Origin of the sequence: Hahella sp. CCB-MM4 (assembly GCF_002260525.1) — a bacterium.
In the GTDB taxonomy this organism is placed as follows: domain Bacteria; phylum Pseudomonadota; class Gammaproteobacteria; order Pseudomonadales; family Oleiphilaceae; genus Hahella.
This window is the reverse complement of record NZ_MRYI01000003.1, coordinates 115,343-230,685: the sequence shown is the minus strand read 5'-3', so window position 1 is coordinate 230,685 and position 115,343 is coordinate 115,343. Positions and strand designations below refer to the sequence as shown.

The following is a 115,343-nucleotide window of genomic DNA, read 5'->3' as shown; positions in this document are numbered from 1 at the left end:
ACCTTTAATCATCCCTGCATGCGATATTTTCTGGGAGATGTGCGCGATAAGGAACGCCTGAGGCAGGCTTTCCGAGGGGTGGACTTCGTTGTTCATGCGGCTGCATTGAAACAGGTGCCGGCTGCCGAATACAACCCCATGGAGTGTATCAAGACCAATATTCATGGTGCTGAGAATGTAATCAGCGCAGCACTGGAAAGCAATGTCCAGAAAGTGATGGCCCTGTCCACGGACAAGGCGGCGAACCCAACCAACCTCTACGGTGCAACCAAACTGGCCTCTGACAAGCTTTTTGTTGCCGCGAATAACATGGCCGGAGGGCATAAAGTCCGGTTTTCCGTGGTGCGATATGGCAATGTTGTCGGTTCCCGTGGATCGGTGGTGCCTTACTTCAAAAAGCTTTTGGACGAGGGGGCCAAGGAACTGCCGGTTACCCATCCTGAAATGACCCGTTTCTGGATTACCCTTCAGCAAGGGGTTGATTTTACTTTGCGCAATTTTCTGCGCATGTACGGAGGGGAAATTTTTGTTCCCAAGATTCCTTCCATGCGTATTCTGGATTTGGTGAAATCCCTGGATTCAAAGGCAAAGACCAGCATTGTCGGTATTCGCCCGGGCGAGAAGCTTCACGAGGTGATGTGTCCCAAAGACAGTTTTCACCACACCTATGAATATGAGGATCACTATGTTATCGCCCCGACAATCAAGTTTGCCGGCGGCAATAACGACTTTACACATAATGCGCTTGGGGAGACGGCCGTTGAAGTGCCTGAGGGGTTTGAATATGACTCGGGAACCAATCCACACTTCCTGTCCGTAGAAGAGCTCAAAGTTCTTAACGATCAAGTGGCCTGATTATTTATGTCATTTATTCCATACGGCAGGCAGCTCATTTCACAGGATGATATTGATGCTGTCGCTGAGGTATTACGTGGAGATTTTCTGACCCAGGGACCGAAAGTCGGAGAGTTTGAACGAGGTGTATCTGACGCAGTGGGCGCAAGCCATGCGGTCGCTTGTAATAGCGGCACCTCCGCACTCCATATTGCCTGCCTTGCACTTGGACTGGGAGAAGGCGATTACTTGTGGACCAGTCCTAACTCCTTCGTGGCTTCTGCCAATTGTGCACGGTATTGTGGTGCCTCTGTGGACTTTGTGGATATTGATCTGCATACGGGCAATATGGACGTTAACAGGTTGCAGGAAAAGCTGATTCATGCCCGGCAACACGGAAAACTACCCAAAGTGGTGGTGCCGGTTCACTTTGCCGGACAACCGTGTGAAATGGCGGAAATTGGTCGGTTGGCACAGGAATATGGTTTCTATGTCATTGAAGACGCTTCCCATGCGTTGGGGGCGCAGTACCACGGAGCTCCCGTAGGCAGCAGTCAGTATTCAGATATCACCGTATTCAGTTTTCATCCGGTAAAAATTATTACCTCAGGTGAAGGCGGTATGGCAGTGACCAATAACCCTGTGTTTGCGGAAAAGATGCGATTGTTTGTCAGTCATGGCATTACCAAGGATCCTGAGCATCTAAGCCAGAATGACGGCCCCTGGTATTATGAACAACAGGAGCTGGGATTTAATTACCGCATGACTGACATACATGCGGCGCTCGGTGTCAGCCAATTAACCCGGCTAGGGGAATGGGTTGCAAGACGCAATCAATTGGCAGAGCACTATCATGATCTTTTGCAGAGCTTGCCGGTGACACCCCTGGAAGTTATCAGCCAGGTTATTTCCAGCTATCACCTCTATGTCATCAGGCTAGATCTGAATGAGATCAAAATAGGCCGGAGACAATTGGTAGAGAGGCTCAGGGGGCAGGGAATTGGCGTACAGATTCACTATATTCCTATTCATACTCAACCTTATTACAGCAAGTTGGGATTCTCGAAAGGGGATTTTCCGGTCGCCGAGCAATATTACCAGGAAGCGCTGTCTTTGCCGCTGTTCCCGGCGATGTCCGAAGAAGATCTTGATCGAGTGGCAGTGGCACTAAAATCCTCAATTAACTAACCAATTTATCAGATACCGGAGTGGTTCAAATGTCCGTACAAATCAAGAATAAGATGATCGGTGACGGCAGTGCCTGTTATATCGTTTTCGAAGCCGGACCAACCCACGATAGTTTGGAAAGTGCGATAGAGTTGACCCGGGCTGCTGCTGAGGGCGGAGCAGATGCGATCAAGTTTCAGATTTTTGATCCTGACCGTTTGGTGGCGGATAAGAAACAGCTTTTCAGCTACGACGTCCTGGTTAATCGTGAAACAGGCGAAACAGAAACTGTTGAAGAACCGCTTTATGACATTCTGGCTCGTCGGTGCCTGACCCCTGATGAATGGAAGGCTGTCAAGAAAGTGGCGGATGACCATAATATGGCGTTCTTCTCCACCATCGGTTTTGAAGAGGATATCAGGCTTCTCGAATCATTTGGATGCGATTCAATCAAGATCGCCTCTGCCGATGTCAACCACTTTCCTTTGTTGCGACAGGCTGCCCGGACCGGTATGTGTATTCAGCTGGATACCGGCAATTCCTCTCTGGGCGATATAGAGCAGGCCGTGGACGTGATCCAGAGTGAAGGTAATGATCGCATCATCATCCACCAATGCCCCTCCGGATATCCGGCTCATCTGGACAGCATTAACCTGCGGATGATTACCACCTTAAAGCAGATGTTTCCATTTCCCGCAGCATTTTCCGATCACACACCGGGTTGGGATATGGACATTGCGGCGGTGGCAATCGGAGCAAATCTGGTTGAGAAGACCATTACCAAAGACAGAATGACCCGCAGTGTTGAACACGTCATGTCAATTGAACCTCATCAGTTCAAACCCTTTATTAAAGCCATCCGGGATTTGGAAACAGCCATGGGCGAGCCTCGTCGAAGTCTGCATCCGGAGCAAATCAAAAAACGTGATGCTGTTCGGCGAAGTGCCTTTCTACGAGTGGATAAGAAGGCAGGTCAGGCCCTTGTGGAAGACGATGTGGAATACCGGCGTCCGGGATATGGCATTCCGCCCACTGAGCATGAGCATCTGATTGGCCATATTCTGAATCAGGATATGAAAGCCGGTGATATGTTGCACTGGATTGATCTCACACGTTAACCCGCCGAAGGGAGCACGCTAGCTTGGAACGTACCCTGTAAAATGTCGGCGTGCGGAAGCGAAGAAGCAGATAGCGGAAGCGAAGAAGCAGATATTAGTGTCGGGACGGGCAAGTGCAACTGCCCTAGATTAAATGGGTCATAACGAAAGGCAAAAAGTGAAAATCGGCTGGTATGAAAGAAGCATCAGGTAATGCAAAAGGTAATAAAAATCAGGAATCCGTATTGGCATTGATCCCGGCCAAAGGGGCTTCCACCCGCCTGAAGCGTAAGAACGTGTTGAGCCTGGGTGGCAAAACCCTGCTGCAACGGGCGGTCGATTGCGCGATGGAATCGGGAATTTGCAGTGACATTGTTGTTTCTACCGAAGATGATGATATTGCCGGGCTGGCAAAGGGCTATGGTGCGGAAATTCCGTTTATTCGGCCGGAAAAGCTCTCTGTCGATCCCGCTGGTGTTGAAGCTGTGGCACTGCATGCATTGGACGAACTGGAAAAGGTGGGACGAAGCTACAAAACTCTGGCGATATTGCTGCCCACATGCCCATTGCGTACGGCGGAGGATTTACAGGAAGCATACCGGCTTTTCTCCGAGAACGACGGCAGATTCCTGATGAGTGTCAGTGAGTATGAACACTCACCATTTTCAGCCTGGGTGATTGATCAAAATCAGAATGCACTTCCGGTCTTTCCTCACTACCGGCGTCATAAATCCCAGGAATTGCCCAAAGCCTATCGGTGTAACGGCGCTATTCATATTCTTGATGTGGCTGCATTCAGGCAGACCCGTTCCTATACATCGCAGCCTTTACTGACTTATGTCATGCCGCGCAGTCGATCGTTCGACATTGATACGGAAGAAGACTTATTGCAGGTGAGGGCTTATCTCAGCGCTGCCCAATCAAATCCCAATTGAGCGCCGTGGCTGGTTTAATACTCAACTAAACCCCAATCAAGAGCCGTATCTGCCTCAATGCTCAATCAAATCCCAATTGAGTGCCGTGCCTGCCTCAATATCGTGAGCGGCAGATTTTCCAAGAATTTCTTCTCTGTGTTTCGGAGCCAGACCGAATCCTGGCCGAATGCTTCTGACATTTTCAAGAGTGAACGGCTCGCCCTTACGGATGTTCTTTACCGCATAAAGTGAGCGGCGGAACTTGGCATTGCCAACCTCACTGGCTTTGCGACTGTAGTCAACACTGCCTAGAGCCTGCCATGCGGTCCGGGAGCTTTCGCAAAGCATTTTCAGGTCATCCGGTTCAAGCGAAAAGCTGTCGTCCGGTCCACCACCTTTGCGGTCGAGGGTGACATGTTTTTCAATAAGGCAGGCCCCAAGGGCTACACTGGCGATAGCCGCGGCATTATCAATCGTGTGATCAGACAAGCCGACCAGACAGTTATATCGATCCATCATGTCAGTTAAAGTGCGCAGATTATAGTCTTCTGCCGGAGCAGGGTAGCCGCTGACGCAATGAAGCAGCACTAGCTCCTGGCAACCGGCATCTGCAGCGGCCGCAGCGGCTTCCTGAATTTCATCTTCTGTCGCCATACCGGTGGATATGATCAGGGGTTTTCCTGTTGATGCCGTGTAACGGATCAAAGGTAAGTCGATCGCTTCAAAAGAGGCAATCTTGTATGCCGGCGCTCCCAGGTCTTCCAATAGATCCACCGCCGTGTCATCAAACGGGGAGCTGAAAATAGTGATTCCCAGTTTGCGTGCGTGTTCGAAGAGCGGCTTGTGCCAATCCCAGGGCATATGAGCCCACTCATAGAGCTCATACAGGGTCTTGCCGTCCCACAGGCCACCGTGGATCTGAAAGTCTTCTTTGTCGCTGTCAAAGGTAATGGTGTCAGCCTTATAGGTTTGCAGTTTTATCGCGTCCGCACCACACCTGTGGGCCATGTCGATGATGCTGAGGGCGCGTTCAAGGCTGCCGTTATGATTAGCCGACAGTTCTGCAATGATGTAGGGAGGGTGCCCGTTACCGAGAGTTCTGCCGTTAATGGTGACGGTGTTTTTAAAGGCCATATTGGTTCATCCACTGGAAAACTTTTAGTACAGCATTTGAGAGGGGGACCCACTGCTCGGGTATCTGACTGGACATGATATTTACAGTCTCCAGGTGTTGATATTCTTCACGGGCTTTGAGCTTTGATAAGTCGTCCGTCTTTAACGTACAAACCACATCATAGACCCCATGGTGTTTATCCAGAAAGAGTCCGACAGCCTCTACTTGTTTGATGTTCTCTTCCTGAACCGTCGTTTCCTCTATCGCTTCCTGAATAATGGCAGCCTGCCAGTCCGGGCTATCGTAGGGTATCCCGCCAGCCGGGACGGTTTCCCAAGCGCCGGGATACTCGGTGCAGGTGACTGATCGCTTGCCGATAAGGATACTGTCAGGATGGGTATCTCTCATCACTCCATTGACTCCCAGCGCTGGAAATGGATTCCCCGCCTTTCTCGCAAGATAGAAGTCGCGGTATCTTCCAGGCTGAACGTTAATCACCAGTACATCTTCTTCCCAGAAGTGTGAATGGTAAACGCTGATAGTACTGTCAAAAAGGTTGGGGTTTTCCTGAAGGCTCTGTTGCCAGAGGTCCTCTGAATCTTTGATGACGAGTGTCGGGATATAAGGTTGCTCGATAGGTCTTATGCGAATTTGCTTGCTCAGTGCCACCAGCTCGATGGCGGTTACTTCGAGTCCCAGAATCCGCGGAGCTAGAGAGGGGAGTCTTTCAAGTGTTTCCTGCGCCAGTGTTTCTGCTTCACCGGATTCCCAGGGGTTTGACAACCAGAGACTCTTTGCCCCTGCCAGATTGGCTGAAATGATTCCCGCCCGGGCATCCTCAATTACCCAGTTATCTTCCGTCTGCAAACGGGATATCGCCAGTTGGTATATGTCAGGAGCAGGTTTGGCAACCTTGACGTCATCCCCTGAAATAATGGCGCTAAAATATTGCTCAATGCCGTTCCGGTGCAGGAAAGGCGAAAAATAATCTTTTGAAGATGCAGTCGCTAATGCGATTGGAATGTTCAAGAACCTTAGTGTATGAAGGGTATCCAAGGCGCCCTTTGTCATGGTCAGTTGCTGAGGCACTTTGGCAATAGCCTCTTTGAACCGTTCTGCGACATCTTCTGCCGAAACATTTAATTTGTGTGCAGCCACCAGTCTGGCGGCAATTTCAGATACTTTCGCGCCGTTAAGGCTGGAAAATTCAGCACGAGTTGCTGTTTTGTCATAGCCAGCCAACAACTCTTCATATTTTTGATATAGCAGCGGGAGGGAGTCTGCGATGACACCGTCGAAATCAAAAATAACACCAGGCCTGGGAGTCATTGCGTACCAAATATCATTGTTCCGTTCGCGAGAAAATGAACAGCGGGTTTTGTCCATAATCTCCAAAACCATGAGGAGTATCCTGCTGGGCTTTCAGGAGTAGTTCCGTCGCGGCATGAACGATTGGGGCGTCGTAATCCACCTGGCCGCCATTCATAAAGGGGACCAGTACATATAGCAGGATGTCGTGAAGGCTGGCGAAATGATCAATATCCTGGAGCTTGAAGCCTTGGCTTTCCACGGTTTTTATCAGCTTTGCCTGATCCATAAACAGGTTGAACTCGGCTGCCTTTCTGGCGTCCATGCCCAGAGCTTCACGCAATCTGTTCTGATTGCCATGGGTTTGGGTCTGGTTCTCAATTAACAGCAGGATGCCGTCCTGGTTGACCTTCCTGCACAGCTGGATGAGCCCTTGCTCCTGCATTTCCTGGGTTGGAAGGTTTATGAGGCATCTGTCGGTAAATACCACATCATAACTTGCGGCAAGTTCGGGGTGTTCATCTAACTGGAGTACATCGCCGACGAGAAATCTCAATTGGTTGCCGAGAGACTTGTCCTGTTGCGAAAGATTTTCCCGGGCGTGGTCGACCATTTCGGGGACAAAATCCACTCCGGTAATGTCCGCCCCGGGGAAACTTTGCAACAGGCTGAGGCAGTTGTAGCCATTGCCACAGCCGACTTCCAGAACTTTCAGGTTTTCGTTGTTATGCAGCGGGCTTCCCAGTATCGCCCGGCGCAAAGCATCAATCTCCAGTGCCTTGATCGAGCTGGTTTTTGTGGTTGCCCGCAATGAATCGCGGTAGGTTTCTGCCCAATTTTGCCAGTGGGATTGAATGGCCTTTCTATCCACAGTTCAGTCCTGTCTAAATAATTACTCTGAAGAGGTAAGGGTACTAAAACCCCAACAGTTTAAGTATGGCTGAAAATAGGTTGTTTGTTTAAGGGAAAGGTGAATATACCCGCTGGAGATTTCCTCCGGCGGGTAGCGAAAGGATAGGATGCCGGTACGGCAGATTATTGATTCTGCTTCAGGTAAATGGTGATGGCCTTCGGCATTTCCTTGCTTAAAGGCTGTGATGCTTCCCAGGTCACCAGATTTTTCAGATGGCTGATTGTACTGGATTGCCAGTCGATGATACCGACAATGGACAGACCGGCTGAACTGATCAATTCGTCCAGAGTTTTTGCTTCCTGTGCCTTGTATTCAGGTCCAAAAAACATCTCCATACAGCCACCGGCAAAGTAAAACTCAGGTCTCTGGAGAATTTGCTGCCATTGCGAGTCTGCATTGTCTTCAGCCATTGAGCGTCTAATTGCCCTGATGGTGGGCAGCTCGGGGGCAAGATTATTGCCGGACGTCAATGCTTTGAGAGTGTTCTCTTCCAGACGCTCCTGATTCAATTCTACCTGTACCTTGATGACGCCAATCCCGGATACCAGTTTTTTGAGGTAATTAAGAGTGTCGGCAATATCTTCAGAGTGATTCAGCAGGGAAGACCACTCTACAATATCAAAGCGTTGGTTCAGGCAGGTTAGTTTATTCTCGGAGCATTGAACCCATCTGACGTTATCGATGCCGAGGTTGCGGGCCTGATATTCCGCGAATGCGAGATGTGCCATTCTGGAGTCTGCACCGACCACGTTGATGTCGTGGTATTGGGCGGCCTGCTGCAATGCTCCCTGTCCGGTACCGCAAGCACTGATTAATACATTCAGCGGACGCATGCGGCTATTGTTCCAGGGGAGACTATCACCGAATGCGGCTGTCAGAGTCTGCATCGCGGAGCCCACGTCGCCACTGTGAATCTGTGACCACTTGGGATATACCTGCATGACGGAGCGAAAATAGGTGTCAGACTGACTGGAATTATGGATGACCTGTCTCAACTCCACCTCGGTGGCGTGCAACTGGCTGGGCTCATAGAGGGACTCTGCGAGCAGAGGTTGTATCCCGGCAGGCCAGTCTTCCAGATCGTGCTTGAGCAGCTGAAAACTCATAGGTGAGCTGTAGAGCTCTTCGTACATGCCGTATAGCATCAACGCCCCAATCAGATCGTCGAGGGTAGAGGCTCTATCTCTGGCCGTTGTCTGTATGGCGGAGGCAAGACTGCTGAGAATCATGTCTTCCTGATCATTGGTAGGCCAGCAGTACCCGTAGTGAGCCGCCGCTTCTCCAATGGTCAGAACCCAATCCTGTAGTGAGTCGGGAAGGTCACCTTCGGACGCTGCCTGAATCAGTAGGGTTTGCCGGAGCAGGGTGACCAGGTTTTCAACTTCAGGTGTGGAGATCAGCCGGAAACTGATGACCCTGAGTAGCAGCTCATCTTCTATGAGTTGTACAAAGTCCAGTTTGGACTCCTCATGATCCAGCGCATACTTCTGAATCAAAAGGGAGTTGGCAAACCCGGAGTAAGCCTGGGTGTCGACACTGTCACAGCGCAGAGCCGTCAATAGCGTCGTTTCGTATTCCTGATTCCACTGGTCCGCCACAATATGAGGGATGACGGCTGTCAGTCCTGTAAGAACGGTCGGGTTGAAGTAACCTTTGGTCATCAGGGAATGGTAGCGCAGGAACGCACCGGCCCAGTCTTTCCTTTTCTGATGCAGTATTGCAATGCCCAGGAAAGCCTCGGCGTTGTGTTTGTCTTCTGCCAGCACTTGCAGGAATTTGCTTTCCGCTTTGTTGTAATGCCTTGCCGCCAGGTCAATATGGGCTTGTTCAAGCAACAACGTATGACTTGGTTCAGACGTCTCCGATACCACTGCCATGTGTTTTTTGGCGCGGCCGGATTCTCCAAGCAGGGTATGGCTCAGTGCAAGCATGTGATGAGCTTCGGGATTCTGTTCGTCCATGGCCAGAACATCTTCGGCATAACGTTTGACGTTCTGCAGCAGATTGGCTTTTTCAGCAGGTGTTCTTGAGGATACTGTTGAATCAAGCAACGCCGCGTGAGCTTCACCCAGCAGGTTTTCGATAATCACATAGTCCGATGATGGAATAGTCGGAGCGGTTGATAGTTTTGACTGAATCATGCTGGCAACTCCTGGGCTGACAATCTGCTGCTGTTTATGAGTTGGTTGCGGGTAGGGGGGAGTCCTACTGAACTCCCCTGGATTCAATTACCCTTGCAGTAACTGCAGAACCTGTTGTGGCTGTGCATTTGCCTGCGAGAGGATCGACAAGCCGGCAGATTGCAGTACCTGTGCTTTGGACAGGTTGGCTGTTTCTTCGGCAAAGTCGGCATCCCTAATTCGGCTGTTGGCTGCACTCAGGTTTTCAATGGCAATCTGCTGGTTACTGATCGTCGATTCAAACCGGTTTTGGATAGCACCCAGATTGGCTCGCTGGAAGTTAATGGTATTCAACGCATTATCAACTGCACTTAGCGCCAGGATGGCCCCGTCTACGGTGGAGATATCAATATCCTGAATCAACTGTCCGGTTTCGTTGGAGCCGAAGGTCCCGATACCGAAGCCTGAATTACTGATGTTACCCGTCAAGGTGGACAGCTCTATTTCACCGGCTGAAATCAGCGCGATGGAGGCCTGGGCCAGAGTCTGAGTCGTCGCCAGCCCGATCTGGTTTGCGCCGAAAGTTGAAATATTGCTGATGCTGATATTTCGACCATCGTCAGCGATCAGTCTGAAGGTGTTACCAAACGCTTCCGCGGTGACACCGGACTGTCCGGATTTGTTGTTGATGGCTGTAACAATCGTACGCTGCTTGTCTGCTACAGAGTCATTCGACCCGTAGGAAATATTGATCTGCACCCCGTTAATAGTGATGCTGCCCGAGTTGGTACTACCGGTAGTAATGGTGCCGGCAGTGACCAGGGTAGAGTTTGCCGTCGCGGTAACGCCGGTTTGCTCACTCACGAGGTTAATCGCCGCCGCCTTGGCGATAGCGGATTCAGACCGGTTCGCAAAGGAAGACGTATCGTAATTGTCCAGCGATGGTCCCACAGGTACGCCGTTAATAACCAGATCACCTGCGACCATGTCGGTTGCTGGAACTTCATCGCCTATTGCGCCGCTGTTATTACCGCTATAGGTGCCTACTGACAGGCCTGCATTGCCAATGTCGCCGGTATTGGTATCAAGTTCGATATCAGTACCGTCACTGGAGATCAGGGTATAAGTCCCCACATAGGTAAAGGAGGCTGCCGCTGCAGTAGTGTCGGAGCCCGGCAAACCGAATACCGTGGTATTCAATGAAGTACTTTGGATGATGATGTTGCGACCATCCGCTGCAGCCAGGCTGACGCCGGTATCAGGGTTACCGCTGAAATCGGCGGTAATACCTGTTTGGCCGGAGACCTCGTTGATGGCCGTGACCACGTTTTCAAGGTTAACCTGGTCTGACAGCAGTGAAGATATGGAGAGGTTAATGGATACTCCATTCAACGTGATGCTGGCTGACTGGGTTGTCGTTGTGAAGCTGGTTGAACCGCCGACAAAGGTGCCGTTAACGACAGCGGTAACGCCGGTTTGATCAGACACATCGTTAATGGCTGCTGCCTTGGCAATGGCGCTTTGGTCCTGATCACCACTGGAGAATGCATCGTCAACGCCACTGGAAGCTCCGACGGCAAAACCGTTGATAACCAAGTCGCCCGCCTGCAGAGCAGCAGCGGTGCCTTCAGCTTCTGATTGACCGTCTGAGCTGATCCCGTCGGTATCAGCAGCCCCGAGTTTATCGACAGTTGCGCCTTCAATGCCGAAGGTAACGCTTTCCCCTTCGTTGGGACCTATCTGGAAGGTGACATCAGTGAAGGTGCCGTCCAGCAGTTTGGTGCCGTTGAAGTTGGTCTGATCGGATACCCGCTTGATCTCAGCCAGCAATTGGTCCACCTCTGAGTTCAGGGCTTCGCGGTCAATTGAGCTGTTGGTCGCGTTGGCTGACTGCAATGCCAGGTCGCGAATCCGCAGCAGGTTTTCCGTCATCGCTCCCAGCGCACCTTCAGCGGTTTGTGCCAGGGATACGCCGTCTCCGGCATTCCGAATGGCAACTGTCAGACCGCGAGTCTGCGAGGTGAAGCGTGTTGAGATGGCCAGACCGGCGGCATCGTCTTTAGCGGAATTGATGCGTAAACCGGACGATAGCCGTTGCAATGCAGTCTCATATGCTCCTTGGTTTGCGTTCAAATTTCTTTGCGCATTTATAGAAGCGAGATTGGTATTGATTACTTGAGGCATATCTTTCCCCTTGTGTTCCAGGACCGGCTTGGACGCAACGCTAGCCGAAGCTAAAGAACCGGTGACTTCTAAATGACAGATTTATCTAGTCCTGCCGACATCAGAGCAAAGTCAATGCCAAATAGATAAAATCTCAAGAAAACAGATAGATATGCAGTTGTGGTGGTTTTATGAATGACGGAGGCAAGACGTGGTATTGCCGCTTTTTTGGCGTTTGACCGGGAGCGGGGGCAGAGGTTTGCCGCATGGTGAGGAAAGAGGAAAATTCGCTGGTGTTATTTGAATTGTCAGCTTCGGCACCGCATCATGAGGGACTCTTGATGGGCTTGCGGATTTGGGGTTAGAAGTTGCAGAGGTCTTCATATGCATTAGACTTACCAAGACCGCAAGTTCTCGTATCTACATAAAAAAATGGCTGCCGGCCATGCTGAAACGAAGTGCGATTCCAAGGCTAAGGCTATATCAAATCCGGAAATCATTATGACCAATCCTCAACAGCTGTATGCGCCATTTCTCCAGCGTCGGGAAAAAAACCTGGCATTTTTCAAGAAGACCTTCCCTGGAATATACGAACACTTTGCCGTATATAAAATGCAGAAAAGGCAGGTCAACATCGATTCGGAATCCGGCAATATCGATCTGTTGAGTGATGGAAGGCTGGAATACGGCAATCAGGCAAAGGAATATGCCCGCAACGAGGTAAAGACATTTCAGGCTGCTTATTCTGAAGGGCGTCCTATCGCATCCATCAACCCGCCCATGCCCGGTGACTATGCTTATCCCAGGTATGCTCAGATGCACGTCGACAGTGTTGTTCGAAAGTCTCCGTTGGATCGGGCCAAGTACAGAAACTATCCATTGGAGAATTTTTATCCGCTGGTAGTTTTTTTGGGGAGTGGCCTCGGGTATCAAATCGAAGAAATGATCCTTGAGCATAATGTACAGATTGCGGTTGTGGTCGAACCGGATATGGACAAGTTTGCCGCCAGTCTCTACGCCGTGGATTGGGAAGTCATATGTAAAAAGATCAATGCCCGCCACAAGGGGATGATTCACTTTATTATCGGAGCGGAAGAAGATCCGGAGATTTTATGGGCTGCCACATGGAACAAATTGATCATGTGCTGCCCGCAATTCCCAATTACCACGTTGTTCTACAACCATCAGGGGCGCAAGCTGTTTGATGAGGTGTCGGACAGAATCAATCATGATTTGTTTGTCTTTCTATTGTCCTGGGGGCATTACGACGACGAAATCCGGCAGATGAATAATGCTCTTCATAACTTTCACCGGGGTATTAAGAAGCTTCCGAGGCCTTTTGCCAGTGATGTTGATTTTCCCGTCTGTATAGTCGGTGCGGGCCCTTCATTGAATGATCGTATTGAAGTGTTAAGGGAAATGAAGGACCGGGCTTTGATTATTTCCTGCGGTACTGCGCTCAAAAGTCTGCATGCTTTTGGCTTGACGCCGGATATCCATATCGAGCTGGAGTCAGATCTTAACGCTTATATCGCGTTGATGCAGATTGGAGATCCCGAATTTCTCAAATCGACACACCTGATCGGCCCGTCCCAGATCAGTCCACTGATTTATCAGGCTTTTGGTGAATCACGGATGTATTTCAAATCAGAAAGCGCGTTGGCGAATCTGTTTTCCGACGGCGGGGTGGTAATCAAGAATGCCACTCCAACCTGTACCAATGCCGGTGTAGCCATAGCCCTGCACATGGGATTCAGGAAGCTGTTCTTCTTTGGTTTGGACTATGGATTCAAGGATAAGGAAAACCATCATGCCAAAGGGTCTCTGTACTACGAAAACCTGATGAAGAAGAACTATCACCAGGAACACCTGACGCAGGTGGATACCGTGGATGGAGGCAAAGCCTGGTCAACTCCGAATTACTTTACCAGTAAGCGTAAGTTGGAGCAGTTGCTTAAGAATTATCCTCCGCATGAAATGGAGATATACAGCTGTTCTGATACAGCGGTGATTGAAGGCTCAAAATGGATTAACAATGATGAGTTTCGGGAACAGGTATCACAGGGAGCCGGCACTAAAGCTGACTATATGAATTACCTGTTCTCCGCAAAGGCAAAACCGGTCAATCTCAATATTATTCATGGCAAATTGAGATATCTGGAGAAAAGCCTGGAAGAGCTCCACCATGACCTGAAATTGCTTCTGGATAATCCGGTTCACGGGTTGGAAGACATGAGCCTGCTCTGTTTCAAGATCACAGGTTACCTGGAAAGTGTGCTGCAGAAGCGCACACCGGATTTCTACTATTTTACCCGTGGGGCGGTCAGGCATTTCCTGTATGCCGGATACACGCATTATTTTGCTTTGCAGGACCCGGATGAGAGGGCGCAATTCTATTCCGACTGGAAAAAAGGGCTATTGAAATGCTTTGCCGGAATGCCCGCACATTTTAGAAAAGTGGCATATAAAAAATTCGATATTGATGCAGACCCCTGGATTAAACAGGGATCCCGCGATGCGGAAGATGGCGTAAACCCTTATTTTGTTGAGAAAAAAGGGGAACAGGGTTAATTTTGCTCAATTACAAACTGTTACATATATTTGCACAGTTCATATAAAGATTTATTTGAGGCAGCCGCTAAGGATAGTAACGAAGTTAACGACGTTCGTCCGCAGACTGCTGGTCAAGTGAGACTCGTTAGCTCGTGCTCGACGTCAAATGACATAGCAGGAGAAGCAATATGCCTCAAATAATCAACACCAACATAGCTTCACTGAATGCGCAGCGAAACCTGAACAAGTCTCAAAGTGCCCAGGATACTGCGCTGCAAAGGCTGTCTTCTGGTCTGCGTATCAACAGTGCAAAAGACGACGCGGCGGGTCTTGCGATTTCAACCCGTTTCGATGCCCAGATTCGTGGTACCTCAGTAGCCATTCGGAACTCAGGTGACGCGATCTCACTGTCACAGACAGCTGAAGGTTCATTGAATTCCATTACTACCAGCTTACAGCGTATTCGTGAGCTGGCTTTGCAGTCCGCCAACGATACCAACACCGACGTTGACCGCGATGCATTGCAGCAGGAAGTTGACCAGCTGGTTGAAGAGATTCAGAACGTTGCAGAGAACTCCAACTTTAACGGTAAGAAACTGTTGGATGGCTCTTTCCAGAATGCGGTTTTCCAAACCGGTGCTAACGCTGGGGAAAACGTCACCGTATCCATCAGTAGACTGGATGCGGACACTTTGGGATCTGCTACCCAGGCAGGTATCTCTTCTACAGTGGATACTGCAGCCTTGACCGGATCCGCAACTAGTGGCGACGCTCTGGTAGCCGGGGATATCGTCATTAACGGAGTATCCATTGGTGGTTCGGTAGGTTCTGATGACAATTCTTCTGTTGCATTTGAGTCTTCAAGCTCAATCGCCAAGGCTGCAGCCATTAATGAAGTGTCTGATCAGACTGGTGTAGTGGCTGTTGTAGACGCGAATGTTCTTGCAGGTGTTACTACTGCTGATGCCGTCACAGAAGCTGTAACTATTTCAATAAACGACGTTCAAATTGATTTGAGTAAGTCTACTCAGTTTTCAGTTGAGCAGAATCTCCAGGCTAACGTTGATGCTATTAATGCCAAGAGCGGTTTGACAGGTGTTGTTGCCTCCACTGATGGTACGGTCGAAGGTGGTATCAAGCTGACGTCTGCGGATGGCCGTAATATCACTTTGGGTGGTACCGCCGCAGATTCCGCCGCATCATTCGGTCTGGCCGCAACTGGATCCAGTTTGTCCTCGGCCAGTCTGCAGAATACCTATGTCGGTACGTATACTCTGATCAGTGAAGATGGTAGTGACATTGCCGTAACCTCTGACACTGGTAATATCGACAATGCTGGATTCGAAGTGGGTACTTTCAGTGGTACTCAATCTGGTTCAGTGGGCGATAACGTGACCGCAGGTACTGCATTGACCACCGGTGACCTGGTGATAAATGGTGTGGCTATCGGGCCCAGCCTGACTAAGGACGATACCTATTCCAGCACTAATGAAGATTCCAGTGCTATTGCCAAGGCGGCAGCCATCAACAGGGTGTCCGATCAAACTGACGTTACTGCAGTCGTGAATGAGAACCGCATTAATTCAGGTGATCTGTCTGTAGGATCCAGTTATTCCCTCTCGATCAATGGTGTGACTGTTAACGTATCACTGAGCTCGTCCACGGATACTGTTGCTGATCAGTTGCAGTCAACGATCGATGCGGTTAACAGTGCTAGTGGTCAAACCGGGGTAACAGCGGTCGCTCTTGATTCCGATTCCTTTACCTTGGTTGCAGCTGATGGTCGCAACATTGACCTCTCAGGCGGCTCATCATTCACTGGTATTCTATCCACTACCTATGCTTCCAGTATCACTCTGTTGTCCGGTGGTAGTATCGAAGTCGGCTCGAATACTGGTAATGTAGACGTAGCGGGCTTCCGTATCGGATCGTTCGGTAACGGTGAAACCGGAACGGCACTGGGAGATCTCGATATTACGACTGCTGCAGGTGCTGAAGCTGCTGTGTTGGCTGTCGACAACGCATTGCAGACCATCACTTCCAAGCAGGCGGAACTGGGTGCCATCCAGAACCGGTTTGAGAACACTATCTCTAACCTGGAAGCAACCAATGAGAACCTGAGCTCTGCGAAGTCCCGGATCCTTGACGCAGACTTTGCGTCAGAGACCGCTTCTCTGTCACGAGCTCAAGTACTGCAACAGGCTGGTATCTCGATTTTGGCTCAGGCCAACGCGAGACCGCAACAGGTGTTGTCACTCCTTCAGTAATGGAGTGACCCGGCGTGATGTAGCCGGCCAGGGGAACTGACTCTGGCCGGCAAACGTTGGATCTAGCGGAGAGGTGAAAGATGAATGACCTGAAAGTAAATGACCTGAACACTGCTGGAGGATCAGCCAAGGCTGCTGCTCCTGTTGCTGTTCGGGCCGGGGCGTCATCACCTCTGACCGAGCCTGGCGCAAAGTCTGGAGGTGGTGCGGCTTCTCCCGCCGCAGTGTCACCCAAACAGGCTAGTTCGAGCGCCTCTTCTGTGTCTAAGTCTGATGCGGTCTCCAGGCAGGAGCCACAGAAGGGACAGACGCAGGGAAATCGAGAGCAGTTGAAGGAAGCTGTGTCCCGGTTGAATGACTACATTCAATCAGTGCAAAGGGACCTTCAATTTGAACTGGATGATGATACCGGTAGAACTGTTGTCAGGGTTTTGGATCGACAGACCCAGGAAGTTGTCAGGCAGATACCGGATGATGTGGCACTCAAGCTGGCTCGAAACTTGCAGTACGACGAACCAATAAGTCTCTTTGATGCCAAGGCGTAAGCCTTGGTGTCAGGAATCGAAGGTTCGGCAAGAATTTACGATCTGTAACAAAAAAAGGGGCAAAGTTTTGCCCCTTTTTGCCGATATAAAGGTTATGTGATCGTACAATGAAGTTGGCGTTTGTTTCTGAAGAGACGATCAAAATAGTCGGAAATAAACACTGCACGCGCTGCGAGGCGAATCAATATGGCATCAGTTTCATCTATAGGAGTAGGTTCAGGGGTATTGACCAGTGATCTTATTGATCAACTGGCGTCGGCCGAGCGTGAGCCCACGGAAAAGCGACTCGATGCCAAGCAGGAGACTGTTGAAGCCAAGCTGTCCGATATTTCCAGATTGAAAAATGCGGTAACAGATCTGCGGCTTTCCGCCCGTTTTCTCTCCAGTGCAAGCTTTCTTTCCGCCACATCGGCGACTTCGTCTTCCAGCGCCATTACTGCAACCGCAGACAGTGGTGCCAAGCTGGGGACTTACCAGATTGATGTTACCAATCTGGCGACAGCACAAACCTTAAACTCAACAACTTTTACTGATGATGATACGACCTCGGTAGGGACTGGAACTTTGTCCATTTCTGTTGCCGGCGTCACCAAAAATATCACCATTGATAGCAGTAACAGCACGCTTCAGGGCATTGCCGACGAGATCAACAGCCAAAGTGGCCTGGGGGCGACTGCCACTGTTATCTATACGGGAAGTGGGTATCAGCTGAGTATCAGCGCCGACGAAACCGGCACTGACAACAGCATCGAAATTAATGTTACTGACGACGATGGTAATGATACAGATACTTCAGGTCTGTCCCAGCTGGTATTCAACGGTACTACGCAAAACCTGAGCGAAGACATTGCCGCTGAGGATCTGACGTTTACCCTGAATGGTATCTCGATTACCCGCTCAAGCAATACGGTTGACGATGTTCTGAGCGGCATTACTTTCGATTTTACTGCTGAAACCAGTGGAAGCCTGGCGACAGTGAAAGTGCAGCAGGATTCTTCAGCTATTGCCGAGAAGATTCAGGGATTGGTGGATGACTATAATGCGCTGCAAGAAATCATCAGCGAAACAACCGATTATGATGTGGATTCCGGTGTTGCCGGAACACTGCTGGGAGAGGCCTCGGTAAGGAACGTTTCTTCCTTGCTGCGGAACATTATTTACTCTGTTGTTCCCGGTTTGGAAAGCGGCGGTGTTCGCAGTCTGGCCGAAATAGGGATCAGCACGGATAAAGATTCTGGGCAGCTCAGTTTTGATTCCTCAATCTTTTCGAAGAAGATGGCGGATTACCCTGATGACGTCGCTGCTCTCTTTGCCAATCAGGGGCGCACTTCAGATTCTCAGGTGGAGTTCCTGACCTCCAGTATCAACACAAAAGTTGGCACCTATGATATCAATATCACTCAGGCTGCAACTCAGGGTGAGCTGACGGGGTCTTTGGCGTTATCCGGCAGTACCGTGGTAGATGCGGACAATGATGAGTTCGCTATCAAGGTTGACGGAGTTCAGTCAGGAACCATCACATTAACGCAGAACACATATACGGATTCCGAGTTAGTCGACGAAATACAAAGCCAGCTGAATGCTGATTCAGCGCTCAGCGCTGCGGGCGTTTCGGTCGTGGTGTCTCTGGATGGCAGTAATCAGCTGGTTTTTACCTCCACCTCCTACGGAAGTTCTTCTACCGTTGAAGTGACCTCCAATGATACCAACAGCTCCAGCACCCTGGGGATAGATGTTGCCACTGGCACTGACGGCGTGGATGTTGCCGGTACTATCAATGGAGAAGCGGCGACCGGCTCTGGTCAAAAGCTGAGTGCCAATGAAGGAAGTGACGCCTACGGGATTGTTGTAAAAGTGGGTGGTAGTGCGACTGGTGATCGTGGAAGCGTGACCTATATTGAAGGTGTTGCACAGCAGTTGGTGGACACCGTAACCGGCTTTATCGGTGTGGATGGAATTTTGACCTCCACAGAAAGCCGCCTTAATTCAGAGCTGGAAAGTATTGGTGAAGAAAGGACCAAGCTGGAAGATCGAATCTCTGCTTTGGTCGACAGATTGGCAAGCCAGTTTACTGCCGCGGATATCCTTATTTCCCAGCTTGAGAGTACCAAGAGTTTTATTTCGGCTCAGCTGGAGGCATTAGCTTCCAGTAGTTCCAGTAAATCATAGGTGATACACCTGATTCGAAGTAGAGTATTACACGAGGTTTTAACATGAACGCATTAAATCAGTACCAAAGCGTCAATCGGCAAACCAGCATTGTAGATGCTGATGCACACAAGTTGATTCAGCTGTTGCTTGATGGCGCCTTGGAGCGAATCAGCATGGCTAAAGCCCAAATCCAGTTGAAGAACATCGAGGGCAAGAATCGTCTGATTAATAAGGCGGTAGAGATTATCGGTGGGCTTCGGGAATTTCTGGATAAAGAAAAAGGTGGTGAACTGGCAGAGCGTCTGGATGCATTGTACGAATACATGGAATACCGCCTGTTTCAAGCCAATCTGCGTAATGATCTGGAAGCCCTGGATGAAGTGGCAAGACTCCTGAAAGAAGTGAAGGGCGGATGGGACGGCATTCGTGAAGAAGTGCTGGAACAGGCTCTGGTATAACCTCTGACAAACCTCGTGCTACTGCCCGGAGTTCTCCGGGCAGAGTTTTCATAGCTTAAATTATTTCTCCAAAAACGCTGTCAGGTGGGCTTCGACGCTCGCTGCCAATGCTTTCAGGTTGTAGCCTCCTTCCAACATTGATACTACCCGACCCCGGCTATACATCCTGGCTACGTCCATGACCATGTTGGTTACCCAGCGATAGTCCTTTTCTTCAAGTTCCAAATGCGCCAGAGGATCGTCCTTATGGGCGTCGAATCCAGCAGAGATCAGGATTAACTGCGGTTTGTGGTCCTGCAGGCGGGCAAACCAATCCCTTTCTACGGTACGCCGGAACTGGAGTCCTTTGGAATAAGCCTCCAGTGGGGAGTTGATAATGTTGGGGCGGTCAACATTGAAGTGGCTGTAAGGGTAAAGCGGGTACTCAAAGCTGGAGCACACCAGGACCCTGGGATCATCCTGAAATATATCGATGGTGCCGTTACCCTGGTGAACGTCGAAGTCAATGATGGCAACTCTCTCCAGGTTGTGGAAATCCATGGCATGTCTGGCGGCAATCGCAATATTGTTGAAGAAACAAAAGCCCATAGTCTTGCTGCGTTCGGCATGATGACCGGGAGGTCTGACAGCGCAGAAAGCGGTATCCACCTGGCCGGACATGACGGCATCAGTGGCTTCAACGGCAGCACCTGCTGCCAGGTAGGCTGCATGTATGGAGTCTTTCATCAGCGCCGTATCCGGATCCACCATGACTCTGCCTTTGCCGGGGTCCATCTCTTCCAGCTGCTTTACGTAAAGATCTGGATGTACGTTGGTGATATATTTTCGGTCGGCTTCATTGGGCTGGAATTGCTGCATTTCGCCGAGCATTCCTGCGTGTTCAAGGCGTTCGCGTATCGCTTCTATTCTTGCCGGGCTTTCCGGATGTCCGCTGCCCATATCATGAAGAGTGCAGTCCTGATGATAAAAAAATGCTGTATTCATCGTTGTTGTAATCCTTGTCTGTAGAACTAGTCTAAATGATCAGGCCTGCAGAGAAAAACACCAAAATCATCACATAATGATGATGCCGGGCTGACTTCGATCAGTAGTTTGTTCATTCTAGCGATATACATTATCCAATAGCTGCCGTTCACACTAACGTCAAAGAAATTATTACTCATCTGACAGGAGAATAGGGTTGAGTACCAGGCATCTTGAGGCACTGTTCAAGCCAAAATCCATTGCCATTCTGGGGGCATCTGAGCGCTCCAACAGTTTAGGGGGGATGGTGCTACGGAACCTGATGTCTACGGACTATGGCGGCAAGCTGGTCGTCGTTAATGAACGCGGCTACAACAATATCCATGGTATTCCCTGCGTTAAGAAAGTCGGTCAACTGCCCTTTAAGCCCGACCTCGCGATTATTTGCACCCCTCCGGAAACCGTACCAATGCTGGTCAGGCAGCTGGCGCAGAAGCGAATCAAGACCGCCATGATCCTGACCGGCGGACTTTCGAGGACTCATAGTCGAAGCGGCCGGCCGCTGATGTATTCGGTTCAGGAGGTGGCGAAGGAGACGGGGATTCGTGTGCTGGGGCCGGAAACCATTGGAGTGATGGTGCCACACAACAATATAAATGCGACCTACATGCACATGGGGATTCTGCCTGGGAAAATCGCCTATATCGGTCAGTCGGGAACTCTGGCCAGCGGTATTATCGACTGGGCGTTCAGCCGTGGTATCGGATTTTCCCATCTTACGACTCTAGGCGACAGTATTGATATTGATCTGGATGATCTGATCGATTACCTGGCTCAGGATAGAAATACGAAAGCGATACTGCTGCATATCGAAAACATTACGTCGCCGCGGAGATTTATTTCCGCTGTCCGGGCTGTTTCCCGGGGGAAGCCGGTAATTGCGGTAAAAAGTGGAAGAACGCCGGCTTCCCAATGGGCGCCGGTAGAGTTGCCACCGGGTATTGTTGATGGCGATAAGATTTATGACGCAGTCCTGAGGCGTGCAGGGGTTCTGAGGGTTAACGGTAGCGATGAGATGTTTGATGCGCTGGAAACCATGACCCGCATGAAAGCGGTTCGTAGTGAGCCGCTGCACATCATTACCAACGGTACCGGGCCCGGCGTCTTGGCTGTGGACAGGCTGGCTTCCCTGAAAGGAGAGCTTGGGACTCTGTCGCCGGAAACCGTGAGTGAGCTGGCGAAGCTCCTGCCTCCTTATTGGACACGGAAAAACCCCATCGACTTGAATTATGATGCTGGGCCACAGCTATATGAGCAGGTGTTGGCCATATTAAGCCGGGATCCCCATGTGTCCAATGTGTTGGTGCTGTTTGCGCCTTCTCTCACGGAGGATAGTCTGCAAGTGGCGGATGCAGTAATTCAGTTCTCGACACGTACACACTTGAATGTATTCACCTGCTGGCTCGGGCACAGCACCGTTCAGGATGCCAGGGATGCTTTTTTCGATCGGGGTGTTCCTACCTACTCAACGCCCGATAAAGCAGTGAAAGCCTTTATGCATATGGCCAATCACCAGCGTGGCCAGAGAGTGCTGAGAGAAACTCCTGAGTCATACACGGACCCTCAAGTGGATCGGACCAAGGCGAGGAAAAATATTCAGGCGATTTATGGTTCTGGCAGAAGAATACTCACCAATGAGGAAGTTCGGGATCTACTGCAGACCTATGGCGTGCCGATGCTGGATACTCACTACTGTGATACGGAAGAGCAGGTAGTGGAGCTTGCCCGTGAGCTGAATGTGCCGGTAGATGTGCGGATACTTCATGAAGAAGCCTGCAAGCCTTTCGCCATGGAGAATACCGGACGGGGCCGAATTCGGGGAAGGGTGAAAGGCTTAGTGGAGGAAAAATCCATCCGCGAATCCTGTCAGTTTCTGTTAAAGAGTTATCGGGAGCATTTTCCTGAAAGCGGCTACATGGGATTTGCCGTGCATCCGAGTTTTCAATCCGTTGGTGGTGTGGGGTTCAGTCTGGGGGTGACCAGGGATCCTGTATTCGGGCCATTGATGTTTTGCGGTGCCAGTGGTGCCACCATTAACGTCGTGGCCGACAGGCGAGTGGCATTGCCCCCTTTGAATATGGTGCTCGCCCGGGATCTGCTTGCCCAGACTTATATGTATCGGTTGCTACTTGATTTCAGCTACAGGCCTGAACAGGACATCAATAAAGTATGCGAAACCCTGGTTCTGCTTTCCCAGATCACCATGGATATCCCGGAAATCAAAACTCTTGAAATCCTACCGCTGTATTTTGATCGCAGTGGCGCGGTCGCGGTAAATGCTATGGCTGAGTTAGGGGCACCGATGAAGCCGGCTATTCTCCCGTATCCTCAGGAACTCAGAGAATGGATTCTGTTGCCGAAATCCAAGCGCAGGGTGGAGCTTCGTCCTGTGCGGGGTGAAGATGAGCCGAATCAGATCGATTTTCACTCCCGGTTATCTCCGGAATCTATTCGTTATCGCTATTTTCATTACCGTAAGAACTTTAGCCACGATGAAATGGTGCAGATGCTGCAGATTGACTATGACCGGGAAATGGCATTTGTCGCCATGGCGCAACATGATAACGGAACGGAAGAGGCGCTGGGGATTGTCAGGGCCTGGACGGATCCGGACAACCTGTACTCAGAATTTGCCATCATTGTGCGGGACGATATGAAAGGCGAGCGTCTGGGTTGGGTGATGATGAGAAAAATCATTGAGTACTGCACCGAGCGCGGCACCATCGAAATGGTCGGAAGTGTTTTACCGGATAATCGGCCTATGCTGGCACTGGCTCAGAAGTTGGGGTTTGCGGTCAGGTACGATGATGAAGAGGAAGTGATGGCGCTGCGTTTGCCTTTAAATACGCCGGATGAATGGCAGGCAGAGCGGTTGAGGGTGCTAACGGGGCGCAAATGATGCGCCCCGTGTAATGAGCTAGTCCTGAACGACGGCAGACATGTCTTCGCCACCGAGAACCGAGGTTAGGTCCTTGAACAGTCTTGAGAACTCCAGAGTCATTAGACTGAAGTCTGCTTCAAAACGAGCAGCTGCCTCTTCCTCGCCACCTTCATTCAATTTTTCCTGGAAGGTGTCGAGATATTTAATGCGCTTGAGCTGGAAGTCATCTACAGCGACAAAGCTGATTTTGTCATCCCATTCCAGGGAAAGCTGCGTAACCTGCATACCGGCATCAATATGGTTGGATATGGCGTCAGTCAGAGATTCTGTGCCTTTGCAGCGAATGACCGTGTCAGTGCCGTCACCGGAACGCAGTTCGCAGTGATCGCCCATGATGAATGGTGTGGGAGAATCATCGGTTTTAACCCAGTTGGAAAAGTGCACCGCAGGGGCTTCATTTAATGCAACAAAGCGGATGGGCAGAGTGCCCATTGTCTGGCGCAGGAATGAGGTAAACTCGTCTGCTTTAGTGCCGGAGGAGGTGTCTACTACCAGCAGCCCGTCTTCCAGGTCTATGTAGGCGGATACCAGTTTGGAGCGGGTAAACGCTTTAGGCAACAAAACTGCAACGACCTGTTCCTTCAGTTCCTGTTTTTCCTTTTTGCGCAGTTTACGCTGCTCTCTTTCTTCAATTTCCTGAGCTCTTTCTTCGATTTCTTCCTTGATGACACTGGCAGGAAGAATCTTTTCCTCTTTTTTCAGGGTCAACAGAAGATAGCGGCCGTTCTGGTAGACCAGTTCGTCTCTGCTGATCAGCGGAGCTGGAGCAACCCAGCCGAGACGGTAGGTGTCATTGGCCTGGCAGGGAGTAAAGCTGTGCTCGGCCAGTGCCGCGGCAAGTTCTTCTTCGGGCCAGGGAATCGCTTTGGTAAACCGGTAAATAATGGCGTTTTTGAATAACATCTGTAACTTACTGATCCTGATTATAAAATTGAACAGGTAAAGGGATTGCCCGGTAGATTTCTGTGAATCTGACGGGGCGATACCAGGATAAAGGGCTGGCATTATGGGGGATCACGCCGGCCTTTGGAAGTGTTTGGAAAATGGCTCAGGGGGACATTGAGGAAGATTAACTTTCGTGTTCTTACATTGAGAGAACTTCTCCCTTAGTATTAGATGCCACCATTTGAGTGCCCCACGGGATAAACTAGGACGAAAAATAGTTAGAAATACGTATAAGAATCACAACAAAGAGAGGGAGAGTATGAGTACACATGCAAAACACCCCGTGCCTCAGGAAATCGCGAAGCAAGCCTGGGCGGATGATGCCACTTATCAGCGGATGTATCAGGAATCAGTCGAGAACCCGGACGGTTTCTGGCGTCAACACGCTACCCGCATAGACTGGATTAAGCCTTACACTCAGGTGAAGGATGTCAGCTATGATCAAAGCGATCTGCATATCAAGTGGTTTTATGATGGAACCCTGAACGCCAGCTACAACTGCCTTGATCGTCACCTGCCACAAAGAGCCGACCAGACAGCCATTATCTGGGAAGGCGATGAGCCTGATCAGGACGCGACCATTACCTACCAGGAGTTGTACGATCAGGTCTGTAAATGTGCCAATGCTCTGAAAGAAATGGGCGTCAGGAAAGGGGATGTGGTCACGATCTACATGCCGATGATTCCTGAAGCGTCGGTGGCCATGTTGGCTTGTGCGCGAATTGGTGCTCCTCACTCGGTTGTATTCGGTGGATTTTCACCCGAGGCCCTGGCGGGCAGGATTGAAGACTGTAAATCCCGTTATGTGATCACCGCTGACGAAGGTGTCAGGGGTGGCAGAATTGTTCCGCTGAAGAAAAATGTGGATGCTGCCGTCAAAATTGTTGAAGGTCAGGGCGAGTCAGTCGATAAGGTTCTAGTGGTTAAACGTACCGGAAATGATGTGAGCTGGGATGCCGGTCGTGATGTCTGGTATCAAGAGGCTATTGCCAGTATGCCGGCCGAATGCCCGCCGGAAGAAATGTCTGCGGAAGATCCGCTGTTTATCCTTTACACTTCCGGTTCCACTGGCAAACCGAAAGGGGTGATGCATACCACCGGTGGCTACATGGTGTATGCCTCCATGACACACCAGTACGTCTTTGATTACAAAGAAGGAGATATTTACTGGTGTACTGCTGACGTTGGCTGGATTACCGGTCACAGCTATATCGTTTACGGACCTCTTGCCAATGGAGCGATCACTCTGATGTTCGAGGGTGTGCCCAATTATCCGGATGCTTCCCGGTGCTGGCAGGTGGTCGACAAGCACAAGGTTAATATCTTCTATACTGCACCAACCGCCATTCGGGCTTTGATGAGGTTGGGTGACGAGCCGGTGAAGAAATATTCCCGGTCAACACTGAAACTGCTGGGGACCGTTGGAGAGCCAATTAATCCCGAAGCCTGGGATTGGTACTACGACGTTGTGGGCGACAACCGTTGTCCGATTGTAGATACCTGGTGGCAAACGGAAACCGGCGGGATTCTGATTACTCCGTTGCCGGGGGCTACTGAGCTGAAACCTGGTTCGGCAACACGTCCATTCTTCGGAGTGCAGCCTGCACTGGTAGACAATGAGGGTAACCCTCTGGAAGGTGCGGCAGAAGGTAACCTGGTCATGCTGGACAGTTGGCCGGGCCAAATGAGAACTGTATACGGTGATCATGAACGCTTTGTTCAGACCTACTTTTCCACTTATCCGGGAACCTATTTCACCGGCGACGGAGCCCGTCGTGATGAAGATGGTTATTACTGGATTACCGGTAGGGTTGATGATGTTCTGAATGTCTCAGGTCACCGCTTGGGAACGGCTGAGGTTGAAAGCGCTCTGGTGGAGCATGACGCGGTAGCGGAAGCGGCTGTTGTCGGGTTCCCGCACGATATCAAAGGGCAGGGGATCTACGCTTATGTTACTTTGACGGTTGGGTTCGACGGTTCAGATGAATTGTTGAATGAGCTAAAGCAAATGGTGCGGAAGGAAATTGGCCCCATTGCCACACCTGATGTCATCCAGTTTGCTCCAGGTCTGCCGAAAACCCGATCCGGTAAGATCATGCGTCGGATTCTCCGTAAAATCGCGGCAGATGAAACTGATGCGTTGGGGGATACATCAACTCTGGCTGATCCATCGGTCGTCGACGACCTGATCCGGAACCGTGCCACCGGTTGAACGCTGATAGTTGAATCTTGATAAAAGCAGCTAGTTGAAACGGTCTGACAGAGTTGTCTGTCAGACCGTTTTCATTTGCGGGTGATTTTTTCCGCCCAGCGGTAAATCCTGTCGAAGATGCGGCATCTTTATGCCGGTAACCGGTTAGGCTTGAGCGAGAGTTTGTTTGCTGCCGTAAGCGTCGGTGGTGCCGTTTTGGCCATAAAGTTGAGCTTGTTGGCTCTGACCACGGATGATTTGCATGAGTCTCACGACGCGCTGCTGCGAGCGGGCGATAATCTGGCCGTTCACATCGTTCTTCTGTTTGATTTCCCGCAGTCTTTGCTCACATTCCCGAAATGAGGCCATGACAGGAGGTGCTTTTTGCTCGAGAAGGTCGAAAAGCTTTGCCTTGGGGATCTTGGTGTTCTTGATCCACTCGGTTCTTTCTCGTGCGTGTTGCTGGATTTGTATGAGGAGAGGTTTTTTGGCTTCGAGTAGCTCACCCAACTCCTCCATCTGGTTATTCTCCAGTGAAGTGCGTTCCTGTGTCAGGAGTTCATCAAGTTGGATGAGTGTATCGAGATCTTTTCTCAACAGGTCAGAAAAGGTTTTGAGATCAGCGGACATAGTGCCCTCACAGTGTTAATCAGAATTCCTGATCTAAACCAAGCAATTTCTCTGCCACACTGCGGGGGTTAATATTGTAGCTGCCATCTTCGAGCGCCTGCTTGATCTTGGCAACGCGTTCATTGTCCACATCTGGAAGCTTGGCCAGTTCCTGCTCTACTTTGCGAATGCCTTGAGCTTCAGAACTGAGCTGTACAGTCTCTCCGCTCTTGGTCGCTGCAGGTGCATCGGTCTTGGCCTGTTGCGGGTTGTCCGCAGGCTTCTCGGCATTTTTTAAACTTTCCCTGGCCTTAAGGTCATTGACCGGGGGAGAGCCTACTCCTTTGATATTCATGGACTTACACTCTCAAATCACTAAATTTGGTAACTGTCTGATTACTGTATCGACCTCTGCTCAAGAAACTTTAGCACTTTTTTATGCTAAACGCTCATTTGAGGTTTAAGGCCGAATATTCTAAAGGGGGACTTTAACCAAGCCGCTCGCGACGACCTTGGCTCTGATCAGTCGTTGGGACTGGGTGTTCTTTACAGGTATCTGCTGCCCTTTACGGCCGTCAGCCATTGCCAGTCCGGGCATTTTAACACTAATAGAAGCGCTGCTCGCCTCGATCAGTACACTATCACCCTTGTTCACCAGCTTGGGTGGTTCCACTTGATTGGGGATTAAGGGCTCTCCAGCATTTAGCGTTCTGCGGGCAATCATTCCGGTGGCATCCTCTATCGAGGTGAAGTAGCCATAACCAAGTTCGTCAATATTGGCTTTTTTCATCACCAGATCGCTTTCAGATATGGCGGACATCCGGGGGAGTGTGTTGTCGATAAATACAATGGGATGCATGCGTTTAATGGTTAGAGGAACATAGAGTCCCCAGGGCTTACCGGTGTCACAGGACACCTTGACCGTCAGCTTTCCCGCCCGCGCTTCCCTATTGCTTTCAACGGTTGGGGTTTGCTGACAGGGAGGAAGGTTGAGGCGTGGATCCAGTGAGCCGATTTCATACTCAATTTCAGTGTAATCGTTGATTTTTGCCTGAGTTGACCAGGAAGACATAAATTCGTCAACGGCTACTGAAATCTGTTGCTGCCAGACCGGAAAAGCCTGGGTGTTTGCGGTGCTTGATGCCTGTGCTGACAGTGAGCAAATAAATATCACCATCGAATAAATCGTGGATATGCGAAATTTCATTTTTTGTCCTATGCTTAGTAAAGCTTCGGAGCCCGCTGCCGGGGTCAAAATATTGGCGTTTAATGTCATTCAAGTGCCGTTTAGCAAGTAAGAATGCAATACGCGTGCCGTAGAAATTCAGTTTAAAGTGGAGCACCTATATGTCCGGGGTTTTAGATAGCGTCAATCAGCGCACACAGTTAGTCGGCCAAAACCGTCTGGAACTGCTCTTATTTCGTCTGCAGGGCGATCAGATATACGGTATCAATGTTTTTAAGGTAAAAGAGGTATTGCAATGCCCCAAATTGACCATGATGCCCAAGCGGCACCCTGTAGTGCGGGGCGTGGCGCATATCAGGGGGGAAACCATTCCCATTATGGATATGGGGTTGGCCACCGGGCAGTCTCCGGTGCCGGAAAATGAGATCAACAATTCCTTTGTGATCATTACGGAGTACAACCGAAAGACCCAAGGATTTCTGGTCAGTGGCGTAGAGCGTATTGTTAACCTCAATTGGGAAGAAATGCATCCGCCACCCAAGGGAGCCGGCAAGGATAATTATCTGACGGCTGTAACCCGACTCGATGACCGAATGATTGAAGTGATTGATGTTGAGAAGATTCTGGCTGAAGTGGCACCTTCCAGGGATACTGTCGATGCGGAATATATTGATCCCGAAGTTCATTCCAGAGCGGAAGAGTTTCGTGTATTAGTGGTAGATGATTCAACCGTCGCCCGTCGCCAGATCGTTCATTGTATGGAAGCCATCGGTGTGGAAGTTGTGACGAAAAATGATGGTAAGCAGGCTTATGAATATCTAAAATCCCTCGTCGCTGACGGCAGCAGGATAAGGGATCACATCAGTTTAATGATCTCTGATGTGGAGATGCCGGAAATGGATGGTTATACGTTAACCTCCCATTGTAAAAATGATCCGGATCTGAAAGATCTTTATATCATGCTGCATACCTCGTTGAGTGGGGTATTTAACAAAGCCATGGTGGCCAAGGTCGGGGCGGATGATTTTATGGCTAAATTCAATCCCGACGAGCTGGCCCAAAGAATTTCAACCATTTTGAAAGATGTTGAAGCTGCCCGTAGTGGTGGTTGATCAACATCCTGTGTGACTTATTCCGGCAAAGGAAGTATTCGCTCTGCTTAACAACACCGATTACGATAAATTTCGGGACTTTCTGAAAAAAGCTTGCGGCATAGTGCTGGGTGACAATAAGCAATACCTTGTACAAAGTCGCTTGCGCCGCATCATGGCGGAGGAAGGTATTGCCACGGTCGGAGAGCTGGTCGACAAAATGAACCGGTCGATCCGTAACCCTCTGCGTGAGTCCGTCGTTGATGCAATGACGACCAACGAAACTTTATGGTTTCGTGATGTTCACCCGTTCAGGATACTCGAAGAAAAAATCCTCCCTGAGCTTTTGAGCAATAAGAGTCTTTCTCAGATCAGATTGTGGTCTGCGGCCTGCTCCACTGGTCAAGAGCCTTATTCCATTTCCATGGTCTACGATGAATTCAAGCGTCGGAATCTGGGAGCTTCCAGAGCGTCACTCAACATTGTGGCGACTGACATCTCGGCCAGCGTGCTGGCAACGGCGCGTAAGGCCGAATATGAGATGCTGGCTATCGGCCGGGGACTCTCCAAGGAGAGGATGAATACCTATTTTACCAAAACCCCTGACGGCTCCTGGAAAGTTAAACCGGAGATCTGCCGGGGAGTGGATTTTCGTTCCCTGAATCTCATGGATTCCTACAGCCTGCTGGGTAAATTCGACATTATTTTTTGTCGAAATGTCCTGATCTATTTCTCGGCGGAATCCAAACTGGATATCCTCAAACGCATGCATGCAGCTCTCAAGCCTGGCGGTTATCTGGTCCTGGGGGCTTCTGAGTCCCTTAGCGGATTACCGGAAAAATACGAGATGGTGCACTGTAATCCTGGGATTATCTACCGCGCTAAATAAGTGGCTTCCAATACTCTTTATTCCACTCCGGGTTTGTCTGCCTGGAGTGATTAGTGCTTATCTGACGTCAAGTGATTCGTCGATGGTCGTTAATTTCTGAGATGATTGCAAAGGAAGCCTCAGGATGTCCTTTCATCTGTTTTAATGGCGCAGGTTGAGTAAATGAAAGTTGATTAAGGTTTTGAAAAAAATTAGTCTACGAAAATAGTTTTTTAACGGTTCATCAAATGAATTGTTTTCTTACCTATGTCTCTAAACCAAGTGGCCATAAATCAGGAGGCCAAGGAATAACATGGAAATGTGCCAACCCCGCTTTTTTACGATTTATGCCAGTCCGCTAGGTTTTTAATTTATCTATAACAGGCGCATCAGTCTGTCATTGATCTCTTCTCAGCTATAACTAGGTCCTATTGGAATGACGACGAGTCAAGCATCCCCTGTGGTTTAACTTGCTCGCTATCAACAATTATTGACCACCTCTGTCCCTAAGCCTTTGATAAGGTGTAGTTTAAGGAAAATATATGTTTGCTAACCTGGATAATCATTTATTGAAGAACATGCCTATACCGAAAAAGTCCGCATTGGCGGCGGCCATGTCCGTGTTTTCTCTCAGTGCACTGGCTGATCTTCCTACCGTTGCGATAGACGTAACCCCGAAAGTTTCTCCTCCTTTCTATACCTCCACTGGGCTTGGAATTACCAAAGGCGACACTGCTCAGGAAGCATTGGTTATCTGGTGGGAGCTTTATATGCGCCACTATAAAGTGAAACCCTACGGCAAACTGGACTGTGTTTACTTATTAAGATCTAAAACGGACGGCGATATTGTCGCCAACGCCAAATTGGCGCTGGATTGCAACGGCGGCGTAAATATATATGGTACTCCTGGCTGTCCAACGGGTTATGCCGAGGTGGGCTCTATGTGTAAAATCCACGGCGTGATACCAGATAAAAACCGCGCCGGCGGTTGTCCTACAGTGGCTGATTCTGTCAGCCTGGGTGTTGGTGAAACATTTTTGCGAGAAGTGGACTATCTGGATGCGGATAACTCCTTGCTGTTTTTCTCCCGTATGTATTCAAGCAAAGCCTACTCAGATATCAACACAATATCAGGATGGCGTAATGCCTACTCCAGAAGGGTCAATTATCGAAACGTTAACAGGGTGAAAATCGCTGAAGTCGTGACCGACGACGGACAGGCGTATTCATTTACCCTGGATGGCGATAAATGGGTAAGCGATCCAGACGTCAATGTCAGCTTGCGTCTTTTCAAGGGCGACTCCGGGTTGAACATGTGGGAAGTGCAGCGAGATGGCTTAGTTGAGATTTACAACAACACCGGAAGATTGTTATCCGTGAGCAATGCTTCCGGGGAAGAGATAACACTGTCCTATTACGCCAACACGGATCTTGTACAGGAAATCGTCGCTACAAATGGGAAGAAACTGCAACTGTTCTATCAAGGCGCTTTTTTAAGCTCTATGATCGCTCCTAATGGGCAGCAGTTTGTATATGAGTTTGACGCAAAAAATAACTTGGCGACGCTTTCTCGTAAGGACAATCCCGAAGCTTCACCTGTGCTTTTGAAGCGCTACCACTATGAAAATGCTAAGTATTCTCATCATATGACTAGTCTCACTGACGGCTCCGGCGTGTCGATTGCAACATGGACTTATGATGAGCAAGGAAGAACGAAATCCGCTGTAACAGGAGATGACGCGGAGAGTTATACCATTGTGTATAACGAAGATGAGTCCGTCACTGTCACTCGTGATCAGGGTCAGCTGACCACTTACTATTTTGAAACGATTTATGGCGTCCGCAAAGTAGTGCGGGTGGATGGCGACGCGTCCAGCAGTTGCGCAAGCTCTGAAGCGCTTTACACCTATGACGTAAATGGATATCTCGATACCGTTACGGACAGGAATGGACTTGTCACTGACTATGATTACAACCGTAGCGGCAAGTTAGTTAGGCGTGTGGAGGCCAAAAATTCGCCGGCGGAGCATACTGTTACATTTGAATAAGACGCTGGCGATGTGTTGATCAGATCTGAACTTCTACAGCTGTAGAAGTTCAGATCCTCTACCACTCATGTTGTAGCTTGTCATATTCACGAAAAATTGCCTCAAGAGGATCTGCTACTTCTTTGGGCACATAGATTCCGTAATAGCACTGGTCCAGGCTAACGTATTCGACGAACTTACCTGGAAGCATTGGCTCTATAACCTTGTGGAGAAAGTCATAGAACTCCCCGACCACCCAGTCAGATTGTTGTTCCCATTCAGCCGAATATTTCTCTCCGTCGATAACGACGGAGATCCCCGCCCTCTCGTTTTCATAATCCAAGAATGATTCGTAGTCTTTGCGACCAATCTGCAGATTTTTTCGAAATGCACTTAAATGGTATGAAAATACCGTCCTGTAATCCGAGGGGTTCTCAATACATTCGAGGTCATAGGAAATGGCTTTATCGCCAGCGTATCCTTCAATAATATTCCATAAGGCACTTGGTGAATCTGGTGTTTTGATAACGCCAGCTTTAACCAATGCATCGAACAAGTCTTGTGTATTCACGATTGCCCCTCATTACTGCCCTGGAAAATCTGCAGTCCTCAGATTTCCCAATAACGTCTTAGATCAGATAAAACAACAATCCCTTGCAGTTGTTGCATGATATCGATTTGTTAGAGCTTGATTGTCGCTTTGTGAAGGTGTTCCTTTAAATTCCTAACCCTTTCATTTCCACAGTTACTCCCCACTGTATACCTGTAGACGTTGTTGTCAGAGGTAACATTACTGGCCCCACCTTTTTTAAGCGCTCTGTATAGATCGTCCTTCGGGATTTTGTGGTTTGCATTGTTACTCAACACAAACAGATCAAGACTTCCACGCAGGCCAAAATGCTGAGCCGCTTGCTTTAAGGACCTGGTGACACCAGAATACAGGGCAGCGTTAGCACCCACAAGGTCTTGTCTTGTCATGCCATGTTCGCCCTCGACGTTTAAATTCTTTATGTAAACATTGCTCATTATGTAGCCGGGCTCAACTCGATAAAATTGGGCGGCGATGCTTACCGCGGTAATAATATCGCTAACTCTGGTGCCATCAATGTCGAACACCCAAATCTCATTATCAATAAAGGCCGCTTCTTTTATCGTGCCCTTAAGCCTGCCTTGGAAAGGAGAAGACTCCTTACCATATTTGCTCTTCCAGACAGCGAAAGTATTCAAAGTTGTTCTGAGTACATGTTTCCTGGATACCCTGTCATTCAGCACGATGTTGACATCGGTTTTATACTCTTCGCTTCCCTCTGCAAGGGTCATTGCTCCCTTGGTCATAGTTGCTTCCTTTTACTATCTACTATTCTTCTTCCATGGAATCTGATGACATGAATGAGCCATGGGCAAGCTCACCTGTTTGAGAGGCTTTCTCGTAGGCTTCATTAACACATATGCTGGTATCAGAATCGTCCTGCCAATCTTCTTCCCGATACAGCTTGCACTCAATAACCTCCTGCAGAACGAGCTTAATATCATTTAGCAGTGAAGCTCTTACCTGTTCGACAGCCTCCTCAGCATCCTCTGCAAAAGCAACGGAATATCCGTACATGAACTCTGAACCGTCAAAATGAACAGGGCAACCCTCAAGGATTGTAGATTTTGAAATCACTACCCACTTAACCATCAACATATTTCGCGCTTCCTTTTTGCTTCCTTTTGAGTCAAGTCTAAATTGCTGACAGCAATTGCTCATTCGTATTGCCTCAGCGTGTGACATTCTATCAATGGCGAGGGCTCAATCACATTGGCCCTTCGGGCGAAGTAACGGGAAAGGGAGAGATGTAGGCTGCGATCACTAGGTATTCATCGTAATTATCTTTCAGGCATCCGGGCGAGTGACGGCGGTGGGTAATAGAGTGGGGGCCGTCCGCTGTGTGATCTTTTATATAGGTTTAGGACAACACTGTTTCTTTTAGTGGGAGGGGGCTTGAAGGTATATTTTTTGGCAAACGAATTCTGGAAAGATTATAGAAAAGAAAAAGGCCAGCATTTGCTGGCCTTTTAATCATGGCGGTGAGGGAGGGATTCGAACCCTCAAAGGTGGTTTTCTCGGCCTACCAAGGGCCACCTGAAGCCCCGCAAATATTGGGTTTCTCAAATTAAGCTTTATCTCAAGTTGGCTCAAAAAGGCTTTGGATTGGGCCGAAATTGGGCCGAGAAAACGCTTCAGAAAAGTCGGCCTCCTTTTTATAGCTTTGATCGGACAGACTCATGTTGTGTGAAATTTCCACAGCCCGCCTATCATGGATCGTCCTGCAAAAAAAACTGTGCGTAAATATAGTATACATTTGGAGTGTGTTAAAAAATGCACGCTTTGGCGAACCATATGGCTCGCTTTGGGGGAAGTGAATTTATAAAAATTGCGATAATTCAATAGCCTGGCGACTAGTTTTTTTTTGATAACGAGACCACAACGAATGTGTATATTCGCACGCACGGTTTCTCGTGGATGAGGTAGTCTGACTTTTCGGGATTTTTACACTGGAATCAGTGGGCTGGAGGAACTATCTTGAAAATATTGGTATGGAAAAACGCGCATGCACGATATACAACCGTTATATGGAATAGCTAATGGTCCAAGCAATACTGTCGTTACTGATTGTTGTTCCCGCATTTATTATCGGGGTGGGGCTTGTACCGATTTACTGGATCGCATTGCCCGTGGCAATTGCATATGTAAAAGCCATCCTCTCGGCGGGAGAGGCTATTCCAGGGCAAGACTTCAGCAGGCTAAGTGCTGAGGAATTTCATAGTTCGGATAAGAATGTGAAGGCATTCTTTGTGGGGCTAGTCGTAATCGGTGCCGCTGTGTTTGGTCTGGGCAAGCTCGTGGCGTGGGTGTTCTTATGAGAACGTCAGCATATAACAAGCGGCTGTACCGGATAAATTTCCGCTGTCACCTTTTGTGCATGGAGCTGCACAAAAGCCGCCATCAAAAATTTACCCGGTGAGTCGGGCGTTATGCACCAATCGGAATGCAGCATGAAATTACCAATTGAGTATCGCTGGCTTAAAGCTCACAAATTTAACGGGCTTCTTCCTTGGTGGTTCATAGAGAGCCCAGGGCAAGAGGGACTGCGATTGGAGTACCAAAAGGAAACAGGCGAAGACTTCTATCCCTTTGCTAGGCGCCAAGACTGTGATGACGTAGCTGGATTTAAGGTTGTTGATGGTGAGATTCTCAGTATCGTCGTTAGCGTTCATTTAACTTGGGCTGGTAAACGAGAATTAGAAGGCTTTCCAGCAAGAGCTGAGTACGCCAATATATTCCATTGGCTTTCGGAGGAAGTTGTTCCTGAAACAGCAGAATGGGTAACTGAAGAAGACCTTGCAGATTTGGAGGAGGAAAATGCATAACAAGGTTGTCAACCTGATGCAGTTTGCTACGCTCCGTTTTGCGGTGGCTTCGCCACTTTACCGCAAAACTCCACTCCACAAACCGCACAGGTTACAACGGCGTTAGATTGGTATGAGATTTAGAAATAGCAAAGGTCATCAGTTGGAATTAACTATTCTCAGTTGGGAATTTCCTAACGAAGACTGGTTGATGATTGGGATTCTAGGAACTGATGATGAAGGTTCTTGGGAGGGAAAGGATCCAAGCTTAACCTTTTCTGAGGCCAAAGAACTATCAAGTTGGTTGGTGTCTCCCGGTAATTTTGAAGATTCAAGTATTGAGTTTATGGAGCCAGAACTTGAGTTCAGATATAAGCATGGAGAACTCAGAATCTATCTCGAATGGAACCTGAGACCTCCTTGGAGACCATCTGATAATGATGACGATGAGGGATACTATTTGGCTTTTGCTGCATCAATTGAAGAGTTAAAGAAACAATCGAAGAATCTAGATGAGATGCTAGAGAAAGTAAGTGATATGCGAAATTAATCTAACAAAAGGGTCGTACTGACACCTGGCGGCGCAGCACACCCAAGTGTTATAGGTAATCCATGGCTGAGAGCATTGCGATAATATTCAAAGATGTCTCCTGGGATACTCTTTGTATTGATTTAACTGAAGTAGCTGAAAACGATGTGGGTGGAAAGAAGCACTGGTGGTATCCATCGGCTAATGATGATTATACATTAAGCCTATACGAGTATGATTCATGGCTCAGAGAATGTGAACCTGATGAAGCTAGCGACATCAAAAATCAACTGGGTTCAGAGCCAAGTGCAATTCTATGCATTGAATTGCGTCGCTCTGCCCAAAATAAATCGTGTGATCATGCAGAGTTTATTGTTGTTACTCTACTGGAAATGTACGGTGGCATCGCAGATGACGCGATGGAAAAGCGCTGGAGCTTGCAGCAAATTAAAGAGGGTGGCTTTCTAAATGTATACAGGTGCAACCTATAACAAGCGCCATCAAGCCGATATTTATTCCGGCGCTTGTTTTTTGTTCGCTTCACTTTTAACAAAAATCAATCCCCTCCATAAATGCGGTTGTGGCGGGCGTTAGGATTCTATGAAGGAAAATTCGACAAAATGGTGGTTCCTTTGCACAAATGCGACCTCGCTCTTGGGAGTGATAGCCCTTGGTTGCGCACTGACAGCAAAATTTGATTTAGTGAATCGCGTTGACGTTATCAAACCTATTGTGCTTACCACGTTTATAGGCGTCTTTCCGTTGTTTATTCTATTTATAATCAATCAAATAAGAGACTCTAAAAAAGAAGAAAAAATTGAGGAAAATACGCCACTTTTAAAAAATATCATATCTTCTTTTATAGAGCCCATTGTATATTTGCAACAGGTGCCAAAAGTATACTTATTTGTTTCTGTGGTCCTTTTTATTTCAAGTATTTACATACTTTATCCGTTTGGTAGCACTCATTGGTCAACTGGTACAGAGTTCCTTAAGGAGCACGCAGTTGGCTTCGGTGCTGGAGCTTCTCTTTTTTATGCAGTAATGCTCCCCTATTTTTCACACAAGTCAGCAAATGTTAGCTCAATCAAAGTCGAATCCTAAAAAGCGGCTGTTATTAGCCGCTGAAAAAGAATAGAGTAAGAGGACACCCAATCGTTGTTAGCCGCTGAAAAAGAATAGAGTAAGAGGACACCCAATCGTTGACATAGGATATCCACCGATCTAAAGTTGAGCTGTATATAAAAACAGTAATTGGGGTTATGGATGACTCGCGCCAGAAAAGAACTGATTTCTCTTTCCGATACACGCTACTACCACTGTATTGCCCGCTGTGTCCGTCGCGCTTTTCTTTGCGGTCAGGATGATTTTTCCGGTCAAAGCTATGAGCATCGCCGTCAATGGATTGTGGACAGGCTCTTCTTCCTATCTGAGGTTTTCACAATTGATGTTGTGGCCTATGCGGTAATGAGCAACCACTATCATGTGGTCTTGAGAGTGGATACTGAACGGGTGAAACACTGGACTGAAGACGAAATCATTGAACGCTGGTGCCGCTTGTTTGGCGGCCATCCGCTGATAGCCCGGTATCGGAAAGGCGAGAAGCTGGATGAAGGCGCTTTATTAAAAGTTTCGGAAATTGCTAGTGAATGGCGTGAGCGGTTGCAATCCATTAGCTGGTTCATGCGCTGTCTTAACGAGCATATCGCCCGCAAGGCCAATGAAGAAGACGGCTGTAAAGGTCGCTTCTGGGAGGGGAGATTCAAATCACAGGCATTGCTGGATGAAGCGGCGCTATTGACCTGTATGACCTACGTGGATCTTAATCCTATCCGGGCAGGGATGGCGAAGCTACCGGAGACCTCTGACTATACCTCAATCCAGGAACGAATCGAAGATCTCAAAACTCCAAGCCAGAAGTCCCGCTTAGTCCGGTTCATAGGTAACGAACGAAAGCATGCTGAGGACAATGGGATATTTTTCCATCTCCAGGATTATCTGGAACTGGTGGACTGGACGGGCAGGGCAATTAGAGAAGACAAACGGGGTGCCATTTCAGCCCATGTACAGCCTATTCTAAAAAGACTCAATATTGATCCGGCAGAGTGGACGGAAAGTATCAAGTACTTCGGACACAGATTTCCGCGACTGGCGGGTAGACTGGATCAACTGGACAAAGCCGTCGCTCAACTTGGACAACGATGGTGTCAGGGACGAACCCATTCTCAACGGTTGTACCTTGTCTAGCACTCATTCAACTCTCGTTTTGAGCAATCAACAGAACAGTTGAGGCCCGTTTGTGCCAGACTCAAATGAGTTACCATTCAAACGTATTGAGCCCTATTTTTGATTATTTGAGTGATCGATTAGCAGTTCAGGCGGGTGTCCTAACTCTGCTCCTATCTCTGCTATGGGGCTGAGTAGTCTGTGATCCTACTTCTAGTAGCTCAGTCTCTATGTCTTCAAACTTTTTGGTGTCCTCGCGGATCTTGTCTTTTAAAGCTTCAAGCTTTTTACGAATGTGATTCATTGTGTTTTGATGAGTATCCGCCAAATTTCATACGGCTTCGTTGTCGAAATCGATAATCTGCTTGCCAAATACATCTACGGCTTCATTTTCTAAGCGTTCTTTCAAGCCAAGCAACTCTAAGCAATCATTGCCAGCATCAGTGGCTTCGTCCTCATCATTAGCTGTTTCAGCTATGCGTTTCAGTCTGGCAATCTCATTGGTAAGAGATTCAAGCACCGCGCGAGTCTCCCAGTCCAAAAGGGAAACATGCATTTCTCTAAGTTCAGCCATTAGCCCACCTGCTTTTTGAATACTTTATGGCACTTCATTGCCAGCTTTGAAAGAAGCCCTTTAAATTCATCAAGGGGCATGTTGGACACAGGGCAAATGCTGTAGTGCCCGGCACGATCATTAATCAGCTTTAAACCTGTTGGAAGGGCTGTATGCTTGGCGATCTTCCATACCCGCCTTGACATAGACGTTTAATCAATCCGCTCTTTGGTAGACAAAGACACCCCTTTTCCGTTTGCCGCAGCTACAAGTATGCCGTTGACTTCAATAGTATCAATACCCTTTGGCCTTCTCACATTTGTAAGTCGAGGATCTGTTGAATTTCCGAGTCTATATAGGTCCTCTGGAGCCATAAATAGATCTTCAACATTCATTTCCATTTCTCCTTTCAGTCGTCCATTAAACCCGCGGTTTGCACGTCTCAGCAAAAAGTCACCGGAAGGTGCTACAGCTGAGGATGCTATCAGTGAAGTCGTGTACCTGGCATCGGCCGTTTGGTTTACTGAGATTAAGAATAAATAAAAAGGTAGATAGTCTAAGGTGGAAGTAGGGCAGTAAATAAGAGGGGGGCTATTCAGACTTTTATTGATGCTGGTGAGGGGCGAAGCATGGCTTTCGCCCTACGAGCGATCTGAAGCTGTGCTTCAGAGCTGGACGGTCGCCGACCGAGTCTGGAAAAGAAAAAGGCCAGCATTTGCTGGCCTTTTAATCGTGGCGGTGAGGGAGGGATTCGAACCCTCGATACGCGTTAACGTATACACGCTTTCCAGGCGTGCTCCTTCAACCACTCGGACACCTCACCTAAAACTGTTTGGGATGTATCTGGCGACACATCTATGAGCATCAGCTTTCTGTGCTCAATTTCCGAGGGCCGCTACTCTAAACGAAAGGCTGCCCAAAGGCAAGATTTAGAAAGCAATTTATGCCCATCCGGTGACATTAATTCATCCCTCATTTCTAAATGGTTAAAAAAAAGCCCGTTTTGAAAACGGGCCTATTACCAGGAGAAAGTTTTAGGTCTGATTAACATCTGCCTTTCAGGCGACCTGTTCGGCAACCTGTTGGATTTCTCTGGAGCTGAGCAGCTTGCCCAGCTTGTCCAGAAGCCTGCCGTTCCAGCAGAGTTTTTGTCTGTCGTTGCAGCTTGTTGGATCCAGGTCGTCAAAGCCGATATAGACGGGGATGTCGAAGGTGGATTCCAGTTCCTCTACAACGTCGGCACAGAGATCTTCGTCATTGGTTTGCACGAGCCAGGCATCCAGTGGCTGCTGCTGCGCAAATTCGGCCGCATGTTGAAGTTTTTCAGGGTCGCAGCTGACACCAATACAGTAATTGTGACGGACCAGGAAACGGCTCAGGTAATGGCGTAGATCTGGGCGTTCTACAATCAGTCCTACAGAGCCGGCATAGGGCTTGTTGGACTTGGCTGGTTTGATTTTGGCGTAACGACCGATTGCCCGTTCAAGACCAAAGATGTTGAAAGGCTTGGCCAGGTAGTGATTGATATCAAGACGTCTGGTCCAGTCGGAAAACAGTTCTGTGTCTTCCTCTGACATCAGGACAATGGGCACCGGGCGGGTTCGATAGAGACCGCGCATACAAATGACCACTTCCGGTGTCGACATATCTTTCAGGTTCTGGTCCAGAATAATGACTGACGGACGGAACCTGTGCAGAAAATTCAATGCTTCTTTGGCTGAGCCAACCGGCAGGCAGCGGACACCAAGAGATTTGATCATATTGGCGAGAGCAGAGCGCACCTTGTTATTGGGTTCCACCAGAAGCACGATCTCATTTGATCCGCGCGCAGCCTTGATTTTTTTAGCTGCTGCCTGAAAGCCTGAGGTGTCTTCTGTGGAGGCTTTTTCCGAAGGTAGCTGGCGGTCTCGTGATGCCGGTTCGAACAGATGGGTCAACCTTGCGCCTGCCTTTTCAATGCTCGTGCTGGCAGGGGATACTTGGTTGGTCAGCTGTGGGATACCGGAGGAATCGCTTCCGTCATCGCTGTTATGGCTTCTTCGTGCACTCGGTCCGGCAGCTTTAGCTCTCGCTGCGGCTGACGGTCTGGTATTACCGGCAGCGGATACGGCACGGGAAGGCGACGGAACCGCTTTGGGTCTGGGCCTTTGTTTTGCCTTGCTGGTCTTGGGAGCCTCGGTTTTATCTGAGTCAAACGCGGGCATGAGGTTGTCATCCAGGGCCAGATCGCTGACATCCGCATAGGTTTGCTCCAGCAGCTGTGACTCAGCTGCATGGCGCTCCGGCTTTGGAGTATCAGAGTCGGGAGTTTCATTTTTAGGGAAATGCCCAGACTGCAACGGACTTCCGGTCAACGGGATGCGCAGTGCATCGTGTGCACTCATTTCCCAGATAGCGTTGTCCTGCATATCTATGTTGTAAATTGCCCGGCTCGGGACTTCTTGGCGTTTGAATATTTGCTTGGCTACACGCCGGATGAACGACTTCTGATCCTTGCGTGGTCGCTGTATCGTCTTTTCCATGGATCACCCTTCGGAATAGGTTTTATCGACTTTTGTGTATGCCTACTCGCTCTACCGCGGGACTCCATTCTCGGTTGCGTTTATTTTTCCATCTAGCGGCGATAACTGTTCCCTTTAATGGGAAGCTGTTATTAGTTGGTTCGTGACCTGTTTTTCTTAGCTGATTAAGAGGGATGTGCTATCGCCTTTCGCAGTAACGGTTAATCATACAGTGTTCAGAAAAGGCCACAACCGGCCATAAGGCCTATCTGGGCTCAGAAATTAGGCGTATATGGTGGTCTGAATAATCGACTTAAACCGTGAAACTCTGACTCTAAGTGGCGCGCAAATCTGAGCAGGGAGTGACATCAAACGTCATCCGCTCATCGCTGTAGGGATGGTTGAATGCAATTGATTGTGCGTGCAGTAAAAGACGAGATGATTGCGCGATGATGTCGGGGGAAGCATAGAATCTGTCGCCCAATATCGGATGACCAAGCGCCAGCATGTGGACTCTTAACTGATGTGAGCGTCCGGTAATCGGGTAGAGTGCGACCAAGGTGGAATTTGCACTCCGGCTGATGACGCTGAAACGGGTTTGTGCGGGTTTGCCATGCTCAAAGCAGACTTTCTGCTTGGGCCGGTGCTCCCAGTCGCATATAAGGGGCAGATCAACCAAACCGCTGTCCTGCTCCATCACGCCGGCCACTCTAGCCACATAGGTTTTGGCGACCGTTCGGTTCATGAATTGCTTTTTCAATGCAATCTCGGCCTTCTTTCTCAAGGCAAGTATCAGGACGCCAGAAGTGGCCATATCAAGCCGGTGGACAACCTGGCTGAGAGGGTATATCTGCTGAACCCTGCGCCATATGGAGTCTTCCAGTTCACTGCCTTTGCCGGGGGATGTAAGAATGCCGCTAGGTTTGTTTACCACGATAATGTCACGGTCCCTGTAACGTATGTCGAGCCAGGGAATCGTGGGGGGCTGGTAAGTGAAAGGTGTGTTGGTGTCTGACATCGGAAAGCTTGGTATTACAGGGCCTGGTGGAAAGCGGATTATTATAACCCATCGACAATAATGTCATCGTCATTTTTCCATCGTTTGGGGTAATGCCAGTGAAATCAGAGTCGTGGTCATCAGAAAAACAGCGGCAACACCAAGACAGGCTGTCAGCCCGTAAAGTTGGAAGATCGCACCGGAGAGAACGGTGCCGATAAGGCGACCCATGGCATTGGCCATGTAGTAAAAACCTACATCGAGTGAGGCTCCGTCTTCTGAGGCAAAATGCACAATCAGGAAGCTGTGTAAGGCCGAATTGACGGCAAATACGATGGCAAACAGCAATAGGCCGCCAATAATCACGGCATAGGTGTTGAGTTGAAAATAGAGTCCTGCAGCGATCGCTGCCGGGATCAATGCCAGTAAGCCTGCCCATCGCGTGGCGGCTCCACGGTAATCAACCTTGCTGTCATCGTTAGATTGAGAGAAAGTCAGAATTTTTGGGGACAGCGATTGGACGGTGCCGTAGCCGATAATCCAGCAGGCAAGAAATCCACCGGTCTGCCAGAACGTCCAGTGAAAGGTTTCACTGAGGTAAACCGGGAGCGCGACGACAAACCATACATCCCGGGAAGCAAACAGAAATAAGCGTGCGGCAGAAAGGATGTTGACGGCCCGGCTTTTCGAAAATATCTCCCGGAACTTGGGTTTTGATGAGGCTTTTCCAAGATCATGCTGCAAGGCGGCCAGACTGAAAAGCCAGCAGGCGCCCAGGAGGATCGCCATGGCGATCATGGCTGACTGGAAGCCGAGTATGCTGAGTAGTGCGCCGCCGAGAAAGAATCCTATACCTTTGAGCGCATTTTTTGATCCGGTTAGAAATGCCACCCATTTAAATAGCCGGCTGTGGGCGTCTATAGGTACGAGGGACTTTACTGCACTCTTGGCACTCATTTTATTGAGATCTTTGGCGATGCCGGACAGTGCCTGGGCGGCCATCACCCAGGGTACGGTCAGCCAGGAAGCCGGGGCCATCAGCATGGTCAGTGCGACAATTTGCATGGCCAGGCCAATGTTCATGGTTCGGTTAAGACCGATTCTGGCTCCCAGCCAGCCGCCAATCAGATTGGTAACAACACCGAAAAACTCATAAAACAAAAACAGCAGGGCAATTTCCAATGGCGAATATCCAAGCCCGTGAAAGTGCAATACAACCAGCATGCGCAGAGCGCCGTCAGTGAGGGTAAACGCCCAGTAGTTCCCGGTAATAATGAGGTATTGGCGGATATCGGTTGATAATCTCGGCGGCATATTTAGGCTCGATTGAAAGGGCTTATCTGTGACAGCTTAAGTATAAGAGCTTGGTGGCTATTAAGAGTTGCATGCCATAGTTACATGCAGGATATGGCGCCTTACAAAAGGTGCCCGATCTTTACTGCCAACTCGGCCATCCGGTTAACGTAACCCCATTCATTGTCATACCAGGCATAGACCTTTACATGGGTTTTATTCACGACCATGGTGGACAGGGCATCGATGATGGAGGATCGCGGGTCGGTGCGATAATCGATGGAAACCAGAGGTCTCTCTTCAAAGCCCAGAATGCCTTTAAGGTTGGTTTGTGAAGCGTGTTTAAACAGGTGATTTACCTCTTCAGCGGTTGTCGAACTTTTCACTTCAAATACGCAGTCCGTCAGTGACGCGTTGAGCAATGGTACTCGGACGGCGTGGCCGTTAAGTCGCCCTTCCAGTTCCGGGAAAATCCTGGTGATCGCAGTCGCTGATCCAGTGGTGGTGGGAATCAGGCTCATGCTGCTGGCGCGTGCCCGACGCAAATCCTTGTGAGGCGCGTCAATAATGGTTTGGGTGTTGGTCAGGTCGTGGATCGTTGTCATTGAACCATGGTGAATACCCAGTGACTCATGCAGTACTTTTACCACAGGGGCCAGGCAGTTAGTGGTGCAGGAAGCCGCCGTAACAATCGGGTGTACACTGTTATCGTATAGGTGATCATTTACCCCCATCACGACATTGAGGATGCCTTCTTCTTTCACCGGAGCGGAAACAATTACCTTCTTCACCCCCTGCGCAAGATATTGCTCCAGCAATGCTTTTTGACGCATGACGCCGGAGCATTCAAGCACTATGTCACATTGGCTCCAATCTGTGTCTTCGATGGAAGTGTTGCGGGTCAAGCGTATGGGAGTTTGGTCAATCAGCAAGGCATTTTCATTGTGTCCGATTTCATGGTTCCAACGACCATGTACAGAATCAAACTGAAGCAAGTGGGCATGAACTTCAGGTGTTTCAGCCGGATCATTAATCTGGATGAATTCTATCTCAGGAAAATTCCAGGCGGCGCGTAATACCAGTCGTCCCATTCGGCCAAAGCCGTTAATACCTACTCGGATGCTCATGAAGCTCTCTCGTGATTTGTTTGTTCCCTGAGATTACTCCCCAGGGCTGTAATGTTATGGGGACAGATGTATGTCTCTGTCCCCATAGATTTCTCTGTCGGCATAGAATTCTCTGTCAGCATAGATTGTTCTAATGCCGGTTCTATGCGTTTAACAGCAGCGGCCGGCTGATTCCGGCTTGATTTTGTTGATGCAGCAGGCTGCTTTGTCTCCAGATTCGTGAAGATCTTCCTTTTCTGCGGAGGGTTCTTCTTTGCCATACGTCGGAATGCTTTCAAGGCTATGAAAGCCTTCCCATGCCACGCCATCAGGATCCACCGTCCAATGCTTGTTGGAGCGGGCATAGCAACAGGTGGCGCCCGGTTCGTTAACAACAGGTTGATCCGCATGGCGCATGGCCTCGTGAATTTGTTCCAACTCGCCCTCTGACTCTGCCTGTAGGCCAAGGTGATCCAGACCTGATTTTCGGCTTCGAGTAGAAATGGCAAAGTTGACTCGCGGATCATCAAGCATCCATTTGGCGTAATCGTCTTTAACCAGAGTGGGTTCAACAGCAAACAGCCGGTTATAGAATTGAATGCTGTTTTCCAGATCTTTGACGTTGAGATGGATGTGCAAGCGTTTCATTTGGTCTCCTGTATATTCGGAATATCGAATATAGTCTGTTGTTGATGGGGAAACGGTCGAAGTCTTGGCTAACTATGCTTGGTTGTATCAAGATTCAAGGCGATACCTGTGTGATGTTTATGCCTGGCATGTATTGGGGGCTATCCCTGTGAGTGTTTCTGCTGTCTCTTCGTCACAACAGCTATTGCCGGATAAATTTCTTCTGGCGTCACTGATCAATGCTTCGTTGCCTGCCACAGTGAGTTTCAATACCTGGTCAAACCATGCAGGAATGTCAGGGTTAAGGCGATAGTACACCCATTGCTTTTGCTTCCTGTCCAGCAATACACCTGTTGCTTTGAGTTGTGCCAGGTGCCGGGAAATTTTCGGTTGGCTGAGACTCAGGGCGGACACCAGGTCACACACGCAGAGCTCTCCTCTGAGCACAATCAGGCAGATGGTTTTTAAGCGGGTGTCATCCGCCAGGGTCTTAAACAGATCGACAGGGTTCATATGGAGCTCCATATATATGGTATTCCATATATAGCACTGAGATATGTAAAGTTCAATGACTATTTATGAGGATCAGAGATAAGAGGATAAGAGGATAAGAGATAAGAGGGTCAGGGGCAGCCCTTGGAGCAACGTGCCAATGTCGTCCAAGGGCTGGGAAGTGCAGAGAGAAGTCGCAGGGAAGCCAGGACGATGGGAATTAACCGGCAGGCCGAATACGAGCCGGTGCGATGAGACCGATGGTGAAGGCTGTGCCGATAAGAATTACAAGGCAACCAACCAACATATAAGCGGTGATCTGTTCAGCCAGATATACGTGCCCCCAGAGCATCGCGAACACTGGAACAAGAAAGGTCACCGAAACCGTCTTGGTAGGGCCGACGCGGGATATCAGGCCATAGAAAAGTATATAGGCGAATGCTGTACAAACTGCCCCAAGGGCTGTGACGAACACCCAGGCAGTTGATGAGATTGTCTGACTTGGCCAGTAGAGCCATGTCAGAGGAAGCATCAGGATGGCGGCTGTCGCCTGACTCATGGTGGCCAGTACGATGGGCTGGGTGCCGCTCAGGTAGCGCTTGGTATAGTTGGCGGATACGCCGTAACTCATGGTGGCCAGAGTACAGGCGATGATGGCCATCGTCGGGCCTGAAAAACTGAGCTCTCCTTTGCCGAGAACGAGGATAAATACTCCGAGAAATCCCAGCATGATGCCACCCAATTGCCACCGGGTCAGCCAGTCTCCCAACCACAAGGCGCCGACGATGGCACTCCAGAGAGGAACACTGGAGTTCAGCAGGGACGTGTAGCCGGCACTGACGTGAACTGTGGCGAAGCCCAGTAACGTGAAGGGTAGAGCTGAATTGGTAATGCCAAGCACAATATAGTGGGGCAGGCGTGACCAGTCGATTTTGTTACGGTAGCGCCACAACAGAAAAGGCAAAAGACAGAGTGCGGCAATACCGATTCTCAGTTGGATCATGGCAATCGGGCCAAATTCGGGGACTGCCACGCGCATAAATAAAAAGGAAGCGCCCCAGATGGCCGCTAGAAAAGTCAGGATTAGGCTGTCTTTTGCTGTCACGTCATTCTCGCTCGTTATTATTCCGTTGTCGGATTCGGATCAAATAAAGGGATCCAAATCAAGTAATGAGATCCAATTCAAGAAAAGGGGTCCGAATCAAATCAGGCGTTCAGGTAGTGCGCCTTCCAGAGTCAGTAGGGCTTGTTTTCGGTCCAGCCCTCCCGCATAGCCTGTAAGTGAGAGATTCTTCCCTATCACGCGGTGGCAGGGAATGATAATGGATAAGGGATTTCTACCAACGGCGGCAGCCACCGCCCGAGTTGCATTGGGGTGATTCAACTCCATTGCCAAATCACTATAACTTCTGGTGTTTCCAGGCTGAATGCGTAGTAATACCTGCCAAACCCGCTTCTGAAATTCCGTGCCTTGAGGAGTCAAAACCAGCTCCTGCACCGGGGGGAAATCTGCGTTGTTTTCTCTATGGAAATAGCGAAGCAGCCAACTATGGGATTGCTCCAATACCTCATGACTGCCGGGTTGCCAACGTGCCGACAGTTCCGGGAAGTATTTCTGGCCGTGAAAATAACAGCCGGTCAGGCCATTCCCGTTTGTCGTCAATCTGATGGTGCCCAGAGGCGAATCGATATCCTGATACAGGATGGTTTGTTGGTTCGATAATTCTGTCATGTGAGTTCGTCGGATTGCATTGGATTTAATAAGATTTACTGCTTTCTGATGCCAGGAGGTTCCAGAAGTGCATCGTGATGTAACTGCGCCAAGGGCGCCACTGTCGGGCAATTTCCTTCGCCTCGGTGGCTTTGATCTGCTGGTCTCTGAATATTGCCAATGCTTTAAGAACCCCGACGTCTGCTGCCGGGAAGGCGTCGGTCCAGCCCAATCCGCGCATGGCAATGTATTGTGCAGTCCATTCGCCGATTCCTTTGACCTCAAGGAGCTGCTGAATCTGGTTGTCGATATTGATACCCGGTTCCAGAAACATGGGATCCTGCCTGCTGTGAGCAGCCAGGAGGAGAATGGCCTGGGCTCTTTGACGTATGACCCCGAGTGATGCGATTGAATCGACGGTTACGTGCTCCATGTCGATGGCTGTAGGAAATGCCGTATGCAGTTCGGGAAAAGGTGTTTCTGTCGAGGAGCCAAATTCTTCACTAAATTGCCCCAGCTTTTTAATGGCGGCTGCGACACTGATCTGCTGGCCCAATATGGCGCGAACGCCGATTTCAAATCCGGAGAAACTGCCTGGTACTCTCAGTCCGTTGATCCAGCCCAGTCCGTCAGTCCGGCTCGGTCTATCAATCCTGCTCAGTCCATCAATCCAGTTTTGCGCATCGCTGAAAAATGTGTTGGTTTCCACCGGATTATTCGACAGATCGAGAAAATGCGTTACGCGATTCTTTATCCAGCTTAACTGAGGTAGCAGGGATAGGGGCAGGGTGATGCCGAATCGGTGCTTCTTGGGCAGGTGGCGGATGTCGATCCAGCCAGAGTGAATTGTGCCTTTGCAGTCAACCAGTCTCAGCGTGCGACGATATCCGTCCTCGTACACCCATTCAACACCTGGAATGATACGGGGCTGAAGAAAGTCTCGGAATTGCTGCCAGGCAAAGGGAGCCCGATAGCCGACCTCCAGGTAGAATGTGTCTCCCTGTCCGTTCACAGGATTGCGTTTAAAAGTTGAGGGCGCCTGCCGGTATGCATCCTTGAAGGCGCTGTTGAAACGCCTTTGGCTGTTAAAGCCGGCTGCCAGTGCGATGTCACTGATGCGCAGACTGCAGTCCATCAACAGTTGTCTGGCCAGCAGCAGGCGTCTTGAATGATTATATTCCTGGGGGCTGACGCCGAAGGTTTCATTGAAAATCCTGCGCAGATACCGGTCTGTAATTCCCAGCTTTGCCGCCAGCTCTTCTGTGGAAAGTTCCTGCAGTAGTCCCTTGTCGATCATTTCCTTGGCGGAAATTGCCAGGGTGTTGCCACTGTCGAGAGGGGAGAGGCCTGGGGCCAGCTCCGGGCGGCAGCGCAGGCAGGGGCGATAGCCCGCTTTTTCTGCCGCCGCCGCGCTGATGAAAAACTGTGTGTTTACCTGCTTTGGCGTTTTTACACGGCAGACCGGGCGGCAGTATATGCCGGTGGAGGATACTCCAACGAAAAACAATCCGTCGAATCTCGTGTCTCGGCTCAGCAGCGCTGAATAACAGGTGTTGTGATCTAGTTCCATGGAGGCATCATAGCCTGAGTTGTTTGGAGAAGCTCGCCATTTTCGGAACTGAATTTTTTGTTTTCAGCGGGCATTTTGGCAATTCTTTCGGAGGTCCCGAAATATAAGCGAAAGAGCGGATCGGGGGATCTCATAAACGTCATTGCACCATGGATTGCGCATGAAATTCTGCTGGTCGGGACTAAACTGATAAAGTGGCTCTGTTGAATATCCCTGTCAGCCGTCAGATGAACAGAGGATTACACGGAGGTGAACTTTGCAGGATGTAAAACCAGCTCGGTATTGGCAAACCTGATTCCATGCATGCATATCAAATATGAGATCTGACATGTTTCGGCCCAGCTCGTCGCGGCTATCTCAGTACGGGTGGATACTCCTCACCGCCGTTGGATATTTCACTACGGGTCGCCTGGGGCTCGCCTTTGCTGCGGACAGCGCATACGCCACGGCTATCTGGATACCCTCGGGCATTGCTTTGGCTGCCGTCATCATGGGGGGATACAGGCAAGGGTTTGGAATCTGGTTGGGGTCCTTTCTTGTTAATTATACGGTGACGCTGGAGAACTCCTCCGGCGGCGTCGCTCTCACTCAGGTAGCACTAATAGCCTTTATTGGGATTGGTGCCGCAATTCAGGCCATGCTGGCTCGTTATCTGGTGATGAAATTTGGAAGGTTTCCCAACACTCTGTCTGATCTTTATCTCATTTTTCTATTTATCGTCATTACCGGGCCGCTAAGTTGTCTTGTCAGTGCCACGGTTGGATGTACGTCTCTTGTGACTGCGGGGCTGATGCCAACGGAATCTCTGTTACAGAATTGGGCTGTGTGGTGGCTTGGAGATTCTATCGGCACTGCCATATTTGGACCATTGATCCTGGTGTGGACTTTGAGTCCAGTCAGTATGTGGAAACCCCGGCGGTGGCCGGTATCGTTGACACTTGCTCTGACATTTATTCTTGCCACTGTCGGATTCTATTACGCTAGAAATTCAGAGGAGAACAATGCCCGGCTTCGACTTGAGACGGAAGCCAGGGCTATGGTGATCACCTTTGAGCAGACAATGAAGGCCCAGATTGGCGTGCTGGAGACCGTCGCCAGGAATATGGGAATTGTGCAGCGTAGCTCCCGGAAAACGTTTGAGGATCAGGTTGGGTGGCTGCTGGAGCGTTACGACAATTTGCAGGCCCTGTCCTGGAATCCATATGCCAATGAGCGATTACGTACCTATGTGGAATTGGTGATGCAGCGGGATTATGGCGTGGATACGGGTATTAGAGAGCGGATTGATGGCTCTCTGCAAGAGTCGCCGGAGCATGATGAGATCGTGCCGGTGCAGTTCATTATGCCTTTTGAAGGGAATAAGGAGGCCCTGGGGTTTAATGTATTGGCAAATCCATTCAGGCGTGTGGCACTTGATAAAGCTAGAGATACCAAGGCCCCGGTATTAACTGAGAGAATCCGGTTGGTGCAGGATGACGGAGCTCAGGCGGGGGTACTGGTTTTCTTCCCTAAATTCTCCAGTGACGGGGACATTTTGGATGGGTATTTCACCGCGGTAATCAAAGTAGGGATATTGCTGGAGCATTTCTTTGATAGTCAGAATTTCCGTGGTTTTTTTGTCCGTATAGTCGATACCTCAGATACGGATGAAGGGCTGTTGTATCAAACCCAAATCAGTCGGTCGGGGGAATACCGCGCTGTGACCAGTCAGGATCAGGGCGCTTTTGATTCAGAACTGGTCTGGAAGATTCCTATCAAAGTCGCTGATAGAGAGTGGCTTTTTGTCATTACCCCGACGGTTGACAATTACGTCAGCCACCTGTCTCTGACGGCTTGGTTTGTCTACGTTCTGGGATTATTGTTCTCGGTAATGAGTGGAATGGTGGCGCTCTTTTTCACTGGCAGAACCGTGGCGCTTGAAGTCATGATCAGAGAGCGGACAGCGGCACTGAGGGATTCAGAAAACTCCCTGAAGGCTATTGTGGATAATACTCCGGACGCGTTGCTGGTGGTGGATGTGGATGGTGTGATTATCAGGGCGAATCGTTCTGCAGAAGAGATATTTCTGACCGCAGGACAGGAGTTGTTGGGGGAGAAAATCGTCCATCTAATTCCAGCGCTTGAAGGAGTGAATTTCCATTATGTCCTGAACAGTATTGAGGGCGCTGGAGGGGGAGTCATGGAAACCACCGGGAACCGGCGAAACGGGGATCAGGTTGCGATTGATCTGTCCATTTCTGACTATGGACTGGAAAACAAGCTTTACCACTTGGTCATGGTGAGAGACATCACTGAACGGGCAGAGATTGATCGTATCAAAGATGAGTTTATTTCTACTGTGAGTCATGAGCTTCGCACTCCTTTGACGGCCATAAAAGGGGCATTGGGCCTAATCAGAAATCAGAAAGTCGCGATGGATGAGAAATCAGAAAGTCTGCTCGATATCGCGAATCGTAACAGCCAGCGGTTGTTGGAGCTGGTCAACCGGATTCTGGACTTCAAGAAAATTACCGAAGTGGACTTCAAGATAAAATGCGTCAGGATTTCTGTGGCTGAGTGGCTGCAGGATATCTGCCGTAATAACCAGCCATATGCAGATCACTATCGGGTGCAGTTTGTGCTCGATGCCGTTGATGATGAGCTGGTGATATGGGGAGACAATGAGCGCTTGACTCAGGTTATGACCAATCTGATGTCCAACGCCGCGAAGTTCTCCAAGCCGAATACTGAGGTGCATATCAGTGCGATAAGGCAGAAGAATCATATTCGTATTGAGGTTATAGACAGCGGACCGGGTATTCCGGAAGAATTTTCCGATAAGATTTTTGGGCGATTTGCCCAGGCCGACTCATCGACTTCCAGAACCCAGGGAGGGTCAGGCCTTGGTTTGAATATATCCAAGGCCATTGTGGAGAAGCATGGTGGCAGTATTCACTACCGGAATAAAAATGAAGGTGGCTGCATTTTCTACTTTGACGTGCCGCTCATGCCTGAGCTGACAGAGGCCAAGGCCGCCGTGGATAATTCTTGAAAAGCTTTAGATAATTCTTGAGAAGCTTTGGGTCTGCTCCACACGATACCGGTCAAATACTTTGCAGATCCCCCTGATGAGAAGACGCCCCGCCGGGTGTATGCGAACAAGTTCCTCGCCGTTTTCTGTTCCAAACTGAACCAGACCGTCCTCTTCCATGTCCTTTAATTGAGCCAGTTCTGGCTTGAAGTATTCCTTGAACGAAATGTTGTATCGGTCTTCTATCATCTTGAAGCTGAGTTTGAAGTTGCAAATGAGCTCCATAATGATTTCACGCCTGAGAACATCGTCATCATTGAGCATCACTCCCCGTTGTACAGGCAATTTACCCTGGGAAAGTATGTCGCTATAGCCGGGGATGTCGTAGACATTTTGATAGTAAGCCCGGTCCAGCATGCTGATGCTGGATACGCCCATCGCGATCAGATCACAGTTGCCGCGAGTGGTATAGCCCTGGAAGTTGCGGTGGAGGTGGCCCTCTGACTGGGCGATGGCCAGTTCATCATCTGGCTTGGCGAAATGATCCATGCCGATGAAGCGGTAGTCGTGCCTGATCAACTGGTCTACCGAATTGCGCAGTATGCTCAGCTTCTGCTGTGGTGTTGGCAGTGTCGCCCCATCGATTCGTCGTTGCGGTTTGAATCGGTTGGGCATATGGGCGTAGTTAAACACCGACAGCCGGTCAGGTGAAAACTGGATGATTTTGTCCACGGTTCTGGCAAAAGTGGATTCTGTCTGGAAGGGCAGACCGTAAATCAGATCAATATTGATTGAGCGGAACCCCAGCTCCCGGGCTTTGGTCAGGACATGGAGCGTGAGTTCTTCGCTTTGTACACGGTTTACGGCTTTCTGCACTTTGGGATCGAAATCCTGTACTCCCAGGCTGATTCGATTGAATCCTATTTCCCGGAGAACGGTGAGTGTTTCGTCGTCCGCTTCACGGGGATCGATTTCAATGGAGTAGTCACCCTGATCATCGGGGAGCAACCTGAAAAGCTCACGGGTGCGTGTCATGAGTTCACGCATTTGGTCAGGGCTGAGGAATGTTGGCGTACCTCCGCCCCAGTGGAGTTGCTCTACCAGGCGGGAATTTCCATCCTGATCCTTCGAAAACAGGGCAGCTTGAAGAACCATTTCCCTGTAGAGCTGGTCCAGGTAAGGCTGAGCCTGTTCACGGCGTTTAGTCACGATTTTGTTGCAGGCGCAGTAATAACAAAGCCTGGCACAGAAAGGGATGTGGAAATACAGCGACAATGGCTTGGCAGTTAACCGGGAGACGCTGGCGGCGTCAAAAACATCCTGATGGCTGAAGCCGGGCTGAAATTCCATTGCGGTTGGATAGGATGTGTATCGGGGACCCTGTAAATCGTATTTACGGATTAATTGTTCATTCCAGTAAATGTTGTCCACGTAAAACTGCCTCCCACCGGGTTAATTCAATGCTCCGGGCAGTTTAAATACTTACGTGACGGACAGCCTTGATATGTATCAATGTGGCAGACGGACGTCGAGTGATGAGAACAGGCTCGTTGGCAATATCCTGGTGAAAGGGCCTCGCTATTAATGGTTAGCTGAATAGTGGTTACCGGATAAGTACCTACCTGAATAGTGGATAGCGGAGCAGTAGAAACAGGATAAGTACTAACCGGATTAATGGATACCGGATTAGTGATTACCGGGTTCGTCGGCATGTTGTTCAGGAGACATCTTATGGGAGTGTGAGGAGGAATCTCCCTGGCTTGTGAACAGTTTCGGCCAGCCGACGGGCAGGCTCCAGATACCAAAAATAATCAGGCCGACGGCAAAAACGCGCCTGACAGATAGTCGACTGAGCCAGCGGCGGAGGTGATAGGCGAACAGTCCGGCGGCCAACATGCTGGGGAGCGTGCCGAGTCCAAATCCAAACATCAGCATGGCGGCTCTATTGGAATCCGCTGAGCTCATGGCCCAGGCGAGAGCGCTGTATACCAGACCGCACGGCAGCCAGCCCCAGATCATCCCCAGGAAAAAACCTGCCCCGGGGCCGGATTTACCGCGGAGCCTGTTCGACAGTGGGGTCAGTAATCGCCAAAGCTTTGAGCCGAGTTTTTCGATATGTACGAGTCCGGACCACCATTGTCCGACGTAAAGCCCCATCATGATCAAAAGCGTGCCGGCGATGGAACGGAGAATAATCAACGCCGTCATGTTCAGGGCCAGTGCAGCACCAATTGTACCGGCAAGGAATCCTATGATTGTGTAGCTGGTGAGGCGACCCAGGTTAAATATCAGGAGAGGGCCAAGTAATCCTTGGCGTCCTGATGTTGCTGATGTTGCTATAGCTCCGGACGGGGTGCTTCTGGTGTCATTGTCGAGATTAAATGAGTGGGCGCTGGCGATACCTCCGCACATCCCCAGGCAATGGCCGCTGCCCATGAGGCCAATCAGCAGCGCAGACAGGAACAGGGCAACATCGACCATCATAAAGACTTATCCGTTGAATCCTGGTTCGATGAAGCCTGGTTTTGCTGTTCAGGTGTTTCACTTGCTTTGTCAGAGGCGTCTTTTGAGGTGGTGGGTTCCATGTGCTTGTCGTCATCAAACAGAATGCTGTGGGCAGGTCCTTTGAGGTCGTCATATTGACCGGATTTAACCGCCCAGCGAAATATCAGAACCGCGATGGTCAGCAGTAGAATGGAAAGTGGTATCAGGACAAAAAGAATTTGCATGGAATTGAGGCTGCCTCCGTCACTTCAAGGTCACTTTCTGGAACCTGACAGTCTAAGGGCGTTAAGCACGACGATCAACGAACTCACCGACATACCGATCGCGGCCGCCCAGGGGGCAATATATCCAGCCGCGGCCAGGGGCAGGGCAATCAGGTTGTAGACCAGTGCCCAGGTGAGGTTTTGCCGTATGACACGGAACGTTGAGCGGGCTTTTTCGAGTGCAAATACCAGGGTGTTGAGATCAGTATTCAGAATAACGGCATCGGCTTTAATCTGGGTGAGATCGGAGGCATTTTGCATGGCAATGGATAAATGCGAGCCGGCCATGGCCGGCACGTCGTTGATACCGTCTCCCACCATGACAACAGTATCCCCGCTTTGTTGCCAGTGGCGGGCCTGATCGAGTTTCTGCTCCGGCGTCAGACTTTTACTCACATTGGAGATTCCGACGGACTGTGCAATTGATTCTACATGGGAAGAGCTGTCGCCGGTCAGCATGGATACTTTCAGACCACGCTCTTGCAAGGTTTTAACGGCGTCCAGAGCGCCTGTCCTCAGGGTGTCTGACAGTTGGAATATGGCAATGAGTTGTTGTCCGCGACTCAGGTAAATTCTCTGATAGGGGTCATCGACAGGCTCCTCTTTTTTCTGATCCAGTTGGCAGAATGCCGCGCTTCCCAGGCGGTATACCTGGCCTGATACTTCGCCTGAAATACCCTGGCCGGGGTATTGGGTAACGTTGTGGGCTGGACCAGAGGCAAAGGGACGAAATGCCTTGGCAACAGGGTGCGGGCTTTCCCACTCAAGGGCTCCGGCAATGGCTAACAGGGCCTCGTTAGCATCTCCGCTGAGGTTGTCGACCGACGCCACTGTGAGTTCCCCTTGGGTAAGGGTGCCTGTCTTATCGAAAACAAAGTGAGTGGCTTTGGCCAGCGTCTCCAGAACATGACCACGGCTCAATACAAAACCGGATTGGCGGAGGGCTGTCGTGGCAACGGTTAATGCTGTTGGAGTGGCAAGAGACAGAGCGCATGGGCAGGTCACGACTAATACCGACAGCATCACGGCAAATGCATGCTCAGGGTCTATTTGCCACCAGACCAGCCCAACAACGGTCGCTGTCATCAGCACTCCGGCAACGAAGAAGCTGGCAATACGGTCAGCCAGGGTGGAGAGTCTTGGGCGATCCTGAAGGGCGCGATCCACCAGCCGATTAATCGTGGAAAGATGGGAGTCTTGATCCAGGGCATCCACTCTGACAGTAATGCTGTTTTCGATATTTACGCTGCCGGAGAGTACTTTGCCGCCTTCTGAGCAGGGCTGGGGAATAAACTCTCCGGTGAGTGCCGCATTGTTGACCTTGCTTGATCCCTGAACAATCGTTCCGTCTACGGGGATGAAGTCCCCTGGCTTTAATCTGATCAGGTCTCCTACTTGAAGATCGTCCACCGGCACCATTTCGACAGAGTCATCCTCTTTTCCTGTTAACCGATAGATAAAGACGGGAGCTTTGCCTTGCAGTGTCGAGTTGGTTCTCGCTGCGGTCACCCGGGCCAGGCTTTCCAGGTAGCGTCCCAGTAACAGGAAAAAAGTGAACATGCACACGGAGTCATAGTAGACCTCTTTGCCCCCGAATACCGTAATCCAGGCACTGGAGAGGTAGGCGATGCCAATCGCAATGGCGACCGGAACGTCCATGGTCAGGTGTCGCAGCTTAAGGTCTCTTAAGGCCGCTGAGAAAAAGGGTTGGGCGGAATAGAGAACGACCGGAAGTGCGACGAGAAGGCTGATGTAGCGGAACAGATCGATCATCTGCTGGGTGTCTTCCAGCAATCCGAAGTAGGACGGGATCGCCAGCATCATATTCTGCATCATTCCGATCCCGGCAATGCCCAGGCGGATCAGGGTTTTTTTCTGTTGTTCCTGAAGTTGCTTCTCTTCCTGGCTGGCTGAGTAGGGGAAGGCATTGAAGCCGATCGAGTTGATAGCTTTGAGTATCGTACTGAGCCGGGTCTTTTGAGGGGCCCATACCAACTCGGCCCTATGGGTCGTCAGGTTGACCCAGAATTCATCGACGCCATCAAGTTTGCGAACGAATTGTTCCAAAAGCCAGACGCAGGCGGCGCAAGTGATTCCCTCAATGGAAAGCTGAATCCTGCGCTTATCCTGATCAAGCTGGCCTGAAAGCCTGTTGAGAATATCCGGCCGGTCGAAAACGCTCAGTTTTGCCTCGTCTTCCGGGGATAAGGTGTCCGGTTGTTCCAGTTCACCTTCGCGAAATTGGTAAAATTGTTCCAGGCCGCCGTCCATTACCAATCTGGCCACAGCTTCGCAGCCGTGGCAGCAGACCGGTTTGGATTCTCCATTAACCTGAATCCTGATATCTACATTGGAAGGAACAGGGTTATGACAATGGAAGCAGCGTAACGCGTCATTCATTCGTTTGAGAAACAGCGGGCTTCAATAGAATAGAGTCTTTGCGGGGAAACCATGATTCGCCTTTCAACCGCCATACTTCATCCTGATCGGATAGCTGGAGGTAACGCTTGCCATCGAGGGTGCCTTCAAAGGATCCCCGATAATGATCGCCGTTGGATACCAGCATGATATCCAGGTCCTGGCCGGACAATGTGGGATGAAGAATACGGAGTTTCAGTAACTTTCCTTCCGGTGCCAGGGACGGATCGGAAAGAGTTGCTTCAATTTCCTGTCCTGAAAACAGCAAATTGGCTGTCAAACCGAGTTCTGCAGCTTTCTGGTCTCTCTCCAGTTCCTCATTGATCATCAGGCCGTCTTTATAATAGTCATCTCTCACCAGGCTATCCTGACCGGTAACCGCCATGGTGATCATAAAGATGCCGAAAATGATGGAAGAGGCGGGGATTGCGATGAGCAGCCAAACCCATTTTTCTTTGTACCAGGGAACGCTTTGTATTTCAGTCATTGATTTCTCGTTAGAAAATTTTCAGGATTTAAGGCAGTCAACCCGTTGCTCCAGGACAGAATGCCTTACCTGATATTCAGGGTCGACGGCTTTAACGCTTCCCTTCGTAATTGTAAGGGAAGCGTGCCTGGGCTAGAACCGAATCGGGGCGGGGCCGAGGAAGCGACTTTCTGATTCATCGCTGACGTCGTCGTCATCCAGGGCCTGCACCTTGAATGAGATATCGTGGTTTCTTTCCGTCATTGATTCCGGTGGAGCTTCCACCGCCAGTGGCGCTGTCAGGAGTTCTGACGGCTGCAGTGTGTAGTCGGTTTTGCCATTGATGGCGAGCTTATCCAGACCGGAAACACTGACATGGAATGTGCGGACATCATTCGACATATTCATGATGCTCAGTGTATAGGAGTTTTCAACAAACCCTTTGCTGTTCGTTGTAAACAACGCCCCCCTGTCGCGGATAATATCCAGTTCAACCGGATTGCGCGTTCCCAGCTTGATGGCGAAGGCTGACATCATGACCACCAGCATAATGCCGTAGCCTATGGTTCTAGGGCGGATAAGTTTCGATGTCTGTCCTTCAAGAGTGTTCTCTGTGGTGTAGCTGATCAGCCCCTTGGAGTACTCCATCTTTTCCATGATGGAGTCACAGGCATCTATACAGAGAGCACAGCCAATACATTCGTACTGCAGTCCATCACGGATATCGATTCCAGTCGGGCATACCTGTACACACATTCCGCAATCAACACAGTCGCCCAAACCTTTCTCTTTGGGGTCGACACTGCGCTTACGGCTACCGCGTGGTTCGCCGCGATTCGGGTTGTAGGACACGATCATGGTGTTGCGGTCGAACATCACCGACTGGAATCGTGCATATGGACACATGTAAAGACAGACCTGCTCGCGCAACCAACCCGCATTCAGATAAGTGGCAACGGTAAAAAAGGCGATCCAGAAGTATGCCCAGCCAGAGGTGGCACTAAATGACAGAATGTCAGGAACAAGTTCCCTGATGGGATAGAAGTAGCCGACAAAGGTTAAACCGGTAGCAAAAGCGACCAACAGCCAGGCGGCGTGTTTGGCGCTTTTTTTGGCTATTTTCTGGCCACTCATCTGAGCCTGGTCGAGCTTCATTCGTTGGTTGCGGCTGCCTTCAATCTTCTCTTCCAGCCACATGAAGATAAAGGTCCAGACCGTTTGTGGGCAGGTGTAACCGCACCATACCCGTCCAAACAGGGTGGTAACAAAGAACAGGCCAAAGGCGCAGATAATCAACAGCCACGACAGGAGAACGAAGTCCTGGGGCCAGAAAGTCGTACCGAATATATGGAACTGGCGGTTAGGAAGATCGAACTGAACCAGCTGCTGACCATCTACACTGATCCAGCAGAACAGGAAGTACATCCCCATTAACATCCAGAGTGAAACGGTTCTGATTTTCTGGAAAAAGCCGGTGATTTCTTTTACGTATATTTTCTTCCGACTTTCATAGAGCTCGACCGCTTGAGGTTTATATACAGCCGCCGAGTCTGGATCAAGATTTTGAACCGGGATCTTGTCACTCATAGGGGTCTCTCATCACAATCACTTTAGCGCTGTTTACTTGTCGGAGGTTTGTAAGTCGTCCGGCACACGCCAAGCAGCGCTAAAATGACTGGAGCAGGGCGGTATTCACCGCCCTGCTTGTTGCGCGGGGGCCTGGAGGGCACCCGTGATAAGTTATTTCCCTTTAAATTTTCCCTTCTAAAAAGCTACTCGCTTTTTTGAGTCTGCTTGGACAGGCTGTATACGTAGGTAGCTACCAGGTGTATACGCTCATCACCGAGGGTTTTCTTAAAGGTTGGCATAACACCATTACGGCCTGACTTCAGAGTCATTTCAACCGCTTGCTGAGTACCGCCATATAGCCAGGTACTGTCTGTCAGGTTAGGAGCACCGACAGCCTGATTGCCTTTAGCGTCCGTACCGTGGCAGGCAACACAGTTTGCCTGGAACAGCTTGGCGCCGGCTTCAGCTTTTTCCGCATCGATATTCTGCTGACCGCTCAGGCTGCGAACATAGTTGGCCAGTTCGGTTACACCTTCTGTCCCAACAATGGCTTCCCAGGCAGGCATGGCTGCGTTACGACCGTTGGTGATGGTTTCCTTGATCTTTTCAGGAGCGCCGCCATACAACCAGTCGTTGTCTGTCAGGTTCGGGAAGCCGAAGCCGCCGTGAGCCGCAGAACCGTGGCATACCGCACAGTTGTTGAGGAAGAGGCGTTTACCCATGGTAATGGCGTCTTCGTTCTTCACCAGTTCTTCAATAGGCGTGGCTGCCAGCTCTGCGTAAAGGGGATCATAAATGGCTTTGGCGTCCGCCACTTCATTTTCCCATTGACCAGCAGATGACCAACCAAGGTACCCTTTGTAGCTACCCAGTCCTGGATACAGGAAAAGATAGAAAAGGCCGAATACGATGGTCGCCATAAAAAGATACAGCCACCATTTGGGCATGGGATTGTCGTACTCCTCGATACCATCGAAGGAGTGGCCCATGGTTTCTTCTGTTTCAGTATGGAACTTCTGGCTTTTGCGTGTCGCCCACAACAGCCAGGCACAACCGAATATTGATCCGAGAACGATAAAGCTTATCCACCCGGTCCAGAAACTATTCATCGTTATTTAGTCTCCGTTTCTTTTAACGTTTTTTTGTCCGTCTCTTCGTCGGCGAAGGGCAGGTTGGCAGCTTCATCGAAAGTTTTCTTTCTTTTACTGCTATAAGCCCAAATCACCAGACCGATAAAGGTCACCATCAACAGGATGGTGATAATGCCGCGGACAGTGTTGATATCCATTGTTTCTTACCGTTTGCTCGAGATGACGGTGCCAAGCTGTTGCAGATAAGCGACTACCGCTTCAATCTCGTACTTGCCGTCCACCATTTCTGCTGCACCGGCGATGTCTTCGTCAGTGTAAGGCACGCCTACAGTGCGCAGAGCTTCCATCTTGGGTGCCGTTGCTGATGGGTCCACTTTGGAAGTGAACAGCCAAGGGAATGCAGGCATGTTGGATTCGGGAACAACATCACGAGGATTGTAGAGGTGTGCACGGTGCCAGGCATCGCTGTAGCGGCCACCCACACGCGCCAGATCAGGTCCGGTACGCTTGGAGCCCCACAGGAACGGGTGTTCGTAAACAGATTCACCGGCAACGGAATAGTGACCGTAGCGCTCGGTTTCTGCCCGGAACGGACGAACCATCTGGGTGTGGCAAACAGTACAGCCTTCACGGATGAAGATATCACGTCCTTCAAGCTGCAGTGCGTTTAGGGGTTTGAGTCCTTCAACGGGCTTGGTTACTTCGTTAGTGAAGAACAGAGGGACGATCTCAACCAGTACACCAAAACTGATGACGATCAGAATCAGAGGGATCATCAACCCCAAATTCTTTTCGACGACTTCATGTTGCATTGATGTGTCTCCCTCTTAAGCAGTCTGCGGAACAGCCGCGGCATCGTCAGCCACAGCGTCACGTTGACGGACAGTTCTATAAACGTTGTAGGCCATGATCAGCATACCGGTCAGGAATACCGCTCCACCGAGCACCCTGACGGTGTAACCCGGATAGCTGGCTTTCAGCGCCTGAACAAAGGTGTACTGCAGGGTGCCGTCAGCGTTAACCGCACGCCACATCAGACCCTGCATGATGCCGTTGACCCACATGGCAGCGATGTAAAGCACTGTACCGATGGTGGCCAGCCAGAAGTGAACGTTGACCAGGTTGGTGCTGTACATGGATTTCAGACCATAGAGGCGGGGAATCAGGTGGTACAGGGCACCGATGGAAATCATGGCAACCCAGCCCAAAGCACCGGAATGCACGTGGCCGATAGTCCAGTCAGTATTATGGGACAGTGCGTTCACTGTCTTGATGGACATCATAGGCCCTTCGAATGTGGACATGCCGTAGAAACTCAGGGAAACGACCAGGAAGCGAAGAACCGGATCAGTACGCAGTTTGTGCCAGGCACCTGACAGGGTCATCATGCCGTTGATCATACCGCCCCAGGAAGGTGCCAGCAGAATCAGGGACATTACCATACCTGCACTTTGTGCCCAGTCTGGCAGCGCACTGTAGTGAAGGTGGTGAGCACCGGCCCAGACGTAGATGCTGATCAGCGCCCAGAAGTGCACGATAGAAAGACGATAGGAGTATACAGGGCGTTCCGCCTGCTTAGGCACGAAGTAGTACATCATGCCAAGGAAACCGGCTGTCAGGAAGAATCCAACCGCGTTGTGCCCATACCACCACTGAACCATGGCGTCGATGGCACCTGCATATACCGAATAGGATTTCATGGCAGAGACCGGGATCGCCATGCTGTTACCGATGTGCAGTACGGCAACTGTCAGAATGAATGCACCAAAAAACCAGTTGGCTACATAGATGTGCTTCATCTTACGTTTGGCGATAGTACCGAAGAATACGAGGGCATATGACACCCATACCAGAGTGATCAGAATATCGATCGGCCACTCAAGTTCGGCGTATTCTTTGGAAGTGGTGTATCCCAGCGGCAGTGTGATGGCTGCTGCTACAATCACTGCCTGCCATCCCCAGAAAGTAAATGCTGCAAGACCATCGGAGAACAGTCGGGCCTGGGACGTTCGCTGTACCACATAATATGAGGTGGCGAAAAGCGCACACCCGCCAAAGGCAAAGATGACGGCGTTGGTGTGAAGCGGCCTCAGTCGACCGAAGTGGAACCATGGATAGTGTGTGTTAAGCTCTGGCCATACAAGTTGAGCTGCAATGAGCACACCTACGGCCATGCCCACAACACCCCAAACAACTGTCATGATGGCAAATTGGCGCACCACCTTATAGTTGTAGGTCTCGTTAGCACTTGCTGTATTCATTACTGATTATTCCATACCCTGAGTTTTGGTTGAATGGCGCTAAATCTCGCTGCTGGTGAAGATCAGCACTTCCTGTGGCTCCGGTAACCGCCAAATTCAGCGGCTGGAAGAGGGTTGTCTTCCACGGTCTCCCCTCGACAGCGGGGCGAAGCATAAGAGTTGAGCATTAGACATGTCAACCGAATATACCGCCCGAACTCATTATCAATACTGAAGGTTTCTCCACTTTGATATGAGTCAAGAGGGGAATGTTTTGGGCATAATGATAGTGCTTTCTTTTTAATGACGCTAATTAACAAGCGATCTGAAAGCGACATTTTGGGGCAGGCAAGACTGTTAATGGAAATCTGGCAACCGTCGGCCGCGCTCAGTTAGGATGACCGCGGCCCTATCTGTAGGCGATCGTCCGTTATAAACGATCAAAAGATGTTGGCAAGCATCATTAAGTGAAATTTCAGGCGTAACTCATGACTTATATATATAACGGTAGCCGGAAGGCTCCAAATATCCTGTTACTGGCTCATGGCGCAGGAGCGCCAATGGACAGCGAGTTTATGGATCACATGGCGGCAGTCATTGCGGGTGATGATATCTCCGTCGTGAGATTCGAATTCCCTTATATGGCCAAGCGTCGCGAAGATGGTCGTAAGCGTCCGCCAGACCGGCAACCCAAGTTACTTGAATCTTTTATGGCAGCAGTGTCGGCATGTGATAGCCGGGCTCGGGTATTTGTCGGTGGTAAATCAATGGGAGGGCGCATGGCCAGCCTCCTGGTGGACGAGTTTGGTCGGGATATTTCAAATCTCTCCGGTTGGTGTGCACTGGGCTATCCGTTTCATCCGCCGGGCAAGCCGGAAAATCTAAGGACCGAACACTTGGGCAGGCTTAAGGCTCCGGGACTGATTATTCAGGGAAGCCGTGATCCGTTTGGAAATCAGGAAGAAGGCGTGGAAAAACACCTGGGAGCCAACATCCGGATAAGCTGGGCGATGGATGGTAATCATGATCTGGCTCCGCGAAAGTCCAGTGGAGTAACGACAGAAGAAAATTGGAATAATGCCGCCCGGGAAATTCGAGAGTTCATATTGGGAGCATGACAGCTAATCGAGAGAGTAGTTGGTACTTGGAAGTATGGCAGGTTGGAAGTATGGCTGGTATGTGGCCTGGAGCTTATTGATAGGCGCCAGGCCATGGAATGTATTGGTGAACCGATTATAATGCCCGCACCTCAACGGAGTGCCATACAGGTTTTCCCCGTCTTCATTCATATTGGATCATCGAGAATGTATCAAAAGCTCAAAACCACCGGCCTACTTGCCTATTGCCGCAAGGGATTTGAAAAAGAGTGCCTGCAGGAACTTCAGAGTGTTGCCGGACAAAGGTTGGTGTATGGGTACAGCGCTATACAGGAACATCAGGGGTGGGTGTATTGGAAAGTATCTCAAGGGGATGTGGGCAAGCTCTATGGTGAGATTGAGGCTGATAAGCTTGTGTTCTCCAGGCAACTTTACCTGGTTGTCGGGGAAGTGGAGGCGGAAAGTCCCAAAGACCGAGTGTCTCCGGTGGTCAGTGCTTTGAGGGATAGTGGAGGGCGATTCGGCTACTTGTCAGTGGAAGCGCCAGGAGACGATGAAAAAGGATCTCTGCGGACCTTGAGCAAGAAGCTCGTGGCACCGATGAGTGCTGCGATGAAGTCCCAGGGAATGTTATCTGCAAAGCCGGATTCACGCCTGCCGACCTGTTTTGTCGTGTGTCTTAGCGGACAGCACTTTATTTTGGCTGTTGGTGCTTCGCCGACGTTGAGTGCTTTTGCTGAGGGAATTCCCCGGTTACGTTTTGATGCTGAGGCTCCCAGTCGCTCGGCCCTTAAAATCGAAGAGGCCTTTATGGTCATGTTGAGTCCCCACGAGAAATCCTTTGTGTTGAAACGAGGACAAAAAGGGGTCGATCTGGGAGCCGCTCCTGGGGGCTGGACGTGGTATATGGTTAATCAGGGCGTCAAAATGACCGCCGTTGACCATGGCGCGTTAGCGCCGTCTTTGATGCAGGATGCAGATGTTTCCTATGTTGCCGCCGATGGCTATGTATACAAACCCGGTAGATCTGTGGATTGGGTGGTTTGCGACATTGTGGATAAGCCCATGCGGACGCTGGAGCGAATGGCTGACTGGCTGGTGTATGGCTGGAGCAGGTATGCTCTGTTTAATCTCAAACTCCCCATGAAGACCCGGTTTGACGCGGTTGAGGCCTGTCTGCAGAAACTGCAGGAGCGGCTTGAAAGTGCCAATATTGAAGCGGAAGTCAGAATCAAGCAGTTATATCACGATCGGGAAGAGGTGACGGTAATTGTTTTGACAGCCCCTTTTCCCGATGCAACTCATTAATGGTCGTCGCCTGAACCAGACCCTTAATCGTAGTGGTCCAATAAGGTGACCTTTTCTTCTCTCTCAAGCATCGGAGCAAGTTCTGCCATCAGTGCATGTCGTTGAGGCGAACTATGCCATTGTTGCCAGTGCTGAACGGTTGCCCAGGTGCTCAAAAGCACTCGGTGTGTTGAATCCTGCATATCACGTAGCGATTCTCCGCTGATAAATCCCGGTGCCTGTACTGCGCCCTGTAGAATACGTTTTGCTGCCGTTTCATAGTGCTCTTCGAGGGAGTTGTCGACGTATCTTTCTATAATGATTCGAATCATAATGTCTTCCCTTTATCGTTATCATTCGCTGGAAATTTCTGGCTGACCAAGAGGTATCGTGCCCACAAAAAAGGCGAACACTGGTAATCACTTAGGTGACTTTTACCAGTCTTGAGCCTTCATATTGAGTATAGGACAATCCTGGGAATGTCTGGGAGAAAATCAAAAGTTAATTTTAAGAGTGATGTAGTGAATAACGCGCAAGAATACACAATCGAAGAGACTCTGGATGCTGAAGGGTTGCTATGTCCCGAGCCAGTAATGATGTTGCACAACAAGATTCGTGACATTAGTGAGGGGCAAGTGCTGGAAGTGATTGCCACAGACCCCTCAACACAGCGGGATATTCCCAAATTCTGCGAGTTTCTTGGGCATGAGTTGTTGCTGAGCGAAGAGCGGGGGAATTACTACCATTACCACATTCGCAAGTGTGAAGGATAAATAGCATATTAAAACCTGGCGGTTGCCTCAGGCAGCCACCAGTTTCAGTTCAGTCCCGTCAGGGCATCCATAACGGCATTCGCAGTCAGAATTTGAGGAAGGACAATCGGGTCCTGTCCTGAGCGATATACCACGTATAGCGGGACGCCATTGCGGCCGAAAGAGGCCAGATAGTCGGTAATCATCGGGTCGCTATTTGTCCAGTCACCTTTGATGTATGCCACCTCTTCAGATTCCAGGGTCTCTGCAACAGGGCTTTGACTCAAAACAGCATTTTCGTTCACCAGACAGCTGACACACCAGTCTGCTGTGACGTTCACGAAAACGGTTTTTCCTTCGCTGCGGTATTGTTCAATGGCGTCCTGGTGAAAGGCTGCCACCTGTTCTGTTTTTTCCGGCGTGGCCGTTGTGGAAAGTATCCAAAGTGCAAATACTGCGGCCGAAATCGCAAAGAGTCTCTCAAACCATATCGCGGGGCCTGACAGCATTCTTGCACGGCGGTGTATCCAGGCGGCAAAGGTGAGAGCGATCAAACCTGCCAATACCCAGGTCATGCCATTGATGCCTGTCTGCCTGCCTAATACCCACAATAGCCAAAGTGCGGAGAAGTATAATGGAAATGCGAGTATCTGCTTGAAGGTATCCATCCAGGCCCCGGGCTTAGGCAAGGCCTGAGCCAAAGCTGGAATGAAGGCAATAGCCAGGAATGGGGAGGCCATACCCAGACCGAGGCTGGTGAATATCAGCAGTGATATTGCTGGAGGTTGGGTAATCGCATAGCCCATGGCAGTCCCCATAAAAGGGGCGGTGCAGGGGCTGGCGACCAGTACGGCCAGTGCGCCGGTAAAGAATGCGCCTCTTTTGCCACCTTTGGTTGCCAGGCTTTCTCCTGCTCCCATCAGGCTGGTGCCAATCTCAATAAAGCCGGAGAGGCTGAGTCCCAGCAAAAACAATACGTACACCATCAGTCCGACAAACCATGGTGACTGAAGTTGGAACCCCCAACCAATACTCTCTCCGCCGGCACGCAGGACAATCAGAGCAGTGGCTATGGTCAGGAATAGAGAGACCACACCGGCGGTATAGGCCAGCGACTGCAACTTGTGCTCCTTGCGAGCAATGCCGGAGGCTTTGGCCAGCTTGAAAGCCTTAAGTGACAATACCGGGAAAACACAGGGCATCAGGTTGAGGATCAGACCGCCGGCAAAAGCAGATATGATCGCCAGAAAAAAGCCTGCCTGTGTCAGGGAGTTGTCTCCGGAGACAGGCGTATCTTTGCTGTTATTTGAGGTTTGCTGGTTGTTGTTGCTGTTTGAAGCGCCTGTAACCTCGGAGCTCTCAGGTGCAATAAAAAGAGCTGGGCGCTTCTGGGGTGGATAGCAAAGGCCGGCATCTGCGCAACCCTGATAGCCGACCGTAAATTCTACCTCTTGACCGGCGGCTGAATTAACAGGAACCCTGAACTCCGCCTCATGGTAAAACACTTTTACCAGGCCGAAATATTGGTCGTCCTTTTCCTTGCCTTCATGGAGGTAGTCGAATTCACCGATAGAAACGCTGGAATTCTGCGTCGTTACCTTCATCCGGTTTTGATAAAGGTAGTAACCGTCAGCGATTTTCCAGTGCAGAACAAGATCGTTACCTTCTACAGACGACGTAAAAATATAAGCCTCGTCCACAGGAAGAAAATCAGGTTCCTGTAAAGCGTCTGTGTTATTGTCCAGGCTGAATGCTGCGTAAGCCAAAGCCGGAAGGCATAACAGAAAGGTAAGGAGTGTCCTTATCATCGGTAGGGGGTCTCTATTCCTGGTTAACTCTCTATTCCTAGTTAACTCTTTATTCCTGGTTAAAATAGCCATGTCTCAAGTGATTCTATGGGGTTTCACATTGTTAGACATATTAGACGGCCGCCGGTTCCGAATATGTGCGCTATTTCCCCGGATTACAGTTGGTTACGTGTTGATCCTGTGGGTATAGACCAGGGTGACATAAGCGGAAGACGTAAGGAGTTTAGTGTATATAGGTGAAAGGTTCAGCCCGCTTGATATAAACTTACCAACTTTTAATCGGACCTGATCATCATAAGTGGTCTGGATATCCGGACGTTATATTTAACCTTGTAAGTAGTTTCCTTTGGTATACGAACGATTGAATAGTTCCTCTAGTCGTGACTTCGAGGGTTGTGGCTTCGAGAGCGGTCGCGCAGAATCGGCTCCTCATATGGTGGGGGTTGTCGAGGTGGAGGAACCTGTTGAAATAGAAGAGAAAGCCCGGCAATTACAGGCTGTGTTTAACGAATTGTTTGCCGTGTCTGAAAATACCATTCTGGTGGCAGGGGGCGGGGAGCCGATATATTTGCCGGCAGGGCACCCCGATTGTCGTACTACAATGAATGAAGTTTATTTTGCCCATGGATACGCCAATAGTGCTCTGCATGAGATTGCGCATTGGTGTCAGGCGGGGAAAGAGCGAAGGAAACTGGTGGATTACGGCTACTGGTATGCCCCGGACGGCAGAACTGCAGAACAGCAGGCGTTGTTTGAAAAGGTGGAAGTGAAGCCTCAGGCGATTGAATGGGTGCTGACAGAAGCCTGTGACCAGAAGTTTAATATCAGCTTCGATAACCTCAATGGGGCTGGCGGACACAACGCAGAGGCATTTAAAAAAGCGGTGCTTGAGCAGACTTTAACGTATTTAAAGGGAGGACTACCTCCCCGTGCAGAGCAATTAATGATAAGGTTCCGTCAACAATTTAAGGGCGGCCGACCGATAGAGCTGAAGCGGTTTTGTCTGGAAGCTCTGTAAATGGATATTGAAAGGCCAGGGATGATGTCTTTAATAATTAGACCTAGATAAGTTCAAAACACTATATGAATGAAAATGAAGTGGCCAGTGATACTGGCGTTCAAGAAACTACCAATGAGCAACCGCGGGTGTCCTTTTCCAGCCTTAACTTGCACCCGTCACTCAGTCAGGCGATCAGTAAGCTCAATTTTTCCCACTGCACGCCTATCCAGGGACAAACGCTACCTCACACTCTGAAAGCTGAGGACCTGATCGGCCAGGCGCAAACCGGCACAGGAAAAACAGCGGCGTTTCTGATCACCATTTTGCAACGCATCGTTGCCAATCCCATTCCCGAAGAAGAGCGATATGCCAGTGAGCCGCGAGCTTTAGTTGTGGCCCCTACACGAGAGCTTGCCTTGCAGATAGAGAAGGATGCCAAGCAGCTGGCCCGGAACATGAAAGTTAATATCATGTCGGTGATTGGGGGAACCCAACTTGATCGTCAGCGCAGGCAATTACGGGACGAAGCCATTGACCTGTTGATAGCCACCCCGGGTCGTCTGTTGGATCATTTGAGCAGCCGCGATATCTATCTGGATCTGGTGGAAGTGCTGGTTCTGGACGAAGCTGACCGTATGCTGGACATGGGCTTTATTCCAGATGTTAAAAGAATTGTGAGGGCAACTCCCCGAACCAGGCAAACCCTGCTGTTCAGTGCGACTTTCAGTGAAGACATTCTTAACCTGGCGCGCCGCTGGACTGAAGATGCCGTGGAGATCATGCTGGTGTCCGAAGTTAAGCCGGCGGAAACCGTCGATCAGCGCGTGTACATGGTGGAAAGCAGTCGCAAGCAAAAACTTCTGGTTAATCTCCTGAAGCAGGAAGGTGCTGAGAAGGTGATTGTGTTTTGTAACCGGCGGGACGAAACCAGGCGGCTCTGCGAAAACCTGAATAAGCAGAATATCAGCAGCGAGATGATTTCCGGTGAACTACAGCAGCAGAAACGGCTCAGGACCCTGGAAAAATTCCGTAAAGGCGATTTTAAGGTATTAGTTGCCACCGATGTGGCCGGCCGGGGAATCCATATAGACGGTGTCACGCACGTTATTAATTACAACCTGCCGGATGATCCTGAAGACTATGTGCATCGAATCGGTCGTACCGGTCGTGCGGGAGCATCAGGAATCTCCATCAGCTTTGCCTGCGAAGATGATTCATTTTTGATCCCGGATCTCGAAGGCTACCTGGGACAAAGTCTCAAACTGATTCATCCGGATGACAGCCTCGTTAACTGATCACAACTGATACAAGAAAAGGAAGTGAAATGAAAATTGTCGCCGATGAGAATATACCTCTCGTGCCACAGTTTTTTGCCAGTATTGGTGAAATCCAGACCTACCCCGGACGGGGCATTACACCAGAGCATGTACGCGATGCAGATATTCTGCTGGTGCGCTCTATCACTCAGGTGAACCGTCAATTGCTGGAGGGCAGCCGGGTCAGGTTTGTTGGAACGACGACTATTGGTTTGGACCATGTTGATACTGAGTATCTGAACGAGTGCGGGATCGCATACAGCAATGCTCCGGGGTGCAATGCCAGTGCCGTGGTGGAGTATGTGGTGGGAACCCTATCGGTGCTTGCAGATGAACTTGGCTTCGAGCTGGAAAGCAAGAGTGTCGGAATTATCGGTCGCGGTGCTATTGGTTCGAAGTTGGAAAAAGCCCTGACTTCTCTTGGGATGAAGGTTTTATCAAATGACCCCCCTAAAGAAAATGAGGGGGAAGAAGGCCTTTATCCACTGGAAGAGGTGCTTCAGTGTGACGTGATTTCACTTCATGTTCCGCTCGTGGAAGAAGGGGAGTATCAAACTCACCACCTTATGAATCATCAGGTCCTGAGTGGTTTGAGGGGAGATCAGATTCTGATCAACTCCAGCCGGGGTGACGTGATCGATGAAGCGGCGCTAAAGCAAAGACTGCAGGAGGAGAATCCACCAACGGTGGTGCTGGACGTCTTTAACGGCGAGCCTGTGGTGGATACAGAACTGGCAGACCTGTGTCATTTCGTGACCCCTCATATTGCTGGTTATACGCTGGATGGCAAAGTTGCGGGAACTGAGATGGTTTACAAAAGCTTTTGCCGCTATTTGGGGTTGCCTGAAAGACATAAGCTGGGGCAATTTTTGCCGGAACCGCCATTGAAGAAGCTGGCTTTTTCCTCTGGCGCAGATCCGTTCTGGGCTCTGCATACCGCTATCCGGACTTGTTACGATGTACGCCATGATGACAGTAATCTGCGGCGGACCTTAAGGCTGCCCGAAGCGGAACGCGGGAAAGCGTTTGATGAGCTGCGCAAGGGGTATCGTGTAAGGAGAGGTTTTGAGCAGGTGAAAGTTGTGCTCAAAGGCGGAAAAGTGGAGCTGCTGAATAAGTTGTCAGCAGTGGGATTTAATATCCAAAGCAAGTAGTGAGATCAGTAGAGCGGTAAAGCCCTGGAATGACGCGCTACCGCTTTACTTTGACAGCCAAGTGTCCCTTGTGCCAGGGCTCCCAGGCGTGTTCAAGATCCTTGAGGGCCTGTCTGATCATCGTTTCCGTAATCGGAATTTCCTTCCCGTTTTCATCAATGATGGCTGCACCGTTAAGTGGGGTGTTTCCCAGATTCAGTTCTTCCATCTTTTCTTTGTTTAAGGCATACATTACGACCACCTCTTTGATTTAGCGGAAGACTAGCGTTCCCATGTGACACCTTTGTTAAAACTCCTTTTCTACCGGGCTGCCTGCGGGAACGACGGCTCAGATGTACGCGCTTCTTTTGATAAGAGGCGTTGTTGCTCAAGGCTCCGACTCTAGAACCGCTGTTACCGGAAGCATTGTCATAAGACATAGTTTAGCATCGAAAGTCTGCGATCAACTTATGGGAGGTTGGCTTCTGATGTCTCTATTTTTGACATGTTTTCTGGGTAGTTGCTGTTATTTCTTGATTGCCCGGAAGTTTTTGTAAAACCCATGGAGTAAGCTCGATTTGTCAATCAATGCAAATTCATTCCAGGTTGAGAAGCTAGCTGATCTGAGAGAGGGTAGGGTTCAATATGAGTGAGTATGGCGATAAGTTTGGTAAAATTCTCGCAGTATTGTGACTCTCTCCTATACTTTAAAAATGCTTTATTGACTGTTTATCAGAAACTTAGCTCGATCTTTTCTTTCATAGGCAAGCTTAGTGGTAAAAGTGGCAGAGTCTCCGGAGAATAAATCCTCAAGCACCGTTCAGGAAATGCAGTTACCATTTGAAAAAATGGGATTGCGTATTGGCGATCCTTTGCATTTGGAGGGTGTGGACCATGGTGGTCGATATCATGTGAAATTGATTGGCTACGCCCCTGGTCAGGGATTGATTGTCTCCATGCCGGTAGTGGATGGAAAGCAGGTGTTGCTGAAGAAGGACCGGCCGTTCACCGTAAGGTCAATGGCAAGGACCAGCGTCTTTGCATTCAACAGTTTTATCAAGCACGTTGCCATGCAACCTTTTCCTCACCTGTTTCTTGAATATCCCAAAGAGTTGATCGCTGTAGAGGTTCGAAACGCCTCAAGGCTCAAGGTGGAACTTCCCTCTATGGTCACCAGCGATTTCGACGCAGGTACCGGTGAGTGGCCAAAGGAGGCCGTCATCACGGATATCAGTAAGTCCGGTGCTGGAGTGAAAAGTGTTGAATCTTTGGGAGCATTAGGGGATGAGATAAAGCTGCAGTTCCTGGTGTCGGTGTCCGGAATATCCAAAACCTTTAAAATTTCGGCGGTTATTCGAAACAAGACGCTGCTGGACCCTGGAGAGCTGCCGTATAAATACACCTACGGTCTGCAGTACCTGGGACTGTCGGATGCGGCGAAAATTGTTCTTACCGGTTATATCTATGAGTTGCAGGCCCAGGATTACTAAGGTGGGGCGGGGAGAGCCAGGCTGCTAAGCAGCCTGGCGCAATGCCGCAATCCTTTCGTCCAGTGGTGGATGGCTGGAGAACAGGGCTTTCAGACCACCCTTCATTCCTTCTGTGATACCAAAGGCGGTTAAAGTATCCGGCATTTGGTTGGGCACCTGGGTTTCCATTTTCAGCTTTTCCAGGGCCGCGATCATCGCGCCTGTTCCTGCCAGTTTGGCTCCCATGGCATCAGCTCTGTATTCCCGCCTTCTGGAGAACCACATCACAATGACCTGAGCAAGGATGCCCAGCACAATCTCGGCAAATAGGGTGGTCACAAAGAACCCCATGCCGTGTCCGTTTTCGTTTTTGAACACGGCTTTGTCCACAAAGTTACCAATAATGCGGGCGAAGAACATCACGAAGGTGTTAATAACCCCTTGGATCAACGCCAGTGTGACCATGTCGCCGTTGGCTACGTGGCCAATCTCGTGGGCCAGGACAGCGCGAATTTCATCCCGGTTAAAGCGATTAAGAAGACCGGCGCTGACAGCAACCAGGGCATCATTCTTATTCCATCCGGTGGCAAATGCATTGGATTGCTGGGCGGGAAAAATGCCGACTTCCGGCATCTTGATACCCGCTTCATTGGAGAGTTCTTTCACCGTATCCATTAACCAGCTCTCGGCTGCGTTTGAAGGCTGCTCAATGACCTGCGTGCGGGTGGACATCTTGGCCATCCACTTGGACAGGAAGAGTGAAATCATCGCGCCTGACATGCCGAATATTGCACAGAAAATCAGCAGGGATGTCAGGTTGAGGCCGGAGCCTTGAAGATAAGGTTCAACTCCCAATAACCGCAGGGTAACGCTCGCCACTAAAACGACAGCAATGTTTGTGGCAAAGAACAATAAGATTCTTAGCATAGTCTCCTCAGAGATACAGATTAGGCTCTCACGAAAATAGGTTTGATCCGCTGCTAAATCAACGGTCAGGAGATTAAATATACTTAAGGAACAAGAGGCTGCTAGCGCTGGCTGAACAGAATGTGTTCCATCAGGGTGGCAAGGTGAGTGGAGGTTGCCGATTTTAAGGCATGACGGATAAGCTCAATATTTGTAGCCGGTATTCCTCCCGGACGCGGTGAATCATCATGTTCCGCGGTGATACTCTCGATATCTGCAATGCAGGTCAGGCGGAGGAAGGTTTCCTGGGTAAGCACGGCCTGGTCAATCGCCTCCTGACGAATCGTGTCCTGATAGCGGATGAATCCTTCTTCGCTGAGCCAGAGCATGGCGGCAAAGCAGGACTGATGGCGAGCGCTGTGAATTCCGTACTCATCCGGATGGTCAGGCCCCGAGATGTCCTCTACGAACACCTGGGACTTGCGGGGAAAGCTGTGGTACATCTGAAGCAGGATTCTTGCTACGTCCTTGTAAAACTCTTCAATATGGATATCCGCCAAACCAATAGCTCCGTAATTGTGTTGTATTAAATGGAAAAGATCAGGCACTTTACTGATCTTGTCCACCTATTTCACTGGTCATACCCGCCCATTTCACTGGTCATAGCCAGCTATTTTGCTGATCGTATCCAGCAACTTTACTGATCGTACCCGCTCATAAAGTGCTCAATGCGCTCGATGGCTGATGTGAGTTCATCCACTCTTGGCAGAAATACCAGCCTGAAATGCTGTTGGTCCTGTAGATTGAATGCCGATCCCTGGACAATCAAAATACGCTCCTGTTTCAGCAGGTCAAGCACCATCAGTTCATCGTTTTTGATTTTCAGATGATTCGGGTCGATCTTGGGAAACAGATACATGGCGCCTTTGGGCTTGACGCAACTGATGCCGGGAATCTGGGTGATCAGATCATAGGCGGTGTTACGTTGCTCATAAAGTCTGCCTCCGGGCGCTACCAGATCATTGATGCTTTGATAGCCCCCCAGTGCAGTCTGGATTCCGAGTTGTGCGGGAACATTTGAGCACAAGCGCATGGAGCTGAGCATGGTCAGGCCTTCGATAAAGTCTCCTGCCCGGAGTTTGGCGCCGCTGACGATCATCCATCCCGCTCTATATCCGGCGGCACGGTAGTTCTTGGATAAGCCGTTAAAAGTCAGGAACAGAAGATCATCGGCCAGAGAGGCAAGGCTGACATGCTCAGCGCCGTCGTAGAGAATTTTGTCGTAGATTTCGTCAGCCAGCACGATAAGTTTGTGCCGTCTGGCAACTTCCAGAATTTGTTCCAGAAGATCCCGGCTATATACGGCACCTGTCGGATTGTTGGGGTTGATAATGACAATGGCCCGGGTGCGGTCGGTGATCTTGCTCTCAATGTCGGCAATATCCGGAAACCAGTCCGACTGCTCATCACAGCGATAGTGAACGGCACGTCCGCTTGAGAGGGTGACTGCGGCTGTCCACAAAGGGTAGTCAGGCGAAGGGATCAGAACCTCATCATTGGTGTTGAGCAGAGCCTGCATTGACATCACAATGAGTTCGCTGACGCCGTTGCCCAGATAAATATCTTCGATATCCACATTGGCAATGCCGCACTGTTGGGTGTAGTGTTGGACCGCCTTGCGGGCAGAAAACAGCCCTTTGGAGTCAGCATATCCCTGAGCATGGCTAAGGTTGTATATCACGTCCTGCTGGATTTCCTCCGGGACATCAAAGCCGAAGGGAGCCGGGTTGCCGATATTCAGTTTCAGGATACGATGGCCTTCTTCTTCCAGGCGTTTGGCTTCTTCAAGCACCTGGCCACGAATTTCGTAACAAACATGCTGCAACTTATTGGATTTTTTGACTTCTAACATACTTGAACCATCAAGATAAACTGGCGTACATATTAATTGGCCTATAGCGATTAGCAATAGGGGCGAGCAATAATTTAAGGGCCTGTGTCTGAAATTTTAAAAGATCATCAGACACTCTGGGGCATCAGGCAGCCTGTCAGGTGGACATCAGGGTTTTTGATATAACAATCGGGAGGTGGACAGTGGACAAAATCCGGAAATCAGAAGAAGAATGGAAAGAGCAGTTAACTGATGAGCAGTATCGGGTTACCCGTAAAGCGGCAACAGAGCGGCCGTTTACCGGTGAGTACTATGCCAACAAGGATGAAGGGCAATACACCTGTGTCTGCTGTGGTGCTGAACTGTTTACGTCGGAACAGAAGTACGACTCAGGATGTGGTTGGCCAAGCTTTTGGGCGCCTTCTCAGGAGCAGAATATCGACGAGCGCCAGGATCATAGTCATATGATGATCAGGACTGAAATTCTTTGCCATCATTGTGATGCCCATTTAGGGCATGTATTCGAAGACGGTCCGCAGCCGACGGGTCTGCGTTATTGCGTGAATTCAGCCTCGCTCAAGTTTCACCCAAAAGATAAAGAATAGAGAATCCCAAGGATCCTGGAGCGAAGTGGATGACGAAATATTCAGTCAAAACGGTCAGTATTGCTGATCGTCTTGCCAGAGTAACGGAGCGCTTTGGCGGCGTCGAGAATTTAAAGATGGCTCTGCCGGAAACGGCTTCCAATGAGGAGTTGGCAGAAAAGACGGATGCCTATTATTTGTCCAATATGACCCGGAGAATCTTCCGGGCGGGATTAAAGCATAGTCTGGTGGACGCCAAATGGCCTGAGTTTGAAAAAGCTTTCTTTGGCTTTGATCCTGAAAAGATGGTTCTGTTTTCGGATACGGATCTTGATGAAAGGATGAAGAACAAGGCATTGATCCGGCATTGGGGTAAAATGAGTGCAATTCCTGTGAACGCGCAAATGATCACTGATCTGGGGGCTTCCGCAGGAGGCTTTGGGCGGTTTTTGGCTGATTGGCCGGTGACAGATATCGTAGGTCTCTGGACTCTGCTGGCAAAACGGGGAAAGCAACTTGGAGGGCGGTCGGCTCCCAGTTTTCTTCGCATGGTAGGTAAAGACACCTTCATGCTGACCAGTCATGTGGCAGGAGCGCTGATTGCTTTGGGGATCGTTGATACTCCGCCCACGGCTAAGCGCGATTTACAGAAGGTGCAGGTGGCGTTTAACGAATGGCGGGAAACCACCGGCTATGGACTGGCGGAGCTGAGCCAAATTCTGGCTTATAGTCAAAATTAATCTTCTCTATGCAGAAAACTGATCACTTGGTGCTGGTTTAAAATATTGTGCACAATATAATTGCGGCAAATATTATTCAGGCAATCATCCGAAGAAACGATCGAATAAAAAAGACGGTTGGATAAAGAAAGACGGATGAATTAAAAATCAAGTTAATGGGTTGGATCTATAAACAGGAGCTGAAAAAGCATGGGAATTTACGATATCAAGGTGGAAGACATACAAGGTCATGAGAAGAGTCTTGCTGACTTCAAGGGCAAGGTTCTGTTGATCGTCAATACCGCCAGTAAATGTGGCTTTACGCCTCAGTTCAAGGGATTAGAGAAACTTTACGAAGAGTATAAGGATCAGGGGCTGGAAATTCTCGGCTTTCCATGTAATCAGTTCATGCAGCAGGATCCTGGGTCGAATAGCGAAATCGCAGAATTCTGTGAATTGAATTATGGGGTCAGCTTTCCCATGTTCTCCAAGATTGATGTCAACGGTGACAATACGCATCCTCTCTATAAGTATTTGAAAAAAGAAGCCAAAGGGCTTATGGGATCAGAAGGAATCAAATGGAACTTTACGAAGTTTCTGGTAGATCGTGACGGCAAGGTTGTGGACCGCTTCCCACCAACTGCAGAGCCGGGGAAACTTGAAAAGCCTTTGAAGAAGCTTCTTTAAATGGCAGAGCGTCGTTCCAGATTTAAAGCCAAAAGGTAGTATCGTGGCTAATGCACTTGCAGACATGGGTGATGAAGAGCTTTTGGCTCTGGATAACCAGTTGTGTTTTCTGTTGTACAGCAGCTCCAGAATGATGACGGCATTATATCGCCCGTTGCTGGACCAACTGGGGCTGACCTATCCCCAATATCTGGTATTGCTGGTGATGTGGGAGTATCAGGGGCGTGAAGGAGATCGTGATAAAGAGGTCACGATCAAGATGCTCGGCGAGAGATTGTTGCTGGATACCGGAACTCTGACGCCGCTGTTGAAACGGATGGAGCAGCAGGGATTGCTGGTTCGTCAGCGTGCTGTGAACGATGAGCGTAAGGTTCTGGTCAGCTTGACCCCAAGAGCCCAGGAGCTGAAGGCCGGAGCAGCAGAAATTCCCAGAGCACTACTTTGTCACAGCAGTCTTGGGGATGAAGAGTTGATAGGGATCAGGGATGGGCTAAGACTGCTGCTGAACGAATTGGTATCGAAGTAGCTCTGGCATTGGCCTGGCAAATTGAAAAGCTGGCGGATAACTGTCGATGGCTTGTCTCAGCGCTTTCAATAGAGCCTCTGACTCAGTTCGTGAGAGGCTTTGGATTGCTTCTAGGGCTAGGGCTTCTAGGCCGTTTCATTTGCCGCCTGGGCAGGTGAGGATAGCCATTTTTCAAGCAGTAGAGCCAATGCCTTCTTCTCATAGGGCTTGGTGAGATAGTCGTTCATCCCGCAACTCATGCAGCGTTCCTTGTCACCTTGCATAACATTGGCGGTCACCGCCACAATCGGCAAATTATCAAAGCGGGGGTTTTGCCGGATATGGCGGGTGGCTTCATAGCCGTCCATGACTGGCATATGGCAATCCATCAGAACAATATCAAACTCGCCATTCTCGATCACATCGAGTGCATCCTTGCCGTTTTGGGCAATAGAAACTTCGTAGCCAAGCTTTTTCAGAATGGTTTTAGCCACTAACTGGTTTACCTGGTTGTCTTCGACCAGGAGAACGTTATGGGTTACTTTTCGGGCAGGGGCAACCAGCCGGTCGTCAACTTCTTTCAATGTGCTGGTTAATTGGGTGACCCGACACAGGGTTTCGTAGAGTCGTTCGCGGCTCACTGGAGCGCTGATCATCTGTTCGATTCGCATCAAGGCCAGGGCGGAAGTCTCGGAAGGGATGTTCTGGCGGGCCACCAGAATCAATTTGACCTTGTTGATGTCCGGATGTTCCACCAGCATAGGAGCAACAGACCGTGTATCGAACAGAATGATGGTGTTCTCTGAGAAGGTTTCCTGTCGCAGGCTCAGATCCTGCACCTGCCGGAATGGAAGCGCCCGGTGGTTCAAGCCCCAGTGCTTGAGCTCTGCGGAAATGCTTTTGAAGGTCTGGTTATTTTCCTGATAAAGCAGGAGAAATGTGAAATCGAGCAGGCCTTCGTCGATGGTGGGTGCTTTGACACCGGTATCAATTTTCAGCGGTAGTGTCACAATAAACTTGCTGCCGACACCAACCTCTGATTCCACGCGTATTTCACCTCCCATATGGGTCACCAGCTGCCGGCAAAGGGTCAGTCCCAACCCGGTTCCCCCGTATTTACGGGTGATATTGGTGTCCCCCTGGGAGAATGGCGAAAATATGCTTTCAATCCGGTCTTGTTCAATCCCGATTCCCGTATCGCTGACCAAGATCTCTATTTGTTGGGAGCGTGTGACTCTAAGGCTTAAAGTCACGCTGCCGGAATCGGTGAACTTGATGGCATTACCGGCAAGATTACTGATCACCTGACGAATACGGGTGGGATCGCCAAATACCTGTTCCGGGAACTCAGGATCAATATCGCTGTATAGGGCGACATGTTTCGCATGGGCGTTCTGGGCCAGGAGTCTGGCCACATCCTCAGTGGTTTTACGCAGGCTGAAGCTGATATTTTCCAGCGTCAGTTTGCCGGCTTCCACTTTGGAGATGTCGAGAATGTCGTTCAAGAGTTCCAGTAGTGAAACCCCGGAACTATAGGCAACATTCAGCTGCTCTTTCTGTTTTTCTGAAAGAGGTTCTTCGAGCGTCAGGCTGATCATTCCGAGCACGCCGTTAAACGGTGTACGGATCTCGTGGCTCATATTGGCCAGAAAATCCGCCCGGGCTTTCGCGCGACGTACGGCTTCTTCCTTGGCTACGCGCAGGTCGTGATTACTTTTGATCAGCTGCTTGTTCTTCTCAGAGAGTTCCTTGGTTCTGCTGTCGACAATCTGCTCCAACTGTTCGGAGTAGGTTTTCAGTCGTGCTTCGGCTTTACGCAGCTTTTCAAGGTTGGCGTCGATAGCCTGCAGTTGGTTGTTGGTGGAGTTGACCAGTACACCAATTTCATCCAGTTCGTGACCTTTGGGGACTGGAAGGCGAACTTTTTCCGGAGTTTCAGGATCCACTTCACTGACAGAGGAAATGACCTTCACCAGGGGTTGGGTCAGCATCATGTAGAAGAGGATCAGCAATACGGCTGACAGAATCAGGCTGCGGACAAAACCGGAAACCAGGGTGAAAGTGGCCCGCGAAAGAAACTCTGCGCCGCTGGGGTAGGTGTCGACCACGACGTTCAGGTTGCCCAGTACGAAATCATTCAGCTGGGGAACAAACAGGGTCTCGCTGTAGGTACGGGTCGGTTGAAACAGCAGGTCGTTGAGCCAGCGATACGGGGATTCCTGGGCCCGCCGTTCACGGCTGGAAAGAATACGGTTGTCAGTATCTATAATTTCCGCATGAATGATAGCCGGGTGTTCGAGGAGCCCTTCGAGTAGTTCTGCTGCAAGACGAGAATCGATATTGTAAGCAATTTGAGAAGCCGGAGCGTGGCTGATGGTAATGATGGCCCGGATTTCGTTGTCCAGAGAGTTCTTTTCGTTGACATAGTCAATGACGACCTGGATAAGGCTCAGCATCATGCCCAAAAAGAGGGCTAACAACACGGTGTTTCGTGCTAACCGAAAAGAAAGTCGGTTATATGCGCTTATCTTCAAGGAGCTACCCTTCTCATTATTACTGTATTTTCACGACCTTGTGATGGGATTACAGAGCCGTTTGTCTAAAAGCTTTTGATGCTGTCTAATCGTCGTAGTTTTGCTTACGCTTCCATTTTTCCTCTTCGTCCATCATTTCTTCCAGTTGACTGCTAAGTTTGTTACCTGCTGAACTGGGAGCCGCTCCCTGCTGCGACTTGGTTGCAGATTCCTGAGTTGCCAGCTTATCAAGTTCTTTTATCCGAAGGCGATAGGCGGCAATGGTTTTTTGTGCCAATGGATTGTTTTCCAGTTTGTTAAAAGCGTGTACGGCATCATGATAGTGATGTATGGCAATTCTCAGCTTGCCGGCCTTATGCGCCTGCTTCGCTTTGATAGAGTGGCTCTCCGCGAGTGTTTTGGCCAATAAATACTGGGTTTGGAGAAGATATTTGGTCCCCAACTTCTTATCGATACGCCCTCTTTTTACCTGTGCTTCGATGAACTTGAACAGTAGCTGCAGATTTTTTCTGAGCTCAACCTGGGACGACTCATCCTGTGGGTTGGGCATGGGAACCAGATCACCTTTCTGCGTGCCTTGCTTGATGATCTCCCATTCTTCCATTTTTTCAGTCAGCCCCTCCTTGTATCCATAACCCGCTAATTCTTTTAGCGTTTCCTGGCCACGACTCACTAACAGCATGCCTATTTCCTTTGGCATGTACTGGGAGGGTATCCCAATGGCTATTCTTCTTAGCCGGCGTGAGCGGTCAGTCAAAGTATTGAGTTCCCGCTGTCGGGCGTCCTTGCTTTTTTCACGCCACTGGTGGACGTAAGTCAGCAAAAGCACCGTGATAATAATGCCGCCAATAATCGCAGTAATGTAAGTCGCAGACATGGATAGTTAAAATCGCTTTAGTTTATCGTGACTTAGGATTCATATTTCTCTTTGGAAAGTATAGATGAATAAAACAATTTGGCTGCACAAAGATCACACTTTATTCATTTGCTGCGATAGCCTTGGGGGACAGCAGGAGTTGAAAGGTTCCCGGCTGTGCTTCAATGTCGCTCCAGTGTTCGCATTCAAATCGTATCTGGGCGATGGCGCAGGTTGCCAGATTGCCCAGCTCTAACCCGCTGAGTTGGTTGATAAGATCTGTCAGTCCGGGATTGTGACCGATGATGGCCAGGTGGCTGACAGAATCCGGTCGCAGGGTGATTTCAGAAAGCAGGTGAGGGCTGTCTGCCTCGTACAGTTGCTCCACAAATTTGACGTTGTCATCGTTTGCGTCGAGCCCCTGGCGCAACCCCTCAAGGGTTTCCAGTGCTCTCTTGGCCGTACTGCAGAGGATGAGATCCGGCTTAAGGTGGAGGTGCTGCAGTAATGCGTTCATCCTGGACAAATCACGCAGGCCTCTTTTATTGAGCGGGCGCAGCTTATCCTGAAGGTTAGGGTCCGACCAGGAGGATTTGGCATGGCGAATCAGGGTCAGGGTTTTGGTGGTCATAGGCATTCCCGGCTAACGATTTTTGAGCTTCCATTTGCAAAATATCTGACATATGTGTCAAATGGCAGGCTATACTGCGAACGCATTTCTGTGGAAGAAGTAAGCTTAGCCTCCCTAGTGCCACTGTAAAAGTGTCGATTTTAGTGAGTGATCTTGCCTCCTAACGACAAAATCACAGGAATGTTTCGGATTATACGTATGCTGGATCACTTTAATTGGCTGTTCAGGCATAGGCGTGAATAAAATTTTGTAATAGGATTTGCGCAAATGGCTGATCGTCATGAAAACCGGCACTTTCTGAAGCTTTGCATTGGATCAATTGCATTTCATTGACATAAACCGGTTCATAATTACAGAAACAGGCATAGACCTAAGGATAACCGATGAAAAATATTTTATTTGCCACCGTATTGGGGCTTACCACTGCAGCAAGTGTCCAGGCTGCGGATTTCAAACCGGCAGTGGTTTACGACAAGGCAGGTAAATTTGATAAATCCTTTAATGAAGCCGCCTTTGAAGGGGTGAAGAAATTTCAGAAGGATTTCGGTGTAGAAGTAAAAGAAGTTGAACCGACCAATGAAGCCCAGGTGGAGCAAGGATTGGTCAAGCTGGCCCGTCGGGGCTCCAATCCTATCGTCGCAGTAGGATTCAGTCAGGCAAATGCTGTGGCGACCGCTGCAGAAAAATTCCCGGAAACCCAATTTACCCTGATCGATATGGTGGTGGATAAGCCGAATGTCCGCTCCATTGTTTTCAAAGAGCATGAAGGTTCGTTCCTGGTGGGTGCACTGGCAGCCATGAAGTCTGGCACCGGCAAAGTCGGCTTTATCGGCGGTATGGATATTCCCCTGATCCGTAAGTTCGGCTGTGGCTTTGAGCAAGGCGCAAAGTACGTCAATCCGAAAGCTGAAGTATTTTCCAACATGATCGGTTCCACCGGTGCGGCATTTAACAACCCTGGTAAAGCCAATGAGCTGGCCAAGAGCCAGATCGACAGCGGCGCTGACGTATTGTTTGCTGCAGCGGGAAGCTCCGGCAGCGGCGTGTATCAGGCAGCCAAGGATCGTCATAAGTACGCCATCGGCGTGGACAGCAACCAGAACTATATTCATCCAGGCACGATGCTGACTTCCATGGTTAAGCGTATTGATGTGGCTGCATACAACACCTGGAAAGCTGCCAAAGACGGCAAATGGGCTTCCGGTGTGGAAGTACTCGGTCTGGCCGAAAACGGAGTTGACTGGGCTCTGGACGAAAATAACCGTGATCTTGTGACTCCTGAAATGGAAACCAAGGTCAATCAAATCAAAGCCGATATCATCGCTGGTAAAATCACTGTTCATGACTACATGTCTGACAACAGCTGTAACTACTGATATCTGTGCATAAGGAAGCGGCACTGATCAGGATGTACTGGTCGCCGCTTCTACCTGCCTCATCTAATTCAATAGTTGTTAATAAAAAATTACACGGGACAATCTGTTTGTCATGACTGACTATGCACTCGAACTAGACCGTGTCAGTAAGCGTTTTGGTGCCGTACAGGCCAACAAAGACGTCAGTCTGAATGTGGTAAAAGGAAGTATTCACGGTATTGTTGGAGAGAACGGTGCCGGTAAATCCACTTTGATGAGTATTCTCTACGGTTTTTATCAGGCCGACAGCGGTTCGATATCCGTCTTCGGTAAACCTGCCGATATTCCCAATTCCCATGCTGCCATTGCCGCTGGAATAGGGATGGTCCACCAGCACTTTATGCTGGTCGAGCCATTTACCGTTTTAGAGAATATTATTCTAGGCAACGAAGGCAGCGCCTTGTTAATGCAGGGGCAGGCCAAGGCTCGGAAGGTCTTATTGGACCTCTCCACCAATTACAATCTGAAGGTCGACCCGGATGCCATCGTTGGTGATTTACCCGTCGGACTCCAGCAACGAGTTGAGATACTTAAAGCCCTCTATAAAGGCGCCAAGGTGCTTATCCTGGATGAGCCAACCGGCGTTCTGACCCCACAGGAAACCGATGATCTGTTCGCGATTCTCAAAGGATTGAAAGAGCAGGGCGTTACCATTCTCCTGATCACCCATAAATTGAAAGAAATCATGGCAATAACGGATAACGTATCGGTTATGCGCCACGGTGAGATGGTGGCAAATTTATCCACTGCTGAAACCAACCCGGAAGAACTGGCCGAACTAATGGTCGGGCGTAAAGTGGTGACTCAGTTGGAAAAGCCTGACGCTGCTGCGGGCGACGACGTTTTGAAGGTCGAGGGCCTTAGCGTTGTGGATGCCCAGCAGGTGGAACGGGTGAAAAATGTTTCTTTCAAAGTGTCAGCTGGCGAAATCGTGGGAATTGCCGGCGTTTCTGGAAACGGGCAGACAGAATTGATGGAAGCATTGGCTGGAATGCGTTCGGTTGATGCGGGAACAATCTGCTATGGCAAACTGAAAATTTCCACGGAATCTCACATTGGGCCTGATGAGCTTCGCGATGCCGGAATTGCTCATGTTCCAGAGGATCGTCATCGGGTAGGTCTTGTGACCCCGATGAGCGCCAGTGAAAACAGCATTCTTGGATACCATCGGGACGATAAGTGGAACCAGCATGGTCTGCTGAAGCCTGGTTTGGTCGAGAAGCATTGCGCGACACTTATGTCGGATTTCGATGTACGTCCTCAGGACCCCAAGCTGAAAAGCGCCAATTTCTCCGGTGGTAACCAGCAAAAACTGATTCTGGCCCGTGAACTGGACAGGGAACCGAAAGTGTTGCTGGTCGGGCAACCCACGCGGGGTGTGGATATTGGAGCGATTGAGTTTATACATACTCAACTCCTGAAGATGCGTAACCGCGGTGGGGCTATTCTGCTGATATCTGTGGAACTGGATGAGATTCTAGCATTAAGCGACCGGATTATTGTGATGTGTGATGGACGAATTACCGGTGAAGTGGCTGCGGCCGATGCCGATGAGCGTACTCTCGGTTTGATGATGAGTGCGACCGCCGACCTGTCTTCTGACTCTGACCTATCTTCTAACTCGGAACAGGAGCAGGCCGGATGAAGGGACTCGATCAGGCATTGCCCCGGTGGGTGAATATCGGGCTACTGCCTCTATTGAATGTGGTAACCGCTTTGCTGGTGTCTGCACTGGTTTTTCTGGTGATAGATGTTAACCCTTTAAAAGCTGCTGAAATTCTCCTTTATGGTGCTTTCGGGTATCAAGAGGGATTGGGCTTTACGCTTTATTACACCACGAATTTTATTTTTACCGGTCTGGCCGTGGCGATAGCCTTCCATGTAGGACTGTTTAATATCGGTGGAGAGGGGCAGGCCTACATTGGAGGGCTTGGAGTTGGCCTTTTGTGTCTGGCGTTGGATACGTCACTGCCCGGACCAGCGCTATTGTTGTTAAGTGTGTTGGTGGCAGGCCTGTTCGGCGCGGCATGGGCATTTATTCCCGGTTGGCTTCAGGCTTACCGCGGTAGCCATATCGTTATCACTACGATCATGTTCAATTTTATCGCTTCGTCGCTGATGGTTTACCTGATGGTGAATGTATTGCGAGAGCCTGGACAGATGACCCCTCAGAGTCGCTTGCTGGATGAGAATTCCTGGATGCCTTTTGTTCACGAGGTTCTGGCGGGAATAGGAATCGAATTTGAGGCTTCGCCACTGAACCTGTCCATTATTCTTGCTTTGCTTTGTGCATTGGGAACTTGGCTGCTGATCTGGAAGACCAAATGGGGTTATGAGATCAGGACGGTTGGCTTTAACCGTGATGCGGCAGTATATGCCGGTATCAAACCTGCGTACGTTATGGTGCTGGCAATGGCCATTTCCGGAGCGATGGCCGGTATGGTGGGAGTCAATGAGATTTCAGGGGTGCAGCACCGTCTGATTCTGGATTTCCATTACGGTTATGGATTTGCCGGCATTGCGGTTGCTCTTATGGGGCGTAACCATCCAATCGGCATTATTCTGGCGGCATTGCTATTCGGGGTGCTGTATCAGGGTGGTGCAGAACTGGCGTTCGAAATGTCCAACATTAACAGGGATATCGTCGTGGTAATGCAAGGGCTTGTCATTCTGTTCTGCGGGGCGTTGGAGTTTCTCTATAAACCCCTGCTGGCGAAGTTTTTCAAGGAGAAAGCGGCATGATCGAAACCATTCTCCTGACCCTGGATGCCACCCTGAGGGTATCCACTCCCCTGATATTCGCGGCCTTTGCGGGCATGTTCTCTGAGCGGTCCGGGGTGATCGATATCAGTCTTGAGGGCAAGATGTTGGCTGCGGCATTCGCTGCTGCTGCGGTGGCCTACACCACTGAGTCTGCCTGGCTTGGTTTGGGGGCCGCGATTCTTGTTTCCATTTCGCTCGCCATGCTGCACGGTGTGGCTTGTATTACCTTTCGGGGAAATCAGGTCGTGAGCGGTGTGGCCATTAACATCCTGGCCGCCGGTCTGACAATGTCCTTGGGGCTTAGCTGGTTCAAGCAGGGAGGTCAAACGCCCTTGTTGCCTGATGAAGCACGTTTTACCTCAATAGAGTTTCCCTTTGCAGAAGCCCTGCGGGATGTTCCCGTTATCGGCGGCCTCTATTCTGAGCTGTTGAGTGGACACAATATTCTGGTCTATATGGCCTTTTTGATGGTGCCATTGGCTTGGTGGATACTCTTCCGTACCCGATATGGACTACGCCTGCGGGCTGTGGGTGAGAATCCAAAAGCCGTAGACACCGCCGGGATTTCCGTCATCCGTTTGCGCTATTCAGCCCTGGTTTTCGCCGGGGTACTATGTGGCCTTGCAGGAACTTATATTTCTGCAGCACATAACGCCCAGTTTGTCAGGGATATGACAGCGGGGCAGGGCTTTATTGCCCTGGCGGCTTTGATTTTTGGTAAGTGGCGTCCATTTCCGGTACTCGGTGCCTGTTTGCTGTTCGGGCTTCTGGATGCGGTGGCTGTCAGGCTGCAGGGAACAGAATTGCCCGGTATTGGCGTGATTCCGGTTCAATTTATTGAGGCCATGCCCTATATCCTCACAGTGGTGCTGTTGGCTGGATTCTTCGGCAAAGCCGTAGCACCCAAGGCGATTGGTGTGCCGTATGTGAAAGAGCGCTAATTTGATAACCGCCTCTCATATGCCATGAGGGGCGTTGTTGAGAGCGCTGATCGTTAATTAAATATCGGGATCTGTAACCAGGAAAGGATGATGGCATGGACTACTCAAAGGGCCCGGGAGGTATTAAATGAAAGTGTTAAATTTCGGGTCGATAAATATCGACAAGGTGTATCAGGTCTCTCACTTTGTCCGTCCCGGGGAGACGCTTAGCGCGGAAAAGCTGGATGTGGTTCTTGGCGGGAAAGGAGCCAATCAATCAATCGCTTTGGCCCGTGCAGGCGTTCAGGTGAAGCATTTTGGGGCGATAAACCGTTCAGATGGATGGATTATCGACTACCTGGCCGAAAACCAGGTAGATACCAGTTGGATTGAGCTGGTTGACTCACCCAGTGGCCATGCCATTATCCAGGTGGATCAGTCCGCAGAGAACTCTATTCTGTTGTTCGGGGGAGCTAATCGGATCTTTAGCCGGGAGCGTATACGCGCGGCGATATCGGAGTTGGATACCGGTGACTGGTTGCTGCTCCAGAACGAGTGCAATGGAATCGACTGGGCCATAGAGGCGGCTCGTGAGCAAGGTGTGAATGTGGCCTTTAATCCGGCACCTATGACACCGGAGGTGAGTCGGCTTCCCCTTGATGACATTGATCTGCTCTTCGTCAATCAGATTGAAGCCGCTGATCTGGCTGGCACAGACTCGGCGCAAGAGGCTCTTCGAATTTTAAATGAGCGCTACGCAGAAACAACACTGGTCATGACATTGGGAGCTGAAGGGGCGTTACTGTCCTCTTCATCAGAACATATCAGACTGCCGGCAAAACCTGTCAAGGCGGTAGATACGACAGGTGCAGGAGACACTTTCGTTGGATTCTTCCTGGCCAGTATCATTCAGGGGTTGTCCCATGAAGCCTCGTTAAACCGGGCTATTACCGCATCATCTATCGCCGTCACCCGACATGGCGCTTCTCCCAGTATCCCGTATTCTACCGAGGTAACAGAATGACTTTTCCAATAATTATTGATACTGATCCTGGTGTTGATGATGCGATGGCTATCGCTTTTGCCATTGCGCACCCGGAGATTGAATTGGCAGGCATCACCACCGTTTTTGGCAATGTGTCCGCTGATCAGGCCACCGCTAACGCTCTGGCTCTGCTGGAGACATTTGGCGCTGAGCAGGTTCCAGTGGCCAAAGGTGCGGCGGTGCCTTTGATTCAAACGCCTTTTCCCCATCCTGATTTTGTGCACGGAAAAGATGGCCTGGGCAATATCGACATCAAACCTGCAGCCAAGCATGCTGCTGTGTCTGAGTCAGCGGCCCAGTTTATTGTGGATAAAGCCAACGAGCTAAAGGGCGAGCTCACTCTGGTGGCAATCGGGCCGCTGACTAATGTGGCCTTGGCTTTGCGCCTGGATCCAGAGTTACCGTCAAAGCTCAAGCAGCTGGTGATTATGGGGGGCGCTGTGGATGAGCCCGGCAACGTATCTCCGCTTGCAGAGGCTAATTTCCTGTCAGATCCACATAGTGCGGATATTGTCATGGGGTCTGGAGCCAAGGTTGTCGTTGTGGGACTGGATGTTACCCACAGGGTTATCCTGACAGATACGTCGTTAAGACAGCTAAGGGATAGTGCTGGGGATACCGGCAAACTGATCTGGGACGCCAGCCGCTTCTACGTGAACTACTACTCCAATGTCGGTGCGGCATCCGGGCTGGAAGAGCCGGGATGTTGTATGCATGATGCTGCCGCTGTGGCATACGTTGTGGCTCCGGACCTATTCGATGTGATTTGTGGTCCTGCCCGCGTCATACCCGAAGGTATTGGTGCCGGGCAACTAACTATCAACCGCAAGGGATACACCTACCTGCTGAAACACTGGGAAAACCGCTCGCCGGTGACAGTGTGTATGGAGGTGAAGGACAAGGAATTGGTTGACCTGTTTCTGCAGGCCATTTGTGATGGTTCTCTGAGATAGGGTCAAGGGTTGCCAGATCATACTCTGATCCAGGAATTCGTTTACAAAGCACTTTCAAAGCCCCTCAGACAAAATGGAGTTGCCGGGAGTAAATTATGAAAATTCAGATCAAACGTATCAGTATGCTGGCACTGGTCAGTGCCGTAGTTCTGACCGGATGTGGCTCGTTACAATCGGGTCCGGATGCAGATAAGACCTATAAACTGACTTTGCTTCATACCAATGATCATCACGGAAGATTCTGGCGTAACTCCCATGATGAATATGGCATGGCGGCCCGGAAAACTCTGATTGACCAGATTCGTGCTGAAGTCGAAGGGCAGGGTGGGCAGGTCCTCCTGCTGTCCGGCGGTGATATCAATACCGGGGTTCCAGAGTCAGACCTGCAGGATGCCGAGCCCGATTTCAAAGGCATGGCCATGCTGGGATATGATGCCATGGCCGTAGGTAATCATGAGTTTGATAATCCGCTAGGTGTCATCCGCCAGCAACAGAGCTGGGTTGACTTCCCATTCCTCGCCGCCAATATCTATGATGGCACGACAGGCGAGCGTCTGTTCAAGCCATATAATATTTTCAATCTTGAAGGACTACGGGTTGCTGTTCTGGGTCTGACCACTGAAGACACCAAGCTGCTGGGTAATCCCGAGTATATGGGAAATGTTGAGTTTACCGTCCCGGCGGTGGAAGCGGCGGTGTTGGTGCCTGAGTTGAAAAAGGAAGCGGACGTGATTATCGCTGCCACTCATATGGGGCATTATACCGATGCTAACTACGGGGTGAACGCTCCCGGTGATGTCACGCTGGCCAGAACCGTTCCTGGTATAGATGTTATTGTTGGCGGCCATTCTCAGGATCCGGTGTGCATGACGGGAGAGAATGAGGCCAATACATCCTACAAACCCGGTGATCCCTGCTTGCCGGACTCTCAAAACGGCACTCTGATCATGCAGGCTCATGAGTGGGGGAAATATGTCGGTAGAGCAGACCTTGAGTATCATAATGGAGAGCTTAAACTGCTGAGCTATCAGCTGATTCCAGTCAATCTGAAGAAAAAGGTCAAAGACTCGGAAGGAAACTCGGTCAGAGTCCTCGTGGAAGACCAGATTGCCGAAGACCCGGAAATGTTGGCATTTCTGCAGCCATATCAGGATAAGGGGCAGGAGGAGTTGAACATTGCTATCGGGAGCGTTAACGATAAACTCGAAGGTGATCGGCATGTGGTACGTTTTCAGCCGACAAACCTCGGAGTTCTGATTGCCGCTGCTCAGATGGAAAAAGTGCGGGCGGATCTGGCTGTGATGAACTCCGGTGGAATTCGCGACAGTATTGAATCCGGCGAAATCACCTATAAAGAGGTGCTGATGGTGCAGCCGTTCTCCAATACCGTGGCTTCCGTTGACCTCAGTGGAACGGAGCTGATGGAGTATCTTGCTACGGTGGCGGCAAAACCGGTGGATACTGGTGCCTTTGCCCAGTTTGCCGGCGTGGAGCTGGAAATTGTCGGGGGCAAACTGCAGAAAGCTCTGGTCGCGGGCAAACCGATTGAGCCGAACAAGACTTATCGGATGGCCGTCAACAGTTATATCGCCGCTGGCGGTGACGGATATCCTAGTCTGGCCTCACACCCGGGCTACGTTAATAGCGGATTTGTTGATGCTGAGGTATTAAAGACTTATCTGCAGAAGCATTCACCGATTAACGCTGCGGACTATGACACCGGGGATATTCAGCGTCTTTGACTTTAATTCAGTCTGGCCTTCTCGCCAGGCTGATTTTTTATTCCGCTTGATCTTCTCTTTCTCCTATAAAGGAAGTGGCCTGGGCTGCTTCCTGACTTGTTCCTGTCTTAGATTTAGTCAATACACATCAATAGTTTGGATTAACCAAAATAGTTTGGATAAATCAGCAATAGTTTGGACAAACAAATGACAAGGTTAGTGTATTAGGTCCATAATTTATCGAATGTATGTCCTGACCATTTGGTATTGATTGAATGAATCTTGCTCGAATTGATCTGAATCTGCTTGTTTACCTGGATGTTCTGCTAAGGGAAAAAAGCGTTACCAAAGCTGCCAATCATTTGGGAATCACCCAGCCGGCGATGAGTAATGGTCTGCGCCGGTTAAGGGATATGTTTGGGGATCCGCTTCTGGTTCGCACCAGTGAAGGTATGACAGCAACGGCTAGAGCGGTGGAATTGCAGCCGTTGATACGGACGGTTCTGACCGAGATTGACCAGGTAGTCCAGCCCCGGGAAGAGTTTGATGCAGCCACCACCAAACGGGTTTTCAGGATTATGGCCAGCGATTATGCGGAAAGTGCCCTGATTCCCGCGGTGCTCAAGCGTATCCGGGATGAAGCGCCGGGAGTGATTCTCGATGTGCTCACGCCAAGTGATGTTTCGTTTCTGGACGTGGAGCAGGGGCGGGTGGATATGGCAATCAACCGCTTCGACAAGATTCCGCAATCATTTCATCAGCGAACCATCTGGGAGGACAGTTTTTCCTGTCTGTTGAGTGTTCATAACCCATTGGTTTATGACTTTACTTTGGATGCCTATCTGAACGCTAACCACATTTGGGTCAGTAAAACCGGCTTTGGAGTGGGGGTCGGCGTCAATCCTAAAGATGTTCAGCGCCTGGGGTGGGTGGATGAGGCTCTGGCGAAGCTCGATAAAAAGCGCAATATCAGTGTATTTACCCGTCATTATCAAGTGGCGATGCTTCTGTCCCAGCAACGGGACTTGATCGCCACGCTACCGTCCCGGGCCGCTCAATTAATGTTGGATAACCCGAACCTGGTGATCAAAGAGCCACCTTTTCCAATACCTCCTTTTGAGTTAAAGATGGCCTGGAGCCCATTGTTGCAGAATAATTCAGATCACCGCTGGTTGCGGCGTCTCATCACTCAGACAGCAGATGCCCCTGAAGAGCTTGAGATCAGGGCGAGGGACTAGATATCGGAATTGGCGATTAGATCGTAGGAGTAATGAAAAGTTAATCCCGCTAATCGCCAATCAATGGGGCATCCTTGTTCAACGATGCGCGCATTGATCGATTCCTTAAGGAAAGACTGGGTAAGCTGTTACAGCGAAAACTGCCGCAGCTCCTGGGAAACGTGGCTATGACTCAGCAGGCGCTGAAATTCATCTTTCAGTCGTTTGACTGTGCCGGGATCCGAATAACAGCAGAAACCTTCCCATTTATCATGGCTGTGTCTCAGGGCGACACCATAATCGTCTATCAGGACAAAAACCTGATCGGGGAAGGAAAGTTCTGAGTTCAGGGTTTTGATCTCGATTGAGGTTGTCAGCCGTCTCGCCAGACTCAGAAATTGATTGCTGTATGTCACCGCAGGTCTGGGATCACCAAGCACCACCTGAACGCTTGTTCCGCGTCCTTTGCGGGCCAGGCCGGAAATCGCATCCAGCACGTCAGGAATATCAAGTGTGCCTTTCTCCAGATCGTAGGTCAGGATCTGGACAGAATGCTTTGCCTGCCGCAGTAGTGCACACAAATGCTTCAGGTATTCTTCCTGCGAATGAATCCGGTATACAGTTTCATCTTCTGAGAGCTTGTTTTGGGTTTCAGGCTTAAGGCTGCCCAATACCAGTCTCATGCGGATATGAGGAATTCCGGCCTCATCGTAGGGTTCGCTTACGGCTTCAAACCCTTCTTGTTGATACAGGGACTGTATGTAGCATTGAGCGCTCAGGTTAAGTTCAATGATTCCTTGAGAGCGGGCATAACCAATGACAAATTTCAGCAGGCTGCCGGCGATGCCCTGGCCCCGAAATTCGCTGGGGACCGCAAAGCGACCAATTTTGGCTTTGTGCTGTCCGTCATGAATCAGGCGGGCAACACCGTAACAAAGTCCGTCCATGTCCCTGACCAGAAAGTGAGTGGCCTGGGCATCATAGTCATCCCATTCCAGTTCTTCTGGTACGTTTTGCTCTTCAACAAAAACCTTTTTACGAATTTCCTTGAGCTCTTTTTCGCTTTCCTGCCAGGTCGTTATTTTTGTGTATTTAAGCGTCATCGCCCCAATCGTCCAATTCGTCGTCGGTACTAATTCTCAAGCTACCCTGATTGAATAGCCTTGCCAAGAGCCTGATTAGCTCATCGTTGGAGGTCAGTTCCCCCAATCGGGATTTATCTATTTGATTTGAAGAGCAAAGTAGCTCTACCCATGTTCGTGCATCGCTGTGAAGGCAGTATGAATGACCGTCTACCGCCAAAATAATCTGATGGTCCTGGGGGATAAAGCTGAACCTGGAACCTTCGTTCCAGCGGAATTGAACCTCCGGTACCAAGAACAACTCCTGGAGTTCGTCTTCGGAGATGCGTTCCTCGTCGTCGACTGCCTCCACGATGCCTTCATGCTTGGGACTGGTGACATACTCACCAAACCAGGTTTTCATCATTGGCTCGTTATCGATCAGCTCCCTGAGAAAGCCTTTGAAATCGTTAATGACGTCTTCCTGGATGAGTCCGGGGTTCGGTAATGGCCGGATGGTTGCGTCTGTCAGGTGGCGATTTACAGAAGCTTGTTCGCAGCAATAATCCGTAAACGAAGATATCAATTCCGCCTGGGTGGGGGATCTGAATCCTACTGACAGAGTAATGCAATGTTCTAGAGCAACACCATAATGAGCAACGGCAGGTGGGAGGTAAAGCGCATCACCTGGTTCAAGCACCCATTCGTCTGTTACCTGCATATCCTTGATAATGCGAAGAGGAGTACCCTCAAGGCGTTCGGTTTGGGCGGTGCATACCGGCCCGATTTGCCACTTTCGACGACCCTCAGCCTGGATTAAAAAGACATCGTACTGGTCATAATGCGGACCAACGCTGCCACCGACGGGAGCAAAGCTGGCCATGATGTCATCCACCCGCCAGTTGGGTAAAAAGCGGAACCTATCCAATAGATCAGCAATTTCGGGGATCCAGTGATCCAGGCCCTGTACCAGCAGCGTCCAGTTTTCTTCCGGCAATGTTTCCAGAAAGTCTGCTTCAAATGGCCCATGCATTAATTGCCATGGTTTGCCGTCAAGGTTCTCAAAAACGATGCGGGATTCCACTTCGTCTTCCAGAGAAAGGCCTGCCAGATCATTGTGATCGAGCGGACACTCGAATTCAGGAAACAGGTTTTTGATCAGTAAAGGCTTCTTTTGCCAGTATTCAGCAAGAAATTCTTCAATGCTGATCGACCCAAGAGAAGTGAGCATAGGTCACCCTGAGGATAAAGATGATATGACGCCAGCCACGTATGGGCTGGCGCTTGTTGAGCTGTTAAAACTTATCGATGCGCCGTGCCTGCTCAGTGGCATTACCGATGTAGGTCCTGGGTTCCAGGCTGGCTAGCTGCTGTTTGGCTTCGGCGGGGATATCAAGGCTCTCGATAAACGGCTTGAGACTCTCGCGGGTGATGGATTTGCCACGGGTGAGTTCTTTGAGCTTCTCGTAAGCCCCTTCAATATTGTAGCGACGCATCACGGTTTGAATCGGTTCTGCCAGAACTTCCCAGCTACTATCCAAGTCTTCTTCGAGGCGTGCTGCATTCAGCTCAAGCTTGCCAAGGCCTTTTAATGTTGCATGGTAAGCTATCTGAGACTGGGCCAGACCAACCCCCAGGTTACGCAATACAGTGGAGTCGGTCAGATCCCGTTGCCAGCGTGACACTGGTAACTTCCGGCTGAGATGCTCCATTATGGCATTGGCGATCCCCAGGTTTCCTTCAGAGTTTTCAAAATCAATGGGGTTAACTTTGTGCGGCATTGTGGATGAACCTACTTCGCCGGCAATGGCTCTTTGTTTGAAGTATCCCAGGGAAATATAGCCCCAGATATCACGGTCCAGGTCAATCAGTATGGTGTTGAAACGGCATACGGCATCAAACGCTTCTGCGATAAAGTCGTGGGGCTCAATCTGAGTAGTGTATGGGTTCCATTCAAGGCCGAGACCTTCGATCAGAATGCGGGCATTCTCTTCCCAGTCGACGTCCGGATAGGCACTTAAATGAGCATTGTAGTTGCCAACCGCACCGTTGATTTTGCCCAGCATTTTCAGGCTGCGAATCTGTTGCAGTTGACGCTTGAGTCGCGCAACCACATTGGCAAGCTCTTTCCCAACGGTTGTGGGCGAGGCGGTTTGCCCGTGGGTGCGGGATAACATGGGCTGATCAGCAAACTGCAGCGCCAGCTCCTGTATTTTGCCGGCCACTTTTTCCATTAATGGAAGGGTGACATCCTGTAGTCCGCGTTTGAGCATCAGTGCGTAGGACAGATTGTTAATGTCTTCGGAGGTGCAGGCAAAGTGCACGAATTCATGAATGTTGTTCAGGACCGCCGGTGCCCCTGCAACCTTAAATTGTTCCTTGATGTAGTATTCCACCGCTTTGACGTCATGGTTCGTGGTGGCTTCGATGTCTTTGACTCTCTGTGCCTGTTCAGGTGTCAGGTCTGCATAAATGGCAATCAGAAAGTTGCGGGTGGCTTCATCGAATGCCGGTACTTCAGGGATGTCGGCGTTTTCGGACAGGCGGAGCAACCAACAGATTTCCACTTCGATCCGGGCTTTGATCAGGCCGTATTCGCTGAACACTGGGCGCAGATCATTGGTTTTGCCGGCATAGCGGCCATCAACAGGAGAGAGCGCAGTGAGCTCGTTCAGTATCATGTTGGTACTCCCTTCGGAGGTTATTTTCAATAAAAGTTCAGTATACCAGGGTTGCCGGAGAGGCTAATTCGCCAGCTGTCTCGCCACTTGCAGAATCTGTTTGCGCATAAACAAGAGTTTCCAGCGTCGGCCGCCAACCTGGCGCCAAAGTACCGCAGCACGGATACCGGCCAGCAGTATGGCGCGGATTTTGTCAGCATTTTCATCAACGCGAAGATATTTGGGGTCACCCGTTACCTGTATGCGCTGGGGAAAAGTGCTGATGGTGTCTTTATACAGCGATGCAAATGCTCCCACGATATTTGAGTGGGTTACCTCAAAATGAAGTGTCTGAGTCTGAACCTGCTGGATTCTTTTGCCCATGACCTCAAGCAGATCCGGACGCTTTCTAAGCTTGCCTTCAAGATAAAGCAGGGTGAGGGCGTAACGGACCATTTCCGTTTTGCTGCGGTTTTGTTGCTTCTCAAGTACGGCGATGAGTTCGCGTAAACCGACCTGAATGCCATAGCGATCGCCGAAGGCGTCTATAGTGTTGCTGACATCAACTTTCAACAGACTGTTGAGGCAGGTCTTGAATGCCTCTTCGCCCAGGGTTCCTTTTTTGGCGAGTTCATCTACCAGGTAAGCTGCCTGAAATACGCCAGCCAGCGCGATAACTTGATCTTCAGTATTGCCCGACAAGGCTACCCTCCATTAACACCGGATTCTAAGGTTCCCGACGTGCCTGAGTTTGTCTGTTTGTCTGATTTAACCAGAGAGCCGGAATTAAACTGTGTCTTTCTGGTTTCAATGACGCCGCCGCCCAGACACCTGAGTCCGTCGTAAAATACGACGGATTGGCCCGGGGTAATGGCTCGTTGTGGTTGGTCAAAAATTACTTCCACCTTGTCCTCTTTGCAAAACACGGTGCAAGCCTGATCTGGCTGGCGATATCGCGTCTTGGCGTAGCAGCGGAACTCTCCGGGTGTTTTTCCGTAATCGGGGATGCCGTTAATCCACTCAAGCTTGCTGGCCGTCAGGTTTTGCTGGAACAGGTGAGGGTGGTTGCTGCCCTGAGCAACGTAAAGAATGTTGTTTTCAAGATCCTTGTCTATGACATACCAGGGGGCGTCGTCGTAGTTCTTGAGTCCCCCAATGCCCAGGCCCTGGCGCTGGCCAATGGTGTGATACATGAGGCCTTGATGCCGACCGATCTCATCGCCTTCATCAGTCATAATTCTGCCAGGCTGGGCGGGGATATAGGTTTTCAAAAAGTCTGAAAACTTACGTTCACCAATGAAACAGATACCGGTGCTGTCTTTCTTGTCTGCTGTGGCAAACCCTTGTTCTGCCGCGATACGGCGAATTTCTTTTTTCAGCAGGCCACCGACTGGAAACAGGGTTTTTGCAACAGCATTTCCCGGAACAGCATGAAGAAAATAGCTTTGCTCTTTGCTTGGGTCGGCCCCTTTCATCAGGGCAATTTCACTACCTATGCGGCCGCGCTGGGCATAGTGACCTGTAGCGATAAAGTCTCCGCCCAAGTGTTGTGCATATTCAAGAAAAGCTTTGAATTTGATTTCTTTGTTGCAGAGGATGTCCGGGTTGGGCGTTCGGCCGGCGCGATATTCGTCAAGGAAGTGCTCGAATACCCGATCCCAATATTCTGCTGAAAAACTGGCCGTGTGCAGTTTAATCCCAAGTCTGTCGGCTACCTTGCTTGCATCCTCAAGGTCTGCCAGAGCTGTGCAGTATTCCGTACCATCGTCTTCATCCCAGTTCTTCATGAAGAGGCCTTCGACCTCATAACCCAGGGACTTCAGAATGTACGCGGACACGGAAGAATCGACTCCTCCGGACAAACCGACGATGACTTTCTGCTTGCGTGTTGGCGACATATCAAATAACCGTATCAATACCTGGTATTTCTATACCTAGTAAAAGGGCGCGGTATTATAACGGTATCGGCATCAGAATGCAGGTTTTATTGAAATTGCCGACTGACGCCGCGGGAGTTGGAGTTCTTCATTTAGAAGGATTCATGAATAAGATCTAGAAGGCTTCATGGATAATATCGAGCGGATAGATCCGGCCTTCCAAATAGTCCTCCACACACTTTCTGACTAAAGGGCTGCGAAGGGCGAATTTGCCAGACATCATTTCCTCCGGAGTCAGCCAGTGGGTGGAAATAATGTCGCTGTCGAGCTGCGTAGTCAGTTGCTGTGCAGGTTTGCCCACGAAACAGTAGCGGTGGTAGGTTAAATCCTGCTCAGGTAGATGTAGAGTATAGATGCCTATAAAGCCGCTCAACTCAATGGACCACCCTGTTTCTTCGAGGGATTCCCGTCGGGCTGCTTCAAGAATACTCTCGCCCTTTTCAATATGTCCTGCGGGTTGGTTGATGACGGATTTTCCCTGACTGAGTTCTTCTACAAACAATAACTTTCCATTGGGGGAATGGTCGTCATTCTGGGGAATGATGACTGCAACAGTGGCTCTGGGGCACCAGACAGACATGCAACGCTCCTTTAATGTTTTTTTAGTGTTTTCTTTTTCCTCGAAAATCGGAAATTTTTCTGACGTTCCTGTTGTCTCTCGCCGTGCGAGGATTGGAGTGTCGTCGAGGTGATGCGGGTAGATGTATCTTCTCCAGCCTGGCTTCCCCCGGGGGTAAGTTGTCGATACTCCAGGGGCCGATGCTGTATCTGATTAGTCTCAGGGTAGGAAAACCCACCGCTGCCGTCATTCTGCGTACCTGGCGGTTCCGGCCCTCGAGTATTGTCAGAGCGATCCAGCTTGTTGGAATGTTGCGGCGTTGCCTTACCGGAGGATCCCTTTCCCAGATTTCCGGAGGGTCAATCACGGTGGCATTGGCGGGTTTGGTCGGACCGTCGTTCAGCAGGATGCCTTTTTCCAGGCGGGAAAGGGCTTCTTGGGTGATCTTGCCTTCTACCTGAACCCAGTAAGTCTTGGGCTGCTTGTGGCGGGGATGGCTGATTTTCGCCTGCAGGGCTCCATCGTCGGTCAGGATGAGCAATCCTTCGGAGTCGTAATCAAGGCGACCGGCAGGGTAAAGATTGGTTTCCTGAATGTAGTCCTTCAAGGTGCTACGTCCTTGGGTGTCGGTAAATTGGGACAGTACATTCATTGGTTTGTTGAATACAACAAGCTTTGCCACTACTCGGACCTTTCGCTAATTCCATGATACGGATCTGAAATTTTCTCATTCCAGCCTTCATGCGTCCATGATGTTGTCACAGGTCAATCGATAAAGCCTGGTTAAGCCTCAAAATTGTGCAACTGCTATACTCGAATTTCAGGGGATGGCTGAATTTGGTCGCAAGTGCACCAAAATTGCCCGCATTAATAAAGAGAATAATTCGGCCGGTTAGTATCCGGTTGAACATGATGATGCTTCAGGAGTCAGCTATGGGATATCAAAAAATCCGCGTACCGGATGATGGAGATAAGATTACTGTCAGCTCTGATCTGACTTTGCATGTCCCTAATCACCCCATAGTTCCCTATATAGAGGGTGACGGCATTGGGGTTGATATTACGCCGCCCATGATAAAGGTCGTGAACGCTGCAGTGGAAAAGGCCTATGGCACCCGACGCGCGATTGCGTGGATGGAAATATACTGCGGCGAGAAAGCCACCCAGGTTTATGGGGCAGACCAATGGCTACCGGAAGAGACGCTTGAAGTACTACGGGAATTTTCTGTTGGAATCAAAGGGCCGCTTACAACACCTGTTGGCGGCGGAATTCGCTCGCTGAATGTTGCTCTGCGGCAGGAGCTTGATCTGTACGTGTGTATGAGACCTGTTCGTTGGTTTGAGGGTGTTCCAAGCCCTGTGGTGGCACCTGAAAAGACTGATATGGTGATTTTTCGGGAGAACTCGGAGGATATTTACGCGGGAATTGAATGGCAGGCCAATAGCGAAGAAGCCAGGAAAATCATCAACTTTCTCAGAGAAGAGATGGGAGTGACGAAGATTCGTTTTCCTGATAACTGCGGTATCGGCATTAAGCCGGTATCGGAAGAGGGGACTAAGCGGCTGGTTAGAAAGGCAATACAGTACGCGATAGATAACGACCGTCCTTCCGTCACCTTGGTGCATAAGGGAAATATCATGAAGTATACGGAGGGGGCTTTTAAGGAATGGGGGTATGAGCTGGCCAGAGAACGCTTCGGTGCGGAGCCGCTGGACGGTGGGCCCTGGCACCACTTTGCCAATCCAAAGACAGGGTCAGATATCGTCATTAAGGACGTCATCGCTGACGCCTTTCTTCAGCAGATCCTGATGAGGCCTGAGGACTACAGCGTAATTGCGACGCTCAACCTCAATGGTGACTACATATCCGATGCTCTTGCCGCCGAGGTGGGTGGCATTGGTATTGCGCCAGGAGCCAATATAGGGGGCAGCGTGGCCTTGTTTGAGGCCACTCACGGTACTGCTCCCAAATATGCCGGGCAAAACAAGGTCAATCCTGGTTCTCTGATTCTGTCCGCAGAAATGTTACTGCGTCACATAGGATGGAATGAGGCGGCGGATTTCATTCTTCGAGGTATGTCCGGGGCTATAGAAGCGAAAACGGTTACCTATGATTTCGAGCGTCTCATGCCGGATGCTACTTTATTATCTACTTCCCAGTTTGGCGATGCTGTCATTCAGCACATGGGGTAGATAATCGAAATAATATGCGTTGATATGGCTAAAGGATAAGAATATTAGATAACAGTGAGCATAAGGGGACCGTGCATGAAATTGGTGCACTACTTGAAGTAAGTCCGTGACCCTATTGCTGGAAATTGGGCACGACCTAAGCTCTGCCCCCACAAGTAATGGAGGCACAGCGGATGAGCAAAACCGTGCGGATAGCTTAAACGAAAGTAAAAGCTAGGCGCTGGCGGCTATTGACTGTGGTTTTGTTGAAGACGGCTCAGAGGCACTATCTTCGGTGGTTCGTTGTGATGAGCTTTCTTCGGCAGTTGTCGTATCACTTCGCTGGAGTGCCTCCAACGGCATGATATTGACAGCGTGGAATCCTTTTCCACTTGGTTGTGCTTCGAATGCTACAGCTTGTCCCGCTTTTAAAGTTTTATACCCTTCCATTTGGATGGAGGAGAAGTGCACGAAAAGGTCTTCTTTACACAGGTCTCCATTTCCTTCATCAGCGATAATAAAGCCGTAGCCCTTGGCATTGTTAAACCATTTTACTTTACCTTGAGGCATGATCGACTCCCTTGTCTCAAAGAATGGGCTTATGCCCTATTTTTTTTGTTAGTTGTTACTCCGCGGCCATTACTCCCTGGCATCTTCAAATGGGAAGCAGAAGTACCACTACCTTAGGAGATTGACCTAGTTTGCTTCCCATAGCGATAGTATTATAAAGCGAATTACATTGAAAGTAATCGAATAAATCCGTCTCTAGAGCTTGAAGTAAGGGGATAGAGTCTCCACATTCATAATCTGGGAGCGGGTTTCTCAACGTACTGAGACATTGTTGGCAGTGTGAGTTTATTTCAGCTGTGCTGGTCTGAAATTTGTATGGTTTCATTCCGCATATCGAGGTTTACGTCGGTCAAACAAATCTCAAGAAGATTTAACCAAATTATTCATTTCACCTATGGGTAAACTTGAAGATAGTCTACTAATATTAAACCAAGGAAAGGATGATGAGGGGCAGCATGATTCAGATCATGATCAGCACGGAAATCTGGCGGTTGCGCCCGAAAAACCGGCTCTCAAACGTCCTTCCCTTTACCACGTCATCATGCTCAATGATGACTTCACACCCATGGATTTTGTGGTGGAAGTGCTGATGACGTTTTTCAACATGCCTGAGCCTAAAGCAACTCAGATAATGTTGACTGTGCATACCCAGGGAAGGGCCGTATGTGGCGTGTTCACGAGGGACATTGCCGAGTCAAAGGCGGCTCAGGTCAATCAGTATTCCTCAGAATGTGAACATCCGCTGTTATGTGAAATTGAGAGAGCGGACTAGCTCGAAGCTGAGGTGCAGAAATGCTTAGTAAAGACCTCGAATTGACCTTAAATGCGGCATTCAAGAACGCGAGGGAGAAGCGTCATGAGTTTATGACCGTGGAGCATCTGCTGTTAGCACTTTTAGACAATGAGTCAGCCATTAAAGTGTTAGGTGCCTGTGGTGCGGAATTATCTCAGCTTCGTGAGGAACTCTCAGAGTTTGTCGATTCGACTACACCATTGATTCCCACTAATGACCCCGACAGGGAAACCCAGCCCACACTGGGGTTTCAGCGGGTCCTACAAAGAGCTGTATTTCATGTACAGTCTTCCGGCAAGAAGGAAGTGACCGGCGCCAATGTGCTGGTGGCAATCTTCAGTGAGCAGGAAAGCCAGGCTGTATATGTTTTGAAAAAGCAGAATGTGGCTCGTATTGATGTGGTCAACTACATCAGTCACGGTATTTCCAAGGTAGCCGGTGACAATGAGCAGGACGAAGAACATGAGCATCAGGATGAAGCTATGGAAGAATCCGGCGGTTCCAAACCCCTGGAGTCTTATGCCACCAATTTGAATGAACTGGCCAGGCAGGGTCGGATCGATCCGCTGATCGGCCGTGAAAAAGAAATCGAACGGGTTATGCAGATCTTGTCCCGTCGCCGTAAAAATAACCCACTGTTGGTCGGTGAGGCCGGCGTGGGCAAAACAGCTATCGCTGAGGGTCTGGCCAAGCAAATTGTGGAAGGTAATGTTCCTGACGTTATCAAGGATGCGGTGGTTTATTCGCTGGATCTAGGCGCTTTGCTGGCGGGTACCAAATATCGCGGCGATTTTGAGAAGCGCTTCAAGGCTCTTTTGAAAGAGCTCAAAAGACAGCATAAGTCCATTCTGTTTATTGATGAGATTCACACTATCATTGGTGCGGGGTCGGCTTCCGGCGGCGTTATGGATGCGTCCAATCTGCTGAAGCCCCTGTTAAGTTCTGGTGAAATCCGCTGTATCGGATCTACAACCTTTACAGAGTTTCGTGGAATCTTTGAGAAAGACAGTGCATTGGCACGACGATTCCAGAAAATAGATGTCATTGAACCCTCAGTACAGGATACATACCAGATCCTGAAAGGTCTGAAGCGGCAGTTTGAGAAGCATCACGAGGTGGAATACACCGACGATGCCTTGCGCTCAGCGGCAGAGTTGGCAGACCGTTATATCAATGATCGTCATATGCCTGATAAAGCCATTGATGTTATTGATGAGGCTGGGGCCAGTCAGCGTCTGAAAGCGGAAGAAGACCGGGCCAAGATTATCGATACGTATATTATTGAATCTGTGGTGGCAAGTATTGCCAGGATTCCACCAAAAACCGTTTCCTCTACAGATAAGGATAAACTCCGCAATCTGCAAAGGGATCTCAAAATGGTGGTATTCGGCCAGGATCCCGCCATCGAAGCATTGGCTACAGCAATTAAGCTTTCCCGTGCCGGGCTTAAGTCCGAAGGTAAGCCGGAAGGTTCCTTCCTGTTTGCCGGACCTACCGGGGTGGGTAAGACAGAAGTTACCCGGCAGTTAGCTAAAATTCTGGGTGTGGAACTGGTGCGCTTTGATATGTCGGAGTATATGGAACGCCATACTGTCTCGCGCTTGATTGGTGCTCCTCCCGGTTATGTCGGCTTTGATCAGGGGGGGTTATTGACGGAAGCTGTCAATAAGAACCCTCATTGTGTTCTGTTGCTGGACGAGATTGAGAAGGCTCATCCGGAAGTCTTCAATCTTTTGCTGCAGGTAATGGATCACGGAACTTTGACCGACAATAACGGCCGTAAGGCGGACTTCCGTCACGTTATTCTGGTAATGACCACCAATGCCGGTGCTGAGGAAATGAGTCGCCGGTCCATCGGGTTTAACTATCAGGATCACAGTACGGATGGTATGGAAATCATTACCAAGACGTTTTCACCTGAGTTCAGGAACCGGTTGGATGGCATTATTCAGTTCAAGCCTCTGACAGCAACGACTATCACGCATGTGGTAGACAAGTTCCTTACCGAGTTGCAAGCTCAGCTGGATGAGAAAAGAGTGTTGCTGGATTTGGATACTGAAGCCAAAGCCTGGCTGGCTGTGCATGGATATGACGAGAAGATGGGCGCGCGTCCAATGGCTCGATTGATCCAGGAGCACATTAAGAAGCCGTTGGCAGAGCACATTCTATTCGGCGAGTTGTCGGATGAGGGAGGAACTGTTCTGGTATCGGTTGCGGATGACAAGCTTGTATTCAAGTTTGTGCAGGAGAGAACTCTGGAAGACCAGTCTTCGTAAGGCTGGTTAAGAAGAGCATTAAAAAAGGGGCTTAGGCCCCTTTTTTAATGCTGAGAAGGCGAGATGTTAACGGGCGCGATATACGATTCGGCCTTTGCTGAGATCGTATGGAGTCATTTCAACTTTAACTTTGTCGCCAGTCAGAATACGAATGTAGTTTTTCCGCATTTTGCCTGAGATGTGAGCCGTCACAACGTGACCGTTTTCCAGCTCTACCCGGAACATCGTGTTGGGAAGGGTGTCAATAATGGTCCCTTCCATTTCTATATTGCCTTCTTTCGCCATTCAGCAGAATCCTCGTCAGTTATACAAAAGCGCCGTAGTTGTGTATTAATTATAACATATTGGCAGGTTATAAAGGGCCTGAAATATATAACAAATCAGCGCCACCTAAATTTAGGAGTGCGAATTTTGCCTTAATTATAACCAAAGTGCAAAGCGCAATCGGGAAAGAACTGTTAAATACTGACCCAGTTGTCTCTGACTAACACTTCTATGGGGCGATAATTGGTTTTATAAGACATCTTATTGCAGTTCCGAATCCAGTAGCCAAGGTAGAGGTAGGGGAGTTGTCTGCATTTCGCCTCCTCGATCTGCCATAGAATACCAAATACACCGAGCGCTCTTCTGGATTCGGAAGGATCAAAAAACGTATATATCGAAGATAACCCGTCTTGAGTGGTATCAGTCACTGCGACTCCGAGAAGCCGTGACTGGTGGCGAAACTCTACAAACTGAGTGTCTTCTCTGGATTCCAGTAGAAAAGACTCATACTGGTCCAGAGTTGGCGGAAACATGTCGCCATCCCGGTGACGTTCATTGATATATCGTTGATAAAGGGCAAAATGATCCTGCCGAAAGCGAGGTTCGCATTTTATGACCTGCAAATCCTTGTTTTTTGTCCAGGTCCGTTGCTGGCTTCGACTGGGTTCGAATCTGGCCACCGGAATCCGGACAGGAATGCAGGCATTGCATCCGTTACATCGGGGCTTATAGTAATGGTGACCGCTGCGCCGAAAGCCCAGCTGTGAAAGTCGGGTATAAAGAGATTGATCAACATCCGCTTTGGGGTCGACAAACATAGTGGTTGCCAGCCGATCATTCAAATAGCTGCAAGGATGTTCTGGGGTGGCGTAAAACACCAACGTACGCATGTTTGACATGGACAATACTCTCGCTGTTCCGCGGTAGCCGGAGTTAGATTCTTATTGGGAGTTCGCCGGAGCGGAACGCTCCTGGGGATGGGCACTGCGCTACTTTCTTGTATTGCAGAGCCTCGAACTATCCAATGAGACTCTGGTCAATCAGCCATTCGTGGCTCAGGTTTTGATCAATATTTTCTGCAAGTATAGTCAAAAACTGCTCTCTTGGAATAGAAGAAGCGCCAAGAGATAAAAGATGGGGGTTGGGAACCTGGCAGTCGAAAAGCTGGTAACCCCATGAGTGTAGGTGTTTGGCCAATACGATAAAGGCTGCTTTGGAAGCGTTGGTGCGTTTGGAGAACATGGATTCACCAAAAAAACATCGGCCCATCGCAATTCCGTAGAGCCCCCCAACCAGTTCGCTGCCTTCCCATATTTCTATGCTGTGGGCGAAGCCAAGCCTTGCGAGATATATGTAGGCGAGCTGCATATCCTGCGTTATCCAGGTTTCCGAACAATAGGCGCGGGGAGCGGCACAGGACTTGATTACGGCTTCAAAGGATGTATCAAAAGAATACTGAAACTTTTGGCTGTTAAAGACCCTTCTCATGCTTCGGGAGATGTGTATTTCACTGAGTTCCATAATGCAGCGTGGATCCGGAGACCACCAGAGAATGGGCTGGTCTTCGCTAAACCAGGGGAATATCCCCATTCGGTAGGCCCGCAGCAGTCGTTCCGGGCTCAGGTCGCCTCCCATGCAGAGCAGTCCATTGGGTTCCTCCAGCGCGGTACTGGGGTGGGGGAACATGATTTCGCGATCAAGCCAGGAGAGTTCTGTCATTGAGGCACAGCTAGTTAGTCATGGGTGATGGAATATCAACAAGCCCTTAGGCTAGCAATATGGTGTATCCATTATAAAAAGAAACCGGAGATGCATAATACACCTCCGGTCGAGAAGGATAGGTGGAAGGTGGCTGACCTGTCCAGGTTAGCATTCACCTAGGGTCAGCAGGACAGCTTACTGGTCCAGATACTTTTCCGCATCCAGGGCGGCCATGCAACCGAATCCGGCTGAAGTGACCGCTTGACGATATACATGGTCGGCAACGTCTCCGGCGGCAAACACACCTTCAACGCTGGTCTGGGTGGCATTACCTTCCGTGCCCGACTGGATTTTGAGGTAGCCGTCTTTCATTTCCAGCTGGCCTTCGAAAATGTCTGTGTTGGGCTTGTGGCCGATAGCGATAAACACTCCGCTAACTTCCAAGTCCTGAGTGTCTCCACCTTTCGTGCTTTTGATGCGCAGGCCGGTTACTCCGGTGTCGTCCCCTAAAACCTCATCGACTGTGTGATCCCAGACAATGCGAATATTGCCGTTCTGCTCTTTTTCGAACAGTTTGTCTTGAAGGATCTTCTCTGCACGAAGCGAGTCACGGCGGTGAACCAGGACGACTTCTGCTGCGATATTGGAGAGGTACAGGGCTTCTTCCACAGCGGTGTTACCGCCGCCAACGACTGCTACTTTCTGCTTGCGATAGAAAAAGCCATCGCAGGTAGCGCAAGCGCTAACTCCTTTGCCTTTGAACGCCTCTTCAGAGTCGAGACCAAGATATTGGGCGGAAGCACCTGTCGCGATGATCAGGGCGTCGCAAGTATAAGTGCCTTGGTCGCCAATTAGAGTGAAGGGCTTATTGCTGAGGTCAGCGGTATGAATATGGTCAAAAACGATCTCAGTTTCAAAGCGCTCGGCATGCTTCTGCATCCGTTGCATCAGTTCCGGCCCCTGAACGCCGGAATCATCACCAGGCCAGTTGTCAACGTCTGTAGTGGTGGTCAACTGCCCCCCCATCTGCATGCCGGTAATAATGACTGGGTCAAGGTTCGCTCGTGCAGCATATACCGCAGCAGTATAGCCGGCAGGCCCAGATCCCAGGATCAGCAGTTTGATATGCCGAGATTCGCTCATGAATAAAATCCTTACTTCCAAATAGATAATGTGGTGCACTCGATGGTGAGTAAATGCGGTAAAGGTACCACAATTCCAAGGGGGAATTGATTAATTTAACCAATGATCCAGATTGGCAGCGGCAATGTATCCAAAGTTTTTTTCAACCCAAGGTTGTAGTGAGTCGTCGATCTTCTCGTGATCTAGATGACTTCTACTTCTCTGATTATTTTGGTGCTTAGGGGGTAGTGATCGGACTTGCTTGATCCTCCAAGCCGGTGCTCAACCACAGAAGGAAGCACTGCCTGAATATCATCCGGTAGCACATGCTCTCTGCCTTCGACTAACGCCCAGGACTTGGCCGCCCGAAGTAGTGCGATGCCTCCGCGGGGGGAGAGTCCATCTTTGAATTCTGCATTTTGACGCGTAAAGCTGATAATACGCTGGACGTAGTCCAAGAGTGGGCCTGTGCACTTCACTTGAGGTACCAGTTTCTGGAGAGAGCTCAACTCTTCCTGTGACATGCAAGGTTTTATGGACTGAAGTAGCGCTGTTCTGTCGTGCCCCAGAAGGAGTTCTCTCTCTGCCTCGGGCGTTGGGTAGCCGAGGTGAATGCGCATAAAAAATCGGTCCATTTGAGACTCCGGCAAGAGAAAGGTGCCGGATTGCTCTGTCGGGTTTTGAGTGGCAATAACAAAAAAGGGCCGGGGAAGAGGGTAGGTTGTACCCTCCACGCTGATCTGGCGCTCTTCCATGGCTTCCAGCAAAGCACTTTGTGCCTTAGGTGTAGAGCGGTTGATTTCGTCCGCCAGTACAATTTGCGCAAAAAGAGGCCCCTTGTGAAAGGTGAACTCTGATTTGTTGCGATCAAAAAGGTTGATGCCAATAAGGTCTGAAGGCAAAAGGTCACTGGTGAATTGAATTCGGTTGTAAGACAGACCAAGACTTTGAGCAATCGCATGGGACAGAGTGGTTTTTCCCATGCCGGGCAAATCCTCTATGAGCAGGTGTCCTTCGCATAGCAGGCAGGTCAGTGCAAGCTTGATCTGTCTTTGCTTACCCAGAACGACGGTGCCGATCTGATCGATTGTCCGTTGGATTAAAGTAGTCATGTATGCTTATCGGGGTCCTGTTTGCCTGTTGGTCCAGATAAAAATGGAAGGCGTTGCCTTCCATTTCAGAACAAGTATTGGCTCGAAACAAGCGCTAGCTCGAAACAAGTGTTGATGCCTTCAGATAACGCCGTCTGGAAGTTGCATGGTAACGCAATGCAGACTTCCGTGTTGTTCTATCAGGCTGCGGCAATCGATAGCCTCAATTGTCCGGTCAGGGAAGCAGAACTTCAGTTGGCTGATGGCTTCCTGGTCTTGTGGGACGCCATAAACAGGTGCTAGCACAGCGCCATTGATGATCAGAAAGTTGGCGTAAGTGGCGGGAAGTCTGTGTCCTTCATCGTCAAAGCAGGCGTCAGCCATCGGTAGAGGAATCAGCTTGTAAGGGCTGCCGTCTGCTTTGCGAGCGGCTTGCAGCTGACCTTCCATTTTCTTCAGAGCGTCATAATGTTCATCTGAAGGATCATTGCACTGAACATAGCAGATAGTTTCTTCGTCACAGAACCGGGCCAGAGTATCAATGTGGCTGTCGGTGTCGTCTCCGGCCAGATAGCCGTGATCTAGCCAGAGTACCCGACTGGCGCCAAAATATTCTTTAAAGCTGGCTTCGACGGATTCCTTTGTGGCATCTGGATTTCTTGTTGCCGTTAAGACGCACTCAGAAGTGGTCATAACGGTTCCCTGGCCATCTGATTCAATTGAGCCACCCTCGAGAATATAGGGGATGTGACGGATAGCTGCTCCATCGAACGCCCCGAGCTCAAGAAGGCTGGTGGTAATCTGGTCATCTTTTTCATAGTCGAATTTGCCGCCCCAGGCGTTGAAGCGGAAATCCAACAGTACCGGGGTGTGACCATCATAGACGGTGATTGGGCCATGGTCTCGACACCAGCTATCATTAGATGGGACACAATAGAGACCTACCTTTTCAGGTGGTATGCCAGCTGCATGCAGCGCGTCTGCGATCTTTTCCAACCTGTCGAAAGACTGACAACTGATGATCAGGTTTTGGTATTTGCATACAGCCTTGGCAATTTCAAGAAAGGTGGTTTCGACTTGGGGTAAATTTTCAGCCCAGTCGGTTTGCTCATGCGGCCAGGTTAACAGAACAGCGCATTGGGGAGCCCATTCGGCGGGTAGGACAATATTGCTCACTCAGGTTTCCGAAATGATGTTGATGAAATTCTAAAATTGTTGTCAATTAGTTTTTGGGCTTAAGAACCGCATGAATGACGGTTTGTCCCTCAAAGTAAACGGTGTAGCCAGGGTAATCCCAAACTGTAATAGGGGGAGTGCCCACAGGACCTTTGGTGGAGATGGGTTGCCCGAACTGGGACTCAACGGAACTCATATCCTGGCCACTTCTGGGCAAGTTGACAGTTTGCCGGTCTCCCTGGTTCATAACAGGAGTTTTGAGCTCCTCAGCATGTGAAGTTAAAGAAGCTGCCAGCAGAATGCTGCATGCAAGTACCCGTCCCAGATTGGATTTTAGTTGACGTTGCATCGATATTTCCTATCAAAACAGTTTGTTACCAAATAAGAGATCCTAATATGCATACTATAATGGATATCTTAATAACTTTATTAGAGTGTAGCCTTAAACTTTTGAACTGTCGCATGTTTGCCTAACATTTGGTATCAGTTTTTGGCTAATTCCCTGCGTCGCGCCTGTTGTTGGATTTTCAGGATATAGCGGGCGATCAGTTGGCGTTGGTGTTCGTCCATGTCAACGAAGTTGACTCTGACTTGAAATCTGCTCGAATGACCGCTGTCTTCATCTTCATAGGCAATGGAATCGCAGGAGATGACTTCCGCCAGCGAGGCAATAGACAGATAAGCAGGTACCGCAGTAAATTTGATCGCCATCTTTTGCCCCACCTTCAGCTCAGTAGAGGTGCAAAATGCCATTCCGCCTTCACTGATGTCCATCTCTTGAATGCTGTCGTCCGAAATATTGGTCTCCACCATGGTCACGGTTCTGGCGATCAGGTCGATTTTCTTGTTGAGGATTTTAATTAGTGCAGCCGCAGTCCTTTCACTATCGGGAATGTGGCTCAGCATATGCTGAAATTCTACATCGAGGGCTTGCAGTTCATTGATCAGCTCGAAATAGACTGGATGGCGGAAAAACTGCTCAAACCCTGGCGCTATGTTGTCATAGAGGACATATTCGATCAGTCCTCTGTCCTTGATTCGAAAGAAATCTCTGCGATTATCGGGTTTGCCTCGTTGCCTCATGAACCATCCTTCGGGGTTAAAAATCAATTCTTTTATTAGTGTAGGACGAAATTAACTAACCGTAGTAGTCCTCAGTATTTCAATCGATTATAGTTTTACGCCATTTTTAAGACTTACATGGTATCTGGTAATGTGTGGTGTCCGGTAATGTGCTTCCACATCCGGTTTCTGTAAACGAATACCTGTTCAAATAGAAAAGTTGGTATTGAATGTATAAACCTTTAAGCCTGTTTGTTGGCTTGCGCTATACCGCGGCAAAGCGGGATAACCATTTTATCTCGTTTATCTCCCTTACTTCGATGATTGGACTGATACTGGGTGTATTGGTGTTGATCACCGTGATGTCTGTCATGAATGGATTCGATCGGGAGCTTCGTCAGAGAATTCTGGGGATGGTTCCTCATGCGGTGGTCAAGAGTTACTCCCCGATGACCGACTGGCAGGACCTGCAGAAAAAAATCGAGAATACTCCTGGTGTAGAGGGGGTGGCTCCATTTATTCAGGCTCAGGGAATGGCGACGGCGGAAGGGAATGTGCATGGGATATTGATAAATGGTATCGATCCTGTTGCAGAGCAAAATGTTTCGATCGTCCAAAATCATATGGTGCAGGGAAGTCTGACGGATCTGAAATCGGGTGACTTCGGCATTGTCATTGGTGACCTCCTGGCGCGGTCATTGCGGGCAAGGATAGGGGATAAAATTACGATCATTCTGCCGGAAGCTTCAGTCACCCCTGCCGGAGTGTTTCCCCGTATGAAAAGGTTGACGGTCGTCGGGATCTTCAGTGTAGGTGCTGAACTCGACGGGACGCTGGCCATGGTGCACATAGACGATGCAGCAAAGCTCAAACGTCTGGGGAATGCCATTGAAGGGCTGCGGTTGCGTATGGAGAATCTCTTTGCTTCCCAGAAGATCGCTTGGGGAATTGCCAGCCAGTTGGGGAGTGGTTATTACGCAAGTGACTGGACTCGAACACACGGTAATCTGTTTCAGGCCATCAGGATGGAAAAAACCATGGTGGGCCTGTTGCTGATGATGATTATCGCGGTGGCTGCATTCAATATAGTTTCCACTTTGGTCATGGTGGTCACCGATAAAAAGGCGGATATCGCTATTTTGCGTACGATGGGCGCAACACCGGGTTCGATTTTACGGGTATTTATGGTTCAGGGAACTCTGATCGGCGTCATCGGAACAGGGCTAGGTGTGCTATTTGGAGTGCTGCTTGCAACTAATATCAGTTCTATTATTGCCGGGCTGGAGGATCTGCTGGGCACGCAATTCCTTAGTTCAGACGTCTACTTCATCAGCTATTTGCCATCAGAGCTGCAATGGAGCGACGTGGGTGTGATTAGTGCCTGCACTTTGGCGATAAGCTTCCTGGCTACGATTTATCCCGCTTACCGGGCGTCCAAAATTGAACCTGCGGAGGCTCTGCGCTATGAATAATGAACTCGTATTGAGTTGCCAGGCTGTGCACAAATCCTACGTGCAGGGGAAAGAAACTATCGAGATCCTGAGAGGGATCGATCTTGATGTCACCCCTGGGGAAACGCTGGCTATTGTCGGGGCGTCGGGATCCGGTAAGTCAACACTTCTGAATATTCTTGGGGCTTTGGATGCTCCATCCAGTGGTGATGTATATATTGCGGGGAAAAAAGCGGCTGCCTTAAAAGAAAAGGCAAAGGCCAGGCTCCGGAACCATCATGTTGGTTTTGTTTATCAGTTTCATCATCTCTTGCCGGAGTTTAGTGCTCTTGAAAATGTCGCCATGCCTTTGCTTATTAAAGGTGAGTCGCCATCAAAGGCTCAAAAGGAAGCGGCAGAATGGCTGGAGAGAGTGGGGTTGGGGCATCGACTTGCCCATAAGCCTGGCCAGCTCTCTGGTGGTGAGCGTCAACGGGTGGCGATTGCTCGTGCTATCGCGCCCAGGCCCTCCTGCGTATTGATGGATGAGCCTACGGGAAATCTCGATCCAGACTCGGCGGATTCGGTTCAGCAGCTGCTGTGGGAGTTGGTCAAAGATAACCAGACGGCATTTGTGTTGGTAACTCATGACCCGGCGTTAGCTGCGAAAATGAGTAAGACCTATCGCCTGAAGGATGGTCACTTGGTGCGGGAGCATGAAATGGAGTCCTTAGGTTAGGAATCCGAATTGATGTTCTGTCGTTTGCCCGTTTGATTGAAAGCGACAGGTGGTGTGATCTATGAACCACCTGCCGCTATAGACAAAGATTAGGATGTTTCGGAAGGTGCTTCTACATTTTCAGGAGCACAAAGGAAACCGCCCTTTTCCAGATAATCGATGACAGCCTTTACTGCTTCATCAATGCTCAATTTGCTGGTATCCACGTCGATTTCCGGATCTTCAGGAGCTTCATAGGGGGAATCGATACCAGTGAAGTTCTTGATTAATCCGGCACGCGCTTTTTTGTATAGACCTTTGGGATCTCTTTTTTCGCAATCCTCAATAGGAGTGCTGATGTAGACCTCGATAAATTCCGTAGGGGCAAATAGCGAACGTACCATTTCACGGTCCTTGCGAAATGGAGATATAAACGCCGTGACCACGATCAATCCCGCATCGACCATCAGTTTGGCCGCTTCGCCCACCCGACGAATATTTTCTACCCTATCCCTATCGGAAAAGCCCAGGTCTTTGTTTAATCCGTGCCGCACATTGTCGCCGTCCAAACCGTAGGTGTGATACCCATTACCGTGGAGAACTCGGTCGAGAGCTTCTGCCAAAGTGGATTTGCCGGCGCCACTCAGGCCTGTCAACCAGATGGCACAAGGCTTCTGGTTTTTGATGGCAGCTCGGTGATTCTTGTTGAGTTTGTAGTTGTGCCAGACAATATTGGTATCTGTCATCAATTGGTTTCCTGCATCTATTGAAAAAGCTTAGCGGGGTAGGCGCATACCTCTGCTAACTATGTTGTAAATTGCCGTGTTGTAAAAAGCTATGTTGTAAATAGCTAGGTCGTAAAATTCTTAGCCAAGTCTGGATAGCATCATGTTTTCCAGCTTTACCTGGTCTTCGGCAAACTTGCGAATTCCTTCTGCCAACTTCTCTGTTGCCATGGCGTCTTCATTCAGCTCCCATCTGAATTGTGCCTCTGTTATGGGGGCAGGTGGGGGGCTGGATTCACCGGTATAGTCCAGTGCGCGATCCAAGGCCGACTGATCGTCATCCAATTCGGCCAGGAGGTCTGGGCTGATGGTGAGTTTGTCACACCCTGCCAAAGCAATAATTTGACCAGTAGTCCTGAAGCTCGCGCCCATCACTATTGTGTTGTAGCCATGCTGCTTGTAATACCGGTATATGTTCGATACGGACTGAACACCTGGGTCTTCCTGGGGTTCAATGTGGTCCTTGCCCCATGCCTTTTTATACCAGTCATATATACGGCCGACAAAGGGGGATATCAAAAATGCACCGGCTTCAGCGCAGGCTACTGCCTGGCAGAATGAGAATAAAAGCGTCAAATTGCAGTTAATCCCTTCTTTTTGCAAAACTTCAGCGGCTCGAATGCCTTCCCAAGTAGAAGCGATCTTGATCAGTATCCTTTCTTTGGGAACCCCAACGGATTTATATAGATCAATCAAGTGATGAGCTTTGTCGATTGTGTCTTGAGTGCTGAAAGATAGTCGCGCATCTACTTCAGTGGATACATATCCTGGTACGACCATGGAGATCTCTTTACCAATTCTTACGGCAAGATAGTCGCAAGCAGCTACGGCTTTTTGTTGGGCGGTACCCGGACAGGAAGCTCCATGGGAAATGGCTTCATCTATATATGAAGTATATTCCGGCAGAGAGGCCGCCTTAAGTAATAAGCTTGGGTTGGTTGTCGCGTCGTCCGGTTTATGCAATTTTATTGCTTTAATATCGCCGGTATCTGCTACGACGGATGTCATAGTGCGTAGCTGCTGTAGCTTGGAACTCATTAACACTGCTCCTTGGTCATTGGTCTTAATCTATGGGTCAGAACTTAAGCCACAGTATTGCTGAAAGATGACATGATTTTTAATGCTTCTTCAAAAACAGCCGGTGTGGCATCTTTCTTTACTGCATTCTGACTTAAATGGCGCCGAAATACCTTGCCGCCTTTCTGTCCGTGAAATAGTCCCAGACTATGCCGGACCATATGCCATATTGGCAAGCCATTAGCGTATTGGTTCTCGATATAATTTAGGTATTGATAGCCAATATCCAGGGCGGAGTCCTCCAGAACCGGGCCGTCGAACAGATGATGGTCGATATCAGCCAACACCCAGGGGCGCTGATAAGCCTCTCTTCCAACCATAACTCCATCAACATGCTGGAGATGGATTTTTGTTTCGTCGAGACTCTTAATGCCCCCATTGATGATAATTTCCAGTGTTGGAAATAGTTGTTTTATTTTATACACGCGCTCATATATTAATGGAGGGACCTCACGATTTTGCTTTGGACTAAGGCCTTTTAGAATGGCTTTACGCGCATGAATAATGAAAGTGGTTGTACCTGCCTGCTGGAGCGTGTCAACAAAATCAATAAGAAATTCTTCACTTTCAAGATGGTCGATACCGATCCGATGTTTTATTGTAACCGGGATATCGACGGTATCACGCATAGCTTT

Annotated in this window: 107 protein-coding genes and 1 tRNA gene (2 of these 108 running past the window's edge); 45 read left to right on the top strand and 63 right to left on the bottom strand. The window is 49.7% G+C overall.

Going from position 1 to position 115,343, the window contains the following annotated elements:
- The 4 genes from pseB to BTA51_RS08155 form a co-directional block, all read left to right on the top strand.
- Nucleotides 1–855, top strand: the 3' portion of a protein-coding gene (pseB, locus tag BTA51_RS08170) for a UDP-N-acetylglucosamine 4,6-dehydratase (inverting) (RefSeq protein ID WP_094706953.1). Its footprint begins 144 nt before the window's first position; the window shows 855 of its 999 coding nt (coding positions 145–999); the start codon falls outside the window, past its left edge; it ends in the stop codon at nt 853–855.
- 6 nt (nt 856–861) lie between these two features.
- Nucleotides 862–2,022: a UDP-4-amino-4,6-dideoxy-N-acetyl-beta-L-altrosamine transaminase gene (gene pseC / locus BTA51_RS08165; RefSeq protein ID WP_094706952.1), complete on the top strand. Its 1,161-nt coding sequence runs from the start codon at nt 862–864 to the stop codon at nt 2,020–2,022.
- A gap of 29 nt (nt 2,023–2,051) precedes the next feature.
- Nucleotides 2,052–3,119 (top strand): N-acetylneuraminate synthase family protein, encoded by a 1,068-nt coding sequence (locus BTA51_RS08160; protein WP_094706951.1) that lies wholly within the window; start codon nt 2,052–2,054, stop codon nt 3,117–3,119.
- Nucleotides 3,120–3,292: 173 nt separating this feature from the next.
- Nucleotides 3,293–4,033: a cytidylyltransferase domain-containing protein gene (locus tag BTA51_RS08155; protein WP_094706950.1), complete on the top strand. Its 741-nt coding sequence runs from the start codon at nt 3,293–3,295 to the stop codon at nt 4,031–4,033.
- A gap of 54 nt (nt 4,034–4,087) precedes the next feature.
- On the opposite strand, the gene pseI is transcribed toward BTA51_RS08155, so the two are convergent.
- The 5 genes from pseI to BTA51_RS08130 all read right to left on the bottom strand — a co-directional run bounded on the left by pseI (nt 4,088) and on the right by BTA51_RS08130 (nt 11,651).
- Nucleotides 4,088–5,146: a pseudaminic acid synthase gene (gene pseI, locus BTA51_RS08150; RefSeq protein WP_094706949.1), complete on the bottom strand. Its 1,059-nt coding sequence runs from the start codon at nt 5,144–5,146 to the stop codon at nt 4,088–4,090.
- A complete protein-coding gene (locus tag BTA51_RS08145) occupies nt 5,136–6,527 on the bottom strand; it encodes an HAD-IA family hydrolase (protein ID WP_094706948.1) in 1,392 nt (463 codons plus the stop codon). Before BTA51_RS08145 ends, pseI begins: the two co-directional genes overlap by 11 nt.
- Nucleotides 6,469–7,305 (bottom strand): class I SAM-dependent methyltransferase, encoded by an 837-nt coding sequence (locus BTA51_RS08140; protein ID WP_094706947.1) that lies wholly within the window; start codon nt 7,303–7,305, stop codon nt 6,469–6,471. Before BTA51_RS08140 ends, BTA51_RS08145 begins: the two co-directional genes overlap by 59 nt.
- Before the next feature lie 164 nt (nt 7,306–7,469).
- Nucleotides 7,470–9,488 carry a methyltransferase domain-containing protein gene (locus tag BTA51_RS08135; protein ID WP_094706946.1) on the bottom strand — a complete coding sequence of 673 codons (2,019 nt, stop codon included), beginning with the start codon at nt 9,486–9,488 and terminating at the stop codon, nt 7,470–7,472.
- An 87-nt stretch (nt 9,489–9,575) separates the two neighbouring features.
- Nucleotides 9,576–11,651 (bottom strand): flagellin, encoded by a 2,076-nt coding sequence (locus tag BTA51_RS08130; RefSeq protein WP_094706945.1) that lies wholly within the window; start codon nt 11,649–11,651, stop codon nt 9,576–9,578.
- Between the two features lie 480 nt (nt 11,652–12,131).
- Between BTA51_RS08130 and BTA51_RS08125 the strand changes: the two genes are divergently transcribed.
- The 5 genes from BTA51_RS08125 to fliS all read left to right on the top strand — a co-directional run bounded on the left by BTA51_RS08125 (nt 12,132) and on the right by fliS (nt 19,604).
- Nucleotides 12,132–14,201, top strand: a complete 2,070-nt coding sequence (locus BTA51_RS08125) for a 6-hydroxymethylpterin diphosphokinase MptE-like protein (protein ID WP_168188103.1) — start codon at nt 12,132–12,134, stop codon at nt 14,199–14,201.
- Nucleotides 14,202–14,371: 170 nt separating this feature from the next.
- On the top strand, nt 14,372–16,450 hold the full coding sequence (locus BTA51_RS08120; protein ID WP_094706943.1) for a flagellin: 2,079 nt from the start codon (nt 14,372–14,374) through the stop codon (nt 16,448–16,450).
- Between the two features lie 80 nt (nt 16,451–16,530).
- Complete coding sequence (locus BTA51_RS08115) at nt 16,531–16,995, top strand: flagellar protein FlaG (RefSeq protein ID WP_094706942.1); 465 nt, start codon at nt 16,531–16,533, stop codon at nt 16,993–16,995.
- A gap of 186 nt (nt 16,996–17,181) precedes the next feature.
- Complete coding sequence (gene fliD / locus BTA51_RS08110) at nt 17,182–19,164, top strand: flagellar filament capping protein FliD (protein WP_094706941.1); 1,983 nt, start codon at nt 17,182–17,184, stop codon at nt 19,162–19,164.
- 44 nt (nt 19,165–19,208) lie between these two features.
- The gene (gene fliS, locus BTA51_RS08105) at nt 19,209–19,604 is read left to right on the top strand and encodes a flagellar export chaperone FliS (RefSeq protein WP_094706940.1); all 396 of its coding nucleotides are present in this window, start codon (nt 19,209–19,211) and stop codon (nt 19,602–19,604) included.
- Between the two features lie 60 nt (nt 19,605–19,664).
- Here the strand turns inward: fliS and BTA51_RS08100 are convergent, their stop codons facing one another.
- Nucleotides 19,665–20,588 carry a histone deacetylase family protein gene (locus BTA51_RS08100; RefSeq protein WP_094706939.1) on the bottom strand — a complete coding sequence of 308 codons (924 nt, stop codon included), beginning with the start codon at nt 20,586–20,588 and terminating at the stop codon, nt 19,665–19,667.
- A 196-nt stretch (nt 20,589–20,784) separates the two neighbouring features.
- Between BTA51_RS08100 and BTA51_RS08095 the strand changes: the two genes are divergently transcribed.
- A complete protein-coding gene (locus BTA51_RS08095; protein WP_094706938.1) occupies nt 20,785–23,526 on the top strand; it encodes a bifunctional acetate--CoA ligase family protein/GNAT family N-acetyltransferase in 2,742 nt (913 codons plus the stop codon).
- An 18-nt stretch (nt 23,527–23,544) separates the two neighbouring features.
- Here the strand turns inward: BTA51_RS08095 and rdgC are convergent, their stop codons facing one another.
- On the bottom strand, nt 23,545–24,471 hold the full coding sequence (rdgC, locus tag BTA51_RS08090) for a recombination-associated protein RdgC (RefSeq protein WP_094707257.1): 927 nt from the start codon (nt 24,469–24,471) through the stop codon (nt 23,545–23,547).
- Between the two features lie 301 nt (nt 24,472–24,772).
- Between rdgC and acs the strand changes: the two genes are divergently transcribed.
- Entirely contained in the window at nt 24,773–26,725 is a 1,953-nt protein-coding gene (gene acs / locus BTA51_RS08085; protein ID WP_094706937.1) for an acetate--CoA ligase, read from the top strand.
- 144 nt (nt 26,726–26,869) lie between these two features.
- Here acs and BTA51_RS08080 read toward each other — a convergent pair whose 3' ends face one another.
- From BTA51_RS08080 to flgA, 3 genes are all read right to left on the bottom strand, one after another.
- The gene (locus tag BTA51_RS08080; protein ID WP_094706936.1) at nt 26,870–27,334 is read right to left on the bottom strand and encodes a flagella synthesis protein FlgN; all 465 of its coding nucleotides are present in this window, start codon (nt 27,332–27,334) and stop codon (nt 26,870–26,872) included.
- A gap of 19 nt (nt 27,335–27,353) precedes the next feature.
- Nucleotides 27,354–27,668: a flagellar biosynthesis anti-sigma factor FlgM gene (gene flgM / locus BTA51_RS08075; protein WP_094706935.1), complete on the bottom strand. Its 315-nt coding sequence runs from the start codon at nt 27,666–27,668 to the stop codon at nt 27,354–27,356.
- A 120-nt stretch (nt 27,669–27,788) separates the two neighbouring features.
- A complete protein-coding gene (flgA, locus tag BTA51_RS08070) occupies nt 27,789–28,520 on the bottom strand; it encodes a flagellar basal body P-ring formation chaperone FlgA (RefSeq protein WP_168188102.1) in 732 nt (243 codons plus the stop codon).
- A 140-nt stretch (nt 28,521–28,660) separates the two neighbouring features.
- Here flgA and BTA51_RS08065 point away from each other — a divergent pair, with 140 nt between their 5' ends.
- From BTA51_RS08065 to BTA51_RS08055, 3 genes are all read left to right on the top strand, one after another.
- Nucleotides 28,661–29,611 carry a chemotaxis protein CheV gene (locus BTA51_RS08065; RefSeq protein ID WP_094706933.1) on the top strand — a complete coding sequence of 317 codons (951 nt, stop codon included), beginning with the start codon at nt 28,661–28,663 and terminating at the stop codon, nt 29,609–29,611.
- A 43-nt stretch (nt 29,612–29,654) separates the two neighbouring features.
- Nucleotides 29,655–30,479, top strand: a complete 825-nt coding sequence (locus BTA51_RS08060) for a protein-glutamate O-methyltransferase CheR (protein WP_094706932.1) — start codon at nt 29,655–29,657, stop codon at nt 30,477–30,479.
- A 521-nt stretch (nt 30,480–31,000) separates the two neighbouring features.
- Nucleotides 31,001–32,506 (top strand): RHS repeat protein, encoded by a 1,506-nt coding sequence (locus tag BTA51_RS08055; protein ID WP_094706931.1) that lies wholly within the window; start codon nt 31,001–31,003, stop codon nt 32,504–32,506.
- 58 nt (nt 32,507–32,564) lie between these two features.
- Here BTA51_RS08055 and BTA51_RS08050 read toward each other — a convergent pair whose 3' ends face one another.
- The 3 genes from BTA51_RS08050 to BTA51_RS08040 form a co-directional block, all read right to left on the bottom strand.
- Entirely contained in the window at nt 32,565–33,056 is a 492-nt protein-coding gene (locus tag BTA51_RS08050; protein ID WP_094706930.1) for a hypothetical protein, read from the bottom strand.
- Between the two features lie 110 nt (nt 33,057–33,166).
- Nucleotides 33,167–33,820, bottom strand: a complete 654-nt coding sequence (locus BTA51_RS08045; RefSeq protein ID WP_094706929.1) for a hypothetical protein — start codon at nt 33,818–33,820, stop codon at nt 33,167–33,169.
- Between the two features lie 22 nt (nt 33,821–33,842).
- Entirely contained in the window at nt 33,843–34,172 is a 330-nt protein-coding gene (locus tag BTA51_RS08040; protein ID WP_094706928.1) for a hypothetical protein, read from the bottom strand.
- Nucleotides 34,173–35,113: 941 nt separating this feature from the next.
- Here BTA51_RS08040 and BTA51_RS08035 point away from each other — a divergent pair.
- From BTA51_RS08035 to BTA51_RS08010, 6 genes are all read left to right on the top strand, one after another.
- Nucleotides 35,114–35,392 carry a hypothetical protein gene (locus BTA51_RS08035; protein ID WP_094706927.1) on the top strand — a complete coding sequence of 93 codons (279 nt, stop codon included), beginning with the start codon at nt 35,114–35,116 and terminating at the stop codon, nt 35,390–35,392.
- A gap of 132 nt (nt 35,393–35,524) precedes the next feature.
- Nucleotides 35,525–35,899 carry a hypothetical protein gene (locus BTA51_RS08030; protein ID WP_094706926.1) on the top strand — a complete coding sequence of 125 codons (375 nt, stop codon included), beginning with the start codon at nt 35,525–35,527 and terminating at the stop codon, nt 35,897–35,899.
- A 112-nt stretch (nt 35,900–36,011) separates the two neighbouring features.
- Nucleotides 36,012–36,428: a hypothetical protein gene (locus BTA51_RS08025; RefSeq protein WP_094706925.1), complete on the top strand. Its 417-nt coding sequence runs from the start codon at nt 36,012–36,014 to the stop codon at nt 36,426–36,428.
- A gap of 62 nt (nt 36,429–36,490) precedes the next feature.
- Nucleotides 36,491–36,898, top strand: coding sequence for a hypothetical protein (locus BTA51_RS08020; RefSeq protein ID WP_094706924.1), 408 nt, complete (start codon nt 36,491–36,493; stop codon nt 36,896–36,898).
- 109 nt (nt 36,899–37,007) lie between these two features.
- The gene (locus BTA51_RS08015; RefSeq protein ID WP_094706923.1) at nt 37,008–37,511 is read left to right on the top strand and encodes a hypothetical protein; all 504 of its coding nucleotides are present in this window, start codon (nt 37,008–37,010) and stop codon (nt 37,509–37,511) included.
- A 162-nt stretch (nt 37,512–37,673) separates the two neighbouring features.
- On the top strand, nt 37,674–38,654 hold the full coding sequence (locus BTA51_RS08010; protein WP_094706922.1) for a transposase: 981 nt from the start codon (nt 37,674–37,676) through the stop codon (nt 38,652–38,654).
- A 310-nt stretch (nt 38,655–38,964) separates the two neighbouring features.
- On the opposite strand, the gene BTA51_RS08005 is transcribed toward BTA51_RS08010, so the two are convergent.
- The 12 genes from BTA51_RS08005 to BTA51_RS07950 form a co-directional block, all read right to left on the bottom strand.
- Nucleotides 38,965–39,207, bottom strand: a complete 243-nt coding sequence (locus BTA51_RS08005; protein WP_094706921.1) for a hypothetical protein — start codon at nt 39,205–39,207, stop codon at nt 38,965–38,967.
- Between the two features lie 191 nt (nt 39,208–39,398).
- Nucleotides 39,399–39,581 (bottom strand): hypothetical protein, encoded by a 183-nt coding sequence (locus BTA51_RS30480; RefSeq protein WP_210404787.1) that lies wholly within the window; start codon nt 39,579–39,581, stop codon nt 39,399–39,401.
- A 338-nt stretch (nt 39,582–39,919) separates the two neighbouring features.
- Nucleotides 39,920–40,009: transfer RNA gene (locus BTA51_RS07995), tRNA-Ser, on the bottom strand.
- 235 nt (nt 40,010–40,244) lie between these two features.
- On the bottom strand, nt 40,245–41,708 hold the full coding sequence (locus tag BTA51_RS07990; protein ID WP_094706920.1) for a response regulator: 1,464 nt from the start codon (nt 41,706–41,708) through the stop codon (nt 40,245–40,247).
- Nucleotides 41,709–42,021: 313 nt separating this feature from the next.
- Complete coding sequence (gene rluA, locus BTA51_RS07985) at nt 42,022–42,705, bottom strand: bifunctional tRNA pseudouridine(32) synthase/23S rRNA pseudouridine(746) synthase RluA (protein WP_094706919.1); 684 nt, start codon at nt 42,703–42,705, stop codon at nt 42,022–42,024.
- A 69-nt stretch (nt 42,706–42,774) separates the two neighbouring features.
- Nucleotides 42,775–43,998 (bottom strand): organoarsenical effux MFS transporter ArsJ, encoded by a 1,224-nt coding sequence (arsJ, locus tag BTA51_RS07980; RefSeq protein WP_094706918.1) that lies wholly within the window; start codon nt 43,996–43,998, stop codon nt 42,775–42,777.
- A 101-nt stretch (nt 43,999–44,099) separates the two neighbouring features.
- A complete protein-coding gene (locus BTA51_RS07975; protein WP_094706917.1) occupies nt 44,100–45,104 on the bottom strand; it encodes an ArsJ-associated glyceraldehyde-3-phosphate dehydrogenase in 1,005 nt (334 codons plus the stop codon).
- A gap of 150 nt (nt 45,105–45,254) precedes the next feature.
- Nucleotides 45,255–45,731: an ArsI/CadI family heavy metal resistance metalloenzyme gene (locus tag BTA51_RS07970; protein ID WP_094706916.1), complete on the bottom strand. Its 477-nt coding sequence runs from the start codon at nt 45,729–45,731 to the stop codon at nt 45,255–45,257.
- A gap of 117 nt (nt 45,732–45,848) precedes the next feature.
- Nucleotides 45,849–46,223: a metalloregulator ArsR/SmtB family transcription factor gene (locus BTA51_RS07965; protein ID WP_094706915.1), complete on the bottom strand. Its 375-nt coding sequence runs from the start codon at nt 46,221–46,223 to the stop codon at nt 45,849–45,851.
- A 199-nt stretch (nt 46,224–46,422) separates the two neighbouring features.
- Complete coding sequence (locus tag BTA51_RS07960) at nt 46,423–47,307, bottom strand: DMT family transporter (protein ID WP_094706914.1); 885 nt, start codon at nt 47,305–47,307, stop codon at nt 46,423–46,425.
- Between the two features lie 96 nt (nt 47,308–47,403).
- The gene (locus BTA51_RS07955; RefSeq protein WP_094706913.1) at nt 47,404–47,934 is read right to left on the bottom strand and encodes a methylated-DNA--[protein]-cysteine S-methyltransferase; all 531 of its coding nucleotides are present in this window, start codon (nt 47,932–47,934) and stop codon (nt 47,404–47,406) included.
- 25 nt (nt 47,935–47,959) lie between these two features.
- Nucleotides 47,960–49,483, bottom strand: coding sequence for a DNA-3-methyladenine glycosylase 2 family protein (locus BTA51_RS07950; protein WP_094706912.1), 1,524 nt, complete (start codon nt 49,481–49,483; stop codon nt 47,960–47,962).
- 328 nt (nt 49,484–49,811) lie between these two features.
- On the opposite strand from BTA51_RS07950, the gene BTA51_RS07945 reads away from it, so the two are divergent.
- Nucleotides 49,812–52,514: an ATP-binding protein gene (locus BTA51_RS07945; RefSeq protein WP_168188101.1), complete on the top strand. Its 2,703-nt coding sequence runs from the start codon at nt 49,812–49,814 to the stop codon at nt 52,512–52,514.
- A 6-nt stretch (nt 52,515–52,520) separates the two neighbouring features.
- On the opposite strand, the gene hemN is transcribed toward BTA51_RS07945, so the two are convergent.
- The 10 genes from hemN to ccoN form a co-directional block, all read right to left on the bottom strand.
- The gene (hemN, locus tag BTA51_RS07940; protein ID WP_094706910.1) at nt 52,521–53,924 is read right to left on the bottom strand and encodes an oxygen-independent coproporphyrinogen III oxidase; all 1,404 of its coding nucleotides are present in this window, start codon (nt 53,922–53,924) and stop codon (nt 52,521–52,523) included.
- Nucleotides 53,925–54,179: 255 nt separating this feature from the next.
- On the bottom strand, nt 54,180–54,977 hold the full coding sequence (locus tag BTA51_RS07935; protein ID WP_210404786.1) for a sulfite exporter TauE/SafE family protein: 798 nt from the start codon (nt 54,975–54,977) through the stop codon (nt 54,180–54,182).
- Entirely contained in the window at nt 54,974–55,222 is a 249-nt protein-coding gene (ccoS, locus tag BTA51_RS07930) for a cbb3-type cytochrome oxidase assembly protein CcoS (protein ID WP_094706909.1), read from the bottom strand. The genes BTA51_RS07935 and ccoS overlap by 4 nt, the downstream gene beginning before the upstream one ends.
- 30 nt (nt 55,223–55,252) lie before the next feature.
- Nucleotides 55,253–57,661: a heavy metal translocating P-type ATPase gene (locus tag BTA51_RS07925; RefSeq protein WP_094706908.1), complete on the bottom strand. Its 2,409-nt coding sequence runs from the start codon at nt 57,659–57,661 to the stop codon at nt 55,253–55,255.
- Nucleotides 57,654–58,166: a FixH family protein gene (locus tag BTA51_RS07920; RefSeq protein WP_094706907.1), complete on the bottom strand. Its 513-nt coding sequence runs from the start codon at nt 58,164–58,166 to the stop codon at nt 57,654–57,656. The genes BTA51_RS07925 and BTA51_RS07920 overlap by 8 nt, the downstream gene beginning before the upstream one ends.
- Nucleotides 58,167–58,298: 132 nt before the next feature.
- Complete coding sequence (gene ccoG / locus BTA51_RS07915; protein ID WP_094706906.1) at nt 58,299–59,732, bottom strand: cytochrome c oxidase accessory protein CcoG; 1,434 nt, start codon at nt 59,730–59,732, stop codon at nt 58,299–58,301.
- Between the two features lie 185 nt (nt 59,733–59,917).
- Nucleotides 59,918–60,823 (bottom strand): cytochrome-c oxidase, cbb3-type subunit III, encoded by a 906-nt coding sequence (gene ccoP, locus BTA51_RS07910; RefSeq protein ID WP_094706905.1) that lies wholly within the window; start codon nt 60,821–60,823, stop codon nt 59,918–59,920.
- 2 nt (nt 60,824–60,825) lie between these two features.
- Entirely contained in the window at nt 60,826–61,002 is a 177-nt protein-coding gene (locus BTA51_RS07905; protein ID WP_094706904.1) for a cbb3-type cytochrome c oxidase subunit 3, read from the bottom strand.
- Nucleotides 61,003–61,008: 6 nt separating this feature from the next.
- Nucleotides 61,009–61,617 (bottom strand): cytochrome-c oxidase, cbb3-type subunit II, encoded by a 609-nt coding sequence (ccoO, locus tag BTA51_RS07900; protein WP_094706903.1) that lies wholly within the window; start codon nt 61,615–61,617, stop codon nt 61,009–61,011.
- 15 nt (nt 61,618–61,632) lie between these two features.
- Nucleotides 61,633–63,066 (bottom strand): cytochrome-c oxidase, cbb3-type subunit I, encoded by a 1,434-nt coding sequence (gene ccoN / locus BTA51_RS07895; RefSeq protein WP_094706902.1) that lies wholly within the window; start codon nt 63,064–63,066, stop codon nt 61,633–61,635.
- Between the two features lie 467 nt (nt 63,067–63,533).
- On the opposite strand from ccoN, the gene BTA51_RS07890 reads away from it, so the two are divergent.
- Nucleotides 63,534–64,163 (top strand): alpha/beta family hydrolase, encoded by a 630-nt coding sequence (locus BTA51_RS07890; RefSeq protein WP_094706901.1) that lies wholly within the window; start codon nt 63,534–63,536, stop codon nt 64,161–64,163.
- Between the two features lie 186 nt (nt 64,164–64,349).
- Nucleotides 64,350–65,450, top strand: coding sequence for a 23S rRNA (cytidine(2498)-2'-O)-methyltransferase RlmM (gene rlmM, locus BTA51_RS07885; protein ID WP_094706900.1), 1,101 nt, complete (start codon nt 64,350–64,352; stop codon nt 65,448–65,450).
- A 23-nt stretch (nt 65,451–65,473) separates the two neighbouring features.
- On the opposite strand, the gene BTA51_RS07880 is transcribed toward rlmM, so the two are convergent.
- Nucleotides 65,474–65,761 carry an antibiotic biosynthesis monooxygenase gene (locus BTA51_RS07880; protein WP_094706899.1) on the bottom strand — a complete coding sequence of 96 codons (288 nt, stop codon included), beginning with the start codon at nt 65,759–65,761 and terminating at the stop codon, nt 65,474–65,476.
- 189 nt (nt 65,762–65,950) lie between these two features.
- Here BTA51_RS07880 and tusA point away from each other — a divergent pair, with 189 nt between their 5' ends.
- A complete protein-coding gene (gene tusA / locus BTA51_RS07875; protein ID WP_246840969.1) occupies nt 65,951–66,202 on the top strand; it encodes a sulfurtransferase TusA in 252 nt (83 codons plus the stop codon).
- Nucleotides 66,203–66,246: 44 nt separating this feature from the next.
- Here the strand turns inward: tusA and BTA51_RS07870 are convergent, their stop codons facing one another.
- The gene (locus BTA51_RS07870; RefSeq protein WP_168188100.1) at nt 66,247–67,989 is read right to left on the bottom strand and encodes a protein-disulfide reductase DsbD; all 1,743 of its coding nucleotides are present in this window, start codon (nt 67,987–67,989) and stop codon (nt 66,247–66,249) included.
- Nucleotides 67,990–68,350: 361 nt separating this feature from the next.
- Here BTA51_RS07870 and BTA51_RS07865 point away from each other — a divergent pair, with 361 nt between their 5' ends.
- From BTA51_RS07865 to pdxB, 3 genes are all read left to right on the top strand, one after another.
- Nucleotides 68,351–69,007, top strand: a complete 657-nt coding sequence (locus BTA51_RS07865; protein ID WP_246840968.1) for an elongation factor P hydroxylase — start codon at nt 68,351–68,353, stop codon at nt 69,005–69,007.
- A 65-nt stretch (nt 69,008–69,072) separates the two neighbouring features.
- Nucleotides 69,073–70,284: a DEAD/DEAH box helicase gene (locus BTA51_RS07860; RefSeq protein ID WP_094706895.1), complete on the top strand. Its 1,212-nt coding sequence runs from the start codon at nt 69,073–69,075 to the stop codon at nt 70,282–70,284.
- Nucleotides 70,285–70,313: 29 nt separating this feature from the next.
- Nucleotides 70,314–71,459 carry a 4-phosphoerythronate dehydrogenase PdxB gene (gene pdxB, locus BTA51_RS07855; RefSeq protein WP_094706894.1) on the top strand — a complete coding sequence of 382 codons (1,146 nt, stop codon included), beginning with the start codon at nt 70,314–70,316 and terminating at the stop codon, nt 71,457–71,459.
- A gap of 37 nt (nt 71,460–71,496) precedes the next feature.
- Here pdxB and BTA51_RS07850 read toward each other — a convergent pair whose 3' ends face one another.
- Complete coding sequence (locus tag BTA51_RS07850) at nt 71,497–71,691, bottom strand: PA1571 family protein (protein ID WP_094706893.1); 195 nt, start codon at nt 71,689–71,691, stop codon at nt 71,497–71,499.
- A gap of 520 nt (nt 71,692–72,211) precedes the next feature.
- On the opposite strand from BTA51_RS07850, the gene BTA51_RS07845 reads away from it, so the two are divergent.
- On the top strand, nt 72,212–72,928 hold the full coding sequence (locus BTA51_RS07845; RefSeq protein ID WP_094706892.1) for a flagellar brake protein: 717 nt from the start codon (nt 72,212–72,214) through the stop codon (nt 72,926–72,928).
- A gap of 24 nt (nt 72,929–72,952) precedes the next feature.
- Here BTA51_RS07845 and htpX read toward each other — a convergent pair whose 3' ends face one another.
- From htpX to BTA51_RS07830, 3 genes are all read right to left on the bottom strand, one after another.
- Nucleotides 72,953–73,834 carry a protease HtpX gene (gene htpX / locus BTA51_RS07840; RefSeq protein ID WP_094706891.1) on the bottom strand — a complete coding sequence of 294 codons (882 nt, stop codon included), beginning with the start codon at nt 73,832–73,834 and terminating at the stop codon, nt 72,953–72,955.
- 101 nt (nt 73,835–73,935) lie between these two features.
- Entirely contained in the window at nt 73,936–74,439 is a 504-nt protein-coding gene (locus tag BTA51_RS07835) for a hypothetical protein (protein WP_246840967.1), read from the bottom strand.
- Nucleotides 74,440–74,510: 71 nt separating this feature from the next.
- Nucleotides 74,511–75,725, bottom strand: coding sequence for a pyridoxal phosphate-dependent aminotransferase (locus tag BTA51_RS07830; protein ID WP_094706889.1), 1,215 nt, complete (start codon nt 75,723–75,725; stop codon nt 74,511–74,513).
- 182 nt (nt 75,726–75,907) lie between these two features.
- Between BTA51_RS07830 and msrB the strand changes: the two genes are divergently transcribed.
- From msrB to BTA51_RS07810, 4 genes are all read left to right on the top strand, one after another.
- Nucleotides 75,908–76,309: a peptide-methionine (R)-S-oxide reductase MsrB gene (gene msrB / locus BTA51_RS07825; protein ID WP_094706888.1), complete on the top strand. Its 402-nt coding sequence runs from the start codon at nt 75,908–75,910 to the stop codon at nt 76,307–76,309.
- Between the two features lie 29 nt (nt 76,310–76,338).
- Nucleotides 76,339–77,028: a DNA-3-methyladenine glycosylase I gene (locus BTA51_RS07820; protein ID WP_094706887.1), complete on the top strand. Its 690-nt coding sequence runs from the start codon at nt 76,339–76,341 to the stop codon at nt 77,026–77,028.
- A 189-nt stretch (nt 77,029–77,217) separates the two neighbouring features.
- Nucleotides 77,218–77,694, top strand: a complete 477-nt coding sequence (locus BTA51_RS07815) for a glutathione peroxidase (RefSeq protein ID WP_094706886.1) — start codon at nt 77,218–77,220, stop codon at nt 77,692–77,694.
- Nucleotides 77,695–77,758: 64 nt separating this feature from the next.
- Nucleotides 77,759–78,220: a MarR family winged helix-turn-helix transcriptional regulator gene (locus BTA51_RS07810; RefSeq protein WP_094707255.1), complete on the top strand. Its 462-nt coding sequence runs from the start codon at nt 77,759–77,761 to the stop codon at nt 78,218–78,220.
- A gap of 125 nt (nt 78,221–78,345) precedes the next feature.
- On the opposite strand, the gene BTA51_RS07805 is transcribed toward BTA51_RS07810, so the two are convergent.
- From BTA51_RS07805 to BTA51_RS07795, 3 genes are all read right to left on the bottom strand, one after another.
- On the bottom strand, nt 78,346–80,682 hold the full coding sequence (locus tag BTA51_RS07805; RefSeq protein WP_094706885.1) for an ATP-binding protein: 2,337 nt from the start codon (nt 80,680–80,682) through the stop codon (nt 78,346–78,348).
- A 136-nt stretch (nt 80,683–80,818) separates the two neighbouring features.
- Nucleotides 80,819–81,610, bottom strand: coding sequence for a hypothetical protein (locus BTA51_RS07800; protein ID WP_094706884.1), 792 nt, complete (start codon nt 81,608–81,610; stop codon nt 80,819–80,821).
- A gap of 100 nt (nt 81,611–81,710) precedes the next feature.
- Nucleotides 81,711–82,220: a histidine phosphatase family protein gene (locus BTA51_RS07795; RefSeq protein ID WP_168188099.1), complete on the bottom strand. Its 510-nt coding sequence runs from the start codon at nt 82,218–82,220 to the stop codon at nt 81,711–81,713.
- Nucleotides 82,221–82,603: 383 nt separating this feature from the next.
- On the opposite strand from BTA51_RS07795, the gene BTA51_RS07790 reads away from it, so the two are divergent.
- The 8 genes from BTA51_RS07790 (at nt 82,604) to BTA51_RS07755 (ending at nt 92,275) form a co-directional block, all read left to right on the top strand.
- Nucleotides 82,604–83,596 (top strand): BMP family protein, encoded by a 993-nt coding sequence (locus BTA51_RS07790; protein ID WP_094706882.1) that lies wholly within the window; start codon nt 82,604–82,606, stop codon nt 83,594–83,596.
- Between the two features lie 112 nt (nt 83,597–83,708).
- Complete coding sequence (locus BTA51_RS07785) at nt 83,709–85,280, top strand: ABC transporter ATP-binding protein (RefSeq protein WP_094706881.1); 1,572 nt, start codon at nt 83,709–83,711, stop codon at nt 85,278–85,280.
- A complete protein-coding gene (locus BTA51_RS07780; protein WP_094706880.1) occupies nt 85,277–86,377 on the top strand; it encodes an ABC transporter permease in 1,101 nt (366 codons plus the stop codon). The genes BTA51_RS07785 and BTA51_RS07780 overlap by 4 nt, the downstream gene beginning before the upstream one ends.
- Nucleotides 86,374–87,339 (top strand): ABC transporter permease, encoded by a 966-nt coding sequence (locus BTA51_RS07775; RefSeq protein WP_094706879.1) that lies wholly within the window; start codon nt 86,374–86,376, stop codon nt 87,337–87,339. Before BTA51_RS07780 ends, BTA51_RS07775 begins: the two co-directional genes overlap by 4 nt.
- A gap of 127 nt (nt 87,340–87,466) precedes the next feature.
- A complete protein-coding gene (locus BTA51_RS07770) occupies nt 87,467–88,342 on the top strand; it encodes a ribokinase (RefSeq protein ID WP_094706878.1) in 876 nt (291 codons plus the stop codon).
- Nucleotides 88,339–89,316, top strand: a complete 978-nt coding sequence (locus tag BTA51_RS07765; RefSeq protein ID WP_094706877.1) for a nucleoside hydrolase — start codon at nt 88,339–88,341, stop codon at nt 89,314–89,316. The genes BTA51_RS07770 and BTA51_RS07765 overlap by 4 nt, the downstream gene beginning before the upstream one ends.
- Before the next feature lie 95 nt (nt 89,317–89,411).
- Nucleotides 89,412–91,058: a bifunctional UDP-sugar hydrolase/5'-nucleotidase UshA gene (ushA, locus tag BTA51_RS07760; RefSeq protein WP_094706876.1), complete on the top strand. Its 1,647-nt coding sequence runs from the start codon at nt 89,412–89,414 to the stop codon at nt 91,056–91,058.
- Between the two features lie 254 nt (nt 91,059–91,312).
- On the top strand, nt 91,313–92,275 hold the full coding sequence (locus BTA51_RS07755; protein WP_094706875.1) for a LysR family transcriptional regulator: 963 nt from the start codon (nt 91,313–91,315) through the stop codon (nt 92,273–92,275).
- Nucleotides 92,276–92,403: 128 nt separating this feature from the next.
- Here the strand turns inward: BTA51_RS07755 and BTA51_RS07750 are convergent, their stop codons facing one another.
- From BTA51_RS07750 to BTA51_RS07720, 7 genes are all read right to left on the bottom strand, one after another.
- Nucleotides 92,404–93,357, bottom strand: coding sequence for a GNAT family N-acetyltransferase (locus BTA51_RS07750; RefSeq protein ID WP_094706874.1), 954 nt, complete (start codon nt 93,355–93,357; stop codon nt 92,404–92,406).
- Nucleotides 93,347–94,546 (bottom strand): cupin domain-containing protein, encoded by a 1,200-nt coding sequence (locus BTA51_RS07745; protein ID WP_094706873.1) that lies wholly within the window; start codon nt 94,544–94,546, stop codon nt 93,347–93,349. Before BTA51_RS07745 ends, BTA51_RS07750 begins: the two co-directional genes overlap by 11 nt.
- A 64-nt stretch (nt 94,547–94,610) precedes the next feature.
- Nucleotides 94,611–95,996: an adenylosuccinate lyase gene (gene purB, locus BTA51_RS07740; protein ID WP_094706872.1), complete on the bottom strand. Its 1,386-nt coding sequence runs from the start codon at nt 95,994–95,996 to the stop codon at nt 94,611–94,613.
- A 63-nt stretch (nt 95,997–96,059) separates the two neighbouring features.
- A complete protein-coding gene (gene hflD, locus BTA51_RS07735; RefSeq protein WP_094706871.1) occupies nt 96,060–96,677 on the bottom strand; it encodes a high frequency lysogenization protein HflD in 618 nt (205 codons plus the stop codon).
- Between the two features lie 2 nt (nt 96,678–96,679).
- Nucleotides 96,680–97,873 (bottom strand): tRNA 2-thiouridine(34) synthase MnmA, encoded by a 1,194-nt coding sequence (mnmA, locus tag BTA51_RS07730; protein WP_246840966.1) that lies wholly within the window; start codon nt 97,871–97,873, stop codon nt 96,680–96,682.
- Between the two features lie 154 nt (nt 97,874–98,027).
- Nucleotides 98,028–98,492, bottom strand: a complete 465-nt coding sequence (locus tag BTA51_RS07725; RefSeq protein WP_094706870.1) for an NUDIX hydrolase — start codon at nt 98,490–98,492, stop codon at nt 98,028–98,030.
- A 22-nt stretch (nt 98,493–98,514) separates the two neighbouring features.
- The gene (locus BTA51_RS07720) at nt 98,515–99,153 is read right to left on the bottom strand and encodes a pseudouridine synthase (protein WP_094706869.1); all 639 of its coding nucleotides are present in this window, start codon (nt 99,151–99,153) and stop codon (nt 98,515–98,517) included.
- A 251-nt stretch (nt 99,154–99,404) separates the two neighbouring features.
- On the opposite strand from BTA51_RS07720, the gene icd reads away from it, so the two are divergent.
- Nucleotides 99,405–100,664, top strand: a complete 1,260-nt coding sequence (gene icd / locus BTA51_RS07715) for an NADP-dependent isocitrate dehydrogenase (RefSeq protein ID WP_094706868.1) — start codon at nt 99,405–99,407, stop codon at nt 100,662–100,664.
- A 213-nt stretch (nt 100,665–100,877) separates the two neighbouring features.
- Here the strand turns inward: icd and BTA51_RS30840 are convergent, their stop codons facing one another.
- Complete coding sequence (locus BTA51_RS30840) at nt 100,878–101,213, bottom strand: cold-shock protein (RefSeq protein WP_094706867.1); 336 nt, start codon at nt 101,211–101,213, stop codon at nt 100,878–100,880.
- A 394-nt stretch (nt 101,214–101,607) separates the two neighbouring features.
- Between BTA51_RS30840 and clpS the strand changes: the two genes are divergently transcribed.
- Nucleotides 101,608–101,985 carry an ATP-dependent Clp protease adapter ClpS gene (gene clpS, locus BTA51_RS07705; protein ID WP_094706866.1) on the top strand — a complete coding sequence of 126 codons (378 nt, stop codon included), beginning with the start codon at nt 101,608–101,610 and terminating at the stop codon, nt 101,983–101,985.
- 20 nt (nt 101,986–102,005) lie between these two features.
- A complete protein-coding gene (gene clpA / locus BTA51_RS07700) occupies nt 102,006–104,282 on the top strand; it encodes an ATP-dependent Clp protease ATP-binding subunit ClpA (RefSeq protein WP_094706865.1) in 2,277 nt (758 codons plus the stop codon).
- 66 nt (nt 104,283–104,348) lie between these two features.
- Here the strand turns inward: clpA and infA are convergent, their stop codons facing one another.
- From infA to BTA51_RS07660, 8 genes are all read right to left on the bottom strand, one after another.
- Nucleotides 104,349–104,567, bottom strand: coding sequence for a translation initiation factor IF-1 (infA, locus tag BTA51_RS07695; protein ID WP_020409731.1), 219 nt, complete (start codon nt 104,565–104,567; stop codon nt 104,349–104,351).
- Nucleotides 104,568–104,740: 173 nt separating this feature from the next.
- On the bottom strand, nt 104,741–105,445 hold the full coding sequence (locus BTA51_RS07690) for an arginyltransferase (RefSeq protein WP_094706864.1): 705 nt from the start codon (nt 105,443–105,445) through the stop codon (nt 104,741–104,743).
- 118 nt (nt 105,446–105,563) lie between these two features.
- Complete coding sequence (aat, locus tag BTA51_RS07685; RefSeq protein WP_094706863.1) at nt 105,564–106,265, bottom strand: leucyl/phenylalanyl-tRNA--protein transferase; 702 nt, start codon at nt 106,263–106,265, stop codon at nt 105,564–105,566.
- Nucleotides 106,266–106,442: 177 nt separating this feature from the next.
- Nucleotides 106,443–107,390: a thioredoxin-disulfide reductase gene (trxB, locus tag BTA51_RS07680; protein WP_094706862.1), complete on the bottom strand. Its 948-nt coding sequence runs from the start codon at nt 107,388–107,390 to the stop codon at nt 106,443–106,445.
- A 182-nt stretch (nt 107,391–107,572) separates the two neighbouring features.
- Nucleotides 107,573–108,481 carry a MoxR family ATPase gene (locus tag BTA51_RS07675; RefSeq protein ID WP_094706861.1) on the bottom strand — a complete coding sequence of 303 codons (909 nt, stop codon included), beginning with the start codon at nt 108,479–108,481 and terminating at the stop codon, nt 107,573–107,575.
- Nucleotides 108,482–108,601: 120 nt separating this feature from the next.
- On the bottom strand, nt 108,602–109,636 hold the full coding sequence (locus BTA51_RS07670; protein ID WP_094706860.1) for an agmatine/peptidylarginine deiminase: 1,035 nt from the start codon (nt 109,634–109,636) through the stop codon (nt 108,602–108,604).
- Nucleotides 109,637–109,682: 46 nt separating this feature from the next.
- Entirely contained in the window at nt 109,683–109,985 is a 303-nt protein-coding gene (locus BTA51_RS07665; protein WP_094706859.1) for a hypothetical protein, read from the bottom strand.
- 134 nt (nt 109,986–110,119) lie between these two features.
- Nucleotides 110,120–110,719, bottom strand: coding sequence for a PilZ domain-containing protein (locus tag BTA51_RS07660; protein ID WP_094706858.1), 600 nt, complete (start codon nt 110,717–110,719; stop codon nt 110,120–110,122).
- Between the two features lie 209 nt (nt 110,720–110,928).
- Here BTA51_RS07660 and BTA51_RS07655 point away from each other — a divergent pair, with 209 nt between their 5' ends.
- Both BTA51_RS07655 and BTA51_RS07650 read left to right on the top strand, forming a co-directional pair.
- Complete coding sequence (locus tag BTA51_RS07655; protein WP_094706857.1) at nt 110,929–112,170, top strand: lipoprotein-releasing ABC transporter permease subunit; 1,242 nt, start codon at nt 110,929–110,931, stop codon at nt 112,168–112,170.
- Nucleotides 112,163–112,867 carry an ABC transporter ATP-binding protein gene (locus BTA51_RS07650; protein ID WP_094706856.1) on the top strand — a complete coding sequence of 235 codons (705 nt, stop codon included), beginning with the start codon at nt 112,163–112,165 and terminating at the stop codon, nt 112,865–112,867. Before BTA51_RS07655 ends, BTA51_RS07650 begins: the two co-directional genes overlap by 8 nt.
- Nucleotides 112,868–112,956: 89 nt before the next feature.
- Here the strand turns inward: BTA51_RS07650 and cysC are convergent, their stop codons facing one another.
- The 3 genes from cysC to dusA all read right to left on the bottom strand — a co-directional run.
- Nucleotides 112,957–113,592, bottom strand: coding sequence for an adenylyl-sulfate kinase (gene cysC, locus BTA51_RS07645; RefSeq protein WP_094706855.1), 636 nt, complete (start codon nt 113,590–113,592; stop codon nt 112,957–112,959).
- A 120-nt stretch (nt 113,593–113,712) separates the two neighbouring features.
- Nucleotides 113,713–114,669 (bottom strand): transaldolase, encoded by a 957-nt coding sequence (gene tal, locus BTA51_RS07640; RefSeq protein WP_094706854.1) that lies wholly within the window; start codon nt 114,667–114,669, stop codon nt 113,713–113,715.
- Nucleotides 114,670–114,713: 44 nt separating this feature from the next.
- On the bottom strand, nt 114,714–115,343 hold the 3' portion of the coding sequence (gene dusA / locus BTA51_RS07635; protein WP_256385708.1) for a tRNA dihydrouridine(20/20a) synthase DusA. 375 nt of this gene lie beyond the right edge of the window; the window shows 630 of its 1,005 coding nt (coding positions 376–1,005); its start codon lies beyond the right edge, outside the window — the gene reads right to left on this strand; it ends in the stop codon at nt 114,714–114,716.

What these genes read in the sequence shown, in the direction of transcription:
- pseC (WP_094706952.1), top strand. Translation starts at nt 862, where the DNA reads ATGTCATTTATTCCATACGGCAGGCAGCTCATTTCACAGGATGATATT.
- BTA51_RS08160 (WP_094706951.1), top strand. Translation starts at nt 2,052, where the DNA reads ATGTCCGTACAAATCAAGAATAAGATGATCGGTGACGGCAGTGCCTGT.
- BTA51_RS08155 (WP_094706950.1), top strand. Translation starts at nt 3,293, where the DNA reads ATGAAAGAAGCATCAGGTAATGCAAAAGGTAATAAAAATCAGGAATCC.
- pseI (WP_094706949.1), bottom strand. Translation starts at nt 5,146, where the DNA reads ATGGCCTTTAAAAACACCGTCACCATTAACGGCAGAACTCTCGGTAAC.
- BTA51_RS08145 (WP_094706948.1), bottom strand. Translation starts at nt 6,527, where the DNA reads ATGGTTTTGGAGATTATGGACAAAACCCGCTGTTCATTTTCTCGCGAA.
- BTA51_RS08135 (WP_094706946.1), bottom strand. Translation starts at nt 9,488, where the DNA reads ATGATTCAGTCAAAACTATCAACCGCTCCGACTATTCCATCATCGGAC.
- BTA51_RS08130 (WP_094706945.1), bottom strand. Translation starts at nt 11,651, where the DNA reads ATGCCTCAAGTAATCAATACCAATCTCGCTTCTATAAATGCGCAAAGA.
- BTA51_RS08125 (WP_168188103.1), top strand. Translation starts at nt 12,132, where the DNA reads ATGACCAATCCTCAACAGCTGTATGCGCCATTTCTCCAGCGTCGGGAA.
- BTA51_RS08120 (WP_094706943.1), top strand. Translation starts at nt 14,372, where the DNA reads ATGCCTCAAATAATCAACACCAACATAGCTTCACTGAATGCGCAGCGA.
- BTA51_RS08115 (WP_094706942.1), top strand. Translation starts at nt 16,531, where the DNA reads ATGAATGACCTGAAAGTAAATGACCTGAACACTGCTGGAGGATCAGCC.
- fliD (WP_094706941.1), top strand. Translation starts at nt 17,182, where the DNA reads ATGGCATCAGTTTCATCTATAGGAGTAGGTTCAGGGGTATTGACCAGT.
- fliS (WP_094706940.1), top strand. Translation starts at nt 19,209, where the DNA reads ATGAACGCATTAAATCAGTACCAAAGCGTCAATCGGCAAACCAGCATT.
- BTA51_RS08100 (WP_094706939.1), bottom strand. Translation starts at nt 20,588, where the DNA reads ATGAATACAGCATTTTTTTATCATCAGGACTGCACTCTTCATGATATG.
- rdgC (WP_094707257.1), bottom strand. Translation starts at nt 24,471, where the DNA reads ATGTTATTCAAAAACGCCATTATTTACCGGTTTACCAAAGCGATTCCC.
- acs (WP_094706937.1), top strand. Translation starts at nt 24,773, where the DNA reads ATGAGTACACATGCAAAACACCCCGTGCCTCAGGAAATCGCGAAGCAA.
- BTA51_RS08080 (WP_094706936.1), bottom strand. Translation starts at nt 27,334, where the DNA reads ATGTCCGCTGATCTCAAAACCTTTTCTGACCTGTTGAGAAAAGATCTC.
- flgM (WP_094706935.1), bottom strand. Translation starts at nt 27,668, where the DNA reads ATGAATATCAAAGGAGTAGGCTCTCCCCCGGTCAATGACCTTAAGGCC.
- flgA (WP_168188102.1), bottom strand. Translation starts at nt 28,520, where the DNA reads ATGAAATTTCGCATATCCACGATTTATTCGATGGTGATATTTATTTGC.
- BTA51_RS08065 (WP_094706933.1), top strand. Translation starts at nt 28,661, where the DNA reads ATGTCCGGGGTTTTAGATAGCGTCAATCAGCGCACACAGTTAGTCGGC.
- BTA51_RS08055 (WP_094706931.1), top strand. Translation starts at nt 31,001, where the DNA reads ATGTTTGCTAACCTGGATAATCATTTATTGAAGAACATGCCTATACCG.
- BTA51_RS08045 (WP_094706929.1), bottom strand. Translation starts at nt 33,820, where the DNA reads ATGACCAAGGGAGCAATGACCCTTGCAGAGGGAAGCGAAGAGTATAAA.
- BTA51_RS08040 (WP_094706928.1), bottom strand. Translation starts at nt 34,172, where the DNA reads ATGTTGATGGTTAAGTGGGTAGTGATTTCAAAATCTACAATCCTTGAG.
- BTA51_RS08035 (WP_094706927.1), top strand. Translation starts at nt 35,114, where the DNA reads ATGGTCCAAGCAATACTGTCGTTACTGATTGTTGTTCCCGCATTTATT.
- BTA51_RS08030 (WP_094706926.1), top strand. Translation starts at nt 35,525, where the DNA reads ATGAAATTACCAATTGAGTATCGCTGGCTTAAAGCTCACAAATTTAAC.
- BTA51_RS08025 (WP_094706925.1), top strand. Translation starts at nt 36,012, where the DNA reads ATGAGATTTAGAAATAGCAAAGGTCATCAGTTGGAATTAACTATTCTC.
- BTA51_RS08020 (WP_094706924.1), top strand. Translation starts at nt 36,491, where the DNA reads ATGGCTGAGAGCATTGCGATAATATTCAAAGATGTCTCCTGGGATACT.
- BTA51_RS08015 (WP_094706923.1), top strand. Translation starts at nt 37,008, where the DNA reads ATGAAGGAAAATTCGACAAAATGGTGGTTCCTTTGCACAAATGCGACC.
- BTA51_RS08010 (WP_094706922.1), top strand. Translation starts at nt 37,674, where the DNA reads ATGACTCGCGCCAGAAAAGAACTGATTTCTCTTTCCGATACACGCTAC.
- BTA51_RS08005 (WP_094706921.1), bottom strand. Translation starts at nt 39,207, where the DNA reads ATGGCTGAACTTAGAGAAATGCATGTTTCCCTTTTGGACTGGGAGACT.
- BTA51_RS30480 (WP_210404787.1), bottom strand. Translation starts at nt 39,581, where the DNA reads ATGAATGTTGAAGATCTATTTATGGCTCCAGAGGACCTATATAGACTC.
- BTA51_RS07990 (WP_094706920.1), bottom strand. Translation starts at nt 41,708, where the DNA reads ATGGAAAAGACGATACAGCGACCACGCAAGGATCAGAAGTCGTTCATC.
- rluA (WP_094706919.1), bottom strand. Translation starts at nt 42,705, where the DNA reads ATGTCAGACACCAACACACCTTTCACTTACCAGCCCCCCACGATTCCC.
- arsJ (WP_094706918.1), bottom strand. Translation starts at nt 43,998, where the DNA reads ATGCCGCCGAGATTATCAACCGATATCCGCCAATACCTCATTATTACC.
- BTA51_RS07975 (WP_094706917.1), bottom strand. Translation starts at nt 45,104, where the DNA reads ATGAGCATCCGAGTAGGTATTAACGGCTTTGGCCGAATGGGACGACTG.
- BTA51_RS07970 (WP_094706916.1), bottom strand. Translation starts at nt 45,731, where the DNA reads ATGAAACGCTTGCACATCCATCTCAACGTCAAAGATCTGGAAAACAGC.
- BTA51_RS07965 (WP_094706915.1), bottom strand. Translation starts at nt 46,223, where the DNA reads ATGAACCCTGTCGATCTGTTTAAGACCCTGGCGGATGACACCCGCTTA.
- BTA51_RS07955 (WP_094706913.1), bottom strand. Translation starts at nt 47,934, where the DNA reads ATGACAGAATTATCGAACCAACAAACCATCCTGTATCAGGATATCGAT.
- BTA51_RS07950 (WP_094706912.1), bottom strand. Translation starts at nt 49,483, where the DNA reads ATGGAACTAGATCACAACACCTGTTATTCAGCGCTGCTGAGCCGAGAC.
- BTA51_RS07945 (WP_168188101.1), top strand. Translation starts at nt 49,812, where the DNA reads ATGTTTCGGCCCAGCTCGTCGCGGCTATCTCAGTACGGGTGGATACTC.
- BTA51_RS07935 (WP_210404786.1), bottom strand. Translation starts at nt 54,977, where the DNA reads ATGATGGTCGATGTTGCCCTGTTCCTGTCTGCGCTGCTGATTGGCCTC.
- ccoS (WP_094706909.1), bottom strand. Translation starts at nt 55,222, where the DNA reads ATGCAAATTCTTTTTGTCCTGATACCACTTTCCATTCTACTGCTGACC.
- BTA51_RS07925 (WP_094706908.1), bottom strand. Translation starts at nt 57,661, where the DNA reads ATGAATGACGCGTTACGCTGCTTCCATTGTCATAACCCTGTTCCTTCC.
- BTA51_RS07920 (WP_094706907.1), bottom strand. Translation starts at nt 58,166, where the DNA reads ATGACTGAAATACAAAGCGTTCCCTGGTACAAAGAAAAATGGGTTTGG.
- ccoG (WP_094706906.1), bottom strand. Translation starts at nt 59,732, where the DNA reads ATGAGTGACAAGATCCCGGTTCAAAATCTTGATCCAGACTCGGCGGCT.
- ccoP (WP_094706905.1), bottom strand. Translation starts at nt 60,823, where the DNA reads ATGAATAGTTTCTGGACCGGGTGGATAAGCTTTATCGTTCTCGGATCA.
- BTA51_RS07905 (WP_094706904.1), bottom strand. Translation starts at nt 61,002, where the DNA reads ATGGATATCAACACTGTCCGCGGCATTATCACCATCCTGTTGATGGTG.
- ccoO (WP_094706903.1), bottom strand. Translation starts at nt 61,617, where the DNA reads ATGCAACATGAAGTCGTCGAAAAGAATTTGGGGTTGATGATCCCTCTG.
- ccoN (WP_094706902.1), bottom strand. Translation starts at nt 63,066, where the DNA reads ATGAATACAGCAAGTGCTAACGAGACCTACAACTATAAGGTGGTGCGC.
- BTA51_RS07890 (WP_094706901.1), top strand. Translation starts at nt 63,534, where the DNA reads ATGACTTATATATATAACGGTAGCCGGAAGGCTCCAAATATCCTGTTA.
- rlmM (WP_094706900.1), top strand. Translation starts at nt 64,350, where the DNA reads ATGTATCAAAAGCTCAAAACCACCGGCCTACTTGCCTATTGCCGCAAG.
- BTA51_RS07880 (WP_094706899.1), bottom strand. Translation starts at nt 65,761, where the DNA reads ATGATTCGAATCATTATAGAAAGATACGTCGACAACTCCCTCGAAGAG.
- BTA51_RS07870 (WP_168188100.1), bottom strand. Translation starts at nt 67,989, where the DNA reads ATGATAAGGACACTCCTTACCTTTCTGTTATGCCTTCCGGCTTTGGCT.
- BTA51_RS07860 (WP_094706895.1), top strand. Translation starts at nt 69,073, where the DNA reads ATGAATGAAAATGAAGTGGCCAGTGATACTGGCGTTCAAGAAACTACC.
- pdxB (WP_094706894.1), top strand. Translation starts at nt 70,314, where the DNA reads ATGAAAATTGTCGCCGATGAGAATATACCTCTCGTGCCACAGTTTTTT.
- BTA51_RS07850 (WP_094706893.1), bottom strand. Translation starts at nt 71,691, where the DNA reads ATGTATGCCTTAAACAAAGAAAAGATGGAAGAACTGAATCTGGGAAAC.
- htpX (WP_094706891.1), bottom strand. Translation starts at nt 73,834, where the DNA reads ATGCTAAGAATCTTATTGTTCTTTGCCACAAACATTGCTGTCGTTTTA.
- BTA51_RS07830 (WP_094706889.1), bottom strand. Translation starts at nt 75,725, where the DNA reads ATGTTAGAAGTCAAAAAATCCAATAAGTTGCAGCATGTTTGTTACGAA.
- BTA51_RS07820 (WP_094706887.1), top strand. Translation starts at nt 76,339, where the DNA reads ATGACGAAATATTCAGTCAAAACGGTCAGTATTGCTGATCGTCTTGCC.
- BTA51_RS07815 (WP_094706886.1), top strand. Translation starts at nt 77,218, where the DNA reads ATGGGAATTTACGATATCAAGGTGGAAGACATACAAGGTCATGAGAAG.
- BTA51_RS07810 (WP_094707255.1), top strand. Translation starts at nt 77,759, where the DNA reads ATGGGTGATGAAGAGCTTTTGGCTCTGGATAACCAGTTGTGTTTTCTG.
- BTA51_RS07800 (WP_094706884.1), bottom strand. Translation starts at nt 81,610, where the DNA reads ATGTCTGCGACTTACATTACTGCGATTATTGGCGGCATTATTATCACG.
- BTA51_RS07795 (WP_168188099.1), bottom strand. Translation starts at nt 82,220, where the DNA reads ATGACCACCAAAACCCTGACCCTGATTCGCCATGCCAAATCCTCCTGG.
- BTA51_RS07790 (WP_094706882.1), top strand. Translation starts at nt 82,604, where the DNA reads ATGAAAAATATTTTATTTGCCACCGTATTGGGGCTTACCACTGCAGCA.
- BTA51_RS07785 (WP_094706881.1), top strand. Translation starts at nt 83,709, where the DNA reads ATGACTGACTATGCACTCGAACTAGACCGTGTCAGTAAGCGTTTTGGT.
- BTA51_RS07780 (WP_094706880.1), top strand. Translation starts at nt 85,277, where the DNA reads ATGAAGGGACTCGATCAGGCATTGCCCCGGTGGGTGAATATCGGGCTA.
- BTA51_RS07775 (WP_094706879.1), top strand. Translation starts at nt 86,374, where the DNA reads ATGATCGAAACCATTCTCCTGACCCTGGATGCCACCCTGAGGGTATCC.
- BTA51_RS07770 (WP_094706878.1), top strand. Translation starts at nt 87,467, where the DNA reads ATGAAAGTGTTAAATTTCGGGTCGATAAATATCGACAAGGTGTATCAG.
- BTA51_RS07765 (WP_094706877.1), top strand. Translation starts at nt 88,339, where the DNA reads ATGACTTTTCCAATAATTATTGATACTGATCCTGGTGTTGATGATGCG.
- ushA (WP_094706876.1), top strand. Translation starts at nt 89,412, where the DNA reads ATGAAAATTCAGATCAAACGTATCAGTATGCTGGCACTGGTCAGTGCC.
- BTA51_RS07755 (WP_094706875.1), top strand. Translation starts at nt 91,313, where the DNA reads ATGAATCTTGCTCGAATTGATCTGAATCTGCTTGTTTACCTGGATGTT.
- BTA51_RS07750 (WP_094706874.1), bottom strand. Translation starts at nt 93,357, where the DNA reads ATGACGCTTAAATACACAAAAATAACGACCTGGCAGGAAAGCGAAAAA.
- BTA51_RS07745 (WP_094706873.1), bottom strand. Translation starts at nt 94,546, where the DNA reads ATGCTCACTTCTCTTGGGTCGATCAGCATTGAAGAATTTCTTGCTGAA.
- purB (WP_094706872.1), bottom strand. Translation starts at nt 95,996, where the DNA reads ATGATACTGAACGAGCTCACTGCGCTCTCTCCTGTTGATGGCCGCTAT.
- mnmA (WP_246840966.1), bottom strand. Translation starts at nt 97,873, where the DNA reads ATGTCGCCAACACGCAAGCAGAAAGTCATCGTCGGTTTGTCCGGAGGA.
- BTA51_RS07725 (WP_094706870.1), bottom strand. Translation starts at nt 98,492, where the DNA reads ATGTCTGTCTGGTGCCCCAGAGCCACTGTTGCAGTCATCATTCCCCAG.
- icd (WP_094706868.1), top strand. Translation starts at nt 99,405, where the DNA reads ATGGGATATCAAAAAATCCGCGTACCGGATGATGGAGATAAGATTACT.
- BTA51_RS30840 (WP_094706867.1), bottom strand. Translation starts at nt 101,213, where the DNA reads ATGCCTCAAGGTAAAGTAAAATGGTTTAACAATGCCAAGGGCTACGGC.
- clpS (WP_094706866.1), top strand. Translation starts at nt 101,608, where the DNA reads ATGGGTAAACTTGAAGATAGTCTACTAATATTAAACCAAGGAAAGGAT.
- clpA (WP_094706865.1), top strand. Translation starts at nt 102,006, where the DNA reads ATGCTTAGTAAAGACCTCGAATTGACCTTAAATGCGGCATTCAAGAAC.
- infA (WP_020409731.1), bottom strand. Translation starts at nt 104,567, where the DNA reads ATGGCGAAAGAAGGCAATATAGAAATGGAAGGGACCATTATTGACACC.
- BTA51_RS07690 (WP_094706864.1), bottom strand. Translation starts at nt 105,445, where the DNA reads ATGTCAAACATGCGTACGTTGGTGTTTTACGCCACCCCAGAACATCCT.
- aat (WP_094706863.1), bottom strand. Translation starts at nt 106,265, where the DNA reads ATGACAGAACTCTCCTGGCTTGATCGCGAAATCATGTTCCCCCACCCC.
- trxB (WP_094706862.1), bottom strand. Translation starts at nt 107,390, where the DNA reads ATGAGCGAATCTCGGCATATCAAACTGCTGATCCTGGGATCTGGGCCT.
- BTA51_RS07675 (WP_094706861.1), bottom strand. Translation starts at nt 108,481, where the DNA reads ATGACTACTTTAATCCAACGGACAATCGATCAGATCGGCACCGTCGTT.
- BTA51_RS07665 (WP_094706859.1), bottom strand. Translation starts at nt 109,985, where the DNA reads ATGCAACGTCAACTAAAATCCAATCTGGGACGGGTACTTGCATGCAGC.
- BTA51_RS07660 (WP_094706858.1), bottom strand. Translation starts at nt 110,719, where the DNA reads ATGAGGCAACGAGGCAAACCCGATAATCGCAGAGATTTCTTTCGAATC.
- BTA51_RS07655 (WP_094706857.1), top strand. Translation starts at nt 110,929, where the DNA reads ATGTATAAACCTTTAAGCCTGTTTGTTGGCTTGCGCTATACCGCGGCA.
- BTA51_RS07650 (WP_094706856.1), top strand. Translation starts at nt 112,163, where the DNA reads ATGAATAATGAACTCGTATTGAGTTGCCAGGCTGTGCACAAATCCTAC.
- cysC (WP_094706855.1), bottom strand. Translation starts at nt 113,592, where the DNA reads ATGACAGATACCAATATTGTCTGGCACAACTACAAACTCAACAAGAAT.
- tal (WP_094706854.1), bottom strand. Translation starts at nt 114,669, where the DNA reads ATGAGTTCCAAGCTACAGCAGCTACGCACTATGACATCCGTCGTAGCA.